Here is a 99,655-nt window from a genome sequence, read left to right on the forward strand (position 1 = left end):
TTTGTTGTCTTGAATTGAATCAAGACGCCCTACACATTTGGTTTGTCTTACTTTGTTCAGTTTTCAAAGGTCTACGTAATAAATGAAACACAACTGTCTCAACTTATCGTTTGTGATTGCCGTAGCAACTTTTATATCTTAGCAAACCATCGAATGATTGTCAACTATTTTTTAAAAGTTTTTCGAACTCGTTTTTCACGAGGTCGTTTTAGCAACTCACTTATCATAACTCGTTGTTTGTTATTTGTCAACACTTTATTTCGCTTTAAATTCTTACGTATAAGCATTTAATAAGGCGAGGAAATAATTCAACTCCGTTATATTAACATGGTTTTATCTAGTGGTCAATAGTTTTTTCGATGTTTTTCTGAATATTTTCAAAAGAACTTATTTTCGAATCAACGTTGTCTAATTTACCATGCTAACCACCTAGCGTCAATACTTATTTTTAAGTAGAAAAAAGACAAGGTTTCCAATTATTTTACGATCATTCGGATTATCCATGCATTTAATTGTTTATTTTATAAAATAAGTTAAAAATCAATTGAATCCTGAACATTCTCTTCTACTTTCCTTTTAAATAGACAAAAAAAGAAGTTTGAAAGATATTCAAACTTCTCTGAAAGTTTTGCTTGGCTCCAAAAAATGATCTCCTATTTTATTCGTCGATTCTCAAGCAGTCAACGATACACCTACGAACGGCATCCATTTCTCTTTGGTAGAGGTACTTGAATCAATTTAAAAAATTGGTACACCATCTACTTCATAAATCCCTAGTACCGTACGCATTTGTCCTGGATCTTCCCAATGATAACCTTCGCCTAACTGTTCTTGTTGATTTTTTTGTTCCGTTTCAAAAACAAAAAGTGGAACATTTTCTTGATTGATATGGGTGTTCGTCAACTCCATCAAGTTGATTTTACTCACATCAATATGAACGATTTCTTTTAAGAAACTAAGTATATTTGCTAAACCAGTCTTATCATTTGAGTGGTCTGCGCATGCGAACTCTAATTTATTCTCTCTTGAATGAACTAAAAATTTTTTAGATCCATCCTCCAAATGCAACATAATTGTACCAGCGACTCTTTTGTTTGCCAAAATTTCCACCTCGATCAACTTGTTTATGGCTTACAAGAGAATTTTAGCATATTTTCAGAAAAAATACACTTTTATTTCCTTGATTCTTTTTTATCTAATTGGATCAATGCTTCCTTGATCCATATAGGTAACTGTTTTTCAATCGTTGCAAACCCGATTTTTTTATTTTTATTAGTGAAGTATCGTTTTCTTCGGTATGGGATCGATGGTACTTTCTTTTCTAAGGTACGTAACGACAGACTGATTTTATTCGAATACTCATCAATATCAATGATTTGTACAGTCACCGGTTGCCCCACCTTCAATAATGTATGAATACTTTTCGTATAACCAGATTGCACTTCTGATACGTGGATCAACCCTTGTGTCTCTTCATCTAATGAAACGAACGCTCCATATGGTTGTATTCCAGTAATTTTCCCTTTGATTATTTCGCCTATTTTATAAGTCATATACTTCCCTCTCTTCGCATTTATCATTATACTGTAAATATTAAAAAAAAAGAAGTTCTGTTCTTGCATGTAGATATGGAGGTCTTATAGATGGAACAATTTGATGAAATAGTTTCAAGACTAAACACAGATAGCGTAAAATGGGATGCCATCTCACAAACTTATCGTAGGAATGATCTTTTACCTTTATGGGTAGCGGATATGGATTTTCCTGCACCTCATGGAGTAACAACAGCTTTTCAAAACTATCTGCAAAAAGGCATTTTTGGTTATTCAACCGTACCGGACAGTCTCTACCGATCAGTGATCGACTGGGAAGAAAGGCGCCATCATGTGACCCTAACTAAAGACCACATCCTTTTCACTAGTGGGGTCTTAGCTAGTCTCTCATTGGCGATTCAAGCATTTACAGCTCCAGGTGATGCAGTGTTGATTCATGATCCAGTTTATCCGCCATTTGGTGCAATTGTTGAAAGTAATGAGCGTCAATTGATTCGCAGTCCTTTAAATAAAACAGCCGATCATTTTGAAATGGACCTTCAAGATATGGAAGAAAAAATCGTCTCAAACAAGATAAAAGCAATGATTCTATGTAATCCGCATAATCCAGGTGGTCGTGTTTGGACCAAAGAAGAGCTCAAACAGTTAAGTGAACTCTGCTTAACATACGACGTCTTCTTATTTAGTGATGAGATCCATCAAGATATCGTCTTTTCCGGACATGACTTCACCTCGATGCAAACAATTGATCCTGCCCTTTCTCGATTATTGATCACATTCACTTCAGCAACTAAGACATTTAATCTAGCTGCAATAAAAAATTCAATGGTCTTCATTAAAGATCATGATTTAAAAAGTCGCTTTACGAAACAATTAGAAAAAAATCAACATCAAGGAATCAATACTTTCGGACTGCTAGGCACTCAAGCGGCTTACGAAACTGGTGAGGAATGGTTAAATGAGTTATTAGTTTATCTGGAAGAAAATGTCCTAGAAGTCATTACCTTCTTTACTAAGCATCTCCCTGATGTCAAAGTGATGAAACCAGAAGGAACGTACCTTATATGGCTTGATTTTTCTGCCTATATGGACGATGACCTGCTACTTGAAAAGAAGCTGATTGAAAAAGGCAAAGTCGTCTTAAATCCTGGGATCAGTTTTGGACCAAGCGGTCATTGCCATATGCGTTTGAATGTCGCTTGTCCAAGATCAGTATTAAAAGAAGGACTTTTACGTATCCAACGTGCTTTCAGTTAGAAAATGGAAAAAGTCATTGGACAAAAAATGTTAGTCTTTCCTACTTTGTTACCATCCAAACAAAAAAAGCACCGAACAGCAAAAGTATTTTCTGCTTTTGCTGTTCGGTGCTCTTTAAGAGCTTAGTATGTTTAAAATTTTACTTTATTCAGAAATCTCAATCGTTTCGATCACTACATCATGTACTGGACGATCTTGTGGTCCACGTTGCGCATTTGCGATATCATCGACTGTATCCATTCCTTCAAGTACATGGCCAAACACTGTATGACGGAAATCAAGCCATGGTGTTCCACCATTTTTATACGCTTCAATGATTTCGTTAGGGAATCCTGCTCCTTCTAACTGACTAAGCATGTTTTCTGGCACATTTGTGTTGTTGACGATAAAGAACTGGCTGCCATTTGTATTTGGACCAGAGTTAGCCATTGATAGTGCGCCACGTAGATTGAACAATTCGCGGCTGAACTCATCTTCAAAACTTTCTCCGTAAATGCTTTCGCCTCCCATGCCTGTACCGGTTGGGTCGCCTCCTTGAATCATGAAATCAGGGATCACACGATGAAAAATCACACCATCATAGTACCCTTTTTTTGCTAATTCAACAAAGTTTTGGACTGTTTTAGGTGCTAACTCAGGAAATAGTTTTACTGTAATATCTCCGCGGTTCGTTTTTATAAGAGCTTTAGGCCCCTTTTCATTCATAAGATCAAGTTGTGGAAATGCCATTTTTTCTTCCTCCTAAAAAATTCTGTCTTCTTGTGTAATCATAACATATTCTATTGATATACGGTAAAGATGAGCCACAAGAAAATCAAAAAAACGATGTTGTAGAATGCAAAGACGAATAAATACTTTTTTCTCCATTCCGGATATTGCTTGATGACTAATTTGTAAGAGATCAAACTTGCCATTGAAGCAATCAATGTCCCTAATCCTCCCAAGTTCGTCCCAATGATCAAACCCTTGATATTTTCTGTATAACTTGATAATAGGAGCGCCGCAGGAACATTACTAATCAATTGACTTGCAAAAATGCTTGCACTAACTTCATGATGCGCCACACTTTTTTCAAAAAAGGCTTGGACAACATCTACTTGTTTGATATTCCCGATAAATATAAAAAGAAAAACAAACGTAAATAATAAGGAGTAATCGATTTGTTTAAAGAGGCGACGATTATTGCCTAGGATACTGACACTCACTAAGACCAATACGACATAATGAGGGATGATACCACTTACAGCTAGAAGGCATGTTAAAAATAGACCAAAATAAAAAATGAGTTGTGTTCGCTTTAACATTATCTCTTCTGTCTTCGCCAGATCGATGGTATTATTTTTGATTCTTCCATAGATCAACATCACCAATAATATGGCAGCAGCTAGTGTATATGGAAGCATCAACTGTAAAAATTCGAGCAGTTTTAATTGTGACTGTGCGAATAAATAAAGATTTTGTGGATTACCGATCGGAGTGAACATACTTCCTAGATTACCCGCAATCGTCATTAGAGTTACGACTAAAGGAATCAATGTTCGCATGCCGATCCTTTCTACTATCAATAGACCAAATGGTACAAAGATGATCAGTGCCACATCATTCGTAATCAGCATACTACTGATAAACGTGAGAAACACTAAAATCAAAATGATCCCTCTCGTATTTTTTGTCTGGGTGATCAAATAATTGCCTAGATAATCGAAAAACTGTTGTTGCCGTATCCCTTCTACAATCAGCATCAAACAAAAAAGAAGAATCAATGTGTGAAAATCGATATAAGAAAAATAATTGAAGTTTGGCGGGATGATGAACATGGTACCTATTGCTAATAGAAAAGACAGCGTCAATACTCCGTCTTCTTTTGCATTGCTTGTTATTCTTTTAATCATAAAATTCTACCTCTTAGATTCAAACACTTCGTACTAGTAAAATAACTCTTTTTAGTTAATATTGAAAGTAAATAAACTATATGTTAGATCACTCCTTATATTTTAGTAACTGCTCGTTCCATCATTAAACTATTTGAGAAGAATTCTCAATTAAATTCTGTTATAGTGTCACCAAGGGAGGAATTTCAAATGGAAATTTACGATATTACAATTATTGGTGCAGGGCCGGTTGGCATGTTTGCAGCTTTTTATGCTGGTATGCGCCAAGCGAAAACCAATATTATTGATAGTTTGCCTCAACTTGGCGGACAGTTAACTACCTTATACCCTGAAAAATATATTTATGACATTCCTGGTTATCCAGCAATCAAAGCGGTTGATCTTGTTAATAATTTAAAGAAACAATTGACCACTTTTAATCATACATTTCATTTAAATGAAGAAGTTCTCTCACTTTCCAGAGAAGACGAGATCATCGAGATCACTACTACGAAAGGTATCCATTATTCAAAAGCTGTGATTCTGACGCTAGGAAGTGGTTCTTTCCAACCAAGAAAGCTGAATTTAGAACATGCTGACCTATACGAAAACCACGGGTTAGATTATTTCGTGAACGACTTGATGAAATATGCAGGAAAGAAAGTTGCCATTGCTGGCGGTGGGGATTCAGCAATCGACTGGGCACTGATGCTTGAACCTATTGCGAGCGAAGTTTATTTGATTCATCGTCGAGACGCATTTAGGGCTCATGAACATAGCGTCAATCAGTTGAATCAATCCTCTGTAAATGTATTAACGCCTTATTTGATTGAGCGTTTATCTGGTTCAAATGGAGAGTTGTCAGACATTCGTCTAAAAAAAGCTAAGACGGAGGAAACGATTGATCTCATGGTTGATTCATTGATCGTCAATTATGGGTTCACTTCTAACTTAGAGCATTTGTCTTCTTGGGGACTTGAAAGTTCCAGAAATGCGATCACCGTCCACTCCGATATGTCAACTTCAATTCCTGGTGTTTATGCTGCTGGCGACATTTGTAGCTATGAAGGAAAAGTGAAATTGATTGCCACGGGATTTGGAGAGGCACCGACTGCTGTCAATAACGCGTTACATTTCATCAATCCAAAAGAACGTACGCAGCCTGGTCATAGTACAAGTCTTTATGATAAAACATTTGGACCAAAATAACTCAGCTGCTTTTTTATAGAAGAAATGATTCTTGCTTTTTGTACGTACTACGTTACCATTATAGATAGAAAGAAGAGACGGAGGAATCAAAAATGGTCATAAAAACAGAAACCTTAGAAGAAAAAGCGCGAGATCTCCTAAAAGAACGTGGGGTAACAATCGAGGATATCGCTGAATTAGTCATGTTTTTACAAAAAGACTATATCTCAGATTTAAGCTTGGTGGATTGTGCGGAAAGTATTAACGCAGTCTTGACAAAGCGTGAAGTCCATAACGCGATCATTACTGGCATACAATTAGATATCTTGGCAGAACAAAAACAATTGATGAGCCCTCTTCAGCATATCATTGAAGATGATGAAGGATTATACGGAATAGATGAAATTTTAGCCTTGTCGATCGTCAACGTTTATGGAACGATTGGCTTTACCAATTATGGCTATATTGATAAAGTAAAACCTGGGATCTTGAAAAAGTTAAATAGTCACGATGGCAAAAATGTCCATACATTTTTAGATGATATCGTGGGAGCAATTGCCGCTTCTGCTGCAAGCCGTTTAGCCCACCAAGAACCGGAAAAACGGAGCCGTTTGACACAATAATCAAATAAAAATAAAAAATCATCCATAAAAATCGCAAAAGGATTTTTATGGATGATTTTTTGCTATATCCGAAAAAGCAATCAACGCGCTACACGAAAGTGATTGTTTAATTGTTCCCCTTTTTCAATTCTCTTTTGCCAACAAGAACCATCAAAGCGAAAAATAATTCGATAAGCACAAAAAACAGAATGAAACAATGCATGAAGTATTGCTCAGGTAACACATTGATGATTGGATCAGTCTGAGGATCAAACAACCAGTCATCATTATTGAAAAATGTTTCGTGAAAAAGAATAAAAAAACGATCAAAGCCAATCAACATGAAAAAGCCAAAAACAAATGGCAAGACCATGCCGATTTGAAAAGGACGGATCAGCCGCCACAAACGTTGGTCTCTTTTCAATTGACGAAGGAACAAACCGCTTGGGATCAATGTTAGTAGCAACACCCCATAATTAAGCATGAATAATAACTTGACTTCATAAAAATGATGTAAGCCACTCGCTGACATTGGAAAGTCAGGAAGTGCCAACACTTGCTCAAAAGGATTATTCAGATACATCATCAATTGATCATAATTTTGGAGTAATGTTGGTTGATCCACGGTGGTGTAATCTAAGATACCTAGATGTCCGATATCAAATACATAAAGTGGACGAAAATTGATCGTTATTGCAATTGCTAAAGTGAGCAACGTCAGGAACAAACTAACCATCCCCGCATACTCCACCCATTGCCATCGTTTATTTTTCATTGTTTTAGAAACTCCATTCATCTAACGATTGCAAGACGAAGGTTGCTGGTGTTGGTAGTTGTGGGATGTCTTCTTCTTTCGTAAAACCTGACAATACTAGCAAGGTGTCAATGCCATTACGAATCCCTGCTTGGATGTCAGTTTCATAATTGTCCCCTACCATGATGACTTCTTCTTTGTTCAATCCTAAAAGTTCCACTGCTTTATCCATAATGATAGCTTCTGGCTTTCCAATATAGACCGGTGTGGTTTGTGTCGCTGTCTCTACAAAAGAAACAACCGAGCCAGCTCCAGGTAATAATCCTCTTTCTGTAGGGATATTTTTATCAGGATTCGTACCGATAAACGTTGCCCCTTTTTGGATCGCTAAGGTTGCGGTCACCACTTTTTCGTAAGTCAAGTGATTGTCTAGACCTACTACGACATAATCAGGGTGTTCTTCTTCCCATACAAACCCTGCCTCCAAGATCAAATCTGTCAAGCCAGCTTCACCGATCACATACACTTTATTTCCTTTAGCGTCTGATTTCATGAAATCAATTGTCGCTAGAGATGCTGTATAGATTGTTTCTGGTGAGACATGGATATCAAACTCAGTGGCTAAACGTTGTGCCACTGTTCCCGGTGTTTTTGTCGTATTGTTGGTTACAAATAAAAAGGGCGTCCCATTTTCCTGTAACTGTTCAACGAATCGTTTTCCTGCCGGTATCGGCTCCGTTCCACGATAGATCGTTCCGTCTAAATCGATCAAATAGCCTTTATAATTCATAGGATCATTCTTCCCTTTGTCTAATAGTAAAATTCTTTTTAGAAGTTGATTTTGTTGGGCGTTCTGACGTTTTTTCAGTTCCCTTTGGTGTTGCCTTAGTAGTTGCTGGTTTACGATTTTTGATCACAGGTTGTTTGCGTACTGATTCAACGGGCGCTTTTTTTTCATCGATATGCGCTTGATTGTTGCGATTCGGATTTTTTTTCTTTTTGCGTCGTTGGGTGTTTTTTTCTTTTTTTCCACCAATACGTTCAATGACAAAATATGCGCAACCAAAATTACAATATTCGTATAAATAATCTTCTAATGCATCAATTCGCTGATCTGGGTGAGCACGTCGATTCGTGGCATCAAAAAAGCCTTTCAAACGTAGCTGTTCGTAACCCCAGTCACCTACGATGTAATCGTATCTGGAAAGCACTTCGCTATATCTCTCACCAAGCTTCTCAGCATTGAAACCTTCCCGGTAATCCGTTACGATACGATAAGGTCTATCACCAATCAAAAGATTCGTTTCATCTGTCAATGTGACGATTTCTCCCTTGACTTTCTCTGGCTTCGTTTCCTCGATTATTTCTTCTAAAACTGCCGTCACTTCTTCGGTCACCGTTTGTTCTTGTGAGCGATCGACCGTTTCTTGACTCTCTTTTTTGTCACTGTTGTGTTGTTTATTTTGTTTCGTCGACATGCTTTCACCACCTATTTTTCTATTATACCTTCTTTTTCATTGGTTGGGTAGTGAGCATTTAAGTAGTCTCCCACTACTGTGCGAATAAATTCGGGAAATAAAAAATCGACCTGTCCGACAATTTCGATGGTTGGGAAAAAAGGAACAAACATCAGATGGTCCACCGTAGTAACGGTATAATTCTTTTTCTCTTCGATTGGTTGTTTTTGCCACAGAACTTCTCGGTTGACCGCATCATATGTGATCCCATTATAGAAAATCTCACCAAATATCTGACCACGAAATCCCATTCCTTTGATAGGAAAATTCCGTAAGAAGAGTCGACTTTTTTCGATTTCCAACACTAAGCGAATCATATCCGAGCCTTTCAGTGTAACGTTGATCAAATGCATCGGATGAGGTAATGCGCTATGGAGTTGATCTTGATCCACCAGCCCTTTAGGTACGCTATTCAAAAAAAGCCCACTATTTAGAAATGATGCTTCTGTGTTCCCTCTTTCTTTTACCGCTTCTAAAGCGATTTGGATAAAAGAATGTTCATCAAATAAATCAAGTGATAAGTCAAATGGCAGATCTGCCACTTTCTTTTGGGCTAAAAGACGATGTCCTTGTTCAAGATAACCGGCGATTTCTTTCTCATCCTCTACGAATGCAGTCATGGTATCTGTCGGAATCGCTTTGGCGTAGTGTCCGACGATTTTTTTATTTTCCAATGAAAGATGTACTTCCCCTACATATTGCCCAAATTTTCCGGCAGCGGCTAATTGTACCTCATTTACGACTTTCCCATCAATAAAAAGATGATGGGTATGTGATCCTAAAATCACATCGATTGCAGGGATTTCTTTTGCAATCTGTAAATCATCTTGGATCCCTAGATGACTCATTAAAATAAGGACGTCTACCTGGGGACGCAATTGTTCCACTAGTTCGGGCAAAAGGTCATAAGGTTGGCGGATATCCCAACCATTTGGATTATATGTCAAAGGAAATGGCGCAGTAAAAGCAATTAGACCGACTTTTGTTCGTTGCTTTGTTTCGATGATTTTATATGGCTTTGTCCACACTGGTGGTTGCAAAGTATTTTTATCGAATAAGTTGCTCAGTAGCACATCAAAATTCGCGTGATCATATAAATGATTCAACTCATTCTTGGAATTACCTACACCTTCATTATTCCCTATAGTTGCTGCATCATAGCCGATTTGATTCATTAGTTCAACATTGGCATGACCATTCGTTGCTTCTGACAAAGGATGCCAACGATCAACAAAATCCCCAAGATCAACCGTGAGAGTTGTCGTATTATTTTTTTTCTCATTTTCACGTTTTTTTTGCTCAAGGAATCTTCTGATCCGTGGCCAGTTTTCAAGATGAGAATGTAAGTCATTCGTGTGTAAAAGAACGATTTCTTCCACTGTTTGTTCCACCTCACTTTTTTTCATCATACCATAGGGTTTCCCTTTGTTCACATGGAAAGTTTTTGCACAAAAAAAAGGTACTTAGACTTTTTTACAAAATCTAAATACCTTAAACTTGCCTCTAATAAAAAAAAGCCCTTTAGGCTTAATAAATCTAATCAATCAGACACATGGCGGCACCTGCTTAGTGCTGCTTCCTTCCGGATCTGACACGCTTCACAAGCCCACCATTGTCCTAGCCTTTCGGCAAGGAATAGTATACCGCATTTTATTATCCTTGGCTAGTCCTTTTTTAATTTCTTTTTCTTTGCTCGCAAATTTCTAAAAAACACAGATAAAAGTTCACCACATTCTTCTTCTAATATCCCGCCTTCCACATCGGCTTGATGGTTGAAACGTTCATCCTCAAGTAAATTCATCAATGTCCCTGCGGTTCCTCCTTTTGGATCATAGGCACCAAAGTAAACTTCTTTTACGCGAGAAAGAATCATGGCACCGCTACACATTGGGCACGGTTCTAACGTGACATATAATTGTGTTTCCTCTAAACGCCAACTTCCGATTGCCTTACATGCTTCTTGGATCGCAATCATCTCAGCATGTGTTGTTGCATTTTGTGTTGTTTCTCTCAAATTGTGTCCACGCCCAATAATCTGTCCTTGGTGAACCACGATGGCACCGATTGGTACTTCTGCTAACGCTTCTGCTTTTTTGGCTTCTTCAATAGCCACACGCATCCATTCTTCTTTTGTTCGCTGTTGTTCTGTTTCTTCCACTTGTACTCCTACCTTTTTTAGATTTACTTATCTTCTCTATCAAACATAGTATAACTGGCTTTTTGGTGAAGTACAAAGAGTTTTTCCTTATCGCCGTGTCCTATGGTAAACTAGTGAATGAGGTGAAGTAAATGAACACAGAAAAGTTACTAGGATTATACCCAAATGCACAAAAAAAGAATACTCCTTCTTCTGATGATCGAATTCTTTCACTAGTCGTAGAAGATTACTTCTTGTGGATCGATAAAAGTTCCTTGTCCGTTCAAGAAGAGAAACTTTTGAAAGCGTTATTTCAGAAAACAAACACCTTAGACAGACATCCTTGGTATCAATATTTATTTGAGGAAAAGGGATATGTATGTGAAGAAAGCTGCCGAATCATTCAGTTACATTTTGAAAAGAGATCCGATTTCTTACAAAAAGAATGGCGAGAAACAATTTCTGGATTATTTCCCGAAGCTCTTGATTTTTTTCTTTACACAGAGACAGATGCGTTGATCATCGAAAGAAAGCATGCCAATTATTTGAATACGGCAGATCTTAAAGGTATCTTTTTATCTCTTGATGTCGATTTTGATATGACGACACAAGCCTTTGTCGGTTCATTCCATTCAGCTGGACAAAATCTAACCGCTATGTTCAATGAAGAACGAAAAATTTTCCTGAATAAACGAACACAAATACAAGTAGCCGACCAAACGACTTCCATACAAGAAATTGCCTTATATTATTATACAAAAGAATTAGTTACATCCAGTCAGCTAACAAATGAATATCAAGAAATAATCCGTAGTTTTAAAATGGAAGACATCATTATCGAACTGTGGAAGAATTTTGGGAATATCAGTTCAGCGGCTAAGCAACTCTTCATGCATCGAAACACTCTCCAATATCGGATCGAAAAGTTTGACGAACAAACAGGCTTCAATTTAAAAAAAGCAGATGACTTACTCTTTTGTTACCTCCTTTTGTTACACATATAAAAAAAGGAACAAGCAGCAATAAACATCGCCTTGCTTGTTCCTTTTTTCGATCAATCCAAAGAGAATCGTTTTTAGATCATTTTCTCAACAAGTGACATCAGACGACCTTTCGCATCTTCTGTCGAGTCTTTGATAGAGTCACCGTAGACAGAAATTTTCTTTTTGCCAGATTTAATCTTTGCTAGCATGCCCATCAATGAATCTAAATCGCTATCTGATAAATGGTCGACGACATCTAATAACTTTTCATTCCCATCAAATTTGTCATACACGAATTTTTTTACTTTTGTTCGGTTACTTAGATGATGGATTTTTTCGATCACTTTGCCAGAAACAACTACAGCTGTTGCCACACTTGCTGCTGCTGCGACACTTAATCCAATCGTTACTTTTGTTGATGTTTTCATAATTATCAGCTCCTTTTTATCTACTACAATCATATCACAGTCAAATAGATAAGCGAACTAATTGCTATGAGCCCTGCCCGATGAATAGCAAAAAAAATTACAAAAAGCACATACTGTCTTGTTTTATTATTTGCTTTTGTACGACGCCTCATTTGGCATTTTCGGTTTCAAGCAACCTTAGTTTGATGCGGTGAACTACTCACCACTTAGCTAAACCTACCGGTTTTTAACGCTTGAAGTGGGAGCTTCTTGGGAATAGAGCATACTTGCAAGCGTATTTCTTTACTCACAGCGGTTTCTCTTATTTACCAAGCTATCCCCGTAGTTCCTACGGTTTTTGATGATTGGATCTAAGCTAATCCCATAGAATGTAGTCTTAGACCTTCGGTCAGAATATTGATACTAGCATTGATATCTCGGTCATGATGAACATGACAAACAGGACAAGTCCATTCTCGAATTTCTAGAGATTTCTTGCCGTCTTTGTGTCCACAATTCGAACAGATTTGACTAGATGGGAACCACTTATCCACTTCGATAATTTTTCGACCGTACCAGTCAGCTTTGTATTGTAACCTAGTCACAAAACTAGACCATGAAACATCCGAAATACTTTTTGCTAGTTTATGATTACGCAACATACCTTTTGTATTTAAGTCTTCTATACAGATCATATCGTGATTTTTGATAATCTCTGTGCTCAACTTGTTTAGAAAGTCATTGCGTTGATTCATTACTTTTTCATGTAGTCGTGCTATTTTACGTTTTTGTTTTTGATAATTTCTAGCTTCAAACAGATTGATACCTTTTTGTTTAGCTAATAATGCACGTCTTGACAACTTACGTTGTTCACGTTTTAGTTTTTTTGACATTTTTGACGTGAATTTATTGTTATCAATCTTTTGACCATTAGAAAGGATTGCAAAATCAGTTATACCAAGGTCAATTCCAATAGCGGAATTAGTTTTAGGAAGCTCAGCTATTTCTTCTTTACACAATAAAGAAATATAATATTTACCGCTAGAATGACGTGATATTGTAGCGGATTTGATCAGACCTTTAGGTTGTCTATGGAGCGTAATTTTAACTAACGACTTCAACTTAGGAAGTTTGACAAATTGATTATCAATCAAAGCGATTGTTCCATTTTGATTGTTAGTCGTATAGCTTTGAACTGGATTTTTCTTGCTTTTGAAACGAGGAAATCCGGCGGACTTATCGCGAAAGAAGTTCTTATACGCCTTATCTAGGTTGAGTTGTGCATTTGCTAAAGCAAGACTATCCACTTCTTTCAAGAACGGAAAATCTTGCTTATATTTTGCAGGCGTTGGAAAACTCATTTTTTTAGAGGAATTTTTCCTAGTTTCTTTATAAGCTTTCATTCGGTCATCAAGCATTAGATTGTAGACCTTACGGACACAGCCAAAAGACTTAGCAAAGAAGGTTTCTTGTTCTTCTGTTGGATAGATTCTAAATTTATATGCTTTTAGTCGCTCCATAAAGCTCGCCTGCTTTCTATTTATGATTGTTTCCTTGATTTTGAATATATTTCTTAATCACATCAATTGGTGCTCCACCAGTTGTCAAAAGACAAAAACTTTTTGACCAGAACATTTCTTTCCAAAGAAATTGTTTGATTCTTGGATAATTGCGCTTTATCAAACGTGAACTAGCACTTTTATAGGCATTGATAAATTTTGTCAATTCTGTTTTTGGTTGAGCTTTGAACATAATATGAACGTGGTCTTTATCATGATTCCACTCAACTAAAGTGATATGATACGATTCTGAGATTCTTTCAAAAGTCGCTTTAGCGTAGTTAGATATTTCATTATCAATTACTTGTCTACGATATTTCGTTACTAAAACAAGGTGATAATAAAGAAGAAATACTGAATGGTTATTTGTGTCTAATTCCATGTTGTATCAACTCATTTCTTGTATAGACTGATTTTAACATGAGACAAAATAAAAAAGCAATACGCCTTAGTTGTCGGTCTTCGAGTTACCAACGGTAACCCTCATACCGAACGGCATTCATCACCCACCTATAGAGGATGGGCGACTTCTGCCTAATTCTGTTAAAAAAAGCACCTCCTTTTTGGAGATGCTTCATACGAACAACTAAAGTAAATCATCCATCCAAAGAAATGTAAGGTCAATTAACCGGAACGTATTGGATATTTGTTAGCATTTCAGGCAAATCATCTTCTAATTCTGCTAACTTATTCCAAATCAATGTCATTGTCTCAAAAAATTCCTTTGATGATTTATCTGAATTTAAACTTCCTAATGCGTTCAGCCAAAGAAGTTCTAATAAATACGCTTCTTTGATTCCCGTATGTTCTCTGACAAATTCTGAGAACGTTCGTTTGAACAACGAGGCCATGTCTAATTCGGATTTGATAACTACTCCTCTAATACTCTCATGAATCGAGAAAAACTCCTTCAATAAATGAACGACACTGAAAAAATCGTCAATAACGTATTCAGCTAAATATCGATCAAAACATATCGTAATCTCTTCGATAATTTTTTCTTTTAGTATACGGATTGATTTAAAATGTGCATAGATCGGGTAAGTAGAACAGCCACAAAAAGAAGCTAAACTTCTCGCTGTGATTGTCGATAACCCATTTTCTTCAGCATATACCATACTCTTAAATAGTAAATATTCTTTACTAAAATTCGTCACTCTTCCCACGAAACCATCCATCCTTTCCGATTATCTTATTCATATCCGGCAATGATTCTTTTTTTAATTTCCCATGACGATCCAGCGCATTCGCTAGTAGGAAAAACTTATGTAAACCATGAAGAAACAAGTTTTGATAAAAAAAAACGATAATAACATATTTCGGGGGTTAAAATATGTCTCTTTGTAATAGAAGCTTGATTTATCTAATGCTTCGCCAAAAATAAGATTTAAAAAATAACGATATCCTCAATTAAATAACATTGTATTCCCTTATCCAAGATTATTTAAATGATTCCAACTTGACAAAATAAGCAAAGAAATAAACAATAGAATAGATAACTGATTATCATTTCTTAAAATAACAAGTTATATAATCAAATTCTATTACTATGTGAGAATATCATACATTGAAAACACTTTCCACTCACATTTTATGTCACCACTAGTACACTAATTGTCAGAAAGGAGTCCATCATGTTAATCGATGCAAAAAAGAAAGAGTTATTAGTCCTCTATACGATCGCTCAAAAAAGTCAATGTACGTTAAAAGAACTTGCGGATGAACTGACTATACCTAAACGGACAATCAAAGAATTGATTCGAAAGTTGAATACTACGATTGAACAGCAATTGAGCATTTCTACTTTTATTTTCTCTACACACAAAGGAGAAATAACTATATCTGATGAATACCAAGAAATAAAAATGATGATTTATCACAAGCTCAAACTTTTTTATTTAAGAGAATCCAATCGTTTCAATTACTTATTGCTTATGGTCAATTATCCCAAAGCGTATGTTCCGAAAAAATATTTATTGGAGCAATTATACATATCCCACTCTTACTTAGAAAAATTAACACACCAATTGAATGAAACACTTCAAGATTTTGAAATCGAGATTGTTTCATCTCAGGGCTGTTATTTGTTCAAAGGAAACGAATTATTTATCCGACTCTATTTGTTTTTTATCCTATCTGATGCTTTTCAAGGGTTGGAATGGCCTTTTGACAAATTCAAATTGAGCCAACTAAAAAGAGAGCGGCGATTATCCAAAAAATTGCTCGTTTCAAAGCATTCATTGAAATATCAAGAAAACCTGTATTTGCTGATTGCTATCTTTACGCTTCGTACACAACAATCATCATTGATCACCTCTGAATCTAGTGAGGTCTATGCTATTTTAGAATTGCTACAACAGGTACAAGATGTCTCCGGTAGTTTTAAACATCATTTGTTTCATCTTTTACCACATGAAATCGCCATTGATGAACTATTGCATTTTAATTTTTTGATTTATTGCTTTTTTCCTAATCTCATTTCAAGCCAGCAGAAGAGTTTGATTGGTTATACTTTGACGAATAAACGTAATCATCTATGTATGAAAATCACCTCACTAACAAAAGAGCTAGCTCAAACCTTTCCAGTGATTGCATCATCTGAAAAAAGGTTTTTCTACAATTACTATCTTATGCTTTCTTTAATTTCTATTTTGATATTGGGAAATACAACTCCTTTTTTCTACTCGTTGCATTTTCCTAAACCAGCACTTGAGATTGATGAATCGAATGAACAAATACAACAAATACAACAAATTATCTCTGAAGTTTTTCATGACCATCCAAAAAAAACATTGATTATTTATTATTTGAGTAGCTTGATCTATAACCTCTTGCAGTCGGAAACAAATGAAAAATTATTGATCTATGTACAAATGAATAAAACGCTGACAGGGAATTATCATATCCAAAATCGATTACGACAAGTATTTGACGAAAAAATGATTCGCTTGACAGAAAATCCAGAACAAGCAGATTTGATCGTCACCGATTGGTTTGATAAATTTCATCAAACGAGTAAAATTTTTTACCTTGATCCTAGTAAAGAAAAAGATTTGTGGGTAGATTTAGTCACAAAAATTCAACAACTCTATGTCAATAAAATGATTTGATTTAAAGAAAAGATAGGAGAAGCAAGCGTGTCTCCGTCTGAACTTTTAAATTAATACTAATTTTTCCAAAATAAAAAGTGAGTGGATCAGTCCAATCGACTGTCCCTCACTTCTATTGGTTTGTTCTAGTCTCGACGGTTGCCGCCAAAAAGCAAAATCAAACGTAGTAATTGTAAGAAAGTAGATAGCGCTGCAGCAACATAGGTCAAAGCCGCCGCAAATAGCACATGTTTCGCCATTGGTACCTCTTCTTCTGTCAGTAAGCCACCTTCACTTAAAATTTGGATCGCTCGTCTTGACGCGTTGAATTCTACTGGTAGCGTAACAAGTTGAAACAATAGTGCCAATGAAAAAGCGAAGATACCAATATTGATCAACGTCGTATTCCAACTAAATAATACACCTACCATGATCAACGGAAACGAAATCATCGAGCCAAAATTAGCGACAGGCACTAATGAAGCTCTGATTTTCAACGGCGCATAACCAACGGCATCTTGCACTGCGTGTCCACATTCATGGGCAGCTACCCCGATTGCAGCGACTGAGGTAGATTGTGCTGTAGCTTGCGATAAACTCAACATCTTGTTCCCTGAATTATAATTGTCCGTCAAATCACCGGCGATTTGTTGGACGCCAACGTTATTGATTTTCTGACTTTGTAAAATGAACTGGGCGGCTTGTGTACCAGTCACATTATTTTTGCTTCTGATTTTGTCATATTTACGAAAAGTACTATTGACGTAAGCAGAAGCGATTCCGGAAATAGCTAATCCAGCAATAACTAAAAGAAACGTTGGATCTAAGCCATAAAAACCATATCCATACATAATCGTTTCACCCTTTCCTCATTGCTTTTATTTTACCATTGTTCGAGTAGAATAATTGTGAAAAGAGATTGAATATTTTAATTCTTTTTGACAAATTCTGATTTCAGCTTCATCGGACCAAACCCTTCGATTTTACAATCGATATTGTGGTCTCCTTCAACTAAACGGATATTCTTCACCTTTGTTCCTTGTTTGATAGGTGAGGAAGCTCCTTTTACTTTTAAATCCTTGATAACGGTCACACTGTCGCCATCTGTTAAACGATTGCCGTTTGCATCAAGTACTACTAGGCCTTCTGCTTCTGTTTCTTCTGATGGTGTCCATTCGTTTCCACATTCAGGACAAATCAATAATCCCCGATCTTCATAAGCATATTCTGAACCACATACTGGGCAATTTGGTACTGTCATGTTGTTTCTCCTTTTTGTTCGTTATTGAGCAATATTATAACGGAAAAATAACAGTTTGAAAAGAGCAACTTATTATCAGAGCTCCTAGACTACCTACGCTGATTCAATCTCACTGACCTTGATTGCACATACACCTGATAAAAAGACAATCAACTTCGATGAGTAAATGGTCAAGGCAGAAGTAACCTGATTGCCGAAGAGGTCACTTCTGCCCCCACCATTTATTCGTGCCAAAGGGAATAAATAAAAGAGCATGTAACGTTTGCTTAAAATTCTCGATTTACTACTTGGAGTACACTTTTAACGTGTATAATTGGTGCAAGCTTCTTGTATTTCTTTGTAGATCTCTGCCACTTCTTGCAGGTCTTTTGCATTTGCGCCACTTGCCAAAGGATGGCCGCCACCATGATGTCGTTTGGCGATCTCGTTGATGACTGGTCCTTTTGAACGTAAACGTACACGATAATAGCCCTCTGGTTGTTCGACAAAAATCGCCCAAGCTAACACTTCGTCAATCACACCAGGTAAAGAGACGACAGCTGCGGTCTCTGAATCGACGATGCCATACTTGCCTAACAATTCTTGTGACAATATCACTTTTCCGGCACCTTTTTCGTCAACTTCGATCGTTTGATAGACACAACCGGATAGTTTCGCTACTTTCATGGTGATTTGTTCGATTTCACGATTCAATTTGCTTGCGTCGAAAGAATACTTTCTTAACTCTGCTGCTAGTTCTAACGTGCGTCCTGTTGTTGAAGGATATAAGAACCTTCCAGTATCACCAACGATTCCTGCATACAATAAACGAGCAGAGTCGCTGTTCATTTTCAGCTCATCAGGGAACAGCAAAGCAAACTCAGCGATCATTTCACTACAGCTGCTAGCTTTCGTATCTACCCAAAGTAAATCACCATATGGTTCATCATTCGGATGATGATCGATTTTGATCACTTGATCCCCTAAGGAATAGCGCTTATCATCAATACGTGGCGCATTCGCTGTGTCTGTCACGATGACTAATGCCCCTTGATAAAAGGCATCGTCGATTTCTTGCATTTCTGTTAAATAACGTAAGCCCTCAACGTCTTTTCCAACTTGACGAATTTCTTTTTCTGGAAAACTATTACGTAATAACTCGGCTAATCCCACTTGTGAACCTAAAGCATCTGGATCAGGTCTTTGATGTCGGTGGATCACGATTTTTTGATATTTTTTGATTTCATTCAAAATCTGTTCTTGTATGGTCATTTTCTTTCCTACTCTCTACGAACGTTCCATCACTTGGCAGACGACAATGGCTTTAGCCACGATCGTGTTTTCTATAAATACTTCTACATCAAGTTTAGCGGATCTTCTACCGATTTCTAAAACTCTTGGACGAATGTCTAACTCACTTTCGATCTGGATCAGACGAAGGTAATGTAGATTCATTTGCTCCAACAAGATATTCCTGCGTTGATTCATGATCATTGTTTTTTGAGCAACATCTGAAATGATTTCACTTAACACCCCAAAAGAAATCGTTCCAACACCTGTTACCATTTGTGGCGAAACCTCAAATTTGAACTTAGGCGTCGTCAATCGATTGCCTTCACGATCTGTATCGATCGTTTGGATCGCCCCTGAAATCTGATCAGAAATCGTATCAGCGATTTGCGGTTGACGTTGCACCAATTGCATCGCCTTCATGACATCTTGCCGTGTGATCAATCCTTCTAACGTCAAATCATCGGAAACGACTGGCATGACTTCTAAACCATCCCAAATCATTTGATGTCCGACAGAAGCGACGCTCATCGTTTTCTTGACACTGATGGGATCTTTGGTCATGACCCGATCAATGACTTGTGTCGGTGCTTTACCTACGACATCTTTTGCCGTAATGATCCCCATCAAACGCATGTGATGATTCACCACTGGGAAACGAGAATGTTGGGTTTCTTCTGAAATCCGTTGATAATCAGCCACCGTATCCGACTGTAACAAATAATGTGTTTTCTGGGCAGTCAAATAAATATCACCGACGAGCATGATATCTTTTTTGATCAGTTGGTCACTAAGCGCTCGGTTGATCATCGTCGCTACGGTAAAGGTATCATAGGTCGTACGTAAAATCGGCATAGCTAATTCATCCGCTAATTTGGCAATCTCAGGCGTCGTATCAAAACCACCCGTGATTAACACTGCTGCGCCATCCTCAAGTGCTAATTTTTGCACTTCTGTACGGTTACCAACAATCATCAATGAACCTGGAGTGATATAGCGTTCCATGGCGTGTTCGGTCATCGCACCTATGACAAATTTATTCAAGACTTTATCTAGACCGACTGCTCCGCCTAAAACATCGCCTTCAATGATCCGCACGACTTCGCCAAATGTCAATCGTTCGATATTTTTCTTCAATTTACGTTCGATCCGAATCGTTCCTACTCGTTGGATCGTTGACACTAATCCTACATTTTCAGCGTCTTTAATTGCTCGATAGGCCGTTCCTTCACTGACATTCAATTCTTTGGCAATACTACGGACAGATATTCGATTCCCCACTGGTAGGCTTTCGATATATTCTAAAATCAAATCATGTTTTGTCGCCATCTCTTTCCCCTACACTTCCAGCGTTTCCGAAACGCTCATTATTTTTCCTTCGGTGTCTGCTAATAAATCGATGAATACTTGCGGATCTTGTTCAATGACAGGAAAGGTATTGTAATGGATAGGCACGACTTTCTTCGCTTTGATTCGCTTTGCCGCACGAGCCGCATCCTCAGGCCCCATTGTATAATTGTCGCCAATCGGTAAAAAGGCTACATCGATCATAAACTGTTCACCTAAGAGCGCTAAATCGCTAAAATCTGCGGTATCACCCGCATGATAAATCGTCTTCCCATCTGCTTGGATCAGAATACCACTAGGCTCTCCCATATAACGCGAAACACCATCGATTTCAATACTTGAACTATGCTGTGCATGGACAAATTTGACTGTGCCAAAAGGAAACTCCCTTTTGCCACCGATATTCATCCCAAAAGAGTTCGCTCCTTGCTGTTGTGCATAATCAGCGATTTCGACAATACTGATGATGGTCGCCTTATTGTTCTTCGCAATCGGCAACATGTCTCCAATATGATCAGCATGTCCATGGGTGATCAATATCCAGTCCGTCTGGACTTCATCCACTTTTAAATCAGTCATAGGATTCCCAGTAATAAATGGATCTATCAGCACTTGTTGGCCATTTTTCATTTCCAGAGAAATACAAGAATGTCCATGATAAGTAATCTTCATCTTCTCACTCCTCAACATTTTGGTCACTGACTCTTTCGTTTTCATTTCGATCATTCACACAATTAGTAGTACAGTATATCCTATTCAATTGTAACAGATAATACAGGTTGTACCAAGTATCAAGTGAGCGTGTACTTACGACTGAATACCCAGATAAAAGAATGTTTCGTCTATGATTGACAGTTTCTGTTTATTGTTTGATCACTGTGAATAAAACCAGAATGACTACGAATCTGTAATGATGCTCAAAATAAAAATACCAATAGTAGAAATTAAGGCTCTAGTTTCTACTATTGGTATTTTTATTTAAGTTGAAATGCCTTATACGGCTTATAAGATTGAACAAATCCACAACACTTTTTTAGATAGAGGAGTGATAAAAAATAAAAAAAACGAAGTTTGCTAACTATTTTGAAAATTTCTTCTTTTCCAGTTTAGTGATGGAGAAATTTTTTTAAGATATTCTCAGCATTTAGCAGACCATAATCTTTCATGTCTATCACTTCAATAACCTTTGTAGGATACTCTTTTATGATAGTTTCTCTCATAGAAGACAGCTCTGGAGATAATAGAATAACATCGGCAGCCTTTGCATACTGATCCAACTTAGAAATGCTATGCATGTCAACATGAACAAGTAAATGTTGTTTTTTTGCGAAGTTGTTCATCTTTGTTACTAACAAATTGCTATAAAGGGTACTATCTGTACTCATTGAAGTTACGCCAAAAATGATGATCTGTTTCTCTTTCATTTGATTATTTCCCAAACCAAGTTCTTTTTCCATTATAGACACTTCCACCTTTCCATCGTATATATTCAATGATCTCGCTCCTATAAAAGAAAAGCTATACCAAACATATCCATCATCTGAACATCTTTTGATACAGCTTTTCATTTTTTATCTTTTGCCGCGACGTTGTGTCGCTTCCATGATGACTGGTAAAATCACTGGACGGCGTTTGGTTTGTTCAAACAAATAGCGACCTAATTGATCACGTATTTCTTGTTTCAGTTTGCTCCATTCGAAATCATCGCTTTCTAAATGTTTCCCTACAATGGTTTCGATCATGTTGCTACTTTCATTGATCAAATCACGACTTGCTTTGACATAAACAAATCCTCGTGAAGTGATTTGCGGTTTTGAGACGATTTTCTTTTCACGACGACTGATTGTCACTACTGCAACAAAAATACCGTCTTCAGATAAGATTTTACGGTCGCGTAAAACAATGTTCCCAATATCACCAACGCCTAGTCCGTCGATCATGACATTTTCAGCACTTATCGTACCTGCCACACTCATCCGCTTGTTTTTATATTCTAAAACATCTCCACGTCCAGTGATATAGATATTTTTGTAGGGGATACCAACTGCATGGGCTAAGTCTGCGTGGGCAGCTAATTCACGGTATTCTCCTTGAACTGGGATGAAATATTTAGGTTTCATGAAATTCAACATCAATTGTAAGTCATTAGGATTTGCATGACCGGAAACCCGCAGGTTGTCAGAGATTTGTTTGACTATTCCACCTGCTCGGTAAATGATATCTTCTGTCTTAGCAACCATCGTTTCCATCGCAATACTTGGTGTCGTTGTGATATAAACAAGATCGCCTTCTTTGATCTTGATATGACGGTGCGCACCATTCGCCATTTTTTGTAAAGACTTGATTGGTTCACCCATACGGCCTGTTTCTAAAATAATCAGTTCTTCAGGCTCATAGTTTTTCATATCTTTTAATGTGACCAATAGGTCCTCACTTGGTAATTGAAGTTTTTCTAAGCGCATAGCTGTTCGGATGATCCGTTCAAAGTCTTGACCAGTCAACACGACCTTACGTCCTGCTTTGGCAGCGGCGTCTAAGATTTGTTGGACACGTTGAAGATTACTTGCAACACAAGCAACGATGATCCGTCCTTCCCAATATTTGATGGTATCAAATACTTCATCAGCGATTTGGAACTCAGAAACAACAGGGGTCGCGTTTTCTGCATTTGCTGACTCACTCAGTAAAGCTAACACGCCTTCTTTCCCAATCTCTGCTAAACGAGCGTAATCCGTTTGGTACATTGGGATCGCCATTTGGTCAAATTTGAAATCACCCGTATAAACGATATTTCCTTCTTGGGTTTTTAAATTGATCCCAACTGAATCTGGGATCGTATGGGTAGTGCGGAAGAAGCTAACGATCGTTTCACCGAAATCGATCTCTGTATGCTCATCTACTACATGAAAATCCTTGAATCCTTTTGCAGCATCATTGCGATTGACATTCAATTTTGCCAATTCGATCGTCAACTCTGTTCCGAACACAGGTACAGAAATCTTTGACAATAAATAAGGCAACGCCCCAATCGCATCTGCGTGACCATGTGTCAGAAAAACACCTGCTACACGATCGACATTATCTTCTAAATACGTAAAATCAGGAATCACAACGTCAATCCCTAATAATTCGTTTTCAGGATACTTCAGACCACAGTCTAAAATAAAAATAGCTTCCCCTACTTCTGCAATGTACAAATTTTTTCCGTTTTCGCGTACACCGCCTAAAGGGATAATCTTAATGGTACTCACAAATTTCACCTCTTCTTATGACATCTTCATTTAACGATGTCGATTCTCTATTTTATTTAAACGATCCATTTTCTGAGTGCCTGGTTTTCGGATGATTTCACTAAGTACTAAAATCCATCTTAATTTTACAGGCGTTTAGGATCTTTTTTTGACACAAAAAAATCGGGATTGCTTCAGTTGCTCGATCAACTGCTCCACATCATTATACAACAAATCAAACAAATCGCTAGCATGTACGATTGTTTCTGTCTCCATGTTTTTCCCAGACCATTTTTTCTTCTTTCATTTTAGAAGATACTTCGTCTATTTTACCATAAATTACTCAATAACTATAGAATGTTTTTCATTTCCTGCTCCATTTGCCTTGTTTTTAGGCTTCAACTCTCTCTGGTCGTGGTCTCTTTTTAAGGTAGGCTTAAGCTACTCCCTTTATTCTATTTTTTGTACTCATTTCGAAAGGAGATCGAACCAATGAATTTTTTCAAACGAGCATTAAAAAGTACAAAAGTAAAATGGGGGCGTTCTTTACTATTATTAGCAGTTTTTACAGCAATCCTTGTCTTCGTTCTTGCTGGACTAACCATACGTAGTGCGGCTCAACAAGCCGCAGAGCAAGCTCAAAAAGATGTCGGCGCGACCGTCACTTTAAGTGCGAATCGTGAAGCGGCTTTTCAAAAACAAACGGAGGCAACTGATACTGAATCCGGTGGGCGACCAGATCCTGGAAGTTTCTCCCTCACACCTGTTTCAGTCAGCGATGCAGAAAAGATCGGAGCACTAGATAATGTAGCAAGTTTTTCCTTCGAAAGCTCTGCATCAGCTTTAGCCAATAGCGGGATCACTGCCATTTCAAGCTCTGATACCTCAGAAACATCAGAAGAAACTGAGACTGATACTACGACTGATGCTGCACCAAACGGTGAAAACATGGGTGGAGCTATGGGGGGTGGCAAACCACAAATGATCCAAGCAGACTTTCAAATCAGCGGGGTATCCGATACAGCCCAAACCAGTAGCTTTACGGATGGCACAGCAAAAATCATCGAAGGCGAAGGAATCACTGATAGCGACAAAGATACGAACAATGTCGTGATCGACTCTACTTTAGCTAGCGCAAATGACTTATCCGTAGGGGATACTTTCGTTATTACTAGCACTGAAGATGAAGAAACAACTTATGAAATGACGATTAAAGGAATCTATGAGTCGAGTGAAACAAGTAGTAGCATGGGAATGAATTTCAATTTCATGAATCCAGCGAACACTTTGTATACTTATTATACGTTTGCTAATACATTGAATGGTTCTTCAGAAGATGACACAATCGACTCTGCGGTTTATACGCTGACCGATCCCAATAAAATGGCAGATTTTATCACTAAAGCAGAAAACCTGATCGATACATCAACGTTCAGTCTTCAATCAAACGATACGATGTTCCAAGCAATGCTTGAACCACTTAACAACGTGGCCAGTTTTTCACAAAATGTCGTTTTACTCGTTGCGGTGGCTGGAATCATTATTTTGACTTTGATCATCATGATCACGATCCGGGAACGCCGCCATGAATTAGGCGTATTGCTTTCATTAGGCGAATCCAGAAGCAAAATCGTCCTTCAATTGTTTACAGAAGTGGCCATATGTATGATCGTCGCGTTAGGTGTGGCTTCATTCAGTGGAAATGTCGTTGCAAATGCTGTCGGTCAACAGTTGCTTGATCAACAAACTGAAACGTCAACCGACTCACCTGCCGAGCAACAAGGAGAGCAGATGCCTGGTGGTGGCAATCGTGGACCTGGCGGACAACCAGGTGGAACTAGTAATCCATTTACCGTTTCGGAACAAGTAAGCGACCTTGAAATCACCGTTCAACCAGCTCAACTTGGCCTACTAGCAGCTGTTGCATTTGGGATCAGCTTACTCTCCGTTTTTCTAGCCTCCATTGGCATACTACGATTAAATCCACGAAAAATTTTATTAAACTAAAGGAGGAATTGGATGTTACGTACAGAAAACTTGGGCTTCTGGTATCAGAATCCAACAGAAGCACTTTATAAAAACGTGAATTTATCCTTTGAAAAAGGGAAAATGTACGCCATATTAGGGGCAAGTGGTTCAGGAAAAACGACCTTCCTTTCGTTGATCTCAGGACTCGATACACCAAAAGAAGGGACTGTGTATTATGAAGAGCGCGCTTTAGCTAAAATAGGACTACGAAATTATCGTAAAAATGATGTATCCATTATTTTTCAAGCGTACAACTTATTGCCTTACCTTTCCGCTCTTGATAACGTCATTACCGCCATGGAAATTTCAAATACTCCTCAAAAAAATTATCGCCAAGTAGCACTTGATCGCTTGGCACGCGTTGGGATAAATGAAACTCTTGCAAAACAACAAGTCACTAAATTATCTGGGGGACAACAACAACGCGTAGCGATCGTCCGAGCGATTTGTTGCGAACATCAGTTGATCATCGCGGATGAACCAACAGGAAACCTCGATGAAACGACTTCACAAGAAATCGTTCAACTCTTCCAAGAAATCGCCCATGAGCAAGATCGCTGTATCATCATTGTGACACACGAATTAGAAGTGGCTAAAAAATGTGATGAAGTTTTTGAATTAAAAAACAAAACATTCGCGTCCATTGACATTGGATAACCGCTAAAAAAAGCGTCCACCTTATTGGTAGGACGCTTTTTTTTAGAATTTACAAGTAGACTATTTATGGTCTTTTTTTGAAAATTTTTCTTTTACATCTTCAAAGCCTTCTTTGATTTCATCGCCGATATTACGAGCTTTACTCTTGATATCCGCACCTGCAGATTGGGCTTTACCTTTTGTTTCTTTACTTTTATCACCTGTTGCTTTTCCATAGGCTTCCTTGCCTTCACCTGCAACTTTGTCTTTCAAATCTTTAGAGCGTCCTTCTAAATCTGCCATAATATTTCCTCCTCTAAAATTTGTCTTTCTAACCACTTTTAGAGTAACACCAATTATAAAAACAAACAAACAGTATGCTTATCCTAACATTCAGCTCGTTGCAATCATTTGCTCAAATGTTCCCCAAACTTTCACTTGTTTTTCTTGGACCATGATCGTTCCATTAGCAATCACCGTATCAATTTCTAAGGTTTCTTTATCAAGTAAACAAAGATCCGCATCTTTCCCGACAGCGATTCTTCCCTTTTGGTCCAGTTTCAGGACTCTTGCAGGATTGGATGTCACAGCTCGTAAGGCAATCTCTAAGGGGATGTCTTCTTTTTGAACGGCTTCTTTGATGCCAACCAGTAAGGATTTCGCACTACCGACGCCCATACCGATAAAATGGTTCTCTTGGTCAAAATATGGGAGACTACCTTGTCCATCGGAGGTCAAGGTGAAGTTATCAAGAGAGACTTGTGCTTCCAATAACTGCTTCAATGCTTTACTAAAACGAACTTCACCATCGGTCTTTTCCCAAAAATCAGGATCTTCACTTGCAGTGAAATCGATCGTTCCACCTTTTTTTGCAAATTCGATACATGCAGCTAATAATTCAGTTGTCCGATTCGCATGCGTCGGATAAAACTGAGTAATAGGGATTTCTGTTTCTTCAACCACACGATTCAATAATTCCAATTTTCGACTTCCGCTACCTAAATGGACATTCATTATTCCTGCTTTACCTGATAACATGCCCCCAACACGAGCATCCGCCACTGCCCGAGCAAACTCGTCGAATGTTGGTTGAGAAGAGCGATGATCAGAGACAGCGATTTCTCCGATCCCAATGATCTTATCAATAGTAAGAAAATCTTTGATCAATGAATCAGTCACCGTTTTGACCGGCAACCGATAAGAACCAACATAAACATACGTAGTCAATCCTTCTGCCTCTAGCCCTCTTGCTTTACTGATCAAAGCAGTCATATCTCGACCTTCGCCATCTGTCCCGATACAACCTACGACTGTTGTCACTCCTGCTGTCGTTAGTTGACTAAGTGTGACTTCTGGTGTGCGATTATGATAGCCGCCTTCGCCGCCGCCACCTAAAATATGGAAATGGGCATCAATAAAACCTGGGGTCAAGAGTTTTCCTTCTCCTGAAATTTCTTCCACGATCAATTCTTCGTAACCGCCAGATAGTTGATCTTCCAAGGCAATGATTTTATTTCCTGCCACTAATACATCCTTCTTACCAAGATATTCTGGTGCATAGACATCGATTTGTCGAATGAGTTTCATCCGTGATCCTCCTCTTTATAAAATAGTCTGTATCTTTTCATACACACAAAGGGTTGTTTGAAAAGCAATCTAGCGATCCTACGTCGCTCTTTTAGAAATAAGCGAGAAAGTCCCAAAATATGAAGATACTTTCGGATTTTCTCGCTTATTATCTCAGCGTTACATATGGGTAGCACCGTTTCTTTGATTGCTATCAATCAGTTCTTATTTGTTTTATTGAAGGCCGATCGCGATCGCAATCATAATGAAGATTGTTCCTAAAACAAAGAAGAATCCTTGCATTTTGATTTGGAATCGTGCCCATTTTGCCCATTCGATCCGTGCCACACCTAAGACGCCGATCAAGCTAGCAGAAACTGGCGTGAACGCATCCATGAATCCTGAACCTAATTGATAAGCCAATACGGCAACTTGACGAGAGACACCAACTAAATCAGCTAACGGTGCCATGATTGGCATCGTCAATGCCGCTTGTCCAGAATTTGAAGTGACGACTAGATTGAACAAACTTTGGAACACATACATCGCCCATGCACCAATAACTGCCGGTACACCAGTCAGCGCTGTTCCTATACCATGCAAAATTGTATTAAGCGCAGAAGGTACAGAAGCATCTGATCCACCTAATACAAGCAAGATTCCTTTTGCCATCCCAACAACGATTGCTGTTCCAGCTAGATCTGCTGCCCCAGATTGGAAAGAAGAGGCAATATCATTGACCGTCATACCGTCTAATTTGAATAAAACAGCAATGATCCCTGCGACTAGTCCCATTACAAAAAATTGAGAGGCGATTTCTGGGATATAATAGCCTTTTTGAGTAACTCCCCAAACGATCCAAACTAAAACGATCAACATTTCCGCTAAAATCAATTTATGGCCTAATGTAAATGGTTTTTGTTCATCGGATGTTTTCTTCAAATGGTTACGGAAGTATTCGTCAGATTTATACGTTAATGAACTTTCCGGATTCTTCCGAACTTTTTCTCCATAGATCATTAAGTAACCAGCCGATAACGCAGTCACGACGACCCACATGATCAATCGGAAGGTTGCGCCTGATAAGACTGGAATACCTGCGATCCCTTGAGCAACGGCGACACTGAACGGACTCATCCATGACGTGGCATTCCCGACTTGTGACGCCACATAGGTGACTGTAACGGCGACGATCGAATCATAGCCTAAGGCAATCACAAAAGGTACCATGACCATTGAGAATGGAATGACTTCTTCAGCCATACCGAACGTTGCGCCTCCAAATGAAAAAGCAAAGAATAAGAGCGGTAAAGCTAAACGTTCTAGGCCACGTGTCTTATTGATAAAAGCATAAATACCTGCATCAATGGCACCTGTTCGCATGATGATCCCAAATGCCCCACCCACGACTAAAATAAGTGCAGCAATCCCGACTGCTGAACCATATTTATCGCCTGATACTAGACCTTCAAAAACAAAGTTCAAAAAGCCAAAACCACCGAAATCATCGGTTCCCCATAGTTTTGCTGTTTTATGCAATTTCTTTGAGGTATCATAGATGTCTTCACCATATTCATCGTATAAAACATCATCTGTCAGTGAGATTTCATCTAGTTTCTCTTGGGTCAAGTTTTTTTCACCAGCTGCCAAGACTTCTTCTAATCCTTCTTCAGGAACAGCTAGCTTTTCTCTTTCCTTTGGATCATTTTGTAATTCTTCCAGTTGATCAAATACAAAAGACTTATCTAATTCATAAGCATAACGAAACGAATCTTGGCGTAATACTGTTCTGGTACTAGTTTCTCCATTTGCATCTTTGTATTCTATATCTTGCGTACTGAATCTCCCCGCTGGTACGATAAATGTTAATAACCAGGCAAGTACAACTACACCAAAAATAATGACATACGTATGCGGTGTCGTCATTTTGGTAAAGTCTCGTTTTTTCTTTACTGAAGAATTTTTTCTCTTCAAAACTCGTTCTTCCTTTCTTGCTACGTTTTTGTCAATAATGAATAAGCAAATAGATTATACAGTAAAATGTTCTATACCACATGAATAAACAATTAAAAAAATCTAGTGATTTTAGTTATCTTCAAGACACATTTTAATAAAAAAGCTGTTCTCAAAGCCATAGCACCTATAAAAATGGATTAAAATTCTTTTTTTATTTTTACAATGTAGCTATTTCCGATCATTTATTTTCATTTCTATTTACGTATAAACAAAGATTTTTTAAGAGATTAACAAATATTTATACATTTCCATCCGTACTCCTTTCCTATTTGAACCGATGTTTTTAATTGAATTTCTGCCTCTCTCTTACTCTCTTTTTATTTTCATTAGGTATCTTCATTGCAATATTCATAACAAATGTACTATAATTGGAGTGTAAAGAGTTTTGGGGAAGACTCTTTCATCAACGTGTATAAAGAGACAAGAAAGAATCATCACGATTCTTTCTTGTCTCTTTTTCGGGCTCTTATCCTTCTCTCTTTAGTCATTCACCAACAAATAATAAACTGAAAAATAAACGATTTGCTGTAATAAAATTAAGGTGGCTAACGAAGCTGTGCCACATATAGCTGGCTCAAACTTAGGAACCGTAAGGACGGCATCGTCTATCGTTGCATAGTTATCTAATACTAGATCTGCATATTCATATAAGCGCAAACCACTACTATGTCTTGACTTGATACTTCGGGATAAATCAAAACCTGTGATTACGATCAATAGGTGACCTTGTTCTTTGACCCATTCCGCCAGTTCAATGATTGCAGGATTTCTCCCTTCATTTGATAAGAGAAGAAAAATATCCTCGGGTTGCGCATTGATTTGTTCAATGATTGCTTGGCCCGTTCCTTCCAGTGACTCATAAATTCCCGCTGCAGGGTGTTCAATCAACTGAGTTGGCAAGATTTTGGGAGATTGTTGCCAAAATTCATAGGCAATACCTTGCAAAGTATGGCTAGCAAAAATATGTAAGCATCCTCCTCGATGAATCTGTGTAGCGATCCAACGTCCCGCTTGTTCCATCAAGGGTTCCTCGATCCTTAATTTTCGTTCAAGTTGTTGACAATAATCAAAATAGGGTAAGCTCATTCTTTTCTCCTCTTCTTCTGCTATTTCAGAATAGAGACAACTATCAAAAAGAAAAATACAAAAAGATGAGACGAAGCAATTGCTCAGTCTCATCTTTACCTTAACCACTTATTCATTACACTCCAGCGAAAGATCTGATGTAGCAGCATCTTGATGTTCTTCGGCTTCAGTGTAAAAGATAGGAACGATGTATCGCTAAAAGCAAGTCTTTCAAACGGATTAAACAAACTGCTTGCTTGAATATACATCTTTTTTGACATAGTAAATAAATCGCCTTGCTTCCTCCGCTTTTTCTATTCATAAGGTAGAAAATCTTCCTTAAATCAGGTACAATAAATGCGGTCGGTGCGCTGCATCGACTATGGCAAAATGATCGGTCAGGGTGTATACGTGTGACTGGTCATTCCTTGATAGTTAGTTGCCGCTAACTATCAAGGAGCCTTTTTTTTAGTTATTTCTATCTGCATCTATTGTAAGGAAAGTGCGAAACAAGTGCAAGTATCAAAATATCAGCGGTCAGATCTTGTCCGTCTTTCTGAGACATCCTTTGAGCGGTTCGGAGAAGCCGCATGTTTGCCTTTTTTGACGACATGAAATTTTTTGAGTAGATACGGGATATAGGCAAAAAGGTACAGCAAAAGAAAAGCTGCCGCAAAAAGAAATGCCTGTTGATCTCCCCACAAAAGAATGATGATCAAACTACCGATCGCCACTGTTGCTAAGTACCAAATAAAAATCAAAAAGGTTTCTTTTATTCTGACCATATAAAACATCGTAAACAAACTAATAAATAATACTGGCAGTAAAAACAGCCAATTATTCCCCTCCATCAACCATTTCAATCCATCAAGAAACGTTTGTGCAATGTTGATTAGAATCCCCATGTAAGCAATACACCTCATTTACTATTCTTTTCTCAAGATTTTATTTCTCTAATTGTTAAGTTTTTAGTCCAGAGAATGACTTAGATCAATGAGGTATTGTTTCAGCTGCTCGCTGATTTCAGGATGACCTAAACCGTATTCGATACTTGTTTTTAGATAACCAAATTTATCACCGACATCATATCTAGAGCCTTTGAATTCTCTCGCATATACGGGTTGCTTTTTATTTAATTCATCAATGGCATCCGTCAATTGAACCTCATTTCCAGCTCCAGGTTTTTGTGTTTCTAATAATTCAAAAATTTCTGGTGTCAATAAGTAGCGCCCAATAATTGCTAAATCACTCGGAGCTTCTTCAGGTGTTGGTTTTTCGACGAATCGTTTCACTTCATACAAGCCTTCAGATTCTTTTGTTTCTGGATCGATGATCCCATATTTTGACGTGTCTTCATGAGGGACTTTCATGACTGCTACAGTCGAACCTTTTGTTTTCTCGTAATCTAAGATCAATTGTTTTGTCAGTGGAATCTCATCTTCCATCAAATCGTCCCCAAGCATAACGATGAATGGTTCATCTCCAACAAAAGTTTTCGCTTGTAATACCGCATGACCTAATCCTAAAGGATGGGACTGACGGATAAAGTGGAGATTGACATTCGTTGTTTCTTCGACTAATTTTAGCAAGTCGAATTTATTTTTTTCTTGTAGATTCAATTCTAATTCGATATTCGAATCAAAATGGTCTTCAATCGGTCGCTTTTCTTTGCCGGTAACGATCAAAATATCTTCGATCCCCGAAGCTAAAGCTTCCTCTACGATAAATTGGATCGTTGGTTTATCAACGATCGGCAACATTTCTTTTGCCATTGCCTTTGTAGCAGGTAAAAAACGTGTACCTAGACCTGCTGCAGGAATGACTGCTTTTCTTACGATTTTATTCTCCATATGCGTATTTATATACTCCATTCTGTTGATTTACTGAAATTCGTTTTCCATCTTGCCATCACGCAACATGATTTCTTTTGCTGCTTGTTTAATATCCTTCCCTTGATAAAGGACCTGATAGATTGTTTGAGTGATGGGCATCTCTACACCTAGTTGCTCAGCCAGCTCAACCGCCGCTTTTGTTGTCGATACACCCTCCACGATCATCCCCATATTTTCCAGGATTTGATCTAATTTTTGTCCTTCACCCAGCATATGCCCCGCGCGCCAATTTCGTGAATGGACACTGGTACAAGTGACGATCAGATCACCAACACCGCTCAATCCAATAAAGGTCAAAGGGTTCGCGCCCATCGCTACACCGAGACGACTGATTTCAGCTAATCCTCTTGTCATGATCGCCGCTTTCGCATTGTCACCAAAACCAAGACCGTGGATCGCGCCGGCACCGATTGCAATGATATTCTTCAATGCTGCACCTGTTTCCACACCGATCACATCATTATTTGTATAGATTCGGAAATAATCATTCATAAATAATTCTTGCACATAAGTAGCTGCTTTTTGATCAACACTTGCAGCAGTGATCGTTGTGATATCGTGGACCGCCACTTCTTCTGCGTGACTAGGGCCTGATAAAACAACGATAGATTGTCGTTTTTCTTCTGGGATTTCTTCGGCAATCACTTCTGATATCCGTTTATGCGTGTCTTGCTCTAATCCTTTACTGGCATGGATGATCACTGGTTTTGTCGTTAAATGTTGTAGCAATTCTTGTGCTACAGCACGGATTGCTTTCGTCGGTACGACAAATAATACTGCATCTACCTCTTTGACAGCTTCAGCCAATTCTGTGTAACCGATGATCGATTCTGGTAAATGTAATTCAGGTAAATAGTGTTTATTCGTATGATACGTATTGATTTCTGTGATTTGTTCTGGAACATTCCCCCAGATACGGACGTCATGTCCATTTTCTGCTAAGGTTTGAGCTAAAGCAGTTCCCCAAGAACCAGGGCCTAATACTGCAATTTTTTGTTTCATGGAAATTCCTCCAAAATTCATAGTTAATTTCTATTATAGTATACATTAACAAAATACAGGACTTATTTTCATTGTTTTTAGCTTTTGTTTAAAAAGAGCTTGGGATAGAAGTGTTTAGCTGCGAGAAATAAGGCGCTATCCAACAAAATTGTTTTCAAATTTTTTTTGAATAGTGTCTTGTTTCCGAAGTGGTTACTTTTGTTCCCACCGTTTATTCGGTTTTAGGGGGTGCGAGAAGACAAATGTCCCAGAAGCATTTAATTCAGCGATTTATTCCTTGATTTAACTTAAATAGAAATTATAATGTTGCAATACCATACAAGATGTTTTTTTGGTCTATTCCAATGATATAGTCTATTTATCAACAGTCGAACTAAAGGAGGTGCATCTTATGTGGTCAGTTACTCCACCAATGTAAGTGCAAGTTTCAAGAATAAACAAAATCCTCAAGAATAAAAAAACGAAAATCGTCGTTCAACAAGCGATTTTCGTTTTTTTATTTATTTTTCTAAAAAATCAGCTGCCTCTGCCCATCTCTTCTATTTATCGTAATTCTTTCTCGATGATTTTTTTATACATAGCGATATCGTAACCAAATAATTCTTTCCTTATGTTAAACAATTCACAAAAATCAAAATTAAAGGATACCCTCATTTTGAAGCAATCAATTTGGGATAGTTTCTCATGGCTGATATTATATAAAATCACATCACGTTTATTATAGTTGCTGGGAATGGTTTCCGGATTGAATTGTTGAATGTCCAGGGTGTTTCCAAATTCTTGTTCTAACATTTCCTGTGCCCATAAGAAGTCCGTACAGACACCTGTCAGTAAAAAGACTCTTTTTTCATTTTTACTCCGATAAGTCAAAAAATAAATTTTTGTTGCTAAATACCGAAAATGATCATCTGAAAATGCTAGGTTCAATCCTGAAAAATCATTCCAGTCCATAAAGATCTGCTTGATTTTCTCAAAGAAAGCTTGAGGAATCTCTGCCATATCTGTCCCTTCCACAACATGTTCTTCAGGAATCAGCTGTTGAAAATTAAAATGACATTTCCGCAAAAACATCAAAGTTAGTACTTCGATGGTTCGTTGATTATTAGAAAAGTTAGGAATATTACGTTCCATCTTGTCGATCAGATACTCATACTTGATCTCTGGGAACTCTTTAGTAAAAGCGATATAGCATTGATAATTCTTTTCATGTGCATTTATTTCATAAAAATTTTGGTTTAAAAAATTGAATACGATCGTACAATAGTTTAAGTTTCGTTCATCTGGGCTTAAAAACATTTGTTTCAAAAAGGCGACAAGACGATCTTCTATCTGATGATAAATAGGTGTGCATTTATACATCTCTAACTTTTTTATATCTAGATTGTCTTTCAACTTCATTTTTCGATCAAACATCAGTTGAAGTAAAATCTGTGCGTATTCTTTTGAGAAATCTGAAAATAAACATTTTTGTTCTTTTTCGATTTGTTGAAACAAATGATTTATTTTGTACTGACTTGTTTTTGACACCTTAACTACTTGAATACCGCTCTTCATTTGAAAAAGTGCAATTAAAAACCGTAAGCGATACTCATCTTCTACCTTCTTATCATTGAGGTCGATGCCATAAGAGGCGACATAGGACATCACCTCTTTTTTTAGTTGATATGCTTTGGAGGAAGAGATATATTCTTGCTTGGCAAAACCTAGGGGATTCGAAAAATCGGTTTTAAAGAAATACATACACGCTTTGATAAATGGTGAATATTGATAGACTTTCTTCATATACGTTCGTTTATTTCTTTTATACTTATGTCTGATCAAATACCCTGTTGGATTTGATTCAATCAACGGATCAGTCTCATCGAATTGTAGATTGATTGCTTTTATGTCTCCTTTTATCGTTGAAACAGAAACATTCAATTGTTGAGACATCTCCAGCGAAGTCAAACTTGATTTTTCCCATAATAGATTAATAATAGTTACTTTTCGAAAAATTTCTTTCTCTAAATATTTTCTAAACACTATTACTCCCCCACCCACCTGTTAAATTAAATGGATAATATCATTAAAAAATCAAGTTGAAGTAAAAGTTTCATAAAATTTAAAAAAATTTATTTTTTTGTAAAAAAAGAGGAAGAACGTGGCATCACTTCTGTTCTCCCCCTTTTACTTATTATAAACTAGCTTAGCTCTTCTCTTGTTCAACCAACTTCCTTTTGATTTTACCTATATAAATACACAGACCTAGAATAATCACTAATAAGACACACCCAGTTATCATCATCCATTTGTACTTTGCAAAAAAACTAGGCTGACTTTTTATCAATATATCTGTTTGGTTTAATTTTTTGCTTATGTTGTTTTTTACTGTGAATTTCCTTGTTAACTTCCAGTGATGTTCCCCTTCATCCGCTTCAAATGTCGCAACATACACTCCCGGTAATAATGCTTTACCGTCTAATGGTATCCTATAGTTCAATACCGTATTTGGAGCAATCGAGCCTTCCGGCTGGTTTGCTTGATACATAACTTCTTGATCATCTTCTTTCGTAATGATTGCTTTGATGTTGGTTAGCCGGATTAATTTGGGTTTAGGATTTTGGATTTTCTCTGTAAAAACATTTCGCGTATTCACTTGTTCTGCTTGCGCATCTAAAAGTTTTAATGTTGATGGAATTTGCTCCGGATCACTTGATTGCAAAACTAAACCGATTTCTCTCGCAAAATTATTTTGAATATTGCCTTCTTTGTTTGCTTCATTATTCTGAACTACCCGGATCGCTCCAATGGTAATCCCAGATAGATTCTTTTCAGGCATTTTGATTTTCACTTGTAATTCATGCGTTTGCTTTGGAGAAATTTTGATTTTATTTTCTGATATTTTTACTAGATCTTCTATATTGACTTGCGCGTTATTTGCTAAACCCTTGACCGATTTATCATACTCAATGACCCCGATACTGTTCGTATTTCCTTGATATAAAGTTGTGTCTAGCATGATCGTCTGATCCGAGATATTTTCGATTTTAAGATGCAACGTCTGTTCTTGTTTTGGTTCCATTTGTAAATCAAAATAGGAGACCTGTTTATTTATTTGATTGTCCGGCAATTGCGTGGACACCAAAAATGGAATATTCTGAGAAGCTGAGTTTTCATCACTAAACACAGGTACGTCACATAGATGAGACAAAACAAGTAAAAATAAAAACATGGCTATATTTTTTTTGATTTTCACTGGGCAGTTCCTTTCTGTCAAGGGCAGTTCTTACAATGTATCAGAAAACGTCCAAGTCAATTGCGCATGATAGGTATCCGCTTCTTTTTTTGCTGCAGCAGGAATACTTAATTTGTATTGATTGATTGGCAATGTTGAAATTCCTAATCCCTCTCCTGGACTCGCTTTGAATACTTCCACATCCACATCTGGAGTAATCACATAGTCTTGGGTGTTGATTACACCGCCTGTGGGTAGATCACCACCAATGTTTGTCACATTTCCTGTATTGATCGATAATTCTGCCCCTGCTAACTCAGCTTGATTGACTGAGGACGTAAATTGGGCAATTTGTTTTACTTTTAGTTTCCAACCTTTTGTTAGATCACCACGATTATCTGTGACTTGGATATCCGTAGTTGTTGGGTTAGATGCCTGATTACCATCTACTGTAGCGATTTGTTCGATGGATTGATCATATTTGATATTAGCAGTACCAAAATTCAGATTGGTTGGTAACTTGTTGGTTGCTAGGTTCAAATCTTCTCCATTTCCACCAGTTGGTGCTTGTAAAGTCACTGTGCCATCAGTTGTTGTATCGGCACTCACCGATGTTATACCTAAACTTGCTCCTACTAAGATACTCATACCTGCCATGACATATTTTTTTGTGATTACCATTATCTTATGCTCCTTTTCATTGTATAAAATATTTTATAGCTAGCCGACTTTGTTGCCACTTCAATTGTGATCAGTCTGCACGTCGTTCCTTTTCGCTTTCAGAAATGATCCATTGTGAGTTGTCTCTATCAACGATTGGCACAACGTTCTATGAATGAGCGCACAACTTAATCCTGATTCTTTTTTTGATCTCTCGTTTTCTGACTCCTCAGATTGAACACCCTCATGCTATCATTATCCATCGTCCGTTAGAGACTAATGGCTAGGGTGTTTCTGAAAGTGTCCAAGTGATTTTTGCCTGATAAGAATCAGCTATTTTCGGACTGTCACTTGGCAACTCCAACTTAAACTCGGTGAGTGGCAAAACGATCTGTCCCCGACTATTCCCTTTATCCACTCGAAATACTTCTTTTTCTTGCCCAACAGGAATATCAATTGTTTGATTACTTCCAGTACTTATCACTGCTCCCCCACTACTATTAGTTGCTGTCCCTGTTTCAAACTGGATGATTGACCCTGTTAATTGAAAGCCACTACTTATTCCAGTCAAGACATGGTCCTGAGTGACTTTTACTTTATAGCCGTCTCCATTGTTACTTCGATTGTCAGTGATATCGATTTTCCCTGTGGCATTTGTAGCAATCAATTGATTGGTTGTATATTGGATTGGGACATGGCCAAAATCAAGTATGGACGGATAGATTGATTGATCATTGAAAAGGCTCTCCTCAACCGTCACATTCATACTTTTCGATTTATGCTTATACGTATAGGTGAGAACATACTGTCCTTCTTCTTCTGTCAATTTTTGTGGATCAATATCAATCATATTCGCTCCTTCGATTTTTTGTGCAGTGACACTGACGTTTGTCTCGAAAAACGAAAGAGATGAATTGCTGCTACTATCTGATTCGATGATACAATCTAATCCATCATATTCATTCCATGTATCTTTGGCATAGATCGTAGGCAAGGAATGAAGCTGAATATCAAATACATTGACTGTCGCCACAGACTCCGCATCTTCACAAGTAAAAGTAATTTGATAGGTCCCTATTTTCTCTCCATCCGCTTCGCCTTGAATCGTGACATCATTGATTGTTTGTGGCTGTCCTAGCGCATTTGTTGCACTCACAAAGTTATATGGTGGTATCCAAACTTCACCCAATAATAGATCGATATCCTTGGTAATTACTTGTGCTTTACTCGTGAATGGACCACTAGCTATTTTTCTTACATTTTTAGACTGGAAATATTTTGGAAACATGGAATTATTGGACGTCACATTCAAGGTATTTTGAGCAATATCAATCGAAGTTAAATTAAAACTTGTCGTAATTGGTCCGGTATAGCCGATATCGGGAAGTGGGTCTGTGCCATTTAGCTTCCAAGTACCAATCCCACTATTTGAAGCGATCGTGAATGGTGCACTGCTATAATATGAACCTAAAGCACAGCCTTTGGAATTAGCAATCGAAAAATTGCTGGTTGCTGCTATTGACAGAGATTGACCGATTGCAATAGTTGCTGTTGGATTATTTGATTGTGCGCTAAAAGTTGTATGATCTTCTATGTTCAAGACAGTGCTGCTATTATTACCTACTACTGGATAGCTGTTACTCGTATTATTGAATGCTACATTTGCTCCATTTCGTATATTTAATTCTTTTACTTCACACACTTCTTGCGTATCTGATGAAGCTGTAATATTCTCATACAAATTCGCTGTCCCATAAGGCAGATAAATGAATTGTTGTCCAGAAGATGTGACATTTGTATAGTTGATCGTGACTCCTGAGAATTCGGACCAGAAAAACGAATATGGATGTTGATTGATTAGTGTGACATCAGAAATAGAGCAAGTCGTATACGCTAATGCAACGCCAATCAGTTGAAGATTAATATCAATCGTATGGTTATTGCCATAAATATTTTTTGGCGAATTGATATTAAAAGATGCCGTTAACTTGATATCTCCAGTTAAATAAATGTCTGTAATAGTGGGGTCCAATAAAGCGGTACGAAAATCATTGAAGTTATCCACACTAGCTATGCCTGAAGCTGCTGTAGGGACAGCTAAAACGGATTGGAAATCACTTTGCACAGTACTATTGGATGGTTCACTTATTTCTTCTGAAGAACCCATTTCCTTTGTCGTAGTACTTTCACTCGGCGCATTTTCACTACTCTCAGTTGTCGAATCAGCAGACGCATGATACGGTAGACTGATGGCTACTTTATAAAAAAAGAAAACGATACTTACTATACACATAACTACCTTTATTTTTTTTGCCAGCTTCATCTTTATCATCCTAAAAAACATCCCTTTTTTGTACAACTAGATAATTTGATCCCACCGATAGTATTAGGGTGATCATTCTTCCTTTCATGGTTCCCTGCTCAGGTGGATCATGGCTTTTCCATCAAAAGCTCAGCTTGAAAACAACCATTTACCTTATATTTATTTCTCATATATCAACCTCCTTTACCAAGTAATCACCAATCTATGTCTATATTATGCTTGATAAACTATGGAAAAAAATCCATAGATTTACCCTTCTCAGTGTAAAAATTTAATAAACATTTTACCTGTACGTTATGATTTCAATTCATTCATGTTACTTGATAAAATAAAAAAAGCCCTCTTAAAAGAGGACTTGGAATTTTTATAATAGTTGTTATAATATATGTTTTTTCCATGTTCTGTTATACAAACATAAAAAATAATTGAATTTTTATCATGCGTTTGCCCAATTGCTAAGATTCTCGTTAGACATGCACGAAAATCTTAACAATACTGAGAAAATCACTTATTCGTTGATTGATTCAGCATCAACGATTGCTTCATTAATAAAGACGGGTATGGATTGTTTAGCCAATCAATTCCCAAGGTCCCCATTGTTCAGTTCCAGGCTCATTGCCTCGTGTCCACCATTTTGCACGATATGTGTTGCCTTTGTGTGTCACGATATCACCTAGATCATAAATTGTATCTGCATCCCATGCTTCTACTGCTGGTGCATCCGCCGTTGTCACAACTAATGCTTTGCTTTCTTCTGAAATGTTGCCCGCTTCGTCAAATGCTTTCACTGTATAAGAATACTCTGTGTTAGCTGTTAATCCTGCGTCACTGAATGTATTTGTTGCTGTTTCTCCTACTTGCTCACCGTCACGGTAAACATAGTAACCTACTACACCCACGTTGTCTGTTGATTGTGTCCATGATAAAGAGACACTCTTGTCACTAATTGATGAAACCGCAATGTTCAATGGTACTGATGGAGCTTCTAAGTCAGCTGGTGGCTCTTCTAATGTAGAAATCACTAATGCTTTACTTTCTTCTGAAACGTTACCAGCTGCATCGAATGCTTTCACTGTATAAGTGTATTCTGTGCTGGCAGTCAATTTTGTGTCTGTATAAGCATTGTTTGTTGCTCTACCAATTTGTTCGCCATCACGATAAATGTAATAACCTGCTACACCACGATCATCTGTTGAATTTGTCCAAGATAGTGCGACAGTTGAATGTGTTGCTGTTCCTGCTAGATTGGTTGGTTGTGATGGTTTTTCTGTATCAGGTGTTTTTTCTTGGAATAAATCCTGATAAGACTTCGCAAATGATTCATTGTACTCTACTCCAGCAGAGTTTCTTCCTTCATCCCAGTTGATGCTCCAAGTCATCAAACCTTTCAATGGTGTTTGATCTTTTTCCATTTGTTCAAATACGTCATAGACTTTCGATGGCTCTTTTACGAAACCATTTGCTGCTGCATCAATGTTTGCTGGAATACCTAAAGCTAAACGATTCGCTGGAATTTGGATAAAACCACCGCTTCCTTCATTGAAAGCTTTTGAAATCCCATATAAGAATTCAAATTTTTTGCTGTCATTGTTTTGAGCGATCCATTCAGTTCCAACACTGATACCGTCACCTGCTTGGTTGTACAACTGTGGTGCAATAAAATCATATTCTTGTTCTAAAGCAGTAATGTATGGCACATATTTACCTTGTGTTCTTAAGTACGGAAACTCTGGCGCCATGGAGATAATAAAATGTTTTTGCTCTTTCTCAAAATGTGCACGGACGATTTTCAACGCATCTGGGATCACTGTTTTATTGTCGCCTGCATCTACTGCGGTTTGTTCTAAATCAATATCTAAGCCATCAAATCCATAAACTTCAACCAAACGGATGATTTCATCTGCAAAGGCTTGTTCTTCTCCTTTATGTAATTCAATATGTGAGTCTGCACCCCCAAGTGAAATGAGTACCACACGATCTTCAGCATTCAAAGTTGCTACTTTTTGTCTAAATTCAGTATCAGACATATTGTAAGGTTTGAATGTTGGGATACCTTCCCCTTTCATGAATGACACAGCAATCACATTATAAAAAGGATTTACTTTTGCCAAATCAGTATCTGCCGGACGGCCCCCTTGGTAACCAGCACCTTGTTCAGGCACCCAATTATGATAATAACCTACTGAAACTTGGCGATTTGAGATATCTGGCATCGTATCTGCTGCGTCTGCTGCAAACACATCTGTTCCGCCTCCAATCAAACAACCTAAAAGACCAACTGAGAATAATAAACTTTTTTTATTCATTTTTTCCCTCCTAAATTTGTATTACAGACCAGATTAAAACATATCTTATTCTTCAAAATTTTTTTTGTCTGGTATTGCAACAAAATAATTTTCAAACAAAAAAAATCGCACTTTTTTAGCAAAATGGCGCATATATGAAAACATAACATCCACATAACTACATTATGCTATTATAGCCATGTACAAAAAACAGCTTCTGGAGGAAATGAACATGACAGAACATGCTGCTCTAATTCGAAAATTAAGAAAAGATCGTGGATTGACGCAAGAACAATTAACTGTAGGTATCTCCCAAAGAGGAACCTTAGCAGCTTTCGAATCACGCGGAACAAAAATTGGTTTTGAACTATTAGTAAATTATCTTGATCGGATGAATATCACACTTGAAGAATATCAATTTTTATTGAATAGTAATTCATTGTCAAATAAACAAAAATTAACGAATTATTTGATTACTTCAAAAACCATTACATCTGCTCAAGAGCAAGAATTGCTTAATGAATTTGAAAAAACAGGAAACATTTATTATCGTTTGATCTATGCCCAAAGAAAATTGATTTCAAATTATCTGTATAGCACATCTTTTACCGCATCAATGAAAGAAGAAATCAGTGTCATTAAGAAGTATCTTGAAAAGATTGATACTTGGGGCCATTTTGAATTGACTATTTTTTCAAATTGTTTGTTTATTTTTGATGATGAATATATTGCCTATTCGTTCCAAAACAGTGTTACAAAGATGAAAGCTTACATAGATAATACCTATTATTCTGAGCTTCTTTCTAATTTTATTTTGAACGGTGTCCGTCTTTCTTTTAACCGTGAATCAATCACATTACGCAAATTATTTCTAGCTCAATTAAAAAAAATCGCTACGACACATAAGCAAACACTCGACCTTGCACATTACAAAGTATTTACTGCTTTAGATAAATTAGCTGATGGACAAAAAACAGCTTTAAAAGAAGTGGAAACGGGTATTGCATTTTTTGAATGGTTAGATCTTTCTACGAGTAAAGACTATATGATCAATCTAAAAGAAAAATTGTGCGCAGAGATATGTGATTTACCGCACAATGAGCACCACACAAAAGTTGTTGTTAAAAGTACGTGCGATCGCCTCTCTTCACAACGCCAAGCGAATACTGCCTAAAAAACCGTGTATCTCCTCATCCCCAAATGAGAAGATGCATGGTTTTTAACTATCTCCCTGTAACAAAGAGTAATGTTGCCTCCTTCATTTATCTGATTCGTTCTCTACATTTACTCCACCACTTCCAATAAATTCTTTCGTTTCTTGTTCTATTCCCGTGCATAAGCGATTTCTTCAGTTGCAGTTGTTTTTACCAGCGACCATTTCCCTATAATCAAAAACACGACTAAATAGAACTATTCCTAAAAAAAAACATTTTCGTGCTGAACGAATTTTTTTTGTTGCAATAACATACATAATTTTCACCTTAATAATATGTCAGTTATGATACCGATTGTAAGTTACATAAAGAAAAATTATTGGAGGAATCATCATGAAAAAAAGTACATTAATTGGTTTAGGATTCATTTTAGCTGGTATTGGGGCAAGCACTCTTACTTCTGTCGATGTTGCTGCTCATGGTTACGTTTCTGAACCAGCAAGTCGTGGATACCAAGGGAGCCTTGACAAAAATACAAACTGGAATGCTGCATTCAAAAAATACGGAGCTGTTATCAATGAGCCACAATCCCTTGAAGCACCAAAAGGCTTTCCAGCTGCTGGACCTGAAGATGGACAAATCGCTTCTGCAAATGGTGCGGTAGGTGATTTCTTATTGGATCAACAAACAGCCTCATTGTGGACAAAACAACAACTGACAGCTGGTGCAAATGATTTTACTTGGACATTCACTGCCAATCATGCAACAACGAAATGGCATTATTACATGACCAAAGCCGGTTGGGATCAAAATGATGCGTTGACAAGAGACGACTTGGAATTCATTGGTGAAGTAGGCAATGATGGACAACTAGCTTCTACTAATCCAACACATTCGATCAACATTCCCAATGACCGTTTGGGCTATCATGTGATCTTAGCTGTTTGGGATGTCGCTGATACTAAAAATGGGTTCTATAATGTCATCGATGTCGATGTCAAAGGCGAAACCGTTTTAGCTGACTTACAAAAATAAAAAATATTAATGACCGCAAGTCGCGAGGCAGAAATGTTTAGCCTCGAAAAAAAAGCACCATCCACGAGAGTTGTTCATCAATTTTTTGTGGATGGTGCTTTTTTTGTAGTTATTTTTTTACGATTATGCGATTTTAGGAGGTGCAAGAGCGGCAATGTACTACGCACTATTGTGTATTTTCTTAAGTTTTACTAAAATGTGCGGATTATGAAAAGGCTTGTTCTCTTTTCATTCTAAATTTCATAAGCTACAATATGAGAGTACCTAGTTATATCATCGTTAGATTTCTCGCTGCAAGATATTTTTGTTGCTTTAAGGATATCTATTTATCATAAATCGGTTTTTTGCCGATAGACGTGCGAACAATATTGGGTAACTTGTTTTTAGGAGGAAATTATATGATTCAGTTATTGCGCTATGCGAAAGACTATCGAAAACAAATCATCCTAGGTCCTGTATTTAAATTTTTAGAAGCAGTCTTTGAATTGATTTTACCTTTACTGATGGCTTCGCTGATCGATAATGGGCTAAAAATGAACAATCGTGAAGTGATCATCAACATGGGTATCTGGATGATCGTCATGTCGGTGATTGGATTGATTTGTGCCATTATTTGTCAATATTATTCATCCATTGCCTCTCAAGGGTTTGGAACAGAACTTAGAAACCAACTCATCAAAAAAATCAACTCTTTCTCCCATAGTGAATTAAATCATTTTGGGACGGATACATTGATCACGCGCATGACCAATGATATCAATCAGCTACAACTTGCACTCGCAATGGTTATCCGTTTATTGATCCGAGCACCTTTTTTAAGTATTGGATCAGTAGTGATGGCTTTTGTGATCGACTGGCAAGTCGGGCTATTCTTCTTAGCTTTATTACCAATTTTTTCAATCATTTTATACTTTATCATCCGTAAGACGATCCCCCTCTATCAAAAAGTCCAAGAAAAGTTGGATGGTCTAAATGAGACTGTTAGCCAAAATTTAAGCGGGGTTCGTGTGATCCGAGCATTTTCACGTACTAATAAAGAAATCGAAACATTTGATGAAAACACGGATGTCTTAGCAAAAAATTATTTACGTGTTTCCAATATCTCCGCTTTGCTCTCTCCGGCAACGACATTGATCATGAATGTCGGGATCATTTGTCTATTGACTGTCGGCGGGGTCAAGGTAAATATCGGTTCCTTACAACAAGGACAAGTTTTAGCATTGATCAATTACATGAACCAAATGTTATTAGCCTTGATCGTTGTTTCCAATCTTGTCGTGATCTTTACTCGTGCAGAAGCTTCTGCTCAGCGAGTCAAAGAAGTCTTAGATACCGAAAATACCATTACAGATGCTGAGACTCCTAGTGAACCAGTCATGGATTCTGAAACAATTCTACAATTTAAAGACGTAGATTTTCGTTATACGCCAGAATCTGGTCTGTCATTACAAGGAATCAATTTCACTTTGAAACGCCAAACTGTCTTAGGGATCATTGGTCCGACCGGAAGTGGGAAGACGACATTGACACAATTGATCCCACGTTTTTATGATGTTAGTGAAGGCTCTGTGTTATTTGATGAACAAGACGTTCGTGACTGGCCATTAGATACATTACGAAGTCAGATTTCACAAGTACCACAAACGGCTGTCTTATTCACCGGTACCATTCGGGAAAATCTTCAGTGGGGAAAACCTGACGCGACAGACGCAGAGTGTTGGGAAGCTTTGGCAATTGCCCAAGCGGAAGATTTTGTTCGCCAATTACCCAAAGGATTAGATACAAGAGTCATGGAGAACGGGAAAAACTTTTCCGGAGGTCAAAAACAACGATTGACGATTGCTCGTGCATTGATCGCCAAACCTGCCTTATTGATCTTAGATGACTCCTTGAGTGCCCTTGATTATCAAACGGATCTAAACTTGCGCCAAGCACTACAAACTTCCCTTAATACAACGGTCATCATTATTTCTCAACGCATCCGTTCAATTCAACAAGCAGAGCATATCCTCGTCATGGATCAAGGGGAAATCGTGGCCCAAGGTACGCACGATACATTGCTTAGTCAATCTTCTGAGTATCGTGAAATCGTGGCATCACAGGAGGAGGAATAAAATGAAAACAAAAAAACTATCGTGGCAAACGCTCAAACGTTTTGTTCCTTATCTGACGGCCCATCCACGTGAAATTTGGTTAGCTGTCTTGTTGGGAATCGTCAATGGTGTTGCTACCGTCGTGATGACCTTACAGATCGGTCAAAGTATCGATCAAATGGTTGGTGTGGGGCAAGTCAACTTTACTCGATTAGTCCAACTTCTAGTGATGTTTGGCGGGATCGTTTTACTTAATGTCATCAGTCAATGGTTGATCCAAGTATTAAGTAACCGATTGGCTTACCTCTCTGTTGCTAATCTACGAAAAGATGCTTTTGCTCGTTTAAATCTTTTACCGTTAAGATACTATGATCAAAATTCACACGGGAATATCGTCAGCCGTTTCACAAATGATATGGACAATATCTCCATTGCGATATCAGCGGCGTTCAATCAATTATTTTCTGGAGTGGCGATCATTATCCTCTCACTGATCTTCATGCTCAGCTTGAGTCCATTATTGACACTTGTCGTCATTTGTTCGACACCAATCATTTTCTTAGTCAGCTGGTTAGTGGCACGCGCTTCTCAAAATGATTTTGATAACCAGCAAAAAATCATTGGGAATATTTCAGGTTTTGTTACAGAACGTATCGGTAATCAAAAAATCATCAAAGCGTTCCAACAAGAAGAAGTCAATCAACAGCAATTCAGTGCGTTGAATGCTGACTTATATGAGAAAGGGCAGCGCGCGCAATTCTCTTCTTCATTAACGAACCCATCTTCTCGTTTTGTCGATCACTTAGCCTATCTCTCCATTGGTTTGATTGGTGGTTTACTTGCTTTACGAAGTGATTCAACGATTACTGTCGGGATCATTTCAAGTTTTACGATCTATTCAAGTCAGTTTTCAAAACCTTTTATTGAATTATCAGGGATCACGACACAGATACAAACCGCATTTTCTGGTTTAGAACGAGCATTTGAATTGATCGATCAACCGGAAGAAACGCCAGATGAACCTTTTGCGTATCAACTTGATCCTCAAACGATCAAAGGAGAGGTCGCTTTCAAACATGTTTCTTTCTCTTATGAACCACAACAACGGTTGATCGAGAATTTCAGCTTTGTTGCCAAACCAGGTCAAACAGTGGCAATCGTTGGTAAAACGGGAGCTGGTAAATCCACATTAGTGAATTTATTGATGCGTTTTTATGATGTCAATTCTGGGACGATCACGATCGACGATTATGATATTACCCAAATCGCCCGTGATTCCCTACGCAAAAGCTTTGGCATGGTTTTACAAGATACGTGGTTATTCGACAGTACGTTACGAGAAAATTTACGTTACGGAAAACCAGACGCCAGTGATGAAGAAATCAATGAGGCCCTAAAATCAGCCTATATGTATGAATTTGTCCAACGCTTGCCACAAAAACTAGATACACGCATTGGTGGACAGGGATTAAAAATCTCCGATGGGCAGCGTCAATTACTGACGATTGCTCGTACGATGATCAGTAATCCACCTATGTTGATACTTGATGAAGCAACAAGTTCAGTGGATACATTGACAGAAAAGAAAATCCAAAATGCCTTCCTAAAAATGATGGAAGGAAAAACTAGTTTTGTGATTGCCCATCGCTTGTCCACGATCAAAAATGCTGATCAGATCCTCGTTATGGATCAAGGGGCAATCGTTGAAATGGGGACACATGATGAATTATTGAAAATCGAAGATGGTAGCTATCGTCAACTTTATCAAGCGCAATTTACTGGATCGGTTGAAAAATAGTGAACATCGAATCAGATGATTTTTCTGATCTATGCAAAAAACAAGCAGTCTTCTGGGATGGGAAGACTGCTTGTTTTTTATTTTGTATGCGTCGTTAAACTCCGCAAAATTCTTTTATATGGCATGGCGCGCCCAATCACGTAGATCATCGTCGATTGGATCGGCAACCAGATAATGGCTTTTAATAAACGTGGTCCCCAGAATACCCAGTTCATCGGTACTTGATACATGATGACCAACCATAATGGTGTCAGGATCAAGCTAACGAACACTGTCACACTGAGCGTGGCTAAGATTGCATTTTTCCAAGTGATCTCTTTGCGATAGAAAAAGAACCCATAAATCGCTCCTTCAATAAAAGCATTCAACGTGAAGCCGATGAAAAAGACAGATTTAGGAAATAATGCCATACCCACAATATCAGCTAACACAGAACCGATCCCTGTCCAAAATGGGCCAAATAAAATACCCATGATTACTTGGGGAATGAACGTTACACTGATTTTGAGTAATGGTGTTTCAAATGAAACTAAGCGAGACAACGTGACCATCAATGCGATCAGCAGTCCCATGATCGTAATCATACGAGCATCTAAACGATTTTTCTTCATTTCTAGCATCTCCTTTAAGAGCTGCTACATGTTTCATGCAGCGAATGCGAAAATAAAACCGCGAACTTACGTCCTTCGTCCTAGAGGCAACATCCCATCCTCTAAGCACTTAACGCTTTATTTTCTACTCTGTTAATAGTGGGAACTTATCCCAGACAAACTATAGCATAGAAAAGGAAGAACTGTAAATAAAAAAGCTAATATTCTACGCGAAAACGATTGCTTAGTTCGTGATGTAACAGACATTCGCCTTGATCAACTGTCTCTATCTTCATAAAACCCGAATTTTAGATCTTATTAGGAAAAGGGATCTTACTTCCTTCTTCATGAATGACTTGTCGAAATTCCAAAAATCCGGCTTCAAGCCCACGTAACAAAACTTCTGCTGTCCCAATATTTGTTGCTAAAGGAATATCATACACATCAGCCAAGCGGATCAACGCAGTGACATCAGGTTCATGAGGTTGAGCTGCTAAAGGATCACGAAGGAAAATCACTAGATCCAATTCATCTTCTGAGATCATCGCGCCAATTTGTTGGTCGCCGCCTAAAGGTCCTGAATTGAACCGATGGACCGATAATCCTGTGGCTTCTGCAATCCGCTGACCAGTTGTCCCTGTCGCGAATAGTTCATGTTGTTCAAGTATGATTTTATAAGCTGTTGTAAATTTGATCATCAACTCTTTTTTACGATCATGTGCAATCAATGCTATTTTCATCTGTCATCGCCCCTTTTTATCAGTGTAACAAATTTTTTTGTGATTTGATATTTTACAACTCCCTATACAAACATATCAAGGACTTCTAGTACATCCACCCATGTTAGAATATCACATTGTTCAATTTTTATTATGTTTCTAGCGGTGTAGTCAATTGAACGCAACTGATGTGTAACAACTTGTCCAGAAATGATTTGTGGTTCTTTGATCTTAATATATGTATCAAATTTTCTTTCAGTTGATGTGATTGGGCAAATCAAACAAAAACCAGTGTATTGGTTGAAGTTATTCTTACTTACTACCAAACCTGGTCTTCGCTTCTTTATTTCCTTTCCTCTAGCTGGATCAAAATCCAGCCATACAATATCTTTTTGCTTTGGATAATCCATTTATAGTTCCTCCCCCTCAAGGTTCATCTCATCCCACTCTTTATCTTCTTGGGTGATTGAATCTCTAAAGCCTGCCCATGCCTCTGGAGTCTTGAAAATATCTTCTTTTTTGGGCTTTAATACATATGTTTCACCTATTTTAATAATCGTATATATTTTTCCAACTTCTGGAGAAATATCTTTGGGAAAAATCGCTCCTACAGAATTTCCAATCTTTCTAACAGTCGTTTCCATTATTATCATCTCCCAGCTTATGTTAAATTGAGTTTAACTTAATTTAACATGAAAATCAAATTTTGTTTTCTTGGTTGCCTCCTTTTTTATATCTCTTAATATCTACAAAGTATTGCTCTAAGATAGTGAATACACGGTAAATCTTTGATAAATCGAGCAGTAAAAACAAAAAAAATAAATTGCCATATTGCTGGAGTTTGCTCTCATTATTGAAGGATCTGCTTCATGAACATCATTTATTCTGTTTTATAGGTGACGAGGTTGTGACAGAAGTGTTCAGCTCCGAGAAATAAGCCGAGAAACCCGAAAATTGTTTTTCAAATTTTTGGGTTTCTCGGCTTATTTCCGAAGGAGTTACTCCTGGAACACCGTTTATTCGCTTTTAAGGATAGAAACAAAAATGAATTTTATTTTTGTCTCACTTTCCACGCACTTTCCAATTATTTTGTACACATTGACGAAAGTTTCTACGAATTCTTGTTCATTGTGACATTGAATATAGATAGCGCTTTCAACTATACTAAACACATCAAATAAAAGAAAAAAGAAAGCGTGGTTTGTACGATGGTAGAAATGGCTCTGAAAAATGTATACAAGAAATATGACAATGCAGAAAACTATTCTGTTACTGACTTTAACTTGGCAATCAAAGATCGCGAATTTATCGTATTCGTTGGTCCTTCCGGTTGTGGGAAATCAACAACTCTACGAATGATCGCTGGTCTTGAAGATATTTCCGAAGGAGAATTGAATATCGGCGGTAAAGTAATGAACGATGTTGCTCCTAAAGACCGTGATATCGCGATGGTATTCCAAAACTATGCCTTATACCCTCACATGACGGTATTTGACAATATGGCGTTTGGTTTGAAATTGCGTAAATACGATAAAGCAGACATCCAACAACGTGTGGAAAATGCTGCGGAGATCCTTGGTTTGACTGAATACTTAAAACGTAAACCTGCTGCTCTTTCAGGAGGTCAACGTCAGCGTGTCGCTTTAGGTCGTGCCATCGTACGTGATGCGAAAGTCTTCTTAATGGATGAGCCATTGTCAAACTTGGATGCCAAACTACGTGTAGCCATGCGTGCCGAAATCGCGAAGTTGCATCAACGCTTAGAAACAACAACCATTTACGTTACCCATGACCAAACAGAAGCGATGACAATGGCAGACCGCATCGTCATCATGAAAGATGGATTTATCCAACAAATCGGTTCACCGAAAGAAGTTTATGACACACCAGTCAACATGTTCGTTGCTGGTTTCATTGGTTCACCTGCCATGAACTTTTTCAATGTAAAATTAAGCCAAGGCGTTATCTCAGATGGTCATGGACTAAAATTGAGAATCCCTGAAGGTAAAAATAAAGTGCTAGTTGAAAAAGGTTATGAAGGCAAAGAACTTGTCTTTGGTATCCGTCCAGAAGATATCCATAGTGAACAAGTTGTCTTGGATGCCTCACCAGAAACTGTTGTCAATTCAGAAGTCGTTGTATCTGAATTACTTGGTGCAGAAACCATGCTTTATACTCGCACTGGAACAACTGAGTTCATTTCAAAAGTTGACGCGCGTGACTTCCATAAACCAGGAGAAATGATCGACCTTGCCTTCAATATCAACAAAGGCCATTTCTTTGATAAAGATACAGAAGATGTCATCACGATCCCATAAACGAAACAGAACTTGATGATACGTAAAAGACCCATCGATCGTACGATCTTGGGTCTTTTTTGGGTTATTTTTCAGTCTTTATTTGTGGGATGGCTACACGACTTTTTTGATCGTTCCTTGTACGATCTCTTTCTTTTGCTGTTTCTTGGCAGCAGTGAAAACTGGCACATCAAAGAATTTACTCAATGTTCCGGCAATGAAGTAAGCGATATTGTAATCCACCAAACTATGGATCAAGCCACCGATCCCCATCAAGATGAATACGGTATAGAAGTAGCCTTCTGCATAGTATGTTTCCGGCATATTCCCAATGAAGAAGAACACACTCACCACTAGCATTTCGATGATCGAGTGGATCACGCCGATCAATAAGTTAAACCCTTGAAAACGCCAGTTCATTAATGTGAATTGCCCGTCTTTTAAGACGATCCCTGGTTTTTTTTGTAAATACCATGCACCGATTAGAGCGAATACCAAATGAGACAATGCACGAAGCGCAATAATCACAGGTGTCGTCAAGAAGAAACCAAATGTTGTACCTAGCGCCACTGCAACAGCTACACCGGGTGAAAAAAACATTGCGATAAATAATGGCACATGTGAAGCTAGTGTAAATGAAGCAGGCGGAATTACGATCTTAGGCATGATCATCGGAATAAGAACGCCCATCCCGATCAATAAAGCGGAAATTGTCAATTTTCTTACAGAATTTGTTTTCATTTTTTTACTCCCTTGATGTGTCTTGACACATTTGTTTTGACCTATTGTACCGCTAACTTTCTAATGTGTCAAGACACATAAAGAGAAACAGAACATCTGAAATGCCACCCTCTCTAAAATCGAATAATTTGATCTTGGACCATATGTCCTAAAATAGTCAGGCACCACTTGAAGAATACCCAAAATGGTTTTCTCAAGTGATGCCTTCATGCTTAGAGCGAAAAGACTTTTTCAGCCTTCTATTTCTCATTTTATTTTTTTAGATATTCCATGGCATTGCTCAAAGCAGCAAATTCTCCTAAAGAAAGTGTTTCTCCTCGTCTTTTCGGATCGATTCCTGCCTCCGTTAGACTTGCGGTTAACCAACTTTTTGTTTCTTCGTCTTTCCCATAGGCATGTTGCAAATTATTCCATAAAGTTTTTCTACGCTGTTGAAACGCAGCCTTTGTCAGACGGAAAAAGGCTTTTTCATCCGTTACGGAAACTGCTGGTGTTGCGCGTCTTGTCAATTTCAAGATGGCTGAATCCACGTTTGGTTGTGGTACAAATACTGTTTTTGGCACAATAAACGCCAAACTTGCTTCCATATAATATTGCACAGCAATCGATAAAGAGCCATATGCTTTTGTTCCGGGTTTAGCTGAAATACGATCAGCTACTTCTTTTTGCATCATCACGATCATTTCGTCAACCACTACGTCTGATTCAAGAAAGTGCATCATGATTGGTGTCGTAATATAATAAGGCAAATTAGCCACCACTTTCAATGGTAACTGCTCGTTGAATTGAGTATTGACTGCTTCTGCCAAATCAGTTTTCAAAATATCTTGGTGGATGACTGTGACATTCGGATATGGTGAAAGGGTATCTGCCAAGACAGGAATCAATCGATCGTCGATTTCAAATGCGACTACTTGTTTGGCATGACGCGCGATTTGCTCTGTTAATGCACCAATTCCTGGTCCTACTTCAATGACATTAGTCTGCTGATCGATTTGACCAGTTTCAATGATTTTCCGAAGGATATTCGGCTCTGTCAAAAAGTTTTGTCCTAAGCTCTTTTTAAAGGAGAAGCCGTGCTTCAATAAAATTTCTTTTGTTCTAGTGGGTGTTGCAATATCCCGATATTCACTCATAATGATCCTCCACTTTTTTCATTGCCTGCTTAAACTCAGCTAACGTAATTCGGAACATGTTCAACCGTTTTTCCAATTGTTTTCCGTTTGTATAGCCAATGCGTAATTCATCGCCTAGCATCTCACGCTTTTCTTTTGCTTGTGGTCCGACAATCAATCCATACGCAACAAGCATTTGTCTAGTGATCTCTGGTACTTGGGTCTCATCATCGACTGGCGTAACGACCTTTTTCAACGCTTCTAATATCGCTTCGTCACTCGCATGTTCGACTCCTAAGCTTCCCTTTTTTTTCGGTACAGCTTGGTTCCTTGGCAAAAATGCATGTTTTGCTTGTGGTACCACTTCCATGATTGTTTTACGAATCTTCTCACCTGAGAAATCTGGGTCCGTAAAAATAATGATTCCCCTAGTTTCCTGTGCATGTTCGATCTGCATCAAGATTTCTTCATTGATCGCTGAACCAATCGTTTCTATCGTGTCGGCTTCAACCACTTCTTGTAGCCTTCTCGTATCGTCTTTCCCTTCGACAACAATGATTTCTTGGATCTTTAACTTAGTCATGCTCTGATAATCCAAATAAACGATGGGCATTTTTCCATGTTTGTGCCGCTACTTCTTCCATTGGTAGTTGACGAAGTTCAGCGATCTTTTCGACTGTGTAACGAGTATACCCTGGTTCATTTCTTTTTCCTCGATAGGGCATTGGCGCTAAATATGGAGCATCCGTTTCCACTAATAGACGATCCAATGGAACGTTTGTCGCTGCTTCTTGCACATCTAACGCCTTTTTGAAAGTGACGACACCACTGAAAGAAATGTGCATCCCTAAATCAAGGAAACGTTGTGCCCATTCATAATCACCACTAAAGCTGTGCATGATCCCACCAATGTCGCGAATGTCCTCTTCTTTTAAAACCTTATAAGTATCTTCCAATGCTTCTCTCGTATGGATACTAATTGGTAAGTTCATCTCTTTAGCGATGGCGATCTGTCTTCTAAAAATTTTATCTTGGACTTCTTTTGGATCTTCCATCCAATAATAATCCAGTCCGATTTCCCCTAAAGCAACCACTTTTGGTAAAGTCAATTGTTCTTGAAGTTTATTTTCGATTTCTTTCGTATAGCTACCAGCTTCGGTAGGATGCCAACCAATGATGCTATAAATGTTTGGGTAATCTTGACTAAGCATCAAGGACTTTTCGATCGTCGGTGTATCAAAGCCTACGACGGCCATTTTAGTCACACCTAGTTCTTCTGCACGCTGGATCGTTTCAGGAATGTCATCATTGAATTGTTCCGCGTTCAAATGAGTATGAGAATCAAATATCATCTTTATCTCTCCTTTTCATTCATTACTTTAGCATATAAGCAGGCGTTAAAGAAGTCTCAAAGACTAAAAAACATGAGATATCGTACAAAGAAAGACAAGAAATGACTTGATTCACTTCTTGTCTTTTCATTATCAGTTAGTTACTTTCAGTTTGTCTTTTTTTGTAGTAGAACACAGGTACACCTAATAATGTGACTAAGATTCCGATCAATGCCAAATTCGTTTGTGTGATCAGTGTCATCCCTAAAATAAAGATGGCTCCTAAAATCGCAATGATCGGTATCACAGGATACAATGGTACTTTATATGGACGAGGCATCTCTGGTGCTTTCTTTCTTAAAATAAATACGCCAATAAAAATCAATAAACTAAATAGCCACATGACAAAAATCAACATATCTGTCAGAAAATCAAATGAACCCAAGCTCATCATTATACATGCAATCGCTAGTTGGAACAATGCAGGTACATAAGGAACGGTGAATTTTTTTGAGAGCTTTGTCAACTGGTTACTGAACGGCAACTCATTTTCTAATGCCATTGCATATGGGACACGAATCCCAGTCAACGTATAACCATTCAGTGCGCCGTAGACAGAGATCAAAATACCGATCGTAACGATTTTCCCTCCTAGTTCACCGAAGATGACCGCTGACGCATCCGATGAAGCATTCAAGTTCCCAGCAATTTGATCAATCGGTAATGTTTTTAAAAAGACGAAGTTGATCAATAGATAAACGAATGTCACAAAACTCAATCCTAAAATAATCGCTTTTGGTAGATCCTTTTCTGGACGTTTCATTTCTCCAGCCATGGCTCCGACACCTAACCAGCCATCGTAAGCGAAAAGTGTCGCCAACAAAGCACCACTAAGTCCTTCTGCCCATGAAACACCTTGTCCGGCTTCTACTGGAAATAATTGAACAGTACCCTGTCCTGGTGTCAGAAGCCCCCAAATAATGATCACTGCAATTGGGATCAACTTGACTACCAATGTAATCGATTGAACGTACGCACCAACTTTGGTCCCTAACAGATTCAATCCAGTGATAGAAAGTGCTGTAATAATAGCAATCACTAATAAATAATCAGGAGATAGCTGTAAGAGATTGATCAGCTGTGTTGCAAAGATGATCGATAATGCCGCAATGTTGGCTGGAAAGTAAATCAAACTTTGTGCCCAGCCTAACAAAAAACTTGGTAACTTACCGTAAGCTGCTTCAATATACTTGACCGCTCCACCTGTTTCAGGAATGGCAGTGGCTAATTCAGCGACTGTTAGCCCCGCACAGATCGTTAAGAATCCCCCTAACAACCACGCGAGTAACGTCAAACTTGTTGATTGTGTACTTGCCACTACCGCTGCTGTTTTAAAAAAGACGCCGGCGCCGATCACAGTTCCCATTACTGTGGATAATGCACCAAACAAATTGATCTCGCGTTTTAATTTCCCCTTCATCCTCTTCCTCATTTCGTATTTCTTTTTTATTTTTTTCAGTATAACCGAGAACTTTTCATTTTACCATTCTTTTCAGAAATTTGTAGTGAAAATATCCCTCTAAAGACGGATGTATTCTTGTCTTGCTTCTTATAGAATGAAGCTACTTGAAATGTAAGGAGGTACCCTATGGATTTTCAATCGATCGATCCAAAACTAGCATCTTATCTAAAAGATAAAGGTACTACTTTCTTTCCACAAAAAGAACAAAAACAATCCAAGCTACATTGGTTATTGTTGATTTTATTTGGCTGGTTGACGATTGCAACATTGACACAGCAATTGCTATTGATGGCTGGTTTTCTTCTCATTGCCGCCTTGATCAAAGGGCCTGGGATGTTGTTGTGGGGAATCGTCTATTCCTTTCTCGTCGGCTTGTTTCCGCCCATTGCTTTTTTACTATCGGTCATCTTTTTACTATTGAATGTTCAAACGATCGTCAAAAATTGGCGCGTCACGATGGTCGGGATTTTTTTCTACGGCTATCCTTTAGCTATGAACGCCTTGCGCCACTTGACTGATTGGGATACAAGATGGTTCTTTGCGATCAGCTTGCTCCTAGGGCTGGTGATCCTTCACTCGCTATTGACCAAGATTTATGCACGTTACGGCAATAGCCGCCTGATTGCTTGGTATATTCTATGTATTCCATTTTCAATCGTCGCAGCATTATTGCCAACGAAAGTCAAACAACGGCTAAAACTAAAAAAAGTCGGACGATGATTATCATCGCTCGACTTTTTTATTTATCTATAAAGCTATTTTATTGATGAACCGATCCTGTGAATTTCATTTTTTTTAAAAACTGTTCATACATATCTTGACTCATACCTAAAGTATTAAGTAAATAACCATTCTCGGTTCCCCAATTACTTAAACCTCTGTAGTAGAACTCACGATGGACATCTTTGATCACGAAAGGCATGATATTGTGCCTCAAGCATTCTTTGAACATGATCAAACGTCCCGTACGTCCGTTGCCATCTGCAAATGGGTGGATGCGTTCATATTTCACATGAAAATCTGCAATTTCAACTAAGCTTTGTTTTTTTGAGTTCTCATAGTGAGCAAGTAATTCCGTCATTTTTTCAGTTACTTCCTCGGGTGCTGTGGTTTCAACCTCATCATAACCAAAACCAATCATATTTTGAACAAGTTTAAATTCTCCGACAGGTGTTAGCGGATTGTTTTCATCAGTTGTTCCTCGTTTCAAAATTCGATGTAGTTCTTTGATAAAATCATTCGATAACGGTTCTTCGATATGATCGATCACGTAATCGAAACCTTTGAAATGATTTTCTGTTTCTTTGATATCATCTAGTTTCGTTGCCTCGCCACTTTCAGCAGGAGGGAGAATATTATTTTCAAATATTAAGGCGGTTTGCTTCTCAGAAATTCTCGACCCTTCTATTCGATTGGAGTTATACGCCATTTCTACTTGCGTCAAATGGTAAATTCCGCCATGCAGATTTGCTTTTTTTTCCAGTACAAATCGGGTAACTAAATCTAACTCAGCCACATTCATCTTTCGTCTCCTTCCAATAGATAGCATAGTTATCCTATTTCTTATCAAGCGCTAGCTAAGCCAATGACCTGCTCATTCGGCTTGGATCGTTTACTTACTCACTTTTCTTTCTTATTGTAACATGAATGAATGGTTTAATACTGCAGTTCCAAAAAATTTGTCACTCAATCAAAGTTATAAAAAAGCCGAGGAGATTCGTCCTTTCGTACCCCCTAAAAACAAATAAACGGTGTTCGCACAACCTCGTTAGTTTTATTTTTATAGATCCACGAAAAGTAAGCCTATCAAAAAAGAACTATTCTAAGCTTATTTGCTTAGAATAGTTCTTAATAGTCATTGATTAGCCAACTTCAGAACCGTTTGGCATACCTTTTGGTGCTTCGATCACTTGTAATGAACCATCAGCTGCTTCTGCTGAAAGGATCATTCCTTGACTGATCAGCCCGCGCATTTTGCGTGGTTTCAAGTTAGCAACGATCACTAATTTTTTGCCGATCAATTCACTTGGATCAGGATAAAATTCGGCAATACCAGACAAGATTTGACGGTCTTGGTCATCTCCTGCATCTAGACGGAATTGCAATAATTTATCTGCCCCTTCGACTTTTTGGCAATTGATGACTTCTGCTACTTTTAATTCGACTTTTTCAAATACATCGAACTTGATTTGTTTTTCTTTGGTCGAAACAAGCTCTGTTTCTTCTGGGTCCCATTTGACAGAGTCCTCATTTGTTTGAGTACCTTCTGACATTTTTGCTTGGATATACGCAATTTCTTCTTCCAGCTCTAGGCGTGGGAAAATCGGTGTACCTTTTGCAACGACTTTTGTCCCAGATGGGAATTCACCGAAGTGTAATCCTTCAAGGTTCATCGTCTCGGCATCCAACCCTAATTGATTGAAGATTTTAGTTGGTGTTTCTGTCATGATCGGTTGCAAGAGGATCGCAGTGATACGTAGCGATTCAGCTAAATGGATCATCACGCTCTCTAACTCTTTTTTCTTCTCTTCGTCTTTTGCTAAGACCCAAGGTTCTGTTTCATCGATATATTTGTTGGCACGAGAAATCAATACCCAGATTTCAGCTAATGCAGTGTTGAATTCCATTTTTTCCATTGCATCATGATAACGACCTACCACATTCGCAGCAGTTGTTGATAGCTCACTGTCAAACGGTGTCACTAATGACGCATAGTCAGGAACCATGCCATCACAATATTTATTGATCATTGCAATCGTTCGATTCAAGAGATTCCCTAAGTCGTTCGCCAAATCGTAGTTCACACGTGACACAAAGTCTTCTGGTGTAAATACGCCATCTGAACCAAATGGTACTGCACGCAATAAGTAATAACGCAAAGCATCTAAGCCATAGCGTTCAACAAGCATTTCTGGATAAACGACATTACCTTTCGATTTAGACATCTTGCCGTCTTTCATCAATAACCAGCCATGTCCAAAGACTTTCTTCGGCAATGGGATATCTAATGCCATCAACATGATCGGCCAATAGATCGTATGGAACCGAACGATTTCTTTTCCAACCATATGGACATCTGCAGGCCAATATTTCTGGAATAATTGATCGTCCTCTGAACCGTAACCTAGTGCGGTGATGTAGTTCGACAACGCATCGATCCAGACATACACTACATGTTTCGGATCATTTTTGACATTGATTCCCCAGCTGAACGTCGTCCGTGAAACTGCTAGATCTTCTAAACCAGGTTTGATGAAGTTATTGATCATCTCATTTTTACGTGATTCAGGTTGGATAAACTCTGGGTGTTCTTCGTAGTATTCCAACAAGCGATCTGCATACTTACTCATACGGAAGAAATAAGACTCTTCCTTGACTAGCTCGACTTCATGACCACTTGGCGCTTTCCCACCGATCACTTTGCCGTCTTCATCTTTGTATACTTCTGCAAGTTGAGTTTCTGTAAAGAATTCCTCATCTGAGACAGAATACCAACCTTCATATTCACCTAAGTAAATATCGCCTTGTTCAAGCAAACGATCAAAGATTTTTTGAACTGCTGCTTTATGATAATCATCAGTTGTGCGAATGAATTTATCGTAGCTGATATCTAATGTTTTCCACAGTTTTTTGACATCTGCAGCCATTTTGTCTACATATTCCTGTGGCTCTACGCCTAATTCTTCTGCTTTTTTCTCGATTTTCTGTCCGTGTTCATCTACCCCAGTTAGATAAAACACATCAAAGCCCATCAAACGTTTATAACGTGCAACAGCATCACATGCAATCGTTGTATAAGAATTGCCAATGTGCAGTTTGCCACTTGGATAATAGATGGGCGTAGTGATATAAAAAGTTTCCTTTTCTGCCATGGGGTACTTCCTCCTTTATCGCATGGTGCGAATTCGTTTCCTTGCTAGTATACCATAAAATGAATACGCTGTTAGCTTTTTTTGATAACTCCCGAAATGTAAAGATGTCCTTTCCCTTCAAGAAAACATTTATAAAGAACCTACGTTATCGTGATGATCCACTTCATTCTCTACCCACACTCTCACTCCTTTTTCTTCAGGATCATCTACTCTCTCATTTTTACTTTACAAACATGCTATAATAAGCAATATCATATAAGAAAAGGTTTTGAGACTAATGACAAAAAAACACAAACGAATGATTATCAGCATTGCTTTACTTTCTCTCATCCATTTATTATTTAGTTTTTACTATTTACATCTGTATGGTTATTTCAATTTGCATGGACAATTAAATACGTTTCTTTTGCTCACTTTGATCCTTCGAGTGATCCTAGCAGGGTATATCGTCCTCTGTGGCTTTTTCGCGATTCGAGAAGAAAAACAGAAGCTTCTCCCTTTTTATTTGCTTTTCTTCCTATTTAATCTACTCTTACCGTTTCTTTTTCAACTCTGAGTTCGATTTATTTGTCTAGAAATCTTTGGTTTTCAGGGAGATTCTGCTACAATAAAGTAAAAAGTACCTTAACATCACAGGAGGTGAGAAAGTGGAACATTTTCATTCAAAAGAAGAAGAAAAAACATATTATGAACAAAAGGCCTCTGAAACTGATTTCTTATCTTGGTACCAAGACCAAGAACGTCCTGAATATGAAAAACCTTCCTTGACAGTCGATATCGTTTTACTCTGCTACAACAAAGAAGAAGATCAATTAAAAGTTTTACTTATCCAACGTAAAAGCCATCCTTACCGAAATTCTTGGGCACTTCCCGGAGGATTCGTCCAAAAAAACGAATCCACAGGTGCCAGCGTCTTGCGAGAAACAAAAGAAGAAACAGGCGTCATCATATCCGAAGAAAACATTGAACAACTGCATACCTTCAGTACACCGAATCGTGATCCTCGTGGCTGGGTCGTGACAGTCAGCTATCTCGCCTTTATCGGTGAAGAACCTTTGATCGCTGGAGATGATGCCAAAGAAGTGCAGTGGTTTTCACTTGAACGCAATGCAAACAAACTGCATCTATCGAGTGGGGATGTAGCAATCACTCTGGACTTGACGACGAGCGAGTCTTCTGGCAAAGACACATTAGCCTTTGACCATAGCGAGATCATTGTCAAAGCCTTCAACCGTGTCGTCAATAAAATGGAACATGAACCGCAAGTGCTTCAAGTTCTAGGAAAAGACTTCACGATCACTGAAGCACGCAAAGTATTCGCTAAATTCTTAGGGATCGATTTTAAAATGATCGATCATTCCAATTTCAAAAAAGCCATGTTACAATACTTCGATGAAATCGGTGAACGCCCTGTCGGTATCGGACGTCCCTCAAAGATCTATCAATTAAAACCTGGACATACAGAATAAAAAGAGGTGAAGGGCATGAATGCTCTTCTCCTCTTTTTTGGTTTGTCATAATTAGTGAGCTTCTCTGAAAGAAATTCCTAGAAACAAAAACAATAGATGTTTTTTATTAGCAAGGCGAACCCTGGCGCCCCTACCAGTTTTTTTATTCAAAAAGGACTTGCTTCCCGATTTCAACTAATTCCAGACTCTTTTTGTTTGTGGAAGGATTTGTTTGTTCTTTCATATCGATCAATACTAACTTTTTGCTATACCATTGCGATTTATATTGGAGCTTTGCTAATAGCTTGTGCCAGTCTTGGATAGAAAAATCACCTTCCGGACAATCTGCTGAAATCGATTCGACAAACAAATAATCATAATGACGGATCACCGTTCCTGAAATTTGTTCCAAATAGTCTTCTCGTTGAAATTTTTGTTTTAAATAAAGGTCTTTGATTTTCCTTTTTTGCTTTTGATAATTTTTTACTCTTTCAACGTGTGTTCGTCGATGCTGTGCTGATCGTCCTTTGATCACAAGCTTTCTCTTTGCCCGCAGGAGCTGTTGATCCACTTGTTTGAATTTAGGGATCGTGATGTCAAGCGGTGTGGACATCTCCACTAGACGATCTGGATCATAGGCTATCCCGATCCATTTATTTGACGCTTTCATCGTCTTTTGGGGAACTTCACAGAGCAAGGAGACATAAAAGATCTCGTTGTATCGAGATGAGATCGTTGCTGAACGAATCGTTCCTTCAATCGGACGATGTGCATGGATGCGAATTTTCTCTTTTAGCTTTGGCAATTTGAGGTATGTTTCTTCTAAATAGATTGTTCCTTTTTGATTATTCGTCGTATACGACTGCCAAATACTTTTTTTATTTTTTAGTTTGGGGAAGCTTGCGCGTCCTTTAAAATAATTACGAAATGCACGATCCAAGTTTAATTGGGCATTTGCTAAGGCTAAACTATCGACTTCCTTTAAAAACGGATATTGCTTTTTTAAAGAAGCTGGTGTCAGCGTATAATCGATCTCTTGTGTTTCTAAATAATACGCCTGTCTGGCTTTTAATAAATGATTGTAAGTGAAACGCACACAACCAAATGTTTGGATCAACCACTGTTTTTGTGAATCAGTGGGATAGATTCGAAATTTAAAGGCTTTTAGCATCGGCTTCTCCCCCTAGTTTGCGACTAGCAAGGCTTCTTTCTGCCGTTTTAATTTTTTCGCATAATAAGCAACTTCTTGTTCTGTTGCATATACAAAATGTTCAGGAGAAATTTCGCGTAACGTACGGATTTGTCCATCGTCTGGTTCAGGTTGATACTTGATCCGGCGACGTTGGCGTTCATGATCAGGGTCAGGCAATGGGATCGCTGATAGTAAGCTTTCCGTATAAGGATGCACTCCATGATTATAGATTTCTTCACTGGTTCCCATCTCAAGCAACAAGCCATTGTGCATCACACCAATACGGTCACTGATATGTTTCACCATGGATAGATCGTGCGCGATAAACAAGTAAGTCAATCCTTGCTCTTTTTGTAAATCTTGTAAAAGATTGACCACTTGGGCTTGGATCGATACGTCTAAGGCAGAGATTGGTTCATCACAAATGATAAACTTCGGATTGACTGCTAATGCTCGTGCAATCCCGATCCGTTGGCGTTGTCCCCCTGAAAATTCATGAGGATAGCGTGTGCCATGGCTGGGATTTAAGCCAACTGTTTTTAGTAACTCGTTGACTTTTTCTGCACGTTCTTCGGGTGATTTAGCTAGTCCGTTGACATCGATTCCTTCTGCAATGATATCTCGTACTTTCATTCTCGGATTTAATGAAGCATATGGATCTTGGAAAATCATTTGGACTTCATGACGAAACTTTGTCATGGCTTGTTTGCCTTTTAATTTCGTCACATCTTGCCCATCAAATAAAATCTCTCCACCCGTTGGTTCATTCAAACGGATGATCGTTCGGCCTGTGGTTGACTTTCCACTACCAGATTCGCCAACTAAGCCGAATGTTTCTCCTTCATAGATGTGAAAACTGATATCATTCACCGCATGGACTTCATTTTTCTTTCCTACATTAAAATACTGTTTTAAGCCTTTAACCTCGAGCAGTTTTTTGTTCATTGTTCAATCCCCCTTGGCCATGTGCTTTTTGCTTTTCTTGAAAAATCGCCCAGCGCCGTTGAATCTCTTCTGGCGGTGTCACTTTTGGCGCTTGTGGGGCTAATAGCCAAGTAGCTGCTTGGTGTGTTGGTGATAGTTCGAAAAACGGTGGTGCTTGTTCCGCATCGATTTTCAATGCAAATTCATTTCGTGGATAGAAGGCATCTCCTTTTGGCGGATTCAATAAATCCGGTGGAGAACCTGGGATTGCATATAAGCGGTCATTGCCACTTTCCAATGTAGGCATAGAGCCAAGTAAGCCCCACGTATACGGATGCTGTGGATTGTAGAAAATCTCTTCAGATGTCCCCACTTCAATGATTTTTCCACCGTACATCACTGCTACTCGATCAGCAACATTCGCTACGACACCAAGATCATGGGTGATAAAAATGATCGACGTGTCGATTTTTGATTGGATTTTTTTCAACAACTCTAAAATCTGTGCTTGGATCGTCACATCTAAGGCTGTCGTTGGTTCATCTGCAATCAAGATTTCTGGGTAACATATCAACGCGATCGCGATCACGATCCGTTGCCGTTGTCCCCCTGAAAATTGATGAGGATAGCTATGGATGCGTTTCTCAGCCTCCGGAATCCCTACAAGATTCAATAATTCTAAAGCGGCTTTTTGCCCCTCTTTTTTCGATACTTTATTATGCTTACGTAAAGATTCTGCTACTTGTTTACCAATCGTCATCGTTGGATCTAATGAAGTCATCGGATCTTGGAAGATCATCGCAATTTCTTTCCCACGAATCTTTTGCATTTCTTTTTCTGTTTTATCAACAATGTTTTGTCCTTTGAATAAGATCTCACCAGAATCGATCGATGCGTTACTCGATAGTAAACGCATGATACTTCTAGTCGTTACAGATTTCCCACTACCGGATTCGCCAACGATTGCCAATGTTTCACCTTTGTTCAAATGAAAATCGACGCCTCGGATTGCTTGGACTTTTCCAGCATAGGTATCAAAGGAGATTTGTAAGTTCTTTACTTCAAGAATTTTCGTCATCGTACTCACTCTTTCATTTTAGGATCAAAGGCATCACGTAAGCCATCTGCTAATAAGTTGAAACCAATCATGATCACCGATAAAGTTGCTGCCGGAATCCATAATAGGTACGGCAAGTATAAGAATGTTTTGTATCCATCACTCAACATCGTTCCCAATGAAGCAGAAGGTGGTGTCAAGCCTAGGCCGATGAAACTTAAGAAAGCTTCGAAGAAAATCGCTGATGGGATACTGAACATCATTTGGATGATGATCACACTCGAAATGTTTGGCAAGATATGCTTGAAGGCGATCTTCCATTTGGATTCACCTAATGTCATTCCTGCTAACACATACTCTTGGTCTTTTAATTTCAATGTTTGCGCCCTGACGATCCGAGCCATCGGAATCCAGTTCGTGATCGCCATCGCTGCCACGATCGAGAAGATCCCTGGTTCAAAGACGACTAGCATCAAAATCATCACGACTAAGTTAGGAATACCAGATAAGACCTCTAAGAAACGTTGCATCGCATTGTCCACACGACCACCTAATAAACCAGAGATCAAACCATAGGCAACACCGATCGTTACATCTAGTAACGCAGCGATGAAGGCAATCAGTAGAGAGATACGTGTTCCCATGAACAAACGACTTAACACATCACGACCTAGACCATCTGTTCCTAAAAAGTAGTTCACATCTGCAGGAACATTGGCTTGCGCATATTTATCGACTAACTCACCAGCAACCATTGCTTTTCCGTTTAGTCCGTCGATATTGATACCAGGAATACGTGGTGGTAAGTTGATGTAATCGACATTTTGAGCGGTTGGATCATGGGGTGAAACGAAAATCGTGATGATCGAGATAAAGATGATCACGATCAGTAATCCCATGGAAATAACTGCCGCTTTGTTTTTCTTCAATCGACGCCAAGAATCCTGGATAAAATTCAGTGAAGGAGCTTCGATTTTTTCACGCTCTTCTTCTGTGTTTTTTTGTAACGGTAAAAATTCATCTGCAGGAATTTCTGCAATTGTTTCGTAGCGTTTAGGTATCAGTTCCATCTAGCTTCGACTCCCTTCAGAAACTCGGATTCTCGGATCAACTAGTCCGTACAATAGATCCACGACTAAAATAACTAAGATCAACATAAATGAATACAAGATCGTAACAGCCATGATCGTTGGATAGTCATTTGTTGTGATCGACTTAACGAATTGCTCACCGATCCCCGGAATAGCAAAGATATTTTCAACAACTAATGAACCGGTCATCAAAGCCACTGCTAATGGGCCTAACAAAGTCATCAACGGGATCAAACTATTACGTAGACCATGTTTAAAGGCAATTTCCCAACGACTCAAGCCTTTTGCTCGAGCCAATTCGACATAATCACTATGCAAGACTTCGACCATTTCTGTTCGGATGAATCTGGCAGAGTCGGCTAATGGCGACATGGCTAGTGCAATCGTTGGTAAGATCGTATACATGAACCCATCCCATTTTGCAATCGGCAATACACGAAATTGGATGGCAAAAATGTATTGTAACAATACAGCAAAAACAAAGTTAGGGATAGAACGTCCTAAGATCGCGACTAATGTAGAAGACGTATCGACCCATGTATTTTGTTTCATTGCTGAGATTGTTCCTAGGATCGTTCCAAAGAAAGTTCCGAAAATGATTGCTTGTAGACCAAGCTGTAGTGAAGGTCCTACTCGTCCTGCTAATAAGTTAGCAACTGGTTGGTTTTTGAATTGGAAAGAGATACCAAAATCTCCTTGGATCAAATTAGAAAGATAGATCCCATATTGAACGATGACTGGTTTATCCAAACCAACTTGTTTGTTCAACATCTCAATTGTTTCAGGACTTAAACGTTCCTGGTTTGTGTAAGGTGTACCAGGCAATAATTGCATCAAAAAGAATGTGATGGTTGCAATCAACCAAAGTGTGATGACCATAAAGAAGACGCGTTTTAATACATATTTTATATAACTATTCACGAATGTTTCCCCCTAGCTTTTGACTTCTGATCAATGTTTCGCTACATTATTTAATGAACCAATGATAAAGGAGCAAAAAAATGAAAAAAAAATATCGTCCTTATTTGTTTGCCGGTTTAGTGATCGTCCTCGTGTTACTTAAAAATGCTTTGACTGATCAGTTGACCCTTCTTCAATTATCCAATGATTTATTTTTATGTGCGTTGCCGTTTTTGATTATCGGCGGATTTTTATGGGTGTTCTCCTCAGGTTTCTTTGATCACTTTCAACGTTCGTTTCACTTAGCACGAACGAGAAACCGGAAGGAAAAACCAGAATTTACTTCCCTATCTTCGGTCAGCTACGGTATGTATACCTTTTGGCTGATCATCGCTGGAATTTTGCTTGTGTTTTCGATTGTCTTTGCGCTCATCTCACTTGTCTAAATGAACGGCCAAAAGAATAACTAGGATCAGAAAATTGAGAGGTCTGGGATTTGTCAAACATCCCAGACGCTCTTTTTTCTTTTTAGGACAGATTATTCTTCAATATATGTCCATTTGTAATCCCATGATGCGCCAGCAGCATGATGAACGATACCTTTGACTTTTGGATTAACTAAATGACCTTCAGCTTTTTGATAAACTGGTGCGACACCCATATCTTCAGCGATGATTTTATTCGCTTCTTGTAAGTCAGCCCAACGCGCTTGTTCGTCACCTGCATCTTTAGAAGCAGATGCTTCAACGGCTTTGTCATAGTCTGCATTTGACCATTGACCACGGTTGTATGAATTGCCTGTTACAAATAAGTCAGTAAAGCTACTTGGGTCAGCATAGTCTGCGCCCCAGCCACCTAATACTGTATCGAAATCACCAGATGATGAACGATCCAAACGAACAGAGAATGGTACTGGTGTAGGTTTTACTTTCACACCGTCAAGGTTTTCTTGGATAGAGTTTTGGATATATTCGATCACTTTTTTCGTTGAGTCATCATCTGATGCCATCAATTCAAATTCTAATGAGTCGATTCCTAATTCACTCTTCGCTTTTTCCCAATATTCTTTTGCTTTGTCTTGATCATATGATACTAATTCGCCGGCTTCTGCTGCGAAATCTTCATTTGTTTCAGGATTCTTAGTCATGTCTGCAGGAATCAAGCCTGTTGAAACAACTGAACCATCACCCATGACTTGTTTCACTAATGCTTCACGGTTGATTGAATAAGAAATGGCTTTTCTTAAGTTCACATTTTTGAATGGTGAATCATCTTCTCTTTGATTGAACTCGATATAACTTGTACGTGCTTCTTTAACTGACGTATAAGCTGGATCATTCGCATTTTGTTGTGCTAACTCACCTGATAAGATGACATCATCTGCTTGTCCATCTTTGAATAGATTCAATGCAGTAGAAGATTCTTTTACGACACTGACTTTGATTTCTGATAATTTAACTGCATCTTTATCCCAGTACTCTTCGTTTTTCTTGTACGTCCATTCAGTATCAGTACCTGGTCCATCAAAATCAGCTAAAGTAAATGGTCCGTTGTATACTGCGTTGTCACTTGATGATGCGTACGCATCTCCATGTTCTTCAACCACTGCTTGACTTTGTGGGAAGAATGAAGGGAAAGCAAGTAAGTATTGGAAGTATGGTGTTTGTTTGGCTAATTTGATTTCCAATTCATAATCGCCAACTGCTTTGATGCCTAATTCTGATTTGTCTTTGTCGCCTGCTGTGATTGCTTCAGCATTTTCAACTGGTGCAAAAAGATACGCATATTCTGATGCCGTCGCTGGGTCTACCGTACGTTGCCAACCGTAAACATAATCAGCTGCTGTGACAGGCTCCCCATTTGACCATTTTGCGTCTTCACGCAATTTGACTTTATAAGTCAATCCATCTTCACTAACTTCAGCCAATTCACTTGCACCGGCTGGTTGAGGTTTACTATCTTCATCTAAACGATAGATTCCTTCATACACATTATTTAGTGCAGTAAAACTGATTGTATCTGTTGCAACCGATAGGTCGGCTGACGGCATTTCTTGAGGTACTACTAAGTTGAAGACGCCTCCTCCATCTGCTGATCCACTGCTTGAAGAACCACTACCACTTGTATCTGCACTGCTGCCACCATAACAACCAGCAAGTACAAGCCCACATAAGGCCACAACACCAAAAGTTAAATTCTTTTTCATCTTCCGTACCCCTTTATCGAAATTTTCAGAATAATTAGTATTTTCTGAGTTGTTTATGAGTTTAATGAATAATTATTAAAATTGCAACAGTTTTTTTCGCTTTTTCTAAAAAATAATGACTTTTCCATGAACGTTTTATTATTTTTTTCTGAAAAAATGAGATAAATCAAGGATTTTTATCTAATCCTCTTTCGAATAAAATAATCATAAAAAAATGGTTGTTATAGGAACTTTAGATATGAATGTTCGGTTTTTGCCACAAAAAAGAGCCTCCGCACTAGGGGAGGCTCGCATGTTTTATTCGATTTAAAAAAAATCATTTTGGTGCTTCATTCATTGGTTTATTTCTCCAAGTCGTTTTGCCAGGATGATATCTGGTTGATTAATCCCATTTGCATCAGGAATCGCTCCAACGACTTGATAGCCCATTTTTTCATAAAATGTATAAGGATGCTTGTTGAAGGTTTCGATTGATTTCAGTTTATCTAACGGATGATCAAAAAGATCCGTATGACTAAGACTTGTGTCTCCATCCGTATCATCTGTTCCTAAATAAACCATCACACCACCTTTAGAGGCGATTTCTTTCTCAACATAATCAACTAAGCGGCTACCGATATACTGCTTTCGATAAGAAGTTTCTACTACTAGAGGGTGAATTTCCCAACCAGTCATTCCATACTGCGGAATCGCACCGATAAAACCAACCAAACGATCTTGTTCAACCGCTGAGACGGCGATTCGATCCGTCGCTAGTAGTTGCTCGACTTCTTTCATTGGTTGTTCACCGTAATCCTTCGGCCAAGTCAAACGCAAAAGGTCAGCTAACTGATCCTTCAATCCGATATTTCTACGATCAAATTCACTGATGATCATCCTATTCCCCTCCATTCCAATTTCAGCCTATTCTATCAGCCAAACGAGAAAAAGAGAAGGAAAGAAAACTTAACTTTAAGAATATTTATTTTGCTACAGTTTTTTCTTTTTTCATTTGTTTGCTACGCAATTGCCCACAAGCTGCATCAATATCTGTCCCATGCTCTTTGCGAATCACACAATTGATGCCGTTCTTTTTCAACACATCATAAAATTTCAATACATCCGCTTTTGGACTTCTTGAATATTGATCATGTTCACTTACTGGGTTGTAAGGAATCAAATTGACATAAGTTAATTTTTTCTTGTCTTTCAACAGATCAGCCAGTTGTTGCGCGTGTTCTGGACGATCATTTACTTGATTCAGCATGATGTATTCAAACGTGATCCGGCGATTGGTTTTCTCCAAGTACTCATCCACTGCTTCCATCAATTTTTCAATTGGGAAACGGCGATTGATACGCATCATAGACGTACGGACTTCATTATTTGGTGCATGTAATGATATCGCTAAGTTGACTTGTAATCCATTTTCAGCGAATTCTTTGATTTTGTTTGCCAACCCACTGGTTGACACCGTGATGTGACGAGCACCGATTGCTAAACCTTTGGCATCATTGATGATATGCAAGAAATCCATCACATTGTCGTAATTGTCGAACGGTTCACCGATCCCCATCACCACGACATGGGATACTCGTTCCCCCAGTTGACGTTCATCAAAGTAATGTTGGACCATCATGATCTGCGCTACGATCTCACCGGCTGTTAAGTCTCGGTTTTTCGTTAATAAACCACTGGCACAAAAAGTACAGCCAATATTACATCCGACTTGTGTAGTTACACACACAGATAAGCCATATTCTTGTCTCATCAACACCGTTTCGATCATATTTTTATCTGGCAACTCAAACAAGTATTTGACTGTCCCATCACTTGCCTCTTGCACGATCACTTGTTTCAATGGATTGATCTCAAAGTTTTCTGATAGTTTTTCAATCAAACTTTTTGAAAGATTCGTCATTTCTTCAAAGCTTGTGACACGCTTTTGATAGAGCCATTCCCATACTTGTGAGGCACGGAATTTCTTTTCACCATGTTCTAAAAACCAAGCAGTCAATTCTTTATTTGTTAAGCCATAAATGGATTGTTTTTCCACGATTATTCCCTCTTTTTTTCAAAGTATCGCTACATACTATAACTGATTCCCTATATTAATGCAATAGTTCACAAAAGAAACTAAATAATCGTTAAAAACTTGTACTAAATCTTATTTAGGTCATGCATGAGTATCATGCAACTCATCGTATTCTTCTACTGATTTTTCTGGATCTAAAATCATCCATTTAATAAAGATAAGCCCTAAAATCAACAAGGTTGCTGGAATGATCAAGAAAAAACTGAATAGCAGTGGGGAACCATAACCAATAGCAGAAATGATCAACCCGACTGTTTTTTTAGAATCTACTGCTTTTGAAAGCAATAAATATAAGGTTAAAGTGAAGCCGATCACGCAAATCATACTTAGGATCGACCAAAAAATAATTCCATAAAAATTCCCCCATAGACGTGTCACATAGACGAGAGGAACCAGACCTGACTGCTCTGCTACTCGGTTAAAGAAACCAAAAAGATAAATCACTGTTTGAACGATATTCAATATAAAAATAGTTTTGATCATTTTTTGATGCATATTGTTTTCTCCTTTCTAGTAGTAATAACCATCATAAATGTAAGGATCATAGTTATAAGAATCCCGGATAAAAGAATCACGAATATACCATAAGCTAGAAAGAATGAATACGACGAAAACAAGATATAAAAGGATGATCACAATTTGAATAATAAACATCGCTATGCCAGCTCGACTCCAAGTTTTTTGGACTTGTTTGAATGTTTCTACATCCGTATAGTTTCCATCTCTCCATGCCCACTCATTGCCTTTGAATCCGCAAATAAACACCCAAACAAGATTGAATAGTGGAATCAAACACAGTAATGGAAGATACGTTTTGTTCCCGATTCCCCAAATGATATTTAGAGAGAATGCTCCCCAGTTCCATTTTTTGATTTCTTGCGGTACTTCCTGATTGCCCCTTTGAAACTCAGAATTTGCCAAGCCGACTTGGGGTTCATCAAGCGTTGCTTTTTGTGTTTGGCTTGTTGATTGTATTGGTTCTTTGATCGGTTCTTTGATCGGTTCTTTGATCGGTTCTTTGATCGGTTCTTCGTTCAGTGCGCTGATTGGTTCTTCAACTAGTTCTTTCACTGGTTCTTCGTTCGGTTCGCTGATTGGTTCTTCGACTAGTTCTTTCACTGGTTCTTCGTTCGGTTCGCTGATTGGTTCTTCCTGTAGCGCATTGACAGGTTTTTCAGGCACTTCATTCATTGTTTCTGTCAATTGTTCGTTCGTCATTTTTTGGGAAGCTTCATTTGATACTTGTTCAACCTTTTTGGTTTTCTCATCGTTCATTCAGTGAATCTCCTTTCATCTAAAAAACTATTGTGACTTTAAGCTTATCATTTTTTTAACATGAATAATTTTATAAAAATCGTTTTGTTACTGCCTGTTTTTTTCCATGAAAGATATTTTTTTGGACTAAACGCAAAATAAAAGCAAAAAATCCATTCGATAAGAACAGATTTCTTGCTTTCATTTTATATGTCCTGATTTTCAGATAATGGTTGCTCCATTGACTCTTCCACTTGCTCAATAAAAACTTTTCGAGGCTTACTGCCTTCTGAAGGGCCTACGACGCCGTGGGCCTCTAATTCATCGACTAAACGAGCTGCCCGGTTGTAGCCGATTCTAAAACGACGTTGCAACAGAGAAATACTAGCGGTTTGCATTTCGATAACTAATGCTTTTGCCTCTTCAAATAGTTCATCTTGTGGTTGTTCAGCTGAACCAGCTGATTCAACTTCATCCGTTGGCATCATTTTTTCTTCGTAATTGGCTTCTTGTTGATCGGTGACAAAGTTAACCACACGTTCCACTTCATGGTCTGAAATGAAGGCGCCTTGAACACGGATCGGTTTGTTCTCACCCATTGGTAAGAAGAGCATGTCCCCTCGTCCTAAGAGCTTTTCCGCCCCATTAGAATCAATGATCGTTCGTGAGTCTGTTCCGCTGGAAACAGCAAACGCCATTCGTGAAGGCACATTGGCTTTGATGATACCGGTGATAACATCCACACTTGGGCGTTGTGTCGCTAAGATCATATGGATACCTGCGGCACGAGCCATTTGCGCTAAACGGATGATCGCATCTTCGACTTCGTTGCTTGCAACCATCATCAGATCCGCCAATTCATCAACAATGACGACGATAAATGGTAAAGTCGGATGTTTGGTTCCATTTTCCAGATTTTTTTGTTGGACAAATTCATTGTACCCAGAGATATTTCTCACACCAGTTGCAGCAAACTTCTCATAACGTTCTTCCATTTCCTGAACGACTTTTTGCAACGCTTGTGCTGCTTTTCTAGGATTAGTCACAACTGGCGTCAATAAATGCGGAATACCATTATACATATTCAACTCAACCATTTTCGGGTCGATCATCATCAGTTTGACTTCATGAGGTTTTGCTCGCATCAAGATACTTGTAATGATCCCATTTATGGCTACAGACTTCCCACTACCAGTCGAACCAGCAACCAGCAAGTGAGGCATTTTCGATAGATCAGCCGTTTGGACACGACCCGAAACATCTCGTCCTAGAGGGACTTCCAATAGCTTGTCTGGATGATCCGGTTGGGCTTCGATGATCTCTCTAAACGAAACCATACTGATCTTGCTGTTCGGCACTTCGATCCCGATCAATGATTTCCCAGGGATCGGTGCTTCCATACGAACATCTTTTGCGGCTAAAGCTAAGGCAATATCATCCGTTAAACTAACGATTTTACTTACTTTTACTCCAACAGCTGGTTGGATCTCAAACTTCGTCACAGATGGTCCTAAACTCGCTTTGACGACTTTCGCATCGACACCAAAACTTTGGAAAGTTTGTTCTAACACGCCAATGTTCTTTTCGATTTTCTTGTACTCATCACTTTGATCCACGGTTTGCGCAGAGTCTAATAAATCGATTGAAGGTAGTTCGTATGCTTGATTTTCTTCTTCTGCTTCGATCTCAAATTCTAATGCAGTGCCATCATCTTCAAATAACTCATCTTCGGACGACTCTTGTGCTTGGGTCATTTCATCCTGTTTAGGAGGTTCCATAACAGGAGGTTGGACATTTCCTTGGAAACTGTCAATCGGCACAAAACTCAATTGTTCAGGTTCACTTTCTTCATAAATAGGAGAAGTTTCCTTTTGGACTTGATTCTTTTGACGAGTGGCTCGCTTTTGTTCCATTTCCGCAGCTTCAGCTTCGGCTGCTTCTTTCGCAGCAAGACGTTTTGCTTCCTTCGCTTCTGCTCGTTGCTTTTGCCGCTCTTCTTTCGCAGCTTGTTTACGTGCCTGTTTTTCTGGGTCGCCTTCTAACAGTTCTTGGAATCTATCTCCCATCACTTGTAAGGCATTCAATAATTGATGCCCCTCAACATTACTGAATAATACTGCTCCGCCAATAATCAATAAAACAGCCACGAAATAACTTCCCGGTTGAGCAATCAAAAAGAATGTCAGATTATAAATAAATGCACCTAACATACCGCCACCGACATTCGTGGTGATTTGGCTTTGACGAATATCTGCCGATAGTAGATCCCAAGTCGTTCCAATGATATTGGGTTCTCCGCTGTTCAATTTTCCAAAAAGATTGGCATGTAAAAAGAGTAAGATACCTAAATAAAACAGGCCGACTCCCAGCCAACGACGACTCTTACCCATCGTGAATTCTCTATTTTTGACCATGATCCAAAATCCTAAAACTGCTAATAATACACAGAGGATCTGATACGTATTGCCAGCGACTATGCGAAAGCCATTCGCCACTAAAATGCCTAAAAAGCCTAATTTCAAAAAGCCAAAGACGGCAAATAGTATAAAAGCAAAGCCAACACCGATCGCAATCATTTGCTCCTGCTGCTGTTTCTGTTTTTTTGTTTTTCTTTTCTTTTTAGCAGGACGTTTTTTCTTTGCCATGATATATCCCTCTTTTCATCAAGTTCCATTATACAAAAAAAAGCAAGCGAACAAAAGTTTTGTTTGCTCGATTGCTGATTTTCTTTCATGATAAAAAAGAAGAGCAGGACTAAAGTCCTCTCTTCTTCTTCCATTATTCATCTTTTTATTGAGGGAATGGACAAAAGATACCCTCTACTCACCTATATTTGCGCCATTCTCACGAATCACTTGTTGGTACCAGTAATAGCTATCTTTTTTGTAGCGATCAAGTGACCCTTCTTGTGTTTCATCCTGATCTACATAAACGAAGCCATAGCGCTTTTGGTAGCCATTTAACCAGCTCAGCAAATCTGTGTATGACCATGTGCAATAGCCCAAGACTTCTGCACCATCTGAAATAGCTTCTTTGATGGCTTTGACATGACTCTCCAAGTAGTTGATACGGTAGTCATCGTGGATCTTTTTATCCTCTGTCAATTTGTCATATTCACCTAAACCATTTTCCGTGATCAACACAGGGATACGATAGCGACTCGTGATTCGTCGCAAAGCAATACGTAAACCTTCTGGATCGATTTCCCAATCCCAATTTGTACGTTCGACAAATGGGTTTTCTACTTTTTTGTACATGCCAGGCACGCCGGTTTCTTCTGATGAGCCTTTTTTACCTGTAGTATTCATCTTACCAGCGCCGACACCATCTAATGGATTAAAGGCGTTCGTTGCTGTTTGGTAGTAGTTGATGCCTAAAAAGTCAGGTTTCGCAGAGGCTAATAGCTCCTCATCACCTTCTTCGATCGTTGGCGCCCACCCTTGTTCTTCCAAGAATTTCATCGCAGCGATTGGATATTTGCCCCACATATAAACATCCATCCAATAATGTGCCATCAAATCTTCCGCATTTTCAGCAGCCAAAATGTTCTTTGGATCACTGTCAATCGGATAGTTTGGCGTATACGCAAAACTTGGTCCGATTTTCCCAGGCATATCCATTTCATGGAACGCATTGATCACTGCTGCATTAGCTAAGTTGGCAATATGGTTTACTTGATACATTCGTTTTGGATCAGTCACTCCTGGAGGATGTACCGCTAATAAATAACCGAGTGAAGTGAAAATATTTTGCTCGTTCAAACTCACCCAATAGTGGACTTTGCCACGAAATGCTTCGAATAAGGTTTTTGCATAGTTCGTAAAATCTTCGATGATCTGACGAGATTCCCACCCTTGGTATTCATCTTGCAACGCTTGTGGCAGATCCCAATGATACAATGTCAACATTGGTTCAATGTCGTGTTTGATCAATTCATCGATCAAATCCATATAGAAAGCTAAGCCTTCTTGATTGATCTCGCCGCGGCCATTTGGAAAAATACGTGTCCAAGCCACAGAGAAGCGATACGTTTTCAAACCTTGTTCTTTCATTAAGGCAATATCTTCTTTATAACGATGATAATGATCAACAGCTAGGTCGCCATTTGTTCCTTTAAATGTCTTACCTGGAATACGAACAAAGCGATCCCAAACGGACTCACCTTTTCCGCCTTCTTGCCATGCACCTTCTACTTGATAGGCAGCTGAAGCAGATCCCCAAAGAAAATCATCAGGAAATGCTGTTAATTTTTGGTGTTCCATGAACATCTTCCTTTCCTAGTTCAATCTTTACCTCTTTAGAATAACACGAAACCCTTTTCATTACCAAGTAGATTTTTGACATTTATAAGCAAAAGTCTAGTCATTTTAAAAATAAGTCCAAAACAAACAAAAATAGTGGAGCAGCAGATGCTGTTCCACTATTCTGACTTCCCCTATGATTCGATCCTTCCTGTCATCCTGTCACCTATTCTGGTGTGACATCTTCACCAAACCACTTCTCTGAGATCTTTTTAAATTTTCCGTTTTCAACCAATTCGGCTATGCCATCATTGACTTTTTCCACAAGTATTTCGTCATTTTTTCGCGCACCGACAGCAAAATCTTCTCCATCAAAGTCCCCTTTGATCACATTGAAATTATCTAATTCGTCTCGTATGTTCAAAAAATACTCGGCATAGACTTTGTCGATCAACACACCATCTGTACGGCCACTTTTCAAATCGATCAATGCTTCATTAAAGCTGGCGTACAAAACTGCATCTTGATTTTTCACATAGTCTTTGAGTATTTCTGGATGTCTGACAAACATATCATAACCAGAAGAACCGTTTTGTGCGCCTAAGATTTTGTCTTGCATTTGTTCAAAGCTTGTAATGCCAGAAGTTTTTGGCGTGATCAACACTTGATCATTTTTCATATACGGTTTTGTAAACAAGACCTTTTCTTCACGTTCCGGTGTTTTTGAATACCCGTTCCAGATCAAATCGATCGTTCCATTGTTCAACTCAAATTCTTTCATCGACCAATCGATCGGTTGGAACTCAACGGTGATGCCATATTCATCAAAGACAGCTTTCGCTAACTCAATATCAAATCCTGTCAGTTTGCCATCCTTATCACGAAAACCCATTGGTACAAAGCTGTCGTCTAGCCCTACGATAATCTTTTTTTCTTGATTGATTCTTGACCAGCTTTCTGTCGCTGTCCGCTCATTCGTGCAGCCAGTTAAAAAGAAAAAAACAATCAAAGATAAAATCAAAAAGCTGAATTTTTTCATTTTCTCCCCACCGCTTTCCTACTTACTTGGCATAACTTTGATCAATTGATCCCCAACGTTTTCAGCAAAGACTAAATCGTGGGTCACGATGATTTGGGTCACGCCTTCTTCTTTTAATGAAAGAATCAACTTCTCTACTTGTTGGCGTAACTCTGGATCTAATGCACTCGTCGGTTCATCATAAGCTAACACTCGTGGGTTCATCGCTAACGCACGAGCAATGGCCACACGTTGTTTTTGTCCTCCAGATAATTGATAAGGATAATTTCCTAATAAATCACGAATCCCTAATGAGTCCGCTAATTCCTCCGCCTTTTTCGTGTATTCTTCTTTACTTTGTTTCAACACCATTTTAGGCGCTAAAGTAATATTGTCAAAAATACTCAAGTGTGGGAAAAGCTGGAAATCTTGAAACACGACGCCTACCACTTGTTCTTCTGTTTTCAATTCAAAAGGGTCAAATTTCGTGCCATCTAGGTAAAACTCACCACTGTCAGCTTTTTCTAAACCGGCTAAAATCCGTAACATCGTTGTTTTACCGCCTCCTGACGGTCCGCCGATCGCTAATGTTTGTCCTTCCGGTATTACTAAATCAAAATCTTTGATCACTTGTTTGTCACCAAATGATTTACTAATCTTTTTTAATTCAATCATCGCTGTTCCCTCCTCGTTTCTTAGCGGTAATAATTTAATTTTTCTTCAATTTGCTTCAACACGATCGTCAGCACTCCTGTTAGTGCGAGATAGATCAGTGCCACGCCAAGCAATGGAAGTAAACTTGCATCTCTCTCCATCGCGATCTTACCCGCTCGCATCACATCACCTAAACCTAAGATGTAGATCAACGAAGAATCTTTCACTAGATTGATGACTTCATTGCCGACAGAAGGTAACACGATTTTTGTTACTTGCGGAATAATGATTCTTGTCACTGTTTGGAAAGGACTCAACTGTAAGACTTGAGCTGCTTCATACTGCCCTTTAGGGATCGACTGGATACCACCACGGAAAATCTCAGCAAAATAGGCAGCATAATTTAAAATGAATGCGATCAAAGCAGCTTCGAAGCGATCAAACACGATCCCGATCGTTGGCAAGCCGTAGAACACGAAAATCAATTGTAATAATAGCGGTGTTCCTCGCATGATCCAGACATACGTTTGTAGGAAATAACGGATCGGTTTAAAATGTAACGACAACCCTAAGGCTAAAATAATGCCTAATGGCAAAGAACCAATCAAGGTAAAGGCAAATAATTTCAAGGTTGTCAGCGCCCCTACTAACAACTGTGGCATCACTTCTAATAAATCATTCATTTTCTTTTCCTCCTCTTTTCTTTAAAGGGGTACATTGTTAGCTGTCCCTTCCAACCACATGAAAAACAAAAAAAGTCCTTTGATCCGAAGACCAAAGGACGCAAAATACGTGGTTCCACCTTTTTTTATTAGTTTCTCGCAAAACTAACCTTATCTGGTCGTCTAACAACGACCGCAGCTATAACGGGCTTCCCGGATTTTCTTACTGGCTGTTCAGAAAATCGACTCCAAGATGTGTTTCACAATCAGTTATTGCCTCTTCTCACCAACCAGAGACTCTCTTCAAACACTTAATTGCTACTCTTCTTTTCGATGTCTTTTATTTAACTTAATGAGTAATTTACCTGATTCATTTTTATTTGTCAATCTTTTTTGTGCTAAAATAAATAAAAAATGAATGGAGGATTGTTTTTTATGTGTCATGCCACGAAACAAGAGGCCTATGAATTGCTTGATCTATTGGCAATCAATTACCAAGAAGTGAATCATCCAGCCATTACTTCTGTCAAAAATCTATCTTTTACTTTACCAGGTCCACAAGTCAAAAATCTTTTGGTCAAATCAAAGAAAGGCAAACAAATTTATTTTGTCGTCTTACCTGATGAAAAACAAGCCGACTTGAAATTATTGGCAGAACAGTTGAATGAAAAACGATTATCGTTTGTGTCAGAAGAACAAGTCAAACAGTTGTTGCATGTTCCGCCAGGCACCGTCAATCCATTTGCCTTAGTCAACGATTTAGAAAACGAGATCCAAGTAGTAATTGACTCCTCGATCGATCGCAAAGATACCGTCGGCTTTCATCCAAATAGCAACACCAGCACCATCATATTTCCCTTTGCAGATTTTGAACGACTACTCGCTCATGTGGATCATCTGCCAAGGTATGAAGTCTTGTAACTTAATTATCCTTCATCGCAGCTTTTAAGGCTGCTGCTAATGGGCTTTCTTCCGGTTCTTCTGCTTGAGAATATTTCTTCATCAAGCGACGTTCTTCATGTTTTGTCATTTTTTTCTTCTGCTCTTTTTTCCCTAGCATCTTCTCTGTCGTCCCGTCAAATTTACAACGGAAGTAAGCGCCATTTTTGCCTTCAATGATCTCCATTTTGCGGTGACATTGTGGGCAACGATGGTTAGAGACTTTCGGATCTTTCCGACGACGATAGCTACAATCTTGATTCGTACACACATAGATTTTGCCATCTTTTGTGTTCTTCTCACGAAGATTCGAGCCACAATCCGGACATTTCTTTTGGGTAATCGAAAAGTCTTGGTATTCTTGCTTACTTGTTTTGATTTCTTGAACAAGTCGCTTCGTTTCTTTTTCGATGGATTGTAAAAAGACGTTGGCTTGTTTTTTTCCAAGCGCGATCGCTTCTAGATCTCTTTCCCAACTTTCAGTCAAATCTGGTGTCACAAGCGATGGATTGACCAGTTCTAACAACTGCTTGCCCTTCGGTGAGACTTGTAAGCCTTGCGGTGTGCGTTCCATTAATTCGGATTTGATCAACTTTTCAATGATCTCCGCACGAGTCGCAGGCGTTCCTAAACTGTGTTTTTCCATTAAGCCTAGCAGACTTGCTTCCGTCAAAGGTTTCGGCGGTGCCGACAATTCTTTTTTGATCGTAAAATCAGGTTGGATGCGCATGTCCTTTTTCCAGTCAAACGAATCCACATGACTTTCCGCAGACGTTTTCCAACCAGCTTCCAACACCCGATTTTGGCGGAAAACAAATTGTTCGTTACCAAATACGACAGTGATTTTCGTTTGACTGATTTTATGTGGTTCTGCAAACAAGCCTAAGAAACGTGTCACGATCATTTGATAGATTTTTTGTTCTTCGTTGCTTAATTTTTCATAGCGTGGACGATTTTCCGTCGGCAACAAGGCATGGTGATCTGTTACTTTATTATCTTGGAAGACACTTGTTTGACGAACCACTGCACCATTTTTCAAATAAGTTTTCACTTCTGGTGCAAAATCGCTGATGGCTTGAAGTCTTTCTTTCATCGTACTTTTCATATCATTCGTCAAATATTTACTATCTGTTCGTGGATACGTGACGATCTTGTGCGTTTCATATAAACTTTGGACAAGACCCAACGTTTTCTTTGCAGAATAGCCATAACGTTGGTTGGCTTCTCGTTGGATCTCCGTTAGATCATAAGACAGAGGAGCTTTTTCTGTCTTTGTTTTTTCTTCAATGTTGACTACTGTTCCCTTACTCTGACTAAGGGTTTTAACAAACGCTTGGGCTTCTTCATGGGATTTCAAAGCAAATTGGTTTTTTTGGACCATTTTTGCTTGTTCATTGCCGACTGTCAATGAAATCGTAAAATACGTTTGTGGTCGGAATGATTCGATTTTCTTTTCCTGATTACGCACTAAAGCTAAGGTTGGGGTTTGTACCCGACCCGCTGATAAATTGTCTTGATATTTTACTGTCAGCGCACGTGTCACATTCAATCCGACCAACCAATCTGCTTTTGCCCTAGCCAAAGCAGACTCATAAAGCGCATCATAGCTTTTAGCTGGTTTCAATTGGCTGAAACCTGTCTTGATCGCTTTGTCCGTCTGAGAGGAGATCCACAAACGTTTCACCGGCTTATTGAAGTGAACATATTCCAAGATCCAACGTGCAACGAGTTCTCCTTCACGTCCGGCATCTGTCGCGATCACTGCTTCTGAAACATCTTTACGACCAGCCAATTGCTTGATGGCTTTCAATTGATGACCAGTTTTTGGTAATGGTTTGATCCCTAGTTTTTTAGGGATCATCGGCAAGGTTTCCATCTGCCAGCTTTGCCATTCCTTATTCAGATCTTCTGGCATCTTTAGACCTAATAAATGACCAAGGGCCCAAGTCACGATCACCTTGGGTCCTTCGTAATAGTTTTTGTGTTTTTGATTAGCACCAAGCACCTTGCTTAGGTCTTTCGCAACGCTTGGCTTTTCCGCTAGAATTAGTTGTTTCATAAAAATCCTTTCTGCTTTCCAAAGTGATCGGTTGATAATCTTTCAGCAAAGCAAGTCCTTTGTATTGCTGCAAATCATCATCACATTCTTCACACCAGCGCTCATCGCCATCATTCCAAAAGGCGCTTAGAAAATTATTTTTGGCATGGATATACTCATAGTTGTTTTTAATGGCTAGCCATTTTTCTTCATAGTTTTGTTGTGCTTCTTCGAAAGAGGAGAAAGTTTCCTCCATTTGAATATCTTCTTGCCAATCTTCAAAGAACCACCAAGGCTCATTGTCACCGAACATTGTAATTACTTGATACATACATGCGCTCCTTTTCTCAGATCATCTTAAAAACATATTAGTCACTTTCCAAGAAAGTTGCAAGAAATTTTGCTTAAAAGGGGCATTTTATGAATGTTCAGAAAATTAATTTAAATGATGCCTTTTATTTTATTGGTAAAGTTGCAATAAAGTCGTCGATCATCCAGACATAACTTTCTTCTGGAGAAACATTCGGTTCATTGGTAAAGTACCCTAAAAAACGTAACGAAAGATAGCCATGGATCATACTTCGCAGTTCTCGACTTCGATGCACCTTTTCTTCTTTCGACAAAGAAAAAGCGTCAAATATTTGCAAAATGATTTGGTTCGTTTCGTGTATTCCCTCTAATAAAATTTCTTCATTCGTATGTGGTACACTGATCAGCAGTTCATAGACTGCCTGATTTTGAAACGCAAATGACTGATAAGTTTGCGCATACGCTTGGATCGCTTCTCCCTTACTTTTCCCAACTAACACTCGACGTAATTGATCATTTAACTCCGTTAAAAGTTTCGCAGTCAACGCCGTTTTCACTTCCCGAATGTTTTTGAAGTGGTTATAAAGCGACGGTGATTTGATATTCAATGCCTTAGCTAAATGTTGAAAAGTGATTTGCTGTACAGCCATCTCTTCTGCCAATTCTCGAAAGCAGTCGATGATTTTCTCTTGTGACAGCGTTCGTTTTTTCATTTGATTTCCCCTCTTATGGACTAAACTCAATCCTTTTAAGTTTACCATGAAAGACGAAGAGAAAAAAGACTTGTTGTTGATAAACTACACATTGTAGTTTATAATAAATGATTGTAGATGAAAATTTTCAGAAAGAAGGCTTTAATTGTGGTGTCAAGGGTAAAAGAGGCAGTATTCAGAAAAAGAGAAACTTGGGAGAAAAACCTAGTGGTTTTGTGGTTTGGTACATTTATGGCAGGGATTGGGTTTAGTCTAGTGATGCCTTTTATGTCGCTTTACATAGATACGTTAGGAAATTACAGTACGTCACAATTGAACTTTTGGAGTGGCTTGACCTTCTCCTCTACATTCCTTGTTACTACCTTGATTTCTCCATGGTGGGGACGACTTGCCGATCAAAAAGGCCGAAAGTTGATGCTGTTGCGCGCTTCTCTAGGGATGGCGGTAGTGATTTCCTTGATGGGTCTAGTAACCAGCGTGTATCAATTAGTCGCATTACGTCTGTTGCAGGGGATTTTTTCCGGCTATATCAGTAACGCTACAGCTTTAGTCGCCACTGGTACTCCAAGAGAAAAAAGTGGACAAGTACTTGGCACTTTGGCGACCGGCTCTGTGACCGGAACATTGCTTGGTCCTTTACTTGGCGGACTTTCTGCTTCTGCTTTTGGGTATCGCCCTACCTTCTTTATTACTGGGACAATTTTGTTCTTCGTTTTCTTACTTAGCTTATTTTTTGTCCATGAACAATTTGTGCCAGTAGAAAAAGGCGAGTTGGTTTCTGCTAAACAAATTTTCCGTGACCTGAAATACCCACATGTCGTCATCGGTATGTTTATTACCACAATGATCATTCAAGCATCAAATAATTCGATCAGTCCGATCATTAGTTTATATATCCGGCAATTATTACATGGACATGGCAACGTCACGTTGATCAGCGGAATCATTGCTTCTATTCCTGGGATTGCCACCCTGATAGCCGCTCCTCGTTTCGGACGCTTAGGCGATAGGATCGGAAGTGAACGAATCTTAGCCATCGGATTAGGCTTCGCTTTGATCGTCTACATCCCAATGGCTTTCGTAACGAATGTATGGCAACTTGCAGGACTACGATTTTTGATCGGGATCTCAGACGCTTGCCTCCTTCCTGCGGTCCAAGCATTGATCACTAAATACTCTCCCCCACAAGCTGCCGGAAGAATCTTTAGTTACAACCAATCCTTCCAAGCCACTGGAAATGTCGTTGGCCCCTTGATCGGTTCAAGCGTTTCAAGTATCTTCGGTTATCGTGGTGTCTTTTTATCCACCTCCTTACTTGTACTTGCAAACTTTGTGCTGGTTCGCCATAATACGAAGGAGATCCATAAGCAGGAAGAAACAAGCAATGGTCATGCTTTTGTCAATAAATAGCAAAAAAGCCACAGGATTCGTAAAAAAATCCTGTGGCTTTTTTAGATTATCTTAGACGTATTGCAAAACTTTCGCTTCTTGATACGCATGATCGATCAATCCGCCCCCTAGACATTCCATTCCGTCATAAAAAACAACGGCTTGTCCTGGTGTGATTGCGCGTACGGGTTCGTCGAAGATGACTTCTGCGCGATTATTTTCTAATAAGCGTACAGTTACCGGTACATCTTGTTGACGGTAACGGAATTTCGCTGTACATTTGAATTCTTTTGGCATTGGTTCATTCGTTGTAAAATGGATTTCGCTTGCATCTAAACTGGTTGCATACAATGCAGGATGATGGAACCCTTGTCCAACATATAACGTGTTCGTCGCAAGATCTTTTCCAACCACGAACCAAGGTTCTTGTGAATCGCCACCGCCGCCGATGCCTAAGCCTTGGCGTTGTCCGATCGTGTAGTACATCAAACCAGCATGTTCACCTTTGACTTCACCGTCAAGGGTCACCATATTGCCTTTTTTAGCTGGTAAATAGTTACTTAAAAATTGTTTGAAATTCTTTTCGCCGATAAAACAGATACCTGTTGAATCTTTTTTCTTCGCCGTTGCTAGCCCGGCACGTTCTGCGATCGCACGTACTTCTGATTTTTCCATACCGCCTAACGGAAACATCGTTTTTGCTAACTGTTCTTGTGACAATTGGCTAAGGAAATACGTTTGGTCTTTGTTATTATCGACCCCACGCAACATATGTGACACGCCATTTTCATCACGTGTGACTTGCGCATAATGGCCAGTAGCAACATATTCCGCTCCTAAGTCCATTGCATAGTCTAAGAATGCTTTAAATTTGATTTCCTTATTGCACATTACATCTGGGTTCGGGGTACGTCCTGCACGATATTCTGCTAAGAAATATTCAAACACACGGTCCCAATATTCCTTTTCAAAATTAACCGAGTAATAAGGAATCCCGATTTGGGCAGCGACTTTCGCTACATCCTTGTAATCTTCCGTCGCCGTACAGACGCCATTTTCATCGGTATCATCCCAGTTTTTCATAAAGATCCCGATTACATCATAGCCTTGTTCCTTTAACAAAAGTGCTGTTACAGATGAGTCAACACCGCCACTCATCCCAACGACAACGCGTGTTTTGCTGTTGTCTGTCATGGTATCACCATCATTTCAATTAGATTCTGAAACATCTACGAGTTGAAGGTCGCAACTTTTCAGTATTTTACATTATACGTCATCTTTCTGAAAATTTCACCCCTAAATAATCAATTTAAAAAAGCGACGTTTTTTAGTTGGACCATTCTGTACTTTTCAGATACCAAAACTTTGCTATGAGAGGCGTTTTATTCATGATTTAGTTTCTTACTACATTCACCAAAAACAAAAGTAACAGCACAACATTGAAATATGTAGAAAACAAATAATTGATAAACAATAAGTAAAATTTTCGCCGGCTAGTTTCAAGCTTTGTTGCGGCGTATAATCCAATCAAGCCAGAGATCACCATCAACATAAGCAAAGGAATCAAATAATAACTTTCGAATGAATGACTTTGAAAAATAATCAAATAATGAGCATAAATAAATGCGAGTGTAGAAATAGACATCGGGATGATCAATCCCATGATAAAGAATGCTTTCTTTTTCTCTAACTCATGAAGCGCGCCCACAATCAATACGTACGCAACAGGGAACAATAAATACTCCACCTTACCAAAGCTGACAAAACCTAATAAAGTTCCTAGTACAATACCATACATCAAAACAAGATGAATGCCAATGAGCACCCTTTTTAAGAATGCTGAGGGGATTCTAGTTGAGTAAAACAAACTGATTCCACTAATGATCCACCAAGAATATTGGACTGTTCCAAATAACCAAAAAAATTTGAAAACAAAAACTAAACTTCCTAATAGAAAACAAAGCGCCAATAGATAGAACGAAATATATTTATTCGGCATACTTTTTTTTACAAACATTCCACTCACTCCTTTTAAAAAATACTTATCTAGTAGAAAACCACCAGCCAAAGATACAGAACCAGTTAACCAAAATGATCAATACTTTTACCCAACCGAATTTTATTCCTGTTGAAAAAAATAAACTAATCCCACTCAAGAACCAGCAAATCGTGGAAATCATCAATTTAATCTCGCCAGCATATGGTGAATAAGATAAAAAATAAAAACTTGTAAAAAAAATGACAAGCACAAAAATAGTAAGCAAAAAAACTCAAATCTTTTAGGTTCAATTGAAATCATTCATTGCACTCCTTTTTTCAACGATTAACGATCACAGCTTACTAGAAATAAACTCAATCACACGCATCAAACTCATAGCGGTCGCAAATCCATAATTTACGACTAAGAGATATCCTTTCTGATAGTTACTCATCGTAAGACAGTACGTAAAATAAATCCCCATAAGTCCAGGAATTACCATGTACAGGATAAATGCAAAACTTGAAAGTGGATCTTCTCAATATAGAAAGCTCCCTATCATAAAGAAGGTAGACAACAGCATCGACAGACCCAATCCTATTTTATGGAATTTCATGGTGATCTCCTATTCATCTTTTATTTATTGTGGCGTTATGGTGCTTTTTTCTATGTAAAGTTACTGTTCATTTCATCAGTAATAGACACTTAGCCAAAAGAAAACAACCAACCGTAGATACAACTAAAGTTAAAAAAAATGACTAAGTTTTTTAAGGCTTTACTTTCAATGAACCTTGAAAAAAATAAACTTATACTGCTAAGTAGCCAACAAATCGATGTCAATATTACTCGCCATTCAATACTATAGCGACCTCCTTGAACCATACTGAACGTAATTACACTGATCGATAAGAGTAAAATAATCAATGAACAATATCTTTTGTATGTACTTTTCATTTCAATCTCCCTTTCAAGTAATACTTAACTCTATTTTTTGTTCAAAGTTAAAACAATTAATTGAATGAATTGTCCAATAATAATAAATGTAGCAAAAAAATAATTCAGAGAAACAATCATCCATTTGTATCGTCCAAGATTCGCTTTCATCGAATAATAAAACCCAGCTAATCCAGGAAATGTCATAATGAAAAACAATAAGACACTCTGAGGACTATCTCCATAAACGATTCCTCCAACAAAACAACAAATCGAAAAAAACATCGCTATTAATAATCTGAATTGATTATTCGTCATCTTATTCTCCTTTTAATTTTATGAATATCTGTAGTTTCAAAAAATCAAAATATAAACCACCAACCATAAATACAAAAAATATTCGCTCCTACAACAATACACTTAATAAATTTATTGTTGATTCCTGTAGAAAAAAACAAACTACATCCACTCAATAACCAACAACTGATAACGATGATTCCTTGATATACAAGAGGCAAAGTTCTATAAGATGAAAAATAACTGCTACTAAATAAACAAGAAGCGAACAAAAAGATGATCGATAAAATCCAGTACTTGTTATTCTGTTTTATAATCATATGTGACTCCTTCTTTCTTAAATCCACTCACAACTAGATAAAATTTCTATTAATTTTTGAATTGTTCAATTAATACATAAAATAAAATGTACTAACTTGTAAAAAACTCTATCCCGAAGACTTGTAACCAATAAATTACGATAATCAAGACAGTACTGTAAGTAGCGAAAAGGTAATTCAGCCCTAGCAGTAACCATTTCAACTTCGTCTTTTTTATTTTTGTCGAACAATAAAAACCAATCAAACCCGGAAAACTCAAACCTAATGCAAAAAGAATCCCTTCAATTTCTCCACTTAAATAAATATGTATATAAAATAGACCACTGATACATGCAAGCATTGACAAACATAAAACGACTAGATTCAATGCACGTTTCATTCTTCTTTCTCCTCCTTATCAACATCAATATTTCTCACTAAAAACAGAAATAGCTTCAAAAATTCAAAGAAAAATGAAAAATCGTAGATAAAAAGACATAGCCAAACACAAAATTCAACGTAATCAACGTCCTTTTCAGGTATCTATCTGCGATTCCTAGCGCAAATACGATACTCCCTCCATTGATGACCCAACAAACCGAAATTGCGACTATAAATAGATGCGGTTGATACTTAAATGAATCAAACAAGATGGGACTAGCAAAGATACACGTAATAAATACAAGAAAAATTGACAATATCAATAGAACTAATGATTTTTTTGTACAAGACTTATTTTTTAGAAAAGACATTTATACGCTCCTTTTACTATTTTTAATTTTCTATTTTACAAGCACACATAGACTAACCAAAATAAAATAACCAACCATAGATACAACAAAAATTCAGTAATATGATTCCTCTTTTCAAATATGGATAAGTGATTTTCGTTGAAAAAAACAAACTTACAGTGCTACATAACCAACAAACCGTCATGATGAATATTCTGATTTCATAAAGAAATTTAGAATATGGATAGGCATGAAACAAAAATAAAAGAATAGAGATTGCCAATAAAACAAGGTTCTATAATATCTAGTGTTGGTGGAAAACAATTTTGTTTTCTGCTAACATTATTTTTTTGAAAAAAAAGATAGAAAAAGAGATATCCAAATTGATAGAATTAAGTCGACTAAAACAAACTCATCAAGAAAGGATATCTCCATGGACTATCATACTAAAAAATTACTCGGTTTAACAGATAAAAATATTATTTTCCCTACAGAATGGCTTTCTGAAAAGAAAGAAGGTGGTATTACCACCTACGTGATTCATGGACGCTTAGATTACACTCCCACTTGTTGTACAAAATGTGGAATTAAAAATGAAGGACAAGTGATTAAATATGGTACGCATCAAACCACCATTCAATTATTACCGATTCATTCACATAAAACTGTCTTCAATCTTAAGAAAACTCGCTTTCTGTGTAAAGAGTGTGGCTCAACTTTCTCGTCTGAAACTTCTTTAGTCGATAGAAATTGTTCGATTTCTGTCGACTTGAAACGAAAAATCATGGCAGAATTAGCGACCAACTCCAGTAGAAAAGACATTGCTCTACGATACTTCGTATCGGATGTAACGATTTTACGAATCATGAAAGCCGCTGTGAAGAGCTTGAAAGTCCGCTTTGACTACTTGCCTTTTGTTCTTTGCTTTGATGAATTTAAAGCGATGAAATCTTGTGTTGGTAAAATGAGTTTTATCTTCATGGATGGCCAAACGAATCAAATTCTTGGTCTTCTTGAAAGTCGCAAACTCGCTTATCTACGCACCTTTTTCTCTCGCTATACCCGTCAAGCAAGAGAGAATGTTCAATATATCGTCATGGATATGAACGCTCCTTATTTTGAATTAGCCAAAAGTATTTTTCCCCATGCACAAATTGTCACGGATCGTTTTCATATTATCCAGCATATCCAACGGGCATTGAATCATTTACGGATTCAAATCATGAATACTTATCGCAAGAAAGATCACCTGAAGTACAAACGACTCAAACGTTACTGGAAGTTATTTCTAAAGGATTCTTATCTATTAGATAGCTCACACTACCGTTATGATTATTCGTTTAAGCGACCGATGACTGAAAAAACCACAGTCGATGAACTACTAAGCTATGATTCCACATTGAAGCTGGCTTATGACACCTGTCAATTTCTTCTGTATCACTATAAACAAAAAGATACAAACTACTTTTTTGAAGTGGTGAATACTTTAGACGCGCAGCTTCCTGAATGGTTTCGCAAGAAGCTCACTTTCTTAAATAAATATAGAAAAGGAATCGAAAATGCCTTCAAAACACCCTATAGTAACGGAGCATTAGAAGGGACAAATAATAAAATCAAAGTCATTAAACGTGTCGCTTATGGTTACCGTAATTTCCTCCATTTTCGTGACCGCATTTACTTGATTCAAGGCTTAGTTTTCCAAGATCAATCCAGAACAAAAAAGAATCAATCGAAGCCTATTTCTGCTTCGATTGATTCTCGATGAAATTCTTCTAATTTTAACTCACCAACACTACTTGTCGAAGAGCCTAAAACAATTGAAAAAATAAATTCTAAATAATTTTTCTTGGTTAACATTCCTATTCCTCCTCGTAAAATAGCCTTAACTCATTTGGATAAACTTTCTAATGAACCATTCAATGAATTGCCCAATAACAATATACGTAGCAAAAAAGTAATTCAAAGAAATAAGCAACCATTTATAATGTCGAAGTTCCACTTTAGTGGAAAAATAAAGTCCTAGCAGACTTGGAAAAGTCATCATGAAAAACAAAATAATTCGTAGAGCACTCTCTCCGGAAATGATTCCTCCAACAAAGCAACTCATCGAAAAAAACATTGCTATAGATAATCTGAATTGGTTATTCGTCATCTTATTCTCCTTTTAAATTTATGAATATCTGTATTTTCAAAAATCATATATAAACCACCAACCATAAATACAGAAAATGTTGATGCTAATGACAATACGCTTCAGAAATTTATTACTGATCGCCCGACAAAAAAATAAACTAAATTCGCTTAGTATCCAACAACCGTAGACAATAATCCTTTGATATACAAGTGGATATAGTCTATAGGATAAAAAATAATGTCTAGCAAGTAGACATGAAAGTATCAATAATACAAACGACAAAATCCAATATTTTTTATTTTGAATCATTTTTTTCTCCTTCTTTCAATATCTTTCTTGATACGCCTGTTCCTTTTTATTTATAAAAAAATTGTAAGAAAACATAGACCAAATCCCATATGGTGAGCGTAGTCGCAAATAAATAATTCACGACTAACAGAGACCATTTCAAGTACCTTCTCATAGTGATTTTTGTGGTAAAATGGATTCCCGCAAGTCCTGGGATAATGATCACAAACACCAAGATGAAGCCGATATATCCTCCGTAATCTATGATTGCTCCCAATAAACATAAAATCGATAAAATCATAGAAACAATTAACCTGATTTTATAACCGTTCATAACTATCTCCTCTCATAATTTCATTTAAGTTATTGTTGTTCGGATGACCAGTTTACTTGATAGAACTTAACAATCAATAAAAAATCCACCAACCATAGATACAGAAAATGTTGATGCCAATGACAATCACTTTCAGAAGTTTATTCCTGATTCCTCGACAAAAAAATAAACTAAATCCGCTTAGTAGCCAACAGCCAATAATAATGATTCTTCGAAATATAAGAGGGTATTGCATATAAGGTAAAAAATAATGCATAGCAAGCAGACATGACAGACCTAAAAAGACAAATGATAAAATTAAATACTTTTTATTTTGAGTCATTCTGATTTCTCCTTTTTCTTATTTTTTGAGATATACAATACTTTATTTATATAAATCTAAAAAAGCATGAATAAAATACCAACCACTAAGCGTAGTCGCAAATAAATAATTCACGACTAACAGAGTCCACTCTACGTACTTTTTCATGGTAGTTTTTGTAGTAAAATAAATTCCCAAAAAGCCAGGAATTATGATTACAAATGACAAAATAAAACCAACATACCCTCTATAATCTATGATTATTCCCAATAAACATAAGATCGATAAAATCATAGAACCAACTAAACCGGTTTTATAACCGTCCATCCAATCTTCCTTTCTTTTCACACCTTTTAGGTGATACGATTCATTGATCCAACTGATTTTTATTCGTTAATCTCTTGTAACCTATAGAACCCTCGTTAAAAACTGGATTAAATATCTGATATGAAGATGCGTTGCGAATAAATAATTTACGATGAACAAAAAAGATTTCAGAAGCTTATCCATAGTGATTTTAGTTGTAAAATAGATCCCAAAAAATCCTGGAATAATTGTTAAAAAAACTAACAACAATCCAATTAGTCCACGTCCATCAATCAGCGAACCAATAATACACAGAATAGATAAGGACATTGACATACACAAGCCGATTTTGTACTCATTCATAAGCTACTCCTATCTTCGCTTCATTTTAAATAATCAAAAAAATTGATAATTAGTTATTTAATACAAAAGTTTAAATAACATATAACCAAACACTCAACATGGAAATAATTTATTATAAACACGAAATTTTATTATATTAATAATTTTAAATTATATATTCTCTTTTTTTTCAATTACGATAAAAAACAAAAAATATATTTTTTGAAAAAAATTATATGTTATTATTTTATCATAGAAAAAAGAGAGATTATTATGGATATTAAACTTTTTTTCACAATTTTTTTATTAATTGTTTCACTTCAATTCTCAAGTATACAGGTCTATGCTGAAGTGGAAGTCTATCAGTCATTCAAGGAAATGCCAATTATTTATTACAATCAGATACCTCATTTAGATGAAAATCAATTGAAAGAATACAAACGTTAAGACAATAATATGTATTTATACAAGCAAGCAGAACGGTTAGCAAAAATCCTACCACGAAGGTTCTTCACTATTGGAAACTCTGTAGATAATATTATTTTTGAAAAAATCCTGAATATGGAACTTATGGTCCATTGAACACAGTCCAACTATTATCCTGAAGAGGTCCTTATCGTCTACTCAACAAATATCACGAATGATCTTAAACGTTTGAATGATAGGACAGCCACTGTTGGTAAAGGATTGAATAATCAAGGAAAACTCGTCAATTGTATTCTTTAAACTTTCAATAGCTCATTGGATTTTATGTCTGATGAATCTATAAAGTTGTTAACAAGGATTGAACAAATGGACTTTACACTTTTTCACCTAGGATCTAGATGAATGGCGAAAATAAAACAGGTGTGAGACAAAAGAACATTTCCTTTTGTCTCACACCCTAAAACCGAATATACGTTGGGAACAGAAGTAATCTCATCAGAAAAGCGACAGCTACAAAAATTTGAAAACAATTTTTGTAGCTGTCGCCTTATTTCTTGAGGTAATCCATCCCCCACTTTCTTCTCACCTACTTTTCCTAATGGTTATTCTTCTGATCCAGCAACTTCTGTCTCTTCGATGAGGGAGAGTTCATCGACTTCACCGGATTCTTTATCAGTCAGTCGACTCATTCCTGTTACAGGATTAATCTCTTCTTTGATCTCTTCATCTTCATAGACTAGATAAAACCGATTTTCTGTACCATATTCTTCTTGCAATGTTTGAAGCAGTTTGTCATTTGTGACTGTTTCAAGTGCTTTGAACGCATCGTACTCTTCAATCGTCCCCTTTTCCTTATCTGTTATTCGAGCCATTCCAGTAATCGGATTGATTTCTTCTTTCGTTTGATCATCTTCATACTCTAAAAAGAATTTGTCCTCTGTCCCATATTCTTCTTGTAGTGATTTTAGAAATTCTTCTTTTGTAAATAATTCAAATTCCCCGAATGCTTCATATTCTTCCGTTTCCCCTGTTTTTTTATCAGTGGTTCTAGCCATTCCAGTTACTGGATTGATTTCTTCTTTGTATTCATCATCCTCAAATTCAAGATAAAATCTGTCTTCTGTGCCGTATTCTTCTTGCAACATTTTTAATAGTTCTTCTTTTGTTTCTACTTCTTCACCGATTTGTTCTGTTCCTTGCGATGTGTCAGCAAAGGTAGGAACAGCACCAAAAGCAAATGCACTGAATAGGCCAACAGAAGCTAAACTTACACTCAATTTTTTGATCATATGTCATCACCTCTCTATTTGATATGGATTTATAATAACTTAAAATTTAGAATAAAAATGGATTTAAATGTAAACAAAAACCGCTTATTATCTAAACTATTCTTTAATTAAGAATAATTTAAAAATAACTAACGGTTTAAAATTATCGAACGATGTTTAGCGTTGAATTTTTTGTAGCTCTTGAAACTTTGCTTCATAGATTTCTTCAATCTCTGCTTCCGAAAGTGGCGTGCCAAACGGGCGTTTTGCTTTTAATAATTCTCGCTCCGGCGCATCTACTCCTACATTGACGTCGTTGCCGATGGGTACGCTGTAGTGATGGATATGTCCATGAAGATTGCGTATTTTATCATTGCCTCCGAGCAACAATGGATAATGGGTCAGATAGTATTGTTGGTGATTGAATTTTATGATGACACCTACATCATAAAAGTGAAATTTTTGCTTTCCTTCCTTTTTCCACGGATCATGTTGTTCCAAGTAGTTGAAAAAGGCCCGACTGTCATGATTCCCTTTGATAAAGTGGATCGTGCCATTCAGTTCTTTGACTAAGGAAAGAATTTCTGCGCTACCTTTTTCATACTTAGGGTGCATCGCGAGGTCCCCTAGATGATAAACATGGTCGGATTCCTTTACGACTGCATTCCAACTAGTGATTAATTGATGGTGCATGCGGGCAATATTTTTAAATGGTCTCGGCGAAAAATCACTATTACCGAGCAACCGTTCATGGAAAAAATGCATATCGCTGATAAAATAATTCATCTAAGCTCACTCTCCTTTATAAATATCGTATGTGAAAACAAAAAAATAGGCAATCAATGCCTATTTTTAAAAAAGAAATTTATTGCTTTGTTTTAGCTATGTTTACTTTGTAATTCTAAATCGTAGTTTCTGGCTGAAGGAACCATGTACAGTGCAATTGCGCAAAGTAATGTACCGACACCAGCAATCACAAATAGTTTCTCCACACCAATGGCATCTGCTAGTGGTCCAGCAAAGATCAAACCGATTGGACCAGGCAGAGACATCAGTGAATTGAACACACCCAACACTCTTCCTAAAATACTTGGCTCAAAACTTTGTTGGATCATCGCCATGACTAATGTATTGTAGTAAGGCGTAGCCAAACCGGCAATGGCATTCAACAGAACAAAGTAAATAAATCCTTGTGAGGTTGCTGGCAATAAACCACTCGCTGTGACGGATACCCCTAAGACGATATAGGAGACAATCACTAGCTGCATTCGATTCTTAAAATGACCAGAAAAACCAATAATTGCGCCTCCGACTAACATCCCAATGGCGTAAATGACTTCGATCAATCCCGCTTGTCCAACTGTGCCATTAAAATAACCCATGGTCATCAGTGGATATAAGCTTGCGGCAGGCATGAACAACAGCATGAAAACTGCCCCATTGAGCATGATATGCCATAACCCTCGCTTCTCATATAGTTTCTTTACTCCAAATTTAGTATCAGCTAACAAATGAACTGCTTCTCCTTGGATGTCCATCTTGGGAATTACCACAAGAATCAACAATCCTACACCAAGAACGGCACCTAATACATCCAAAAGAATCAAAGCATTCATCGGTACCGCAGCAAATAAAAAAGCACCTAATCCAGGAGCAACGATATAATTCGCTGATTGCACCATCCCCAATCGCCCATTGACCCTTGTTAATTCTTCTTCTGGAACCATTGTTGGTAAAATTGATTGGATCGTCGGCATTTGAAATGTCTGTGCGACCGAGCGAATAAATAAAGAGACAAACACTAACCAGAGCGGAAAGGTCGACATCACTGTTCCTACAATGGATAAAATAAGTGCAAAGATCGCAACAATGATATCCGTATAAATCAATAATTTTTTCTTATCCCAGCGATCGATCAGCGGCCCAACAAACGGACTTAATAGAACCATCGGCAGCATTCCTAATAATGTGGCAAAACTTAAAATAGTTGCAGAACCTGTTTCTTGCGTCAAATACCAAATAATAGCATATTGAACGACCATACTTGTGATTCCTGATAAAAATTGTCCCATCAAAAATAAATTAATATTCTTTTTCCAGTATTTCTGCATAACGCCTCCTAATTTTGTATTCTTTCTGTATTTTACCATTCATTTGTCTTATATTTTTTTATAATTATGATTATTTTATTATTGCTTGAAAAACATGGTACACTGTAGAAAAAAACGGGAGGATACACCTATGACTAAGGTTAGTTTTCACACCACGATCACTGCTTCTGAAACACAGATCCAATTAGAGGAAGAACAAATCCAACTCTCTATTTGTTCAAAGCCAGTAAAAGAAATAGAAAATTCCTTTTATCTTTATTACTTAGATAAAAAGTGTCTGGCAATTGGTACAAAGATCCGCCCAAAATCCTTTGACCAAGTCATCACTATCCATTTACCATGGGATCTTGAAGCAGATTATTTTATGTATCTAATGAATAATCAAGCCGCCGAAGCTGGTCTAACATTAGAAAAAGACAAAGATTTCAAAGAAAAAATCCCAGTTGAAGCAACCAAAAAATTAGCCCCGACGATCGAAAAAGTAACGACTGTGTTATCAACGTTTGGCTACGGATTTGCTCCGCTTACTGCAACGAAAAAGAAACCTGCCAAAGCGCGTCATCGGTGGACGAAACAAATCAGCGAGATTCCTTTTACTGTGGAATTTCGTGGTAGCAAGGCAACACTTTACTGGATCAGTCGCAATGAGATGTTGATCAAAGCTGGCGCGACGTTATTACTTGATGCCCCTTTGAATAAAGATGGTTCGGTTAGTTATGCCGCGAAATATGGAGATAAGATGCGGGCTGACTACCAAGAGCAGATCAAAGATGGGAAAGTTGTGGAGGATATCATCGTCAAAAGTGTGAATGAAGCTAGCCTATTACTGTATTATGGCGGAACAAATAGTTGGTTAGAACTAAAAGATGCCCAAGGAAAAACATTAGATGAATGGTCAAAAGTTGAATGATCATTGACCGATAAATAAAAAAGTACCCAAGCGCTAGGAAGGACAGTTACGCATGCTCGCCGTCACATGAAGACGATACATGCACTTGTTTTCCTAGTGTTTGGGTACTTTTTTGTTTTTCTTTATTGTGTCACATGAGTACTTAGCCTTCTACTTTTTCAAATAGTCCACGGCTGATCATGCTATCCATCAAGAAATAAAACTTATCTTGACTCATTTTTTGCTTTGGATCTTTAAAAATATCGACTGCACGCAAGCCATTGGCTGTCGTGATCGACATCTTCATTGTCTTGATGTCTTTTGCAACCGTGATTTTTAATTTAAAACCCTCTTTGCTTTGTGGTGTTGCATCAAGCGGACGAATCAATTGATAGTTCCCGCCATTTGTTTCTGTAAAGCCATTGTCGCGTAATGTGTATCTTTTTGCATCTGGATGTAAACGGTAGCTAACTGGAGAACCGAGTACGGACGCTGTTTGTTCAAATGCCATTTTTTTCACCTCAGTAAGTTTAGTTTCCTCTTTATTATAAAAGTTTCTAACTCGTTTTACTAGGTTTTTTAGCGCTTAGATTGCTTTGACTAAACCATCAGCAAATCGTTGGACTTCTTCTTCTGTATTCCCATAGCCAAAACTGATGCGGATGGATTCTTTCAAGAATGGTGTTCCTTTTCCATACATGGCTTCTAGTACATGAGAAGGTTCGATATTTCCAGCAGTACATGCCGAACCGATTGAGATCGCAAAGCCTTGTAGATCCAATTTCATCAATAATAGATCGTTGACGATCCCTGGAATACGTAAATTCAGTACATGAGGTAATTTATTCGTCAAATCACCATTGATCGCATATTCAATCTCATTCTCTGCCAATTTATCTAAAATCAGTTGTTGGAAGCCCAAGTATTTTTTGTTACGTGCTTCTCTTTCTTCCAGCGTTAATATTTCTATCGCTTTTGCTAATCCACAGATCCCCGCTAAGTTTTCTGTACCGGCACGGCGTTTTTCTTCTTGTTCTCCGCCTAAAAGCAAAGGTGGGATATTCACGCCATCTCTTTTATATAAAAAACCGATTCCTTTAGGTCCATTGATTTTATGACCAGATATGCTCAAAAGATCGATTCCTAACTCTTGAGGATGAATCGTTTGATTACCATAAGCTTGAACAGCATCCGTATGGAAATAGGCTGGATGTTCTCGCAAAATTTCACCGATTTCTTTGATTGGTAATAAATTGCCGATTTCATTGTTCCCGTACATGATTGAGACTAAAATAGTGTCTTCTCTTAAAGCCGAGCGGAAATCAGCGATTGAGATATTCCCTTTTTGGTCAACTGGTAGATATGTAACCTCAAAACCTTTTTTTTCAAGAGACTTCATCGTATTTAAGACTGCTGGATGTTCAATAACTGTAGTGATTAGATGTTTCCCTTCATTTTGACGTGAGAATGCTGTTTCAAGAATCGCAGTATTATCACCTTCCGTTCCGCCACTGTTAAAAATAATCTCATGCGAGCGGACGTGCAAACTATCTGCCACGATTTGTCTAGCATTTTCTAATTTTTCATGAGCCATCCGACCAAATCCATGAATGCTCGAAGGATTGCCAAATGTCCCTTCCATGATATCCATCATTTCTTTGATTACCAACGGATGCATCGGCGTCGTCGCTGCATGATCTAAATAAATATTGCCCAATGTATTCATCCCTTTCAAATAGAACTAGGCACATTCTAGCATAGAAATAGCCAGTTACCAAAAATAAACTTAGGCAAAAAGAGGATTTTTTAGTAGATATGTCCAAGTTCCGAGCAAAAAACACCATAAAATGACCTAAATGCAGCGACCCCCAAAAGTTAGACCAAAAAATCTAACTTTTGGGGGTCGCTATTTGTATGGCAAAATATCATTT

At 38.0% G+C, this 99,655-nt stretch carries 94 protein-coding genes, 1 other RNA gene, 1 riboswitch and 1 other annotated feature; of the genes, 21 read left to right on the forward strand and 74 right to left on the reverse strand.

Annotated features, from left to right (window positions below; all coding sequences use genetic code 11):
• Positions 1–738: 738 nt before the first annotated feature.
• Positions 739–1,101, reverse strand: a complete 363-nt coding sequence (locus I2F89_RS09955; RefSeq protein ID WP_019724011.1) for a hypothetical protein — start codon at positions 1,099–1,101, stop codon at positions 739–741.
• A 71-nt stretch (positions 1,102–1,172) separates the two neighbouring features.
• Complete coding sequence (locus I2F89_RS09960; RefSeq protein WP_071868052.1) at positions 1,173–1,553, reverse strand: CvfD/Ygs/GSP13 family RNA-binding post-transcriptional regulator; 381 nt, start codon at positions 1,551–1,553, stop codon at positions 1,173–1,175.
• Between the two features lie 90 nt (positions 1,554–1,643).
• Between I2F89_RS09960 and I2F89_RS09965 the strand changes: the two genes are divergently transcribed.
• Positions 1,644–2,810: a MalY/PatB family protein gene (locus I2F89_RS09965; RefSeq protein WP_195514286.1), complete on the forward strand. Its 1,167-nt coding sequence runs from the start codon at positions 1,644–1,646 to the stop codon at positions 2,808–2,810.
• Between the two features lie 144 nt (positions 2,811–2,954).
• Here the strand turns inward: I2F89_RS09965 and I2F89_RS09970 are convergent, their stop codons facing one another.
• Complete coding sequence (locus I2F89_RS09970) at positions 2,955–3,539, reverse strand: peptidylprolyl isomerase (RefSeq protein WP_034690848.1); 585 nt, start codon at positions 3,537–3,539, stop codon at positions 2,955–2,957.
• A gap of 50 nt (positions 3,540–3,589) precedes the next feature.
• Complete coding sequence (locus I2F89_RS09975) at positions 3,590–4,702, reverse strand: SLC13 family permease (RefSeq protein WP_074802031.1); 1,113 nt, start codon at positions 4,700–4,702, stop codon at positions 3,590–3,592.
• A 189-nt stretch (positions 4,703–4,891) separates the two neighbouring features.
• Between I2F89_RS09975 and I2F89_RS09980 the strand changes: the two genes are divergently transcribed.
• Both I2F89_RS09980 and I2F89_RS09985 read left to right on the forward strand, forming a co-directional pair.
• Positions 4,892–5,890 carry an NAD(P)/FAD-dependent oxidoreductase gene (locus I2F89_RS09980; protein WP_086334396.1) on the forward strand — a complete coding sequence of 333 codons (999 nt, stop codon included), beginning with the start codon at positions 4,892–4,894 and terminating at the stop codon, positions 5,888–5,890.
• A gap of 92 nt (positions 5,891–5,982) precedes the next feature.
• A complete protein-coding gene (locus I2F89_RS09985) occupies positions 5,983–6,492 on the forward strand; it encodes a phosphatidylglycerophosphatase A (RefSeq protein ID WP_195514287.1) in 510 nt (169 codons plus the stop codon).
• A 106-nt stretch (positions 6,493–6,598) separates the two neighbouring features.
• Here I2F89_RS09985 and I2F89_RS09990 read toward each other — a convergent pair whose 3' ends face one another.
• From I2F89_RS09990 to tadA, 6 genes are all read right to left on the reverse strand, one after another.
• Entirely contained in the window at positions 6,599–7,246 is a 648-nt protein-coding gene (locus I2F89_RS09990; protein WP_074802026.1) for a TIGR01906 family membrane protein, read from the reverse strand.
• Positions 7,247–7,250: 4 nt separating this feature from the next.
• Positions 7,251–8,015, reverse strand: coding sequence for a TIGR01457 family HAD-type hydrolase (locus tag I2F89_RS09995; RefSeq protein ID WP_071868057.1), 765 nt, complete (start codon positions 8,013–8,015; stop codon positions 7,251–7,253).
• 4 nt (positions 8,016–8,019) lie between these two features.
• The gene (locus tag I2F89_RS10000) at positions 8,020–8,703 is read right to left on the reverse strand and encodes a YutD family protein (RefSeq protein ID WP_019723195.1); all 684 of its coding nucleotides are present in this window, start codon (positions 8,701–8,703) and stop codon (positions 8,020–8,022) included.
• 11 nt (positions 8,704–8,714) lie between these two features.
• Positions 8,715–10,121: a bifunctional metallophosphatase/5'-nucleotidase gene (locus I2F89_RS10005; protein WP_071868061.1), complete on the reverse strand. Its 1,407-nt coding sequence runs from the start codon at positions 10,119–10,121 to the stop codon at positions 8,715–8,717.
• 159 nt (positions 10,122–10,280) lie between these two features.
• An RNA gene (gene ffs / locus I2F89_RS10010) (signal recognition particle sRNA small type) lies at positions 10,281–10,365 on the reverse strand.
• Positions 10,366–10,405: 40 nt separating this feature from the next.
• Entirely contained in the window at positions 10,406–10,900 is a 495-nt protein-coding gene (gene tadA / locus I2F89_RS10015) for a tRNA adenosine(34) deaminase TadA (RefSeq protein ID WP_071868059.1), read from the reverse strand.
• A gap of 131 nt (positions 10,901–11,031) precedes the next feature.
• On the opposite strand from tadA, the gene I2F89_RS10020 reads away from it, so the two are divergent.
• Entirely contained in the window at positions 11,032–11,883 is an 852-nt protein-coding gene (locus I2F89_RS10020; RefSeq protein WP_071868060.1) for a helix-turn-helix domain-containing protein, read from the forward strand.
• 71 nt (positions 11,884–11,954) lie between these two features.
• On the opposite strand, the gene I2F89_RS10025 is transcribed toward I2F89_RS10020, so the two are convergent.
• From I2F89_RS10025 to I2F89_RS10040, 4 genes are all read right to left on the reverse strand, one after another.
• Positions 11,955–12,290: a hypothetical protein gene (locus I2F89_RS10025; protein ID WP_019723191.1), complete on the reverse strand. Its 336-nt coding sequence runs from the start codon at positions 12,288–12,290 to the stop codon at positions 11,955–11,957.
• Positions 12,291–12,640: 350 nt separating this feature from the next.
• Positions 12,641–13,789 (reverse strand): IS200/IS605 family element RNA-guided endonuclease TnpB, encoded by a 1,149-nt coding sequence (gene tnpB, locus I2F89_RS10030; RefSeq protein WP_077152109.1) that lies wholly within the window; start codon positions 13,787–13,789, stop codon positions 12,641–12,643.
• 16 nt (positions 13,790–13,805) lie between these two features.
• Complete coding sequence (gene tnpA, locus I2F89_RS10035; protein WP_019724606.1) at positions 13,806–14,210, reverse strand: IS200/IS605 family transposase; 405 nt, start codon at positions 14,208–14,210, stop codon at positions 13,806–13,808.
• Between the two features lie 238 nt (positions 14,211–14,448).
• Positions 14,449–14,994, reverse strand: coding sequence for a hypothetical protein (locus I2F89_RS10040; RefSeq protein ID WP_019723190.1), 546 nt, complete (start codon positions 14,992–14,994; stop codon positions 14,449–14,451).
• A 468-nt stretch (positions 14,995–15,462) separates the two neighbouring features.
• On the opposite strand from I2F89_RS10040, the gene I2F89_RS10045 reads away from it, so the two are divergent.
• Positions 15,463–16,938: a helix-turn-helix domain-containing protein gene (locus I2F89_RS10045; protein ID WP_071866609.1), complete on the forward strand. Its 1,476-nt coding sequence runs from the start codon at positions 15,463–15,465 to the stop codon at positions 16,936–16,938.
• Positions 16,939–17,063: 125 nt separating this feature from the next.
• Here I2F89_RS10045 and I2F89_RS10050 read toward each other — a convergent pair whose 3' ends face one another.
• The 7 genes from I2F89_RS10050 to I2F89_RS10085 form a co-directional block, all read right to left on the reverse strand.
• Complete coding sequence (locus I2F89_RS10050) at positions 17,064–17,768, reverse strand: zinc metallopeptidase (RefSeq protein WP_074800715.1); 705 nt, start codon at positions 17,766–17,768, stop codon at positions 17,064–17,066.
• 77 nt (positions 17,769–17,845) lie between these two features.
• Positions 17,846–18,178 (reverse strand): zinc ribbon domain-containing protein YjdM, encoded by a 333-nt coding sequence (locus tag I2F89_RS10055; protein WP_034688843.1) that lies wholly within the window; start codon positions 18,176–18,178, stop codon positions 17,846–17,848.
• A gap of 300 nt (positions 18,179–18,478) precedes the next feature.
• Positions 18,479–19,429: a DHH family phosphoesterase gene (locus I2F89_RS10065; RefSeq protein ID WP_195514289.1), complete on the reverse strand. Its 951-nt coding sequence runs from the start codon at positions 19,427–19,429 to the stop codon at positions 18,479–18,481.
• 15 nt (positions 19,430–19,444) lie between these two features.
• On the reverse strand, positions 19,445–20,776 hold the full coding sequence (locus tag I2F89_RS10070; protein WP_071866612.1) for a DRTGG domain-containing protein: 1,332 nt from the start codon (positions 20,774–20,776) through the stop codon (positions 19,445–19,447).
• Positions 20,777–20,785: 9 nt separating this feature from the next.
• Complete coding sequence (locus I2F89_RS10075) at positions 20,786–21,466, reverse strand: metal-dependent hydrolase (RefSeq protein ID WP_071866613.1); 681 nt, start codon at positions 21,464–21,466, stop codon at positions 20,786–20,788.
• 434 nt (positions 21,467–21,900) lie between these two features.
• Positions 21,901–22,251, reverse strand: coding sequence for a PTS sugar transporter subunit IIB (locus tag I2F89_RS10080; RefSeq protein ID WP_071866691.1), 351 nt, complete (start codon positions 22,249–22,251; stop codon positions 21,901–21,903).
• A 114-nt stretch (positions 22,252–22,365) separates the two neighbouring features.
• Positions 22,366–24,045, reverse strand: coding sequence for a ribonuclease J (locus I2F89_RS10085; RefSeq protein ID WP_195514290.1), 1,680 nt, complete (start codon positions 24,043–24,045; stop codon positions 22,366–22,368).
• A gap of 471 nt (positions 24,046–24,516) precedes the next feature.
• Between I2F89_RS10085 and I2F89_RS10090 the strand changes: the two genes are divergently transcribed.
• Positions 24,517–26,031, forward strand: a complete 1,515-nt coding sequence (locus I2F89_RS10090) for an ABC transporter permease (RefSeq protein ID WP_195514291.1) — start codon at positions 24,517–24,519, stop codon at positions 26,029–26,031.
• 12 nt (positions 26,032–26,043) lie between these two features.
• Complete coding sequence (locus tag I2F89_RS10095; protein WP_071866616.1) at positions 26,044–26,709, forward strand: ABC transporter ATP-binding protein; 666 nt, start codon at positions 26,044–26,046, stop codon at positions 26,707–26,709.
• 60 nt (positions 26,710–26,769) lie between these two features.
• Here the strand turns inward: I2F89_RS10095 and I2F89_RS10100 are convergent, their stop codons facing one another.
• The 12 genes from I2F89_RS10100 to I2F89_RS10155 all read right to left on the reverse strand — a co-directional run bounded on the left by I2F89_RS10100 (position 26,770) and on the right by I2F89_RS10155 (position 42,732).
• Positions 26,770–26,991: a CsbD family protein gene (locus I2F89_RS10100; RefSeq protein ID WP_065096154.1), complete on the reverse strand. Its 222-nt coding sequence runs from the start codon at positions 26,989–26,991 to the stop codon at positions 26,770–26,772.
• Positions 26,992–27,081: 90 nt separating this feature from the next.
• Positions 27,082–28,275, reverse strand: a complete 1,194-nt coding sequence (iadA, locus tag I2F89_RS10105) for a beta-aspartyl-peptidase (protein WP_195514292.1) — start codon at positions 28,273–28,275, stop codon at positions 27,082–27,084.
• A gap of 213 nt (positions 28,276–28,488) precedes the next feature.
• Positions 28,489–30,228: a putative basic amino acid antiporter YfcC gene (gene yfcC / locus I2F89_RS10110; protein WP_071866618.1), complete on the reverse strand. Its 1,740-nt coding sequence runs from the start codon at positions 30,226–30,228 to the stop codon at positions 28,489–28,491.
• Between the two features lie 522 nt (positions 30,229–30,750).
• Positions 30,751–31,356 carry an SIS domain-containing protein gene (locus I2F89_RS10115; protein WP_195514293.1) on the reverse strand — a complete coding sequence of 202 codons (606 nt, stop codon included), beginning with the start codon at positions 31,354–31,356 and terminating at the stop codon, positions 30,751–30,753.
• A 509-nt stretch (positions 31,357–31,865) separates the two neighbouring features.
• Complete coding sequence (locus I2F89_RS10120; protein ID WP_195514294.1) at positions 31,866–32,240, reverse strand: hypothetical protein; 375 nt, start codon at positions 32,238–32,240, stop codon at positions 31,866–31,868.
• Positions 32,241–32,303: 63 nt separating this feature from the next.
• The gene (galU, locus tag I2F89_RS10125) at positions 32,304–33,185 is read right to left on the reverse strand and encodes a UTP--glucose-1-phosphate uridylyltransferase GalU (protein ID WP_195514295.1); all 882 of its coding nucleotides are present in this window, start codon (positions 33,183–33,185) and stop codon (positions 32,304–32,306) included.
• Between the two features lie 30 nt (positions 33,186–33,215).
• The gene (locus I2F89_RS10130) at positions 33,216–34,229 is read right to left on the reverse strand and encodes an NAD(P)H-dependent glycerol-3-phosphate dehydrogenase (protein ID WP_019722927.1); all 1,014 of its coding nucleotides are present in this window, start codon (positions 34,227–34,229) and stop codon (positions 33,216–33,218) included.
• A 543-nt stretch (positions 34,230–34,772) separates the two neighbouring features.
• Positions 34,773–36,251 carry a helix-turn-helix domain-containing protein gene (locus I2F89_RS10135; RefSeq protein ID WP_074800685.1) on the reverse strand — a complete coding sequence of 493 codons (1,479 nt, stop codon included), beginning with the start codon at positions 36,249–36,251 and terminating at the stop codon, positions 34,773–34,775.
• A gap of 163 nt (positions 36,252–36,414) precedes the next feature.
• The gene (locus I2F89_RS10140) at positions 36,415–37,464 is read right to left on the reverse strand and encodes a DUF916 and DUF3324 domain-containing protein (RefSeq protein WP_071866624.1); all 1,050 of its coding nucleotides are present in this window, start codon (positions 37,462–37,464) and stop codon (positions 36,415–36,417) included.
• 30 nt (positions 37,465–37,494) lie between these two features.
• Complete coding sequence (locus I2F89_RS10145) at positions 37,495–38,124, reverse strand: WxL domain-containing protein (RefSeq protein WP_071866625.1); 630 nt, start codon at positions 38,122–38,124, stop codon at positions 37,495–37,497.
• A 262-nt stretch (positions 38,125–38,386) separates the two neighbouring features.
• Positions 38,387–40,426 carry a pectate lyase-like adhesive domain-containing protein gene (locus I2F89_RS10150; RefSeq protein WP_229078104.1) on the reverse strand — a complete coding sequence of 680 codons (2,040 nt, stop codon included), beginning with the start codon at positions 40,424–40,426 and terminating at the stop codon, positions 38,387–38,389.
• Positions 40,427–40,995: 569 nt separating this feature from the next.
• On the reverse strand, positions 40,996–42,732 hold the full coding sequence (locus tag I2F89_RS10155; protein WP_071866627.1) for a fibronectin type III domain-containing protein: 1,737 nt from the start codon (positions 42,730–42,732) through the stop codon (positions 40,996–40,998).
• Between the two features lie 211 nt (positions 42,733–42,943).
• On the opposite strand from I2F89_RS10155, the gene I2F89_RS10160 reads away from it, so the two are divergent.
• The 4 genes from I2F89_RS10160 to I2F89_RS10175 all read left to right on the forward strand — a co-directional run bounded on the left by I2F89_RS10160 (position 42,944) and on the right by I2F89_RS10175 (position 48,791).
• Entirely contained in the window at positions 42,944–43,885 is a 942-nt protein-coding gene (locus I2F89_RS10160; protein WP_071866628.1) for a helix-turn-helix domain-containing protein, read from the forward strand.
• 373 nt (positions 43,886–44,258) lie between these two features.
• Positions 44,259–44,900, forward strand: a complete 642-nt coding sequence (locus I2F89_RS10165; protein ID WP_010736127.1) for a lytic polysaccharide monooxygenase auxiliary activity family 9 protein — start codon at positions 44,259–44,261, stop codon at positions 44,898–44,900.
• A 398-nt stretch (positions 44,901–45,298) separates the two neighbouring features.
• Complete coding sequence (locus I2F89_RS10170) at positions 45,299–47,014, forward strand: ABC transporter ATP-binding protein (protein WP_195514297.1); 1,716 nt, start codon at positions 45,299–45,301, stop codon at positions 47,012–47,014.
• Between the two features lies 1 nt (position 47,015).
• On the forward strand, positions 47,016–48,791 hold the full coding sequence (locus I2F89_RS10175) for an ABC transporter ATP-binding protein (protein WP_074800669.1): 1,776 nt from the start codon (positions 47,016–47,018) through the stop codon (positions 48,789–48,791).
• A 77-nt stretch (positions 48,792–48,868) separates the two neighbouring features.
• Here the strand turns inward: I2F89_RS10175 and I2F89_RS10180 are convergent, their stop codons facing one another.
• The 4 genes from I2F89_RS10180 to I2F89_RS10195 all read right to left on the reverse strand — a co-directional run bounded on the left by I2F89_RS10180 (position 48,869) and on the right by I2F89_RS10195 (position 50,744).
• The gene (locus I2F89_RS10180) at positions 48,869–49,402 is read right to left on the reverse strand and encodes a folate family ECF transporter S component (protein WP_071866632.1); all 534 of its coding nucleotides are present in this window, start codon (positions 49,400–49,402) and stop codon (positions 48,869–48,871) included.
• A gap of 36 nt (positions 49,403–49,438) precedes the next feature.
• Positions 49,439–49,536, reverse strand: a riboswitch (THF riboswitch).
• Positions 49,537–49,689: 153 nt separating this feature from the next.
• Positions 49,690–50,121 carry a methylglyoxal synthase gene (gene mgsA, locus I2F89_RS10185; protein WP_071866633.1) on the reverse strand — a complete coding sequence of 144 codons (432 nt, stop codon included), beginning with the start codon at positions 50,119–50,121 and terminating at the stop codon, positions 49,690–49,692.
• Positions 50,122–50,183: 62 nt separating this feature from the next.
• On the reverse strand, positions 50,184–50,510 hold the full coding sequence (locus I2F89_RS10190; protein ID WP_071866634.1) for a type II toxin-antitoxin system PemK/MazF family toxin: 327 nt from the start codon (positions 50,508–50,510) through the stop codon (positions 50,184–50,186).
• A complete protein-coding gene (locus I2F89_RS10195) occupies positions 50,511–50,744 on the reverse strand; it encodes a hypothetical protein (RefSeq protein ID WP_010736133.1) in 234 nt (77 codons plus the stop codon).
• Between the two features lie 564 nt (positions 50,745–51,308).
• On the opposite strand from I2F89_RS10195, the gene I2F89_RS10200 reads away from it, so the two are divergent.
• Positions 51,309–52,418 (forward strand): ABC transporter ATP-binding protein, encoded by a 1,110-nt coding sequence (locus I2F89_RS10200; RefSeq protein ID WP_010736134.1) that lies wholly within the window; start codon positions 51,309–51,311, stop codon positions 52,416–52,418.
• A gap of 93 nt (positions 52,419–52,511) precedes the next feature.
• On the opposite strand, the gene I2F89_RS10205 is transcribed toward I2F89_RS10200, so the two are convergent.
• From I2F89_RS10205 to I2F89_RS10225, 5 genes are all read right to left on the reverse strand, one after another.
• Positions 52,512–53,138 (reverse strand): hypothetical protein, encoded by a 627-nt coding sequence (locus I2F89_RS10205; protein WP_019722490.1) that lies wholly within the window; start codon positions 53,136–53,138, stop codon positions 52,512–52,514.
• 251 nt (positions 53,139–53,389) lie between these two features.
• Positions 53,390–54,274: a 16S rRNA (adenine(1518)-N(6)/adenine(1519)-N(6))-dimethyltransferase RsmA gene (gene rsmA / locus I2F89_RS10210; protein WP_115357363.1), complete on the reverse strand. Its 885-nt coding sequence runs from the start codon at positions 54,272–54,274 to the stop codon at positions 53,390–53,392.
• Positions 54,267–54,836 (reverse strand): ribonuclease M5, encoded by a 570-nt coding sequence (rnmV, locus tag I2F89_RS10215; RefSeq protein WP_195514298.1) that lies wholly within the window; start codon positions 54,834–54,836, stop codon positions 54,267–54,269. Before rnmV ends, rsmA begins: the two co-directional genes overlap by 8 nt.
• Positions 54,829–55,605 (reverse strand): TatD family hydrolase, encoded by a 777-nt coding sequence (locus I2F89_RS10220; protein WP_071866637.1) that lies wholly within the window; start codon positions 55,603–55,605, stop codon positions 54,829–54,831. Before I2F89_RS10220 ends, rnmV begins: the two co-directional genes overlap by 8 nt.
• Before the next feature lie 136 nt (positions 55,606–55,741).
• Positions 55,742–57,064 carry an APC family permease gene (locus tag I2F89_RS10225; protein WP_010736139.1) on the reverse strand — a complete coding sequence of 441 codons (1,323 nt, stop codon included), beginning with the start codon at positions 57,062–57,064 and terminating at the stop codon, positions 55,742–55,744.
• 168 nt (positions 57,065–57,232) lie between these two features.
• On the opposite strand from I2F89_RS10225, the gene I2F89_RS10230 reads away from it, so the two are divergent.
• A complete protein-coding gene (locus I2F89_RS10230) occupies positions 57,233–57,826 on the forward strand; it encodes a hypothetical protein (protein ID WP_010736140.1) in 594 nt (197 codons plus the stop codon).
• Between the two features lie 40 nt (positions 57,827–57,866).
• Here the strand turns inward: I2F89_RS10230 and I2F89_RS10235 are convergent, their stop codons facing one another.
• Positions 57,867–58,628, reverse strand: a complete 762-nt coding sequence (locus tag I2F89_RS10235; RefSeq protein WP_108173440.1) for a Fic family protein — start codon at positions 58,626–58,628, stop codon at positions 57,867–57,869.
• Positions 58,629–58,968: 340 nt separating this feature from the next.
• Positions 58,969–60,978 (reverse strand): methionine--tRNA ligase, encoded by a 2,010-nt coding sequence (gene metG, locus I2F89_RS10240; RefSeq protein WP_010736142.1) that lies wholly within the window; start codon positions 60,976–60,978, stop codon positions 58,969–58,971.
• A gap of 277 nt (positions 60,979–61,255) precedes the next feature.
• Here metG and I2F89_RS15710 point away from each other — a divergent pair, with 277 nt between their 5' ends.
• Together I2F89_RS15710 and I2F89_RS10245 are read left to right on the forward strand one after the other, a co-directional pair.
• The gene (locus I2F89_RS15710; RefSeq protein ID WP_010736143.1) at positions 61,256–61,534 is read left to right on the forward strand and encodes a hypothetical protein; all 279 of its coding nucleotides are present in this window, start codon (positions 61,256–61,258) and stop codon (positions 61,532–61,534) included.
• A gap of 91 nt (positions 61,535–61,625) precedes the next feature.
• Positions 61,626–62,447, forward strand: coding sequence for an NUDIX domain-containing protein (locus I2F89_RS10245; RefSeq protein ID WP_074800652.1), 822 nt, complete (start codon positions 61,626–61,628; stop codon positions 62,445–62,447).
• Positions 62,448–62,589: 142 nt separating this feature from the next.
• Here the strand turns inward: I2F89_RS10245 and I2F89_RS10250 are convergent, their stop codons facing one another.
• From I2F89_RS10250 to opp3b, 5 genes are read right to left on the reverse strand one after another with little or no spacing between them, the layout of a single operon-like run.
• Positions 62,590–63,597 carry an RNA-guided endonuclease TnpB family protein gene (locus tag I2F89_RS10250; RefSeq protein ID WP_074800649.1) on the reverse strand — a complete coding sequence of 336 codons (1,008 nt, stop codon included), beginning with the start codon at positions 63,595–63,597 and terminating at the stop codon, positions 62,590–62,592.
• 12 nt (positions 63,598–63,609) lie between these two features.
• Positions 63,610–64,563 (reverse strand): ABC transporter ATP-binding protein, encoded by a 954-nt coding sequence (locus tag I2F89_RS10255; RefSeq protein ID WP_074800646.1) that lies wholly within the window; start codon positions 64,561–64,563, stop codon positions 63,610–63,612.
• Positions 64,538–65,620 carry an ABC transporter ATP-binding protein gene (locus tag I2F89_RS10260; protein ID WP_019722498.1) on the reverse strand — a complete coding sequence of 361 codons (1,083 nt, stop codon included), beginning with the start codon at positions 65,618–65,620 and terminating at the stop codon, positions 64,538–64,540. Before I2F89_RS10260 ends, I2F89_RS10255 begins: the two co-directional genes overlap by 26 nt.
• A 5-nt stretch (positions 65,621–65,625) precedes the next feature.
• Positions 65,626–66,669 (reverse strand): ABC transporter permease, encoded by a 1,044-nt coding sequence (locus I2F89_RS10265; RefSeq protein WP_019722499.1) that lies wholly within the window; start codon positions 66,667–66,669, stop codon positions 65,626–65,628.
• Positions 66,670–67,611, reverse strand: a complete 942-nt coding sequence (gene opp3b, locus I2F89_RS10270) for an oligopeptide ABC transporter permease (RefSeq protein ID WP_019722500.1) — start codon at positions 67,609–67,611, stop codon at positions 66,670–66,672. It abuts the gene before it with no gap.
• An 80-nt stretch (positions 67,612–67,691) separates the two neighbouring features.
• Here opp3b and I2F89_RS10275 point away from each other — a divergent pair, with 80 nt between their 5' ends.
• Complete coding sequence (locus I2F89_RS10275; protein ID WP_010736155.1) at positions 67,692–68,036, forward strand: DUF3899 domain-containing protein; 345 nt, start codon at positions 67,692–67,694, stop codon at positions 68,034–68,036.
• A gap of 92 nt (positions 68,037–68,128) precedes the next feature.
• Here the strand turns inward: I2F89_RS10275 and I2F89_RS10280 are convergent, their stop codons facing one another.
• The 10 genes from I2F89_RS10280 to I2F89_RS10325 form a co-directional block, all read right to left on the reverse strand.
• Positions 68,129–69,796: a peptide ABC transporter substrate-binding protein gene (locus I2F89_RS10280; RefSeq protein ID WP_010736156.1), complete on the reverse strand. Its 1,668-nt coding sequence runs from the start codon at positions 69,794–69,796 to the stop codon at positions 68,129–68,131.
• A 333-nt stretch (positions 69,797–70,129) separates the two neighbouring features.
• Entirely contained in the window at positions 70,130–70,672 is a 543-nt protein-coding gene (aac(6'), locus tag I2F89_RS10285; protein WP_071866643.1) for an aminoglycoside N-acetyltransferase AAC(6')-Ii, read from the reverse strand.
• Positions 70,673–70,757: 85 nt separating this feature from the next.
• Positions 70,758–71,831: a 23S rRNA (adenine(2503)-C(2))-methyltransferase RlmN gene (gene rlmN, locus I2F89_RS10290; RefSeq protein ID WP_010736158.1), complete on the reverse strand. Its 1,074-nt coding sequence runs from the start codon at positions 71,829–71,831 to the stop codon at positions 70,758–70,760.
• Positions 71,832–71,951: 120 nt separating this feature from the next.
• Positions 71,952–72,365: a hypothetical protein gene (locus I2F89_RS10295; protein ID WP_074800641.1), complete on the reverse strand. Its 414-nt coding sequence runs from the start codon at positions 72,363–72,365 to the stop codon at positions 71,952–71,954.
• A 15-nt stretch (positions 72,366–72,380) separates the two neighbouring features.
• Positions 72,381–72,791, reverse strand: coding sequence for a ribonuclease G (locus tag I2F89_RS10300; protein WP_086335207.1), 411 nt, complete (start codon positions 72,789–72,791; stop codon positions 72,381–72,383).
• A gap of 539 nt (positions 72,792–73,330) precedes the next feature.
• Positions 73,331–75,769 carry a DNA translocase FtsK gene (locus I2F89_RS10305; protein WP_195514299.1) on the reverse strand — a complete coding sequence of 813 codons (2,439 nt, stop codon included), beginning with the start codon at positions 75,767–75,769 and terminating at the stop codon, positions 73,331–73,333.
• 174 nt (positions 75,770–75,943) lie between these two features.
• A complete protein-coding gene (locus I2F89_RS10310; RefSeq protein ID WP_065096128.1) occupies positions 75,944–77,386 on the reverse strand; it encodes a glycoside hydrolase family 1 protein in 1,443 nt (480 codons plus the stop codon).
• 205 nt (positions 77,387–77,591) lie between these two features.
• A complete protein-coding gene (locus I2F89_RS10315) occupies positions 77,592–78,404 on the reverse strand; it encodes an amino acid ABC transporter substrate-binding protein (protein ID WP_071866647.1) in 813 nt (270 codons plus the stop codon).
• Between the two features lie 18 nt (positions 78,405–78,422).
• Entirely contained in the window at positions 78,423–79,058 is a 636-nt protein-coding gene (locus I2F89_RS10320) for an amino acid ABC transporter ATP-binding protein (protein WP_010736165.1), read from the reverse strand.
• A 20-nt stretch (positions 79,059–79,078) separates the two neighbouring features.
• On the reverse strand, positions 79,079–79,720 hold the full coding sequence (locus I2F89_RS10325) for an amino acid ABC transporter permease (protein WP_071866648.1): 642 nt from the start codon (positions 79,718–79,720) through the stop codon (positions 79,079–79,081).
• Positions 79,721–79,811: 91 nt separating this feature from the next.
• Positions 79,812–80,042, reverse strand: a binding site (T-box leader).
• A 92-nt stretch (positions 80,043–80,134) separates the two neighbouring features.
• On the opposite strand from I2F89_RS10325, the gene I2F89_RS10330 reads away from it, so the two are divergent.
• Positions 80,135–80,620, forward strand: coding sequence for a prolyl-tRNA synthetase associated domain-containing protein (locus I2F89_RS10330; RefSeq protein ID WP_074800628.1), 486 nt, complete (start codon positions 80,135–80,137; stop codon positions 80,618–80,620).
• A gap of 1 nt (position 80,621) precedes the next feature.
• Here the strand turns inward: I2F89_RS10330 and I2F89_RS10335 are convergent, their stop codons facing one another.
• The 3 genes from I2F89_RS10335 to I2F89_RS10345 form a co-directional block, all read right to left on the reverse strand.
• Complete coding sequence (locus I2F89_RS10335; RefSeq protein WP_195514300.1) at positions 80,622–82,697, reverse strand: DNA topoisomerase III; 2,076 nt, start codon at positions 82,695–82,697, stop codon at positions 80,622–80,624.
• Positions 82,630–83,007: a DUF1033 family protein gene (locus I2F89_RS10340; protein ID WP_074800622.1), complete on the reverse strand. Its 378-nt coding sequence runs from the start codon at positions 83,005–83,007 to the stop codon at positions 82,630–82,632. Before I2F89_RS10340 ends, I2F89_RS10335 begins: the two co-directional genes overlap by 68 nt.
• Before the next feature lie 124 nt (positions 83,008–83,131).
• Positions 83,132–83,698, reverse strand: a complete 567-nt coding sequence (locus I2F89_RS10345; protein WP_010736170.1) for a TetR/AcrR family transcriptional regulator — start codon at positions 83,696–83,698, stop codon at positions 83,132–83,134.
• A 147-nt stretch (positions 83,699–83,845) separates the two neighbouring features.
• Between I2F89_RS10345 and I2F89_RS10350 the strand changes: the two genes are divergently transcribed.
• On the forward strand, positions 83,846–85,108 hold the full coding sequence (locus tag I2F89_RS10350; RefSeq protein ID WP_195514301.1) for a multidrug efflux MFS transporter: 1,263 nt from the start codon (positions 83,846–83,848) through the stop codon (positions 85,106–85,108).
• 51 nt (positions 85,109–85,159) lie between these two features.
• Here I2F89_RS10350 and mnmA read toward each other — a convergent pair whose 3' ends face one another.
• The 4 genes from mnmA to I2F89_RS10370 all read right to left on the reverse strand — a co-directional run bounded on the left by mnmA (position 85,160) and on the right by I2F89_RS10370 (position 88,994).
• Positions 85,160–86,281 carry a tRNA 2-thiouridine(34) synthase MnmA gene (gene mnmA, locus I2F89_RS10355; RefSeq protein ID WP_066025126.1) on the reverse strand — a complete coding sequence of 374 codons (1,122 nt, stop codon included), beginning with the start codon at positions 86,279–86,281 and terminating at the stop codon, positions 85,160–85,162.
• Positions 86,282–86,480: 199 nt separating this feature from the next.
• Positions 86,481–87,104: a hypothetical protein gene (locus tag I2F89_RS10360; RefSeq protein WP_071866653.1), complete on the reverse strand. Its 624-nt coding sequence runs from the start codon at positions 87,102–87,104 to the stop codon at positions 86,481–86,483.
• A gap of 945 nt (positions 87,105–88,049) precedes the next feature.
• A complete protein-coding gene (locus I2F89_RS10365) occupies positions 88,050–88,316 on the reverse strand; it encodes a hypothetical protein (RefSeq protein ID WP_108143881.1) in 267 nt (88 codons plus the stop codon).
• 390 nt (positions 88,317–88,706) lie between these two features.
• The gene (locus I2F89_RS10370) at positions 88,707–88,994 is read right to left on the reverse strand and encodes a hypothetical protein (protein WP_074800608.1); all 288 of its coding nucleotides are present in this window, start codon (positions 88,992–88,994) and stop codon (positions 88,707–88,709) included.
• A gap of 764 nt (positions 88,995–89,758) precedes the next feature.
• Between I2F89_RS10370 and I2F89_RS10375 the strand changes: the two genes are divergently transcribed.
• The gene (locus I2F89_RS10375; protein WP_086335299.1) at positions 89,759–91,090 is read left to right on the forward strand and encodes an ISL3 family transposase; all 1,332 of its coding nucleotides are present in this window, start codon (positions 89,759–89,761) and stop codon (positions 91,088–91,090) included.
• On the opposite strand, the gene I2F89_RS15655 is transcribed toward I2F89_RS10375, so the two are convergent.
• The 3 genes from I2F89_RS15655 to I2F89_RS10385 all read right to left on the reverse strand — a co-directional run bounded on the left by I2F89_RS15655 (position 91,051) and on the right by I2F89_RS10385 (position 92,709).
• Entirely contained in the window at positions 91,051–91,182 is a 132-nt protein-coding gene (locus I2F89_RS15655; protein ID WP_267473330.1) for a hypothetical protein, read from the reverse strand. The genes I2F89_RS10375 and I2F89_RS15655 overlap by 40 nt on opposite strands.
• Before the next feature lie 632 nt (positions 91,183–91,814).
• Positions 91,815–92,081, reverse strand: coding sequence for a hypothetical protein (locus tag I2F89_RS10380; protein ID WP_019724199.1), 267 nt, complete (start codon positions 92,079–92,081; stop codon positions 91,815–91,817).
• A gap of 364 nt (positions 92,082–92,445) precedes the next feature.
• A complete protein-coding gene (locus I2F89_RS10385; protein ID WP_086334371.1) occupies positions 92,446–92,709 on the reverse strand; it encodes a hypothetical protein in 264 nt (87 codons plus the stop codon).
• A 594-nt stretch (positions 92,710–93,303) separates the two neighbouring features.
• Here I2F89_RS10385 and I2F89_RS10390 point away from each other — a divergent pair.
• On the forward strand, positions 93,304–93,477 hold the full coding sequence (locus I2F89_RS10390; RefSeq protein WP_157811366.1) for a hypothetical protein: 174 nt from the start codon (positions 93,304–93,306) through the stop codon (positions 93,475–93,477).
• Positions 93,478–94,058: 581 nt separating this feature from the next.
• On the opposite strand, the gene I2F89_RS10395 is transcribed toward I2F89_RS10390, so the two are convergent.
• From I2F89_RS10395 to I2F89_RS10405, 3 genes are all read right to left on the reverse strand, one after another.
• Complete coding sequence (locus tag I2F89_RS10395) at positions 94,059–94,745, reverse strand: hypothetical protein (protein ID WP_195514302.1); 687 nt, start codon at positions 94,743–94,745, stop codon at positions 94,059–94,061.
• A gap of 156 nt (positions 94,746–94,901) precedes the next feature.
• A complete protein-coding gene (locus tag I2F89_RS10400) occupies positions 94,902–95,510 on the reverse strand; it encodes a metallophosphoesterase (RefSeq protein ID WP_071866666.1) in 609 nt (202 codons plus the stop codon).
• Between the two features lie 92 nt (positions 95,511–95,602).
• A complete protein-coding gene (locus I2F89_RS10405) occupies positions 95,603–96,874 on the reverse strand; it encodes an MFS transporter (protein ID WP_267473331.1) in 1,272 nt (423 codons plus the stop codon).
• A 91-nt stretch (positions 96,875–96,965) separates the two neighbouring features.
• On the opposite strand from I2F89_RS10405, the gene I2F89_RS10410 reads away from it, so the two are divergent.
• Positions 96,966–97,745, forward strand: coding sequence for a hypothetical protein (locus I2F89_RS10410; RefSeq protein WP_108173560.1), 780 nt, complete (start codon positions 96,966–96,968; stop codon positions 97,743–97,745).
• 142 nt (positions 97,746–97,887) lie between these two features.
• Here the strand turns inward: I2F89_RS10410 and I2F89_RS10415 are convergent, their stop codons facing one another.
• Positions 97,888–98,235, reverse strand: a complete 348-nt coding sequence (locus I2F89_RS10415) for a DUF1831 domain-containing protein (RefSeq protein WP_010736189.1) — start codon at positions 98,233–98,235, stop codon at positions 97,888–97,890.
• A 75-nt stretch (positions 98,236–98,310) separates the two neighbouring features.
• A complete protein-coding gene (locus I2F89_RS10420) occupies positions 98,311–99,441 on the reverse strand; it encodes a cysteine desulfurase family protein (protein ID WP_324250209.1) in 1,131 nt (376 codons plus the stop codon).
• Between the last annotated feature and the right edge of the window lie 214 nt (positions 99,442–99,655).

It is taken from the genome of Enterococcus sp. 1001283B150225_161107_E12 (assembly GCF_015556925.1).
Classification (GTDB): Bacteria; Bacillota; Bacilli; order Lactobacillales; family Enterococcaceae; genus Enterococcus_B; species Enterococcus_B mundtii.

Bases quoted from the DNA above. Each gene is read 5' to 3' on its own strand.
- I2F89_RS10345 (WP_010736170.1), bottom strand. From the start codon at position 83,698: ATGAAAAAACGAACGCTGTCACAAGAGAAAATCATCGACTGCTTTCGA.
- I2F89_RS09980 (WP_086334396.1), top strand. From the start codon at position 4,892: ATGGAAATTTACGATATTACAATTATTGGTGCAGGGCCGGTTGGCATG.
- I2F89_RS10165 (WP_010736127.1), top strand. From the start codon at position 44,259: ATGAAAAAAAGTACATTAATTGGTTTAGGATTCATTTTAGCTGGTATT.
- I2F89_RS10075 (WP_071866613.1), bottom strand. From the start codon at position 21,466: ATGAAGATTACTTATCATGGACATTCTTGTATTTCTCTGGAAATGAAA.
- I2F89_RS10385 (WP_086334371.1), bottom strand. From the start codon at position 92,709: ATGGACGGTTATAAAACCGGTTTAGTTGGTTCTATGATTTTATCGATC.
- I2F89_RS10130 (WP_019722927.1), bottom strand. From the start codon at position 34,229: ATGAAACAAAAAATTGCAGTATTAGGCCCTGGTTCTTGGGGAACTGCT.
- I2F89_RS10045 (WP_071866609.1), top strand. From the start codon at position 15,463: ATGTTAATCGATGCAAAAAAGAAAGAGTTATTAGTCCTCTATACGATC.
- I2F89_RS10145 (WP_071866625.1), bottom strand. From the start codon at position 38,124: ATGGTAATCACAAAAAAATATGTCATGGCAGGTATGAGTATCTTAGTA.
- I2F89_RS10175 (WP_074800669.1), top strand. From the start codon at position 47,016: ATGAAAACAAAAAAACTATCGTGGCAAACGCTCAAACGTTTTGTTCCT.
- I2F89_RS10160 (WP_071866628.1), top strand. From the start codon at position 42,944: ATGACAGAACATGCTGCTCTAATTCGAAAATTAAGAAAAGATCGTGGA.
- I2F89_RS10310 (WP_065096128.1), bottom strand. From the start codon at position 77,386: ATGGAACACCAAAAATTAACAGCATTTCCTGATGATTTTCTTTGGGGA.
- I2F89_RS10275 (WP_010736155.1), top strand. From the start codon at position 67,692: ATGAAAAAAAAATATCGTCCTTATTTGTTTGCCGGTTTAGTGATCGTC.
- I2F89_RS10410 (WP_108173560.1), top strand. From the start codon at position 96,966: ATGACTAAGGTTAGTTTTCACACCACGATCACTGCTTCTGAAACACAG.
- I2F89_RS10365 (WP_108143881.1), bottom strand. From the start codon at position 88,316: ATGACGAATAATCAATTCAGATTATTAATAGCGATGTTTTTTTCGATT.
- I2F89_RS10230 (WP_010736140.1), top strand. From the start codon at position 57,233: ATGGATTTTCAATCGATCGATCCAAAACTAGCATCTTATCTAAAAGAT.
- I2F89_RS10050 (WP_074800715.1), bottom strand. From the start codon at position 17,768: ATGTATGGATATGGTTTTTATGGCTTAGATCCAACGTTTCTTTTAGTT.
- I2F89_RS10325 (WP_071866648.1), bottom strand. From the start codon at position 79,720: ATGAATGATTTATTAGAAGTGATGCCACAGTTGTTAGTAGGGGCGCTG.
- I2F89_RS10265 (WP_019722499.1), bottom strand. From the start codon at position 66,669: ATGGAACTGATACCTAAACGCTACGAAACAATTGCAGAAATTCCTGCA.
- I2F89_RS10155 (WP_071866627.1), bottom strand. From the start codon at position 42,732: ATGAATAAAAAAAGTTTATTATTCTCAGTTGGTCTTTTAGGTTGTTTG.
- I2F89_RS10370 (WP_074800608.1), bottom strand. From the start codon at position 88,994: ATGAAACGTGCATTGAATCTAGTCGTTTTATGTTTGTCAATGCTTGCA.
- I2F89_RS10200 (WP_010736134.1), top strand. From the start codon at position 51,309: ATGGTAGAAATGGCTCTGAAAAATGTATACAAGAAATATGACAATGCA.
- I2F89_RS10205 (WP_019722490.1), bottom strand. From the start codon at position 53,138: ATGAAAACAAATTCTGTAAGAAAATTGACAATTTCCGCTTTATTGATC.
- I2F89_RS10080 (WP_071866691.1), bottom strand. From the start codon at position 22,251: ATGGAAAAAGAACTTGGTTTGGGAAATAATCAAATGAAAGAGAAACAG.
- I2F89_RS10220 (WP_071866637.1), bottom strand. From the start codon at position 55,605: ATGATATTTGATTCTCATACTCATTTGAACGCGGAACAATTCAATGAT.
- I2F89_RS10150 (WP_229078104.1), bottom strand. From the start codon at position 40,426: ATGAAGCTGGCAAAAAAAATAAAGGTAGTTATGTGTATAGTAAGTATC.
- I2F89_RS10380 (WP_019724199.1), bottom strand. From the start codon at position 92,081: ATGAACGGTTATAAAATCAGGTTAATTGTTTCTATGATTTTATCGATT.
- I2F89_RS10395 (WP_195514302.1), bottom strand. From the start codon at position 94,745: ATGATCAAAAAATTGAGTGTAAGTTTAGCTTCTGTTGGCCTATTCAGT.
- I2F89_RS10280 (WP_010736156.1), bottom strand. From the start codon at position 69,796: ATGAAAAAGAATTTAACTTTTGGTGTTGTGGCCTTATGTGGGCTTGTA.
- I2F89_RS09990 (WP_074802026.1), bottom strand. From the start codon at position 7,246: ATGAAAAATAAACGATGGCAATGGGTGGAGTATGCGGGGATGGTTAGT.
- metG (WP_010736142.1), bottom strand. From the start codon at position 60,978: ATGGCAGAAAAGGAAACTTTTTATATCACTACGCCCATCTATTATCCA.
- I2F89_RS10315 (WP_071866647.1), bottom strand. From the start codon at position 78,404: ATGAAAAAATTCAGCTTTTTGATTTTATCTTTGATTGTTTTTTTCTTT.
- mnmA (WP_066025126.1), bottom strand. From the start codon at position 86,281: ATGACAGACAACAGCAAAACACGCGTTGTCGTTGGGATGAGTGGCGGT.
- I2F89_RS10335 (WP_195514300.1), bottom strand. From the start codon at position 82,697: ATGAAACAACTAATTCTAGCGGAAAAGCCAAGCGTTGCGAAAGACCTA.
- I2F89_RS10250 (WP_074800649.1), bottom strand. From the start codon at position 63,597: ATGCTAAAAGCCTTTAAATTTCGAATCTATCCCACTGATTCACAAAAA.
- I2F89_RS09995 (WP_071868057.1), bottom strand. From the start codon at position 8,015: ATGAATTATAAAGGCTATTTGATCGATTTAGACGGAACGATCTATCGT.
- I2F89_RS15710 (WP_010736143.1), top strand. From the start codon at position 61,256: ATGACAAAAAAACACAAACGAATGATTATCAGCATTGCTTTACTTTCT.
- I2F89_RS10090 (WP_195514291.1), top strand. From the start codon at position 24,517: ATGAATTTTTTCAAACGAGCATTAAAAAGTACAAAAGTAAAATGGGGG.
- I2F89_RS10400 (WP_071866666.1), bottom strand. From the start codon at position 95,510: ATGAATTATTTTATCAGCGATATGCATTTTTTCCATGAACGGTTGCTC.
- I2F89_RS10070 (WP_071866612.1), bottom strand. From the start codon at position 20,776: ATGGCGACAAAACATGATTTGATTTTAGAATATATCGAAAGCCTACCA.
- I2F89_RS10320 (WP_010736165.1), bottom strand. From the start codon at position 79,058: ATGATTGAATTAAAAAAGATTAGTAAATCATTTGGTGACAAACAAGTG.
- tnpA (WP_019724606.1), bottom strand. From the start codon at position 14,210: ATGGAATTAGACACAAATAACCATTCAGTATTTCTTCTTTATTATCAC.
- I2F89_RS10120 (WP_195514294.1), bottom strand. From the start codon at position 32,240: ATGGGGATTCTAATCAACATTGCACAAACGTTTCTTGATGGATTGAAA.
- I2F89_RS10415 (WP_010736189.1), bottom strand. From the start codon at position 98,235: ATGGCATTTGAACAAACAGCGTCCGTACTCGGTTCTCCAGTTAGCTAC.
- I2F89_RS09985 (WP_195514287.1), top strand. From the start codon at position 5,983: ATGGTCATAAAAACAGAAACCTTAGAAGAAAAAGCGCGAGATCTCCTA.
- mgsA (WP_071866633.1), bottom strand. From the start codon at position 50,121: ATGAAAATAGCATTGATTGCACATGATCGTAAAAAAGAGTTGATGATC.
- I2F89_RS10025 (WP_019723191.1), bottom strand. From the start codon at position 12,290: ATGAAAACATCAACAAAAGTAACGATTGGATTAAGTGTCGCAGCAGCA.
- rsmA (WP_115357363.1), bottom strand. From the start codon at position 54,274: ATGAGTGAATATCGGGATATTGCAACACCCACTAGAACAAAAGAAATT.
- I2F89_RS10255 (WP_074800646.1), bottom strand. From the start codon at position 64,563: ATGAACAAAAAACTGCTCGAGGTTAAAGGCTTAAAACAGTATTTTAAT.
- I2F89_RS10115 (WP_195514293.1), bottom strand. From the start codon at position 31,356: ATGAGCTTACCCTATTTTGATTATTGTCAACAACTTGAACGAAAATTA.
- I2F89_RS09965 (WP_195514286.1), top strand. From the start codon at position 1,644: ATGGAACAATTTGATGAAATAGTTTCAAGACTAAACACAGATAGCGTA.
- I2F89_RS10000 (WP_019723195.1), bottom strand. From the start codon at position 8,703: ATGTCGACGAAACAAAATAAACAACACAACAGTGACAAAAAAGAGAGT.
- tnpB (WP_077152109.1), bottom strand. From the start codon at position 13,789: ATGGAGCGACTAAAAGCATATAAATTTAGAATCTATCCAACAGAAGAA.
- I2F89_RS10405 (WP_267473331.1), bottom strand. From the start codon at position 96,874: ATGGTAAAATACAGAAAGAATACAAAATTAGGAGGCGTTATGCAGAAA.
- I2F89_RS09960 (WP_071868052.1), bottom strand. From the start codon at position 1,553: ATGACTTATAAAATAGGCGAAATAATCAAAGGGAAAATTACTGGAATA.
- I2F89_RS15655 (WP_267473330.1), bottom strand. From the start codon at position 91,182: ATGTTAACCAAGAAAAATTATTTAGAATTTATTTTTTCAATTGTTTTA.
- I2F89_RS10305 (WP_195514299.1), bottom strand. From the start codon at position 75,769: ATGGCAAAGAAAAAACGTCCTGCTAAAAAGAAAAGAAAAACAAAAAAA.
- I2F89_RS10195 (WP_010736133.1), bottom strand. From the start codon at position 50,744: ATGGAAACGACTGTTAGAAAGATTGGAAATTCTGTAGGAGCGATTTTT.
- I2F89_RS10100 (WP_065096154.1), bottom strand. From the start codon at position 26,991: ATGGCAGATTTAGAAGGACGCTCTAAAGATTTGAAAGACAAAGTTGCA.
- I2F89_RS10180 (WP_071866632.1), bottom strand. From the start codon at position 49,402: ATGAAGAAAAATCGTTTAGATGCTCGTATGATTACGATCATGGGACTG.
- iadA (WP_195514292.1), bottom strand. From the start codon at position 28,275: ATGAAACTCATTCGACAAATCGATGTCTATGCACCAGAATATCTTGGT.
- I2F89_RS09970 (WP_034690848.1), bottom strand. From the start codon at position 3,539: ATGGCATTTCCACAACTTGATCTTATGAATGAAAAGGGGCCTAAAGCT.
- I2F89_RS10190 (WP_071866634.1), bottom strand. From the start codon at position 50,510: ATGGATTATCCAAAGCAAAAAGATATTGTATGGCTGGATTTTGATCCA.
- I2F89_RS10065 (WP_195514289.1), bottom strand. From the start codon at position 19,429: ATGACCATACAAGAACAGATTTTGAATGAAATCAAAAAATATCAAAAA.
- I2F89_RS10360 (WP_071866653.1), bottom strand. From the start codon at position 87,104: ATGTTTGTAAAAAAAAGTATGCCGAATAAATATATTTCGTTCTATCTA.
- I2F89_RS10260 (WP_019722498.1), bottom strand. From the start codon at position 65,620: ATGACGAAAATTCTTGAAGTAAAGAACTTACAAATCTCCTTTGATACC.
- I2F89_RS10055 (WP_034688843.1), bottom strand. From the start codon at position 18,178: ATGACAGTACCAAATTGCCCAGTATGTGGTTCAGAATATGCTTATGAA.
- I2F89_RS10020 (WP_071868060.1), top strand. From the start codon at position 11,032: ATGAACACAGAAAAGTTACTAGGATTATACCCAAATGCACAAAAAAAG.
- I2F89_RS10375 (WP_086335299.1), top strand. From the start codon at position 89,759: ATGGACTATCATACTAAAAAATTACTCGGTTTAACAGATAAAAATATT.
- I2F89_RS10340 (WP_074800622.1), bottom strand. From the start codon at position 83,007: ATGTATCAAGTAATTACAATGTTCGGTGACAATGAGCCTTGGTGGTTC.
- I2F89_RS10170 (WP_195514297.1), top strand. From the start codon at position 45,299: ATGATTCAGTTATTGCGCTATGCGAAAGACTATCGAAAACAAATCATC.
- rnmV (WP_195514298.1), bottom strand. From the start codon at position 54,836: ATGACTAAGTTAAAGATCCAAGAAATCATTGTTGTCGAAGGGAAAGAC.
- I2F89_RS10225 (WP_010736139.1), bottom strand. From the start codon at position 57,064: ATGAAGGGGAAATTAAAACGCGAGATCAATTTGTTTGGTGCATTATCC.
- I2F89_RS10330 (WP_074800628.1), top strand. From the start codon at position 80,135: ATGTGTCATGCCACGAAACAAGAGGCCTATGAATTGCTTGATCTATTG.
- galU (WP_195514295.1), bottom strand. From the start codon at position 33,185: ATGGAGAATAAAATCGTAAGAAAAGCAGTCATTCCTGCAGCAGGTCTA.
- I2F89_RS10295 (WP_074800641.1), bottom strand. From the start codon at position 72,365: ATGCATCAAAAAATGATCAAAACTATTTTTATATTGAATATCGTTCAA.
- I2F89_RS09975 (WP_074802031.1), bottom strand. From the start codon at position 4,702: ATGATTAAAAGAATAACAAGCAATGCAAAAGAAGACGGAGTATTGACG.
- I2F89_RS10390 (WP_157811366.1), top strand. From the start codon at position 93,304: ATGGATATTAAACTTTTTTTCACAATTTTTTTATTAATTGTTTCACTT.
- I2F89_RS10095 (WP_071866616.1), top strand. From the start codon at position 26,044: ATGTTACGTACAGAAAACTTGGGCTTCTGGTATCAGAATCCAACAGAA.
- I2F89_RS10235 (WP_108173440.1), bottom strand. From the start codon at position 58,628: ATGAATGTGGCTGAGTTAGATTTAGTTACCCGATTTGTACTGGAAAAA.